The 115,343-nt window shown below is 47.0% G+C and carries 75 protein-coding genes and 1 pseudogene (2 of these 76 running past the window's edge); 20 read left to right on the top strand and 56 right to left on the bottom strand.

Annotated elements, in window-relative coordinates:
* From M1D90_RS11265 to M1D90_RS11235, 7 genes are all read right to left on the bottom strand, one after another.
* Window positions 1–2,463, bottom strand: partial view of a non-ribosomal peptide synthetase gene (locus M1D90_RS11265; RefSeq protein ID WP_205802257.1) — the 5' portion only. The gene continues 1,341 nt to the left of window position 1, outside the view; 2,463 of the gene's 3,804 nt are visible here — the first part of the coding sequence; its start codon is at window positions 2,461–2,463; its stop codon lies off the left edge, out of view.
* Window positions 2,464–2,480: 17 nt separating this feature from the next.
* Window positions 2,481–13,265: an amino acid adenylation domain-containing protein gene (locus M1D90_RS11260; protein WP_456282777.1), complete on the bottom strand. Its 10,785-nt coding sequence runs from the start codon at window positions 13,263–13,265 to the stop codon at window positions 2,481–2,483.
* Window positions 13,266–13,287: 22 nt separating this feature from the next.
* Window positions 13,288–20,931: an amino acid adenylation domain-containing protein gene (locus M1D90_RS11255; RefSeq protein ID WP_456282776.1), complete on the bottom strand. Its 7,644-nt coding sequence runs from the start codon at window positions 20,929–20,931 to the stop codon at window positions 13,288–13,290.
* 16 nt (window positions 20,932–20,947) lie between these two features.
* Complete coding sequence (locus tag M1D90_RS11250; RefSeq protein ID WP_456282775.1) at window positions 20,948–28,642, bottom strand: amino acid adenylation domain-containing protein; 7,695 nt, start codon at window positions 28,640–28,642, stop codon at window positions 20,948–20,950.
* Between the two features lie 26 nt (window positions 28,643–28,668).
* Window positions 28,669–36,324, bottom strand: coding sequence for an amino acid adenylation domain-containing protein (locus M1D90_RS11245; protein ID WP_456282774.1), 7,656 nt, complete (start codon window positions 36,322–36,324; stop codon window positions 28,669–28,671).
* Window positions 36,325–36,832: 508 nt separating this feature from the next.
* Window positions 36,833–38,470, bottom strand: coding sequence for an AMP-binding protein (locus M1D90_RS11240; protein WP_023855750.1), 1,638 nt, complete (start codon window positions 38,468–38,470; stop codon window positions 36,833–36,835).
* Between the two features lie 31 nt (window positions 38,471–38,501).
* Window positions 38,502–39,662: an acyl-CoA dehydrogenase family protein gene (locus M1D90_RS11235; RefSeq protein WP_456282773.1), complete on the bottom strand. Its 1,161-nt coding sequence runs from the start codon at window positions 39,660–39,662 to the stop codon at window positions 38,502–38,504.
* 230 nt (window positions 39,663–39,892) lie between these two features.
* Here M1D90_RS11235 and M1D90_RS11230 point away from each other — a divergent pair, with 230 nt between their 5' ends.
* Entirely contained in the window at window positions 39,893–40,453 is a 561-nt protein-coding gene (locus tag M1D90_RS11230; protein ID WP_020451705.1) for an NAD(P)H-dependent oxidoreductase, read from the top strand.
* 34 nt (window positions 40,454–40,487) lie between these two features.
* Here M1D90_RS11230 and M1D90_RS11225 read toward each other — a convergent pair whose 3' ends face one another.
* The 7 genes from M1D90_RS11225 to M1D90_RS11195 form a co-directional block, all read right to left on the bottom strand.
* The gene (locus M1D90_RS11225) at window positions 40,488–40,838 is read right to left on the bottom strand and encodes a winged helix-turn-helix transcriptional regulator (RefSeq protein ID WP_020451706.1); all 351 of its coding nucleotides are present in this window, start codon (window positions 40,836–40,838) and stop codon (window positions 40,488–40,490) included.
* 208 nt (window positions 40,839–41,046) lie between these two features.
* Window positions 41,047–42,318 (bottom strand): glutamate-5-semialdehyde dehydrogenase, encoded by a 1,272-nt coding sequence (locus M1D90_RS11220; RefSeq protein WP_026579605.1) that lies wholly within the window; start codon window positions 42,316–42,318, stop codon window positions 41,047–41,049.
* Between the two features lie 25 nt (window positions 42,319–42,343).
* Window positions 42,344–43,465 (bottom strand): glutamate 5-kinase, encoded by a 1,122-nt coding sequence (gene proB, locus M1D90_RS11215; protein WP_149169593.1) that lies wholly within the window; start codon window positions 43,463–43,465, stop codon window positions 42,344–42,346.
* A gap of 38 nt (window positions 43,466–43,503) precedes the next feature.
* Entirely contained in the window at window positions 43,504–44,355 is an 852-nt protein-coding gene (gene proC / locus M1D90_RS11210; protein WP_075213795.1) for a pyrroline-5-carboxylate reductase, read from the bottom strand.
* A 351-nt stretch (window positions 44,356–44,706) separates the two neighbouring features.
* Window positions 44,707–45,384 (bottom strand): DUF421 domain-containing protein, encoded by a 678-nt coding sequence (locus M1D90_RS11205; protein ID WP_020451710.1) that lies wholly within the window; start codon window positions 45,382–45,384, stop codon window positions 44,707–44,709.
* A 302-nt stretch (window positions 45,385–45,686) separates the two neighbouring features.
* Window positions 45,687–46,826, bottom strand: coding sequence for an inorganic phosphate transporter (locus M1D90_RS11200; protein ID WP_026579602.1), 1,140 nt, complete (start codon window positions 46,824–46,826; stop codon window positions 45,687–45,689).
* A gap of 14 nt (window positions 46,827–46,840) precedes the next feature.
* Window positions 46,841–47,551, bottom strand: coding sequence for a phosphoadenylyl-sulfate reductase (locus M1D90_RS11195; RefSeq protein WP_026579601.1), 711 nt, complete (start codon window positions 47,549–47,551; stop codon window positions 46,841–46,843).
* Window positions 47,552–48,162: 611 nt separating this feature from the next.
* On the opposite strand from M1D90_RS11195, the gene M1D90_RS11190 reads away from it, so the two are divergent.
* Window positions 48,163–48,927 (top strand): phosphosulfolactate synthase, encoded by a 765-nt coding sequence (locus M1D90_RS11190; protein WP_020451713.1) that lies wholly within the window; start codon window positions 48,163–48,165, stop codon window positions 48,925–48,927.
* A gap of 18 nt (window positions 48,928–48,945) precedes the next feature.
* On the opposite strand, the gene M1D90_RS11185 is transcribed toward M1D90_RS11190, so the two are convergent.
* The 8 genes from M1D90_RS11185 to gltB form a co-directional block, all read right to left on the bottom strand.
* Entirely contained in the window at window positions 48,946–49,569 is a 624-nt protein-coding gene (locus M1D90_RS11185) for a YitT family protein (RefSeq protein WP_020451714.1), read from the bottom strand.
* A gap of 90 nt (window positions 49,570–49,659) precedes the next feature.
* Entirely contained in the window at window positions 49,660–50,766 is a 1,107-nt protein-coding gene (locus M1D90_RS11180; RefSeq protein ID WP_023855743.1) for a mandelate racemase/muconate lactonizing enzyme family protein, read from the bottom strand.
* 17 nt (window positions 50,767–50,783) lie between these two features.
* Entirely contained in the window at window positions 50,784–52,025 is a 1,242-nt protein-coding gene (locus M1D90_RS11175) for an MFS transporter (RefSeq protein ID WP_020451716.1), read from the bottom strand.
* A 65-nt stretch (window positions 52,026–52,090) separates the two neighbouring features.
* The gene (locus M1D90_RS11170) at window positions 52,091–53,098 is read right to left on the bottom strand and encodes a glycosyltransferase family 2 protein (RefSeq protein WP_026579598.1); all 1,008 of its coding nucleotides are present in this window, start codon (window positions 53,096–53,098) and stop codon (window positions 52,091–52,093) included.
* Between the two features lie 22 nt (window positions 53,099–53,120).
* The gene (locus M1D90_RS11165; protein WP_456283498.1) at window positions 53,121–54,821 is read right to left on the bottom strand and encodes a DUF6044 family protein; all 1,701 of its coding nucleotides are present in this window, start codon (window positions 54,819–54,821) and stop codon (window positions 53,121–53,123) included.
* Between the two features lie 139 nt (window positions 54,822–54,960).
* Window positions 54,961–55,161, bottom strand: a complete 201-nt coding sequence (locus M1D90_RS11160) for a hypothetical protein (protein ID WP_020451719.1) — start codon at window positions 55,159–55,161, stop codon at window positions 54,961–54,963.
* 234 nt (window positions 55,162–55,395) lie between these two features.
* Window positions 55,396–56,877: a glutamate synthase small subunit gene (gltD, locus tag M1D90_RS11155; protein WP_456283463.1), complete on the bottom strand. Its 1,482-nt coding sequence runs from the start codon at window positions 56,875–56,877 to the stop codon at window positions 55,396–55,398.
* A 16-nt stretch (window positions 56,878–56,893) separates the two neighbouring features.
* Window positions 56,894–61,459 carry a glutamate synthase large subunit gene (gene gltB / locus M1D90_RS11150; protein ID WP_456283461.1) on the bottom strand — a complete coding sequence of 1,522 codons (4,566 nt, stop codon included), beginning with the start codon at window positions 61,457–61,459 and terminating at the stop codon, window positions 56,894–56,896.
* Between the two features lie 148 nt (window positions 61,460–61,607).
* On the opposite strand from gltB, the gene M1D90_RS11145 reads away from it, so the two are divergent.
* The gene (locus M1D90_RS11145) at window positions 61,608–62,510 is read left to right on the top strand and encodes a LysR family transcriptional regulator (protein ID WP_020451722.1); all 903 of its coding nucleotides are present in this window, start codon (window positions 61,608–61,610) and stop codon (window positions 62,508–62,510) included.
* A gap of 156 nt (window positions 62,511–62,666) precedes the next feature.
* On the opposite strand, the gene M1D90_RS11140 is transcribed toward M1D90_RS11145, so the two are convergent.
* Complete coding sequence (locus M1D90_RS11140; RefSeq protein ID WP_155121654.1) at window positions 62,667–62,831, bottom strand: hypothetical protein; 165 nt, start codon at window positions 62,829–62,831, stop codon at window positions 62,667–62,669.
* A 69-nt stretch (window positions 62,832–62,900) separates the two neighbouring features.
* Complete coding sequence (locus M1D90_RS11135; RefSeq protein ID WP_079289115.1) at window positions 62,901–64,817, bottom strand: di-heme oxidoredictase family protein; 1,917 nt, start codon at window positions 64,815–64,817, stop codon at window positions 62,901–62,903.
* Window positions 64,818–64,947: 130 nt separating this feature from the next.
* Here M1D90_RS11135 and M1D90_RS11130 point away from each other — a divergent pair, with 130 nt between their 5' ends.
* From M1D90_RS11130 to M1D90_RS11110, 5 genes are all read left to right on the top strand, one after another.
* Window positions 64,948–66,522 carry an alkaline phosphatase family protein gene (locus M1D90_RS11130; RefSeq protein ID WP_396278670.1) on the top strand — a complete coding sequence of 525 codons (1,575 nt, stop codon included), beginning with the start codon at window positions 64,948–64,950 and terminating at the stop codon, window positions 66,520–66,522.
* 139 nt (window positions 66,523–66,661) lie between these two features.
* Window positions 66,662–67,135: a MarR family winged helix-turn-helix transcriptional regulator gene (locus M1D90_RS11125; protein WP_396278671.1), complete on the top strand. Its 474-nt coding sequence runs from the start codon at window positions 66,662–66,664 to the stop codon at window positions 67,133–67,135.
* Window positions 67,132–68,859, top strand: coding sequence for an ABC transporter ATP-binding protein (locus M1D90_RS11120; protein ID WP_023855736.1), 1,728 nt, complete (start codon window positions 67,132–67,134; stop codon window positions 68,857–68,859). Before M1D90_RS11125 ends, M1D90_RS11120 begins: the two co-directional genes overlap by 4 nt.
* Window positions 68,856–70,679: an ABC transporter ATP-binding protein gene (locus M1D90_RS11115; RefSeq protein ID WP_020451727.1), complete on the top strand. Its 1,824-nt coding sequence runs from the start codon at window positions 68,856–68,858 to the stop codon at window positions 70,677–70,679. Before M1D90_RS11120 ends, M1D90_RS11115 begins: the two co-directional genes overlap by 4 nt.
* Before the next feature lie 236 nt (window positions 70,680–70,915).
* On the top strand, window positions 70,916–72,130 hold the full coding sequence (locus M1D90_RS11110) for a cytochrome P450 (protein ID WP_020451728.1): 1,215 nt from the start codon (window positions 70,916–70,918) through the stop codon (window positions 72,128–72,130).
* 46 nt (window positions 72,131–72,176) lie between these two features.
* On the opposite strand, the gene M1D90_RS11105 is transcribed toward M1D90_RS11110, so the two are convergent.
* The gene (locus M1D90_RS11105) at window positions 72,177–72,893 is read right to left on the bottom strand and encodes a 3-ketoacyl-ACP reductase (protein ID WP_020451729.1); all 717 of its coding nucleotides are present in this window, start codon (window positions 72,891–72,893) and stop codon (window positions 72,177–72,179) included.
* Window positions 72,894–73,235: 342 nt separating this feature from the next.
* Here M1D90_RS11105 and ppsA point away from each other — a divergent pair, with 342 nt between their 5' ends.
* The 3 genes from ppsA (at window position 73,236) to M1D90_RS11090 (ending at window position 79,879) form a co-directional block, all read left to right on the top strand.
* Window positions 73,236–75,830 (top strand): phosphoenolpyruvate synthase, encoded by a 2,595-nt coding sequence (gene ppsA, locus M1D90_RS11100; protein WP_456283458.1) that lies wholly within the window; start codon window positions 73,236–73,238, stop codon window positions 75,828–75,830.
* 438 nt (window positions 75,831–76,268) lie between these two features.
* On the top strand, window positions 76,269–77,693 hold the full coding sequence (locus tag M1D90_RS11095; protein WP_026579590.1) for an MDR family MFS transporter: 1,425 nt from the start codon (window positions 76,269–76,271) through the stop codon (window positions 77,691–77,693).
* A 146-nt stretch (window positions 77,694–77,839) separates the two neighbouring features.
* Window positions 77,840–79,879 (top strand): molybdopterin-containing oxidoreductase family protein, encoded by a 2,040-nt coding sequence (locus tag M1D90_RS11090; protein WP_050821053.1) that lies wholly within the window; start codon window positions 77,840–77,842, stop codon window positions 79,877–79,879.
* Window positions 79,880–79,919: 40 nt separating this feature from the next.
* Here the strand turns inward: M1D90_RS11090 and M1D90_RS11085 are convergent, their stop codons facing one another.
* The gene (locus M1D90_RS11085) at window positions 79,920–80,396 is read right to left on the bottom strand and encodes a MarR family winged helix-turn-helix transcriptional regulator (RefSeq protein WP_023855731.1); all 477 of its coding nucleotides are present in this window, start codon (window positions 80,394–80,396) and stop codon (window positions 79,920–79,922) included.
* A gap of 201 nt (window positions 80,397–80,597) precedes the next feature.
* Between M1D90_RS11085 and M1D90_RS11080 the strand changes: the two are divergent.
* Window positions 80,598–82,055 (top strand): annotated as a pseudogene (locus tag M1D90_RS11080) (MDR family MFS transporter).
* Between the two features lie 4 nt (window positions 82,056–82,059).
* Here M1D90_RS11080 and M1D90_RS11075 read toward each other — a convergent pair.
* The 7 genes from M1D90_RS11075 to abc-f all read right to left on the bottom strand — a co-directional run bounded on the left by M1D90_RS11075 (window position 82,060) and on the right by abc-f (window position 90,209).
* Window positions 82,060–83,157, bottom strand: a complete 1,098-nt coding sequence (locus M1D90_RS11075; RefSeq protein WP_411202520.1) for a spore germination protein — start codon at window positions 83,155–83,157, stop codon at window positions 82,060–82,062.
* Window positions 83,158–83,196: 39 nt separating this feature from the next.
* Window positions 83,197–84,393, bottom strand: coding sequence for a Ger(x)C family spore germination protein (locus M1D90_RS11070; protein WP_128823660.1), 1,197 nt, complete (start codon window positions 84,391–84,393; stop codon window positions 83,197–83,199).
* A complete protein-coding gene (locus tag M1D90_RS11065) occupies window positions 84,380–85,480 on the bottom strand; it encodes a spore germination protein (RefSeq protein ID WP_411202521.1) in 1,101 nt (366 codons plus the stop codon). Before M1D90_RS11065 ends, M1D90_RS11070 begins: the two co-directional genes overlap by 14 nt.
* A gap of 30 nt (window positions 85,481–85,510) precedes the next feature.
* Window positions 85,511–86,617: a spore germination protein gene (locus M1D90_RS11060; protein WP_396278674.1), complete on the bottom strand. Its 1,107-nt coding sequence runs from the start codon at window positions 86,615–86,617 to the stop codon at window positions 85,511–85,513.
* Window positions 86,618–86,639: 22 nt separating this feature from the next.
* Window positions 86,640–88,208 carry a spore germination protein gene (locus M1D90_RS11055; RefSeq protein WP_026579586.1) on the bottom strand — a complete coding sequence of 523 codons (1,569 nt, stop codon included), beginning with the start codon at window positions 88,206–88,208 and terminating at the stop codon, window positions 86,640–86,642.
* Window position 88,209: 1 nt separating this feature from the next.
* The gene (locus M1D90_RS11050; RefSeq protein ID WP_023855724.1) at window positions 88,210–88,335 is read right to left on the bottom strand and encodes a hypothetical protein; all 126 of its coding nucleotides are present in this window, start codon (window positions 88,333–88,335) and stop codon (window positions 88,210–88,212) included.
* Between the two features lie 146 nt (window positions 88,336–88,481).
* Window positions 88,482–90,209, bottom strand: a complete 1,728-nt coding sequence (gene abc-f, locus M1D90_RS11045; RefSeq protein ID WP_456283496.1) for a ribosomal protection-like ABC-F family protein — start codon at window positions 90,207–90,209, stop codon at window positions 88,482–88,484.
* Window positions 90,210–90,673: 464 nt separating this feature from the next.
* Here abc-f and tlpB point away from each other — a divergent pair, with 464 nt between their 5' ends.
* Window positions 90,674–92,659, top strand: coding sequence for a methyl-accepting chemotaxis protein TlpB (gene tlpB, locus M1D90_RS11040; RefSeq protein ID WP_149169598.1), 1,986 nt, complete (start codon window positions 90,674–90,676; stop codon window positions 92,657–92,659).
* A gap of 44 nt (window positions 92,660–92,703) precedes the next feature.
* Here the strand turns inward: tlpB and csaA are convergent, their stop codons facing one another.
* Window positions 92,704–93,036: a chaperone CsaA gene (gene csaA / locus M1D90_RS11035; protein WP_020451742.1), complete on the bottom strand. Its 333-nt coding sequence runs from the start codon at window positions 93,034–93,036 to the stop codon at window positions 92,704–92,706.
* 222 nt (window positions 93,037–93,258) lie between these two features.
* On the opposite strand from csaA, the gene M1D90_RS11030 reads away from it, so the two are divergent.
* Complete coding sequence (locus tag M1D90_RS11030) at window positions 93,259–94,587, top strand: S8 family peptidase (RefSeq protein ID WP_149169599.1); 1,329 nt, start codon at window positions 93,259–93,261, stop codon at window positions 94,585–94,587.
* Between the two features lie 50 nt (window positions 94,588–94,637).
* Here the strand turns inward: M1D90_RS11030 and M1D90_RS11025 are convergent, their stop codons facing one another.
* The 3 genes from M1D90_RS11025 to M1D90_RS11015 all read right to left on the bottom strand — a co-directional run bounded on the left by M1D90_RS11025 (window position 94,638) and on the right by M1D90_RS11015 (window position 96,240).
* Window positions 94,638–95,048, bottom strand: a complete 411-nt coding sequence (locus M1D90_RS11025) for a DUF5367 family protein (protein ID WP_026579583.1) — start codon at window positions 95,046–95,048, stop codon at window positions 94,638–94,640.
* A 6-nt stretch (window positions 95,049–95,054) separates the two neighbouring features.
* Window positions 95,055–95,654 (bottom strand): TetR/AcrR family transcriptional regulator, encoded by a 600-nt coding sequence (locus M1D90_RS11020; protein WP_023855718.1) that lies wholly within the window; start codon window positions 95,652–95,654, stop codon window positions 95,055–95,057.
* A 100-nt stretch (window positions 95,655–95,754) separates the two neighbouring features.
* Window positions 95,755–96,240, bottom strand: a complete 486-nt coding sequence (locus tag M1D90_RS11015; RefSeq protein WP_023855717.1) for a MarR family transcriptional regulator — start codon at window positions 96,238–96,240, stop codon at window positions 95,755–95,757.
* A 149-nt stretch (window positions 96,241–96,389) separates the two neighbouring features.
* On the opposite strand from M1D90_RS11015, the gene yqeK reads away from it, so the two are divergent.
* Window positions 96,390–97,004 (top strand): bis(5'-nucleosyl)-tetraphosphatase (symmetrical) YqeK, encoded by a 615-nt coding sequence (gene yqeK / locus M1D90_RS11010; RefSeq protein WP_023855716.1) that lies wholly within the window; start codon window positions 96,390–96,392, stop codon window positions 97,002–97,004.
* A gap of 69 nt (window positions 97,005–97,073) precedes the next feature.
* On the opposite strand, the gene M1D90_RS11005 is transcribed toward yqeK, so the two are convergent.
* From M1D90_RS11005 to M1D90_RS10960, 10 genes are all read right to left on the bottom strand, one after another.
* Window positions 97,074–97,559 (bottom strand): DinB family protein, encoded by a 486-nt coding sequence (locus tag M1D90_RS11005; RefSeq protein ID WP_023855715.1) that lies wholly within the window; start codon window positions 97,557–97,559, stop codon window positions 97,074–97,076.
* Between the two features lie 30 nt (window positions 97,560–97,589).
* Window positions 97,590–99,236, bottom strand: a complete 1,647-nt coding sequence (locus M1D90_RS11000) for a YndJ family protein (protein ID WP_035338589.1) — start codon at window positions 99,234–99,236, stop codon at window positions 97,590–97,592.
* Window positions 99,233–99,850: a DUF4166 domain-containing protein gene (locus tag M1D90_RS10995; RefSeq protein ID WP_149169600.1), complete on the bottom strand. Its 618-nt coding sequence runs from the start codon at window positions 99,848–99,850 to the stop codon at window positions 99,233–99,235. The genes M1D90_RS11000 and M1D90_RS10995 overlap by 4 nt, the downstream gene beginning before the upstream one ends.
* Before the next feature lies 1 nt (window position 99,851).
* Complete coding sequence (locus tag M1D90_RS10990) at window positions 99,852–100,751, bottom strand: DoxX-like family protein (RefSeq protein ID WP_149169601.1); 900 nt, start codon at window positions 100,749–100,751, stop codon at window positions 99,852–99,854.
* 243 nt (window positions 100,752–100,994) lie between these two features.
* Window positions 100,995–101,567, bottom strand: coding sequence for a TetR/AcrR family transcriptional regulator (locus M1D90_RS10985; protein WP_023855711.1), 573 nt, complete (start codon window positions 101,565–101,567; stop codon window positions 100,995–100,997).
* A gap of 7 nt (window positions 101,568–101,574) precedes the next feature.
* On the bottom strand, window positions 101,575–102,288 hold the full coding sequence (locus tag M1D90_RS10980; protein ID WP_035338584.1) for an MBL fold metallo-hydrolase: 714 nt from the start codon (window positions 102,286–102,288) through the stop codon (window positions 101,575–101,577).
* An 81-nt stretch (window positions 102,289–102,369) separates the two neighbouring features.
* Window positions 102,370–102,843: a GyrI-like domain-containing protein gene (locus M1D90_RS10975; protein ID WP_023855709.1), complete on the bottom strand. Its 474-nt coding sequence runs from the start codon at window positions 102,841–102,843 to the stop codon at window positions 102,370–102,372.
* Window positions 102,840–102,977: a zinc ribbon domain-containing protein gene (locus tag M1D90_RS10970; protein ID WP_456283494.1), complete on the bottom strand. Its 138-nt coding sequence runs from the start codon at window positions 102,975–102,977 to the stop codon at window positions 102,840–102,842. The genes M1D90_RS10975 and M1D90_RS10970 overlap by 4 nt, the downstream gene beginning before the upstream one ends.
* Before the next feature lie 40 nt (window positions 102,978–103,017).
* Entirely contained in the window at window positions 103,018–103,125 is a 108-nt protein-coding gene (locus tag M1D90_RS10965; RefSeq protein ID WP_456283452.1) for a zinc ribbon domain-containing protein, read from the bottom strand.
* Between the two features lie 53 nt (window positions 103,126–103,178).
* Window positions 103,179–104,114: a helix-turn-helix transcriptional regulator gene (locus M1D90_RS10960; protein ID WP_095323695.1), complete on the bottom strand. Its 936-nt coding sequence runs from the start codon at window positions 104,112–104,114 to the stop codon at window positions 103,179–103,181.
* A gap of 272 nt (window positions 104,115–104,386) precedes the next feature.
* On the opposite strand from M1D90_RS10960, the gene M1D90_RS10955 reads away from it, so the two are divergent.
* Complete coding sequence (locus M1D90_RS10955; protein ID WP_020451757.1) at window positions 104,387–104,803, top strand: hypothetical protein; 417 nt, start codon at window positions 104,387–104,389, stop codon at window positions 104,801–104,803.
* 40 nt (window positions 104,804–104,843) lie between these two features.
* Here M1D90_RS10955 and czrA read toward each other — a convergent pair whose 3' ends face one another.
* The 3 genes from czrA to M1D90_RS10940 form a co-directional block, all read right to left on the bottom strand.
* Complete coding sequence (czrA, locus tag M1D90_RS10950; RefSeq protein ID WP_003182557.1) at window positions 104,844–105,176, bottom strand: Zn(II)-responsive metalloregulatory transcriptional repressor CzrA; 333 nt, start codon at window positions 105,174–105,176, stop codon at window positions 104,844–104,846.
* Window positions 105,177–105,261: 85 nt separating this feature from the next.
* The gene (locus tag M1D90_RS10945) at window positions 105,262–106,086 is read right to left on the bottom strand and encodes a hypothetical protein (RefSeq protein WP_149169602.1); all 825 of its coding nucleotides are present in this window, start codon (window positions 106,084–106,086) and stop codon (window positions 105,262–105,264) included.
* 140 nt (window positions 106,087–106,226) lie between these two features.
* Window positions 106,227–106,478 (bottom strand): YnfE family protein, encoded by a 252-nt coding sequence (locus M1D90_RS10940; protein WP_023855704.1) that lies wholly within the window; start codon window positions 106,476–106,478, stop codon window positions 106,227–106,229.
* A 152-nt stretch (window positions 106,479–106,630) separates the two neighbouring features.
* Here M1D90_RS10940 and M1D90_RS10935 point away from each other — a divergent pair, with 152 nt between their 5' ends.
* Both M1D90_RS10935 and M1D90_RS10930 read left to right on the top strand, forming a co-directional pair.
* A complete protein-coding gene (locus tag M1D90_RS10935) occupies window positions 106,631–107,968 on the top strand; it encodes an APC family permease (RefSeq protein ID WP_456283450.1) in 1,338 nt (445 codons plus the stop codon).
* Window positions 107,969–108,058: 90 nt separating this feature from the next.
* Window positions 108,059–108,709 (top strand): lysozyme family protein, encoded by a 651-nt coding sequence (locus M1D90_RS10930; RefSeq protein ID WP_023855702.1) that lies wholly within the window; start codon window positions 108,059–108,061, stop codon window positions 108,707–108,709.
* 133 nt (window positions 108,710–108,842) lie between these two features.
* On the opposite strand, the gene M1D90_RS10925 is transcribed toward M1D90_RS10930, so the two are convergent.
* The 6 genes from M1D90_RS10925 to M1D90_RS10900 form a co-directional block, all read right to left on the bottom strand.
* The gene (locus tag M1D90_RS10925; RefSeq protein ID WP_025811321.1) at window positions 108,843–109,829 is read right to left on the bottom strand and encodes a polysaccharide biosynthesis protein; all 987 of its coding nucleotides are present in this window, start codon (window positions 109,827–109,829) and stop codon (window positions 108,843–108,845) included.
* 38 nt (window positions 109,830–109,867) lie between these two features.
* Complete coding sequence (locus M1D90_RS10920; protein ID WP_025811320.1) at window positions 109,868–110,515, bottom strand: DUF1796 family putative cysteine peptidase; 648 nt, start codon at window positions 110,513–110,515, stop codon at window positions 109,868–109,870.
* A 375-nt stretch (window positions 110,516–110,890) separates the two neighbouring features.
* Window positions 110,891–111,433: a hypothetical protein gene (locus tag M1D90_RS10915; RefSeq protein WP_020451763.1), complete on the bottom strand. Its 543-nt coding sequence runs from the start codon at window positions 111,431–111,433 to the stop codon at window positions 110,891–110,893.
* Between the two features lie 6 nt (window positions 111,434–111,439).
* Window positions 111,440–112,657, bottom strand: coding sequence for a glycosyltransferase family 4 protein (locus tag M1D90_RS10910; protein WP_020451764.1), 1,218 nt, complete (start codon window positions 112,655–112,657; stop codon window positions 111,440–111,442).
* A gap of 169 nt (window positions 112,658–112,826) precedes the next feature.
* Window positions 112,827–113,360 carry a DUF420 domain-containing protein gene (locus M1D90_RS10905; protein WP_020451765.1) on the bottom strand — a complete coding sequence of 178 codons (534 nt, stop codon included), beginning with the start codon at window positions 113,358–113,360 and terminating at the stop codon, window positions 112,827–112,829.
* Window positions 113,361–113,512: 152 nt separating this feature from the next.
* A complete protein-coding gene (locus M1D90_RS10900; protein ID WP_020451766.1) occupies window positions 113,513–114,493 on the bottom strand; it encodes a hypothetical protein in 981 nt (326 codons plus the stop codon).
* A 230-nt stretch (window positions 114,494–114,723) separates the two neighbouring features.
* On the opposite strand from M1D90_RS10900, the gene M1D90_RS10895 reads away from it, so the two are divergent.
* Both M1D90_RS10895 and M1D90_RS10890 read left to right on the top strand, forming a co-directional pair.
* Entirely contained in the window at window positions 114,724–115,233 is a 510-nt protein-coding gene (locus M1D90_RS10895) for a GNAT family protein (RefSeq protein ID WP_059230589.1), read from the top strand.
* 44 nt (window positions 115,234–115,277) lie between these two features.
* Window positions 115,278–115,343 carry the 5' end (the start) of a S66 family peptidase gene (locus tag M1D90_RS10890; protein ID WP_020451768.1) on the top strand. It continues 900 nt past the right edge of the window, so only the first 66 of its 966 coding nucleotides appear in the window; its start codon is at window positions 115,278–115,280; its stop codon lies beyond the right edge, outside the window.

Here is a 115,343-nt window from a genome sequence, read left to right as displayed (position 1 = left end):
CAAATCAGGTCTGTGCAAATATCCTTTTGCAACCCCATCGCCGCCGACGCAAAGTTCGCCGGGAACGCCGATCGGCGCGAGCTGACCGCTCTCGTCAACAATAAAGGCATTTGAATTGCTGATCGGTTTTCCGATGGGAATCGCTTGTGAAAAATCTTGCTTGACTTCATAAAATGTAGAGAATGTTGTATTTTCCGTCGGACCATATATGTTATAAAGCTTCAGGTTTGGGCACCGATGTCTGACCGTATTCATCAGTGCAGGCGTCAAAGCTTCCCCGCCGACATATAAAGTGGAGAGCCCTGAAAACATGTCCGGCTGGGCTTGTGCCAGCTGGTTAAAGAGAGCCGTTGTTAAAAACAGCACTGTGATATCATGGTGAAGCAAATAGCTGCCAAAACGGGCAGGAGTCAACATCGTCGAGCGGTCAATAACATGAAGAGATGCTCCTTTCAGGAGCGCTCCGAATATTTCAAATGTGATGGCGTCAAAGCCGAGTGAACCGGTTAAGATCAATCGGTCATTTGTATCGGCTGATGTGTAATTGCTGTTTGAGATCAGTGATACGACATTGCGGTGCGAAATCATAACGCCCTTTGGTTTGCCTGTCGAACCTGATGTATACATGATATAAGCCAGATCATCCGGACGCGTATTTATGTTGATAGCGCTGACAGGTGCCAATTGCGCTTCCTTGGATATCAACACTTTTTTCGGAAAATCAATGTTCGTCTTGAGTCCTTTCTGAACGGCCAATACGTCCGCCCCGCTTTCTTTCAGCATGCAGCTGATCCGTTCAGGCGGCAGTTCGGCATCGAGCGGGAGATAGGCGCCGCCCGCTTTCAAAACGGCAAGAACTCCGATGATGAATTCAGGTGAATGCTCTGCTAAAATGCCGGCAATTCCGTTTTTCTTTAAGCCTTGTTCTTGGAAGATGCGGGCCCATGCAGTGGATGTTTGATCCAGCTCCCGGTATGTCATCGTCAAGCCGCCGGCATGTAGTGCGATATGATCCGGCGTTTTCTCTACTTGATTGGAAAACAAGTCAGTGATTGTTTTGTTCGTATCGTAATCTGTTTTTGTATCGTTGAATTCCCCGATGATCCGGGCTTTTTCGTCAGGCGCGATCATCGGCAGCCTGGAGGCGGGGATATCGGTGTCCTCCGCCGCTCTTCGCAAAGCTTCCAGCAGGTGGCCCCTCACACAGTCAATCCATGATTCATCATAAACGTTTGCATTGTAGATGAACTTGATGACAAGTTCATCATCCGGGGCAATCATGAGGTTGAAGTTGTAGCCTGATTGCTCCGACACTTTTACATTTTCGATCTGAAGCGGTGATTCGGCGCGGTTTGCCGAGTCTTGCATTTGCTGCAAAGGGTAGTTTTCAAAAACGAAAATATGGTCAATCGCATGCTGTTTGAAAGTGATTTGCGACTGAATGTCAGCCAATGGATAAAAGTTGAACATGTCTTGAGCGAGCCTTTCTTTTTGGGAGCGGCGAAGCAGCTCTGAAAAGGTTTCATTTTCGCTCTCGGTCTTGATTCGCACCGGCACAGTATTGATAAATAAACCGATGATCTTCTCAACGCCCGGAATCACGGAAGGACGGCCGGAAACGACAGAGCCGAACACGACATCATCTGTCCGGTTATAGCGCTGAAGCATTAAGCCCCACACGGTTTGTATGAGAGTGGCGAGTGTGGCTCCATGCTGTTTGGCGATTGTTTTGAGTCTGGCTGTCAACTTTCGGTCTAATGAAAACATCAGCTCTTTCTGCCGATATCCCTTTTCAGCAGGTTTTGCAGACACTTTCGGAAGACCTGTTGGCGCATTGAAGTCTGTCAAGTAGTTCTTCCAATATTCCTTGGCTTTGTCTTTGTCCTGATCATACAACCAGGAAATATATGCGCTGTATGGCTGAACAGGATCTAAAGGCACAGATTCACCCGTATAGATGGCTTCGTACAACTGCATAAATTCTTGCAGCACGATCCCGAGACACCAGCCGTCCATTAAAATGTGGTGATGGCTCCATACACATACGTGTTGTTCCGGCGCCGTTTTGAACAGAGAAATACGCATCAGCATATCTTTTTGCAGATTGAAGCCTTTCTGCCGATCCCGCTCTTTAAACTGGCTGATATATGCGGTTTGATCGGTCTCCGGCATTTCGGTCAAGTCTTCAGCATGCAACTGAAAGGATCGATCGCGTAAAACGACCTGGCGCGGTTCTTTCAGCCCGGCAACATGAGGCAAAAAAACCGTTCTGAAAATATCGTGGCGGTCAATGATCGATTGGACACTTTGTTGAAACCAGTCTAAATGGAGCTGACCCCTTATTGTGAAGACGGACTGTTCAATATATGCGGTTCCTTCGTCTTGCAGGAAAGAATGAAAAAGCATTCCTTCCTGCATGTGGCTTAAAGGATAAATGTTTTGGATTTTTTGTGTATGATCCATTGTTTCCCTCCGCTCGTTTAATGAAATCCGAGTAAGTCGGTTATATTTTTAAAAGCTTCCTCGGTCAGCTCGCGATCATCAAAGTCGCTGACGGTCTTTTCTGTTTCAGTTTTGCCGAGGCAATGGTTCATCAGCTTTCTAAGATAGTACTGACAATCTTGGGAAAGCCGCTCAATGGTTTCTTTTTGAAAACGCCCTGTTTCATATGTCATGTTAACGGTCAGTTTGCCTTCGGCTACGAGTGCGCTGATATCCAGCGACTGTTCACGCTTCCAAGTGCCGGTGATATCTTCGCCGCCCCCCAAAGGAGAAAATGTAAATGCATCAAGCTGTTCTGTTTCGGTTTGCGCACGGTTTCCGATTTCAAATTGTCCTAAATAGTTAAAGGTGATATCAGGTGCTTTGCCGAATTTGATCTTTACTTTTTCAGGCGGTGTCATATATTTGAGAACACCGTATCCAAATCCTTTATCAGGTATCCGCCTTAACGTATCTTTTGTTATTTTTAATGCGCGGATCATATATTCTTCATGATGGTCATCCCATGTATTGGGTTCAAGTTGAAGCAATACTGGATATATGGAAGTAAACCACCCTACAGTTCGGCTGATATCGTGATGTGCCGCCTCAGATTGACGGCCATGCCCTTCAAGCGCGATTTTTAGTGCCTTTTGCGGCACCCATTGCCATATAGCGAGTACCGCTGACGCCAATAGCAGGTCTTGGGTATCCGTATTGTAAGCATTGTGCACATCTTTTAGTATCGCGTCTGTTTCTTGTTGAGCTAAAGTAAATGATACGGTGTTACGTTTTTTCAAAGCGGTTTTGTCGATATGTGTCTGATCTTTTGGCAGTGCAACTGTTTCATGTTGTTCGATGGCGCGCCAATAATCTGCTTGCTGTAATAACCGCCGGCTTTCTGCATACTTGGCTAATTGCTCGGTATATGTCTGGAATGATGCGGTTTTTGGCGGGAGTGCTATGTCATCTCCGCGAATCGCCTGCTCATAGACGGATGCCAAGTCTTCCAGGATAATCCGCCATGATATGCCGTCGACGGCCAAGTGATGGATAGCAAGAAACAGGTCATCTCCTTCGCTTGAGCGGAAAAGCCCGACTTGCACCAGCGGCCCGTTTTCCAAGTCCATTGCTTTTTGCAGCTCACGAACTTGGTGTTTGATGATGTGTTCATGATCTTTTGGTTCGCCGGCCAGATTGAAGATTCGCAAGTTGTAAAGCTGGTCCTCTCCGATGTTCGCTGGACGATTGTACAGGCGCAAGTTCCCTTGTTCATCTTTGGCGCATATGAGCCTGAGTGCATCGTGATGGACGGTTATCGCTTTTAGCGTTTTCCTCAATGCATCTTCATCTAACGGATTTGACCGATGCAGCATAACTGACTGATTAAAATGGTGGGCTTCTTTTATATCTTGAGACAGGAACCATTTTTGCACCGGTGACCATGTCATCTCGCCTTCTACAGATGCTTGGCTGATCGGTTGTTGTGATAAACGGACATATGGCGCCAATTCTTGGATTGTCGGATGGCTGAAGATATCTTTTACGGCCAATTGCTTTCCTGATTGATGCAATCTCGCGGAGACTTGCAATGCCTTAATGGAATCTCCGCCAAGCTCAAAAAATGATTCATCAATTCCGATCTTGTCCACACCGAGCACCCCGCGCCAGATGGCAGCCAATTCTTTTTCAATATCAGTGGCCGGAGCCGTAAATGTTTGCCTAGTCTCTCCCTTGTGCGGGATCTTTGCCAGTGCGGGCTTATTCAGCTTCCCGTTTGGCATGGTAGGCAATGCATCAAGCGTTTGGAAAAACGCCGGTACCATGTAAGACGGCACTTTTTTGGCCAAAGCTTTGCGCACCATGCCGCAATCTGCGCCGTCTTCAACAACGATATAAGCGCACAGTTCCTTATGACCTGCTGCGGTAACAGAATCCACCACTGCCGCTTCTTTTACTACGGCAAGGCCGGAGAGTGCCGCTTCCACTTCTTTTATCTCGATTCGGTAGCCTCTGATCTTGACTTGTTCATCCATCCTGCCGACATACTGCAATGTGCCGTCCGGCAGCCATTTCGCCAAATCCCCCGTCCGATACATGCGCTGATCTGGATGGAACGGATCTTGAACGAAAGCTTTTGCCGTTTGCTCAGGAAGATTGATATATCCTCTTGCAAGCCCCGGTCCTGTAATGCAAAGTTCTCCGGTGACACCGATAGGCTGCAAGTGATCTCCTTTTAAAATATAAACATTTGTATAGCCGATCGGCCGGCCGATCGTGATGTTTTCTTCTCGTTTCAATCTTCTGGCCGCAGTGGCCGTGATGCTGCTCTCTGTCGGCCCGTATTCATTGGAAATCTCTATGTCAGGGCTGAGCGAGAAACTGCGATCCAGCAAATTCGGTTCAATCGCTTCGCCTCCTAATGTGACAAGTCGCAGTGTTTGTACATCTTCCGGCTGCAATACGTCAAGCAGTGTCCGGTATAGAATCGGAACGAGATTCATATGCGTAATGCCGTAATCGGCTAGATATTGTTTAATAGCGAGAATGTCTTTCGCTTCTTCCTCAGCTGGGATAACGGTTTGCACTCCTGATATAAGCGGCGCAAACATACTTGTGACAAATGCGTCAAAAGAAAATGAGGAAAGCTGAAGCGCGATATCATGATCATGAAATTCATAAAAAGCACTGCGCCACTGAACTGTATAAGCGACTCCTCTGTGTTCCACCATGACGCCTTTTGGCTTGCCCGTCGTACCTGATGTATAAATGATATAAGCCAAATGATCAGGCCCGGATGCAGTTAGAATAGGTGAGGTGTCCTGTTCCTGTACATCTTCAATCAGAAGCACTTCGCCTTTAAAACCATCAGGTACTTGATGAATTGTTTTTTTATCGGTGATCAGCAGTTTAGCTCCGCTGTCGGCTAATACATATTGTTTGCGCTCGTCCGGATATCCAAGATCAATTGGGACATAGGCGCCCCCTGCTTTCCAGGTTCCGAGAACGGCTGCGATCAAGCCTGTTGATTTAGGAATCATAATACCTACAGTGAGATCCGGACCAATCCCTTGATTTTGCAATGTTCTCGCTATTTTGTTGGACCATTCGTCTAATTCGTGATAAGTGAGCACCCCTTCCCGAGTGATAAGTGCAGTTGCACCCGGCGATTTTGCCGCCTGGCGGGCGAATAATTCGTGAACGGTTATGTTAGGGCCGTGTTGTTCCGGCATCCTGTTAAAGTTTGTCCTCAGCAGCTGTTGTTCTTTAGCTGTCAGCATGCTGATGGCAGGCAACGCTGTCTGCGGCGCGTGGACAATGTGCTGAAGCATTGTCGTGAAATGTGATGCCCAGCGTTCGATCGTATCTTGTTTAAATAAAGATGATGCATATTCAAACCGAAAGTGTATGCGTTCATCCCCTTCTGAAACTTGCAGCGTCAGATCAAACTTCGCCCCAGTTTGAGGCATATCGGCAGGCTGAATATGCAGTCCATCCAGGAAAAGCTCTTGGCGATCCATATTTTGTACGACAAGCATAGCGTCAAACAACGGATTGCGGCTCATATCACGGACGACATCAAGCCGGTCGACAAGCTCCTCAAACGGATAATCCTGATGTTCAAATGCCTCAAGCGCCGTTTCGCGGACCTCCTTTAAGAAATCGCTGAAACATTTGTTTTCGGCCGGATGCGTTCTGATCGCCAATGTGTTGACAAACATGCCGATGACGGGTTCTAAGTCTTTGTGCGGCCTTCCGGCGATCGGCGAACCGATGATGATATCCTCCTGTCCGCTGAGCCGGGCAAGAAGCGTGCTGTACGCGGTGAGAAGAACCATATACAGGGTGCAGCCGTTGTCGCGGGCGATCTTGTAAAGGCCGGATGAAGTGTCCGCATCAAGTGAAAAGGACACATGATCTCCGGCAAAGCTTCGCACCGCCGGGCGGGCGTTGTCGGCCGGAAGCTCCAGCACCGGCAGCTCTCCGTCGAGCTGCTTCAGCCAATAGGCTTCCTGTCTGTTGTACGCCTCCCCTTGTTTGAATGCCTGTTGCCAGACGGCGTAGTCTTTATATTGAATCCGCAGCGGGTGAAGCGTCCGGCTGGCGTAAAGCTCGCTGAATTCGCGGATTAAGGTGCCGACAGACACCCCGTCGGAAATGATGTGATGCATGTCTACCAACAACAGGTGGCTCTCCTCTGCTTCCTTCACAAGAGCGGCGCGGAAAAGCGGCGCTTCTTGAAGCCGGAACGGACGGACAAAGTCTTCAGCCGCGGCCAATTCCATCAGCTGAAACGGGACATCATCATGGATGCGCTGGACAGGCTCGCCGTCAGCCCCGGTTTCAAACGACGTCCTGAGCGATTCGTGGCGGCGGATCAGCTGCCTGAATACTTCATCAAGCCGGGCGTGGTCGAGCGGTCCTGTCAGCTTAAGCGCTGCCGGCATATTGTAGCCGACACCGCCGTCTTCCAGCTGCTGAAGGACATACATCCGCTTTTGCGCCGAGGACACCGGGTAGGTGTCCTGTATTTCCGCCGGTTCAATCGCCGCATATGGGTTTTCATCCAATTCCTGAATCACGGCTGCAAGCTCTTCCAGTGTCGGCTTGGCGAAAATCTCTTTCAGCGGCACCTGCACGCCAAACGCTTTGGCGATGCGGGAGACGAGCGCAGTCGCTTTCAGCGAGTGGCCGCCTTGTTCGAAAAAGTGGTCGCGAATGCCGGCAGGGCCGTATTTCAGCACCTCTTCCCAAAGCTTGGCGAGCTTCATTTCCGTGATGGTTTGCGGGGCGGTGTAAGCGCGTCGTTCAGCCGCTCCGTCGGGAGCGGGCAGCGCCTTGCGGTCAAGCTTGCCGCTCGGGGTGACAGGCCACTCTTTCATCTCGATGAAGGCTGAAGGCATCATATAGGCCGGCAGGCGTTTGCCCAGCTCTGTCCTTACAGTTTGTTGATCCTGACCTTCAATATAGGCGTAAAGCTCGGTTTCCTCCCCTTCTGTCCGTGCGATAACCGCCGCTTCCCGCACGCCGTCGATCTGGCGAAGCACCGCTTCGACTTCCCCCGGTTCGATCCGGTAGCCGCGGATTTTCACTTGACCGTCCATGCGGCCCAACCATTCAACGGTGCCGTCCGGAAGCCATCTCGCCAGATCACCCGTTTGATACATGCGTTCCCCTGAATAAAAGGGGTCATCGAGAAACCGTTCTTCTGTCAGCTCCGGACGGTTCAAATAGCCCCTTGCGACGCCCGCGCCTGCGATATACAGTTCCCCTCGACAGCCGAACGGCAGAAGCTGCCGTTTTTTATTTAAAATATAGAGTCTCATATTGTGTCCTGATCGGCCGATCGGGACATGGTCAAGTGTTTTCCTTTTAGGGACATCAAAGTATGCCGCTTCTACCGTCGCTTCCGTCGGTCCGTAGGAATTTGTCAATTCCACCCTCGGCAGAAGCTCATGAAAACGGGAGACGAGGTGCGCCCCCAGCTGCTCGCCGCCTGCAAAGACTCTTTTTAAATGTCTGATGTCGGCCGGTTTTTTTCTATGATTCATATATTCCAAGAATGAGTGAAGCATAGAAGGGACAAAATGAGCGGCTGTAACTTCCTTTTCCTCCAGCGCTTTTAAGATGATTTCAGGATCTTTTTCCCCTCCTTGAGGAAGCAGATAAACAGAAGCCCCGGCGAATGGCCACCAGAACAGCTCCCATATTGAAGCATCAAACGAGTAAGACGTTTTATGCAGAATGATGTCCGAGTCGTTAAGTGAGTAGCGGGTTTGCAGTGAGTATAAAAAATTGACCGCGGACCTGTGTTCCACCATGACGCCTTTTGGGCGTCCCGTTGAGCCGGATGTATAGATGATATAGGCCAAGGCATCGGGCGGTACCGGGAGATTCGGATTGGCTGCCGCTTCTCCGTGATTCCCGCGCCCGCCATCTAGCGGCAAAATGGTTCCCTCAAACATCGATGGATTAGATTCTGCAAGCAAGGTCTTTGCGCCGCTGTCCTTCATTAAAAAACGGATTCGTTCTTCAGGATAGTCAGGGTCGATCGGCACGTAAGCAGCTCCCGCTTTTAAAATGCCATAAATTCCAATCAGCATATCTGGTGAACGTCTCCCCATCACGGCAATCACATCTTCCTGTTGAATACCGAGGCCAATTAGCTTCCATGCAATTTGATTGGCCCGTTCATTCAGTTCTCTGTAGGAGATGGAGACGCCATCCGCCAAAACGGCCGGACGATCAGGCGTCTTTTCTGCCTGCTGCTCGAGCTGATGATGAAGCGGCTGATCCAGTGGGAAATCGATTTTTTGCATCGGGCTGAAGTTTTGCAGAAGTACGCTTTCTTCCTTTTTCGAAAGGATTGACAAATGGTCCAGTTCCAGCTCCGGATGCTGTGCAGCGTTTTTAGCCAACGTTTTAAAAAAATCGGCCCATTTTTGAATCGTTTTCCGTTCAAACAAATCTGTACTGTATTCAAACTGACAATATATTTGTCCGCCGCTTTCGGCCATGTACAGTGACAGGTCGAATTTAGAAATCGGGTGGCTGATATCTTTCTGCCGAAGCTCAAGCCCCTCCATCGACAATTGTTGCCGCTCCATATTTTGCAGTGCAAACGTTGTATCAAAGAGCGGATTTCGGCTCATCTCCCGCTGAACGCCGAGGCGGTCAACCAGCTCCTCTAACGGATAGTCCTGGTGTTCATAGGCTTCTAGCGCTGTTTCTCGAATGTCCTGTAAATATTGTTTGAAAGATATTCCGCTCACCGGACGTGTTCGAAAAGCCAATGTGTTCACAAACATTCCGAGCACGGATTCCAGGTCAGCATGCGGTCTGCCCGCGATCGGCGAACCGACAATGATCTCTTCCTGCCCGCTTAGCCGTGATAATAAAACGGTGTATATCCCAAGAAGCGTCATATACAGTGTGCATCTGTTTTCTCCTGCGAGCTGTTGTAAACGTGATGTAAGATCCTGACTGATCTCGAACGTAACCCGGTCACCTGCAAAGCTTTTTGCCGGGGGCCGCGGTTTGTCCGTCGGCAATTCGAGCACTGGCAGCTCACCGGCCAGTTGTTTGAGCCAATACAATTCTTGCCGTTTGTATATGTCGCTTGTTTTGAATGTTTCTTGCCATGCTGCATAGTCTTTGTATTGAATGCGCAACGGAGCCAGTTCAAGTCCTTTATACAGCTCGCTGAATTCCTGCATGAGCAATTGGATGGAGACACCGTCTGAAATAATATGGTGCATGTCCACTAAAAGCAGATATCGTCCTTTTTCAATGGTCGCTAAGCCCGCCCTGAAAAGCGGAGCCTTTCCAAGATCAAACGGCCGGATAAATGATTCAGATGAAGATTCGTTTGAAAAAGCAAACGGCACCTTTTCATGAATCCGCTGCACCGGCTCGCCGTCTTCTCCTGCTTCGAATGATGTCCTAAGGGGTTCATGCCGGCGGATCAGTTCGCGAAATACAGCTTCCACTCTCTGTTGATCGAGCTCGCCTGTCAGCTCCAAAACGGCCGGAATGTTGTAGCTGACTCCTCCGCCATCGAGCTGGTGCAGAACATACATCCGTTTTTGTGCGGAAGAAACCGGATATGTCTCCTTCTTCTCTATTTGCTGAATCGAAGCAAACGGGTTTTCTTCCGCTTCACTGATGACTGCTGCCAACCCTTCTACGGTCGGATGGGCAAAGACATCACTTAACGGAATCTGAACGTTCCATTCTTTGGCGATGCGAGAGATGAGCGATGTTGCTTTTAAAGAATGGCCGCCCAGTTCAAAAAAGTTGTCACGGATGCCGACCGGCCCCCTTTTCAGTAGACCTTCCCAAAGCTGTGAAAGCCTGAGCTCGTTCAAATTGCGAGGTGCGGCGTATGACTGATGCGATGATGTCGGTTCTGGGAGGGCGCTTTTATCGACTTTTCCATTTGCTGTAAGCGGAATCGCTGGCACAGCAGTCCATTTTACTGGCATCATGTAGTCAGGGATGGCGTCGGCCAAATCATGACGCAATGCAGAAGGGTCGATCGGTTTCCGTGTGCTGTAGTATGCGCACAATTCATGTTCCCCTTCACTGTCTTTTTGAACCAGGACAACCGCTTCCTTAACAGCAGGATGATTTGCCAATGTCACCTCTATTTCCTTAGGTTCGACCCGGTAGCCCCTGATTTTCACTTGATCATCCGTCCGGCCGATATAGTCCATTTGTCCGTCTGCACGAAGCCTTGCTATATCTCCTGTTCGATACATGACGGCTCCCGCTCTGAATGGATCGGGCAAAAATTTCTGTTTTGTCAAGATTGGATTGTTGACATATCCTCTCCCGACGCTCGCACCTGATATATAAAGCTCTCCTGCTACACCGCAGGGCTGAAGTCGTTTGTATTTGTCAAGGATATACATGGCGTTATGGCTGATCGGTTTTCCGATCGGCGGAGAATCCGGGATGTCGCCCTCAGGATGAATGGTGCATGTCGAGACGACATGGGTTTCCGCCGGGCCGTAATGATTATGCAAGTGTATGCCGTGCCGCTTGAGCAATGCCTTAAAAATATGCGAGACCGTCAATTGCTCCCCCGCAGTGATGACATGCTTCACACAGTTTGGAAAGTGGTTCGCATAGTGTTCCTCATTAAAAAGCATCTTCACAAAAGCCGTCGGGAAAAAGACGACTTCTGTTCGCTGTGTATTGATCAACAAAAACAACTGAGCTGGGTCGCGCTTGATTGATTCAGGCGCGATGCAAAGCGTGCCGCCGCTAAGCAAAGTTGTAAACAATTCTTGATAGCAGACGTCAAACGCACAAGATGCATACTGGAGCACATTTGTTTTGAAATCAATACGTGAGTTTTCAAATTGGTCATGAAGCAAATTGGCCATATTTCGATGTTCAAATAAAACACCCTTCGGCTTCCCCGTTGTTCCAGATGTATACATGATGTAAAGCAAATCTTCCGCAGTGTTTACCGTCTCGACATTGCTTCCGTCGCTTTCCGCATCTGCTTCTTCTATGAATGTCACAGATCGTTTTGTTGCGGCTGACTTTGCTAAAGCCGCCACAGGATGCTGTGATACTATGTGCTGACAGCCGCTGTTTTCTATGCAATAGCGAATGCGTTCGGCAGGATGGCTCAGGTCAATCGGAACAAATGCCGCGCCCGCTTTTAAAATGCCGAGTACTCCCGCCGCTAATGCGGGAGAACGTTCGACCATGATCGCGACCGGCTCCTGGCGTTTGACACCCCGTTTTCGGAGAAGGCGTGCAAGTTTGTTGGCCATTTCATTCAGCTCTTTATAAGTGATCGACAGCCCTTCATAGTGAATTGCTTTTTCATCAGGAGATTGTGCCGCCTGACGTTCGAACATCGACTGGATCGTTTCATATTCACGCTGTTTAGTCTCTATTTTCAACGTGCTGAGCAGGTCTTTTTGTTCCTGCTGTGTTGTGATCGTCAATTTCTCCGGGGTCAAATTCGGATTTTCCAGCACTTGTGCGATGATATGCTGCAAATGGCCTTTGACGCTTTCGATGAAAGAACGTTCATGAATGCCGGAATCAAATCTCATTTTGAGATGAATGTTTTCACCTGGTGCTACCATGAGATAAAAGCTGTAGTTGGTCTCGTCTTCCATGTTGAAATCATGAATGCGAAACAGATCCTCTGCATCTTGTCCACTGTTCAGCAGTGCGATTTCTTTTTCAACAGGATAATTTTCAAAAACAAGAATATGGTCGATTAAGCCTTGTTTGACGGCGGATTCCGCCTGTATCTCATAGAGCGGGTGGTAGCTGTACGGCTGCCCATTCAGCGCATCTTTTTGCACTTGTTTAATCAGTTTCACAAAAGGCACTTTTGTACCGGTAACACGCACCGGCACCGTGTTAATGAAAAGGCCGATCATCCGCTCTATCCCTGCAATTTCAGACGGCCTGCCGGAAATAACCGAACCGAAAACCGCATCATCCGTCTGGTTATAGGCTTGAAGCAACATTCCCCAAAGCGTGTGAAAAATAGTGCTCAATGTGACTTCTTCCTTTGCGGCCAGCTCTTTCAGCTTATCCGTAACTGTTTTAGAAAGGGAAAAGGTGACTTCTTCTTGTCTGCTTTTGGCGCCCGCTTTTTTTTGCTTCGGCATCCGGCTCTGTTGGTCATATCCTTCAAGATAACCCTCCCAGTACCGGGCGGCGGCTTCTTTGTCCTGCTCCATCAGCCATTGAATATAAGTTCTGTAAGGCACAGCAGGCTCAAGCTTTAATGGTGTTTGGTGCAAATGGGAAGCGTATATATGGAAAAACTCCTTCAGGACAATCCCGAGGCACCAGCCGTCCATAATGATGTGATGGAAGCTCCATATGCATGTAAATTCGCGTTCCCCTGTTTTAAAAAGGATGACGCGCATCAATCCATCTTTTTGCAAATGAAATCCTTTGGCTCTGTCTGTTTTTTTGACGTCATCGATCAATCTGAGCTGGCCGGATCGGTCCAAATGAGTCAGATCTTTTTCTTCAATTGTGATCGTCCGTTCTTTTAAGACGACCTGCTGCGGAACGGATACATTTTGACTGACAAAAATCGTTCTGAAAATATCGTGCCGGGCGCACAGAGCAGTGATGCTTTTCTGAAAAATGTCTGTGTCAACCTTTCCTGTCATTGAAAATGAGGCTTGTTCGACGTATGCCTGTGTGTCCTTGTTAAGAAGGGTGTGAAATAGCATCCCTTCCTGCATATAAGAAAGCGGATAAATATCCTGAATCTCATGTTTTTTTGTCATATTTTTTCCCTGCCTCCTGTTCCTACAGTTCCTCGACAAAGCTCGCAATATTGTCCAAATCTTCCGCTGTTAACGATTGGCTGCTAAAATCGCTGACCGTTTTCTCTGTTTCTTGTTTATGTGCGCAATGTTTGATGATTTGGTGCAAATTATGTTTCACCATGTGCAGCAGCTGTTTCATTGTTGTTGTATGGAACCGGCTTGGCGGATAGCTCAAATTGAAATGCAGCTGATTTTGCCTTACCATGGCGCTCATTTCCAGCGTTTGCTCACGCTGCCATGTAGGTGTAATGTCTTTCCCGCTTGCAAGCCCCGAAAAGCTGAACTTTTGTTGGCGTTCTGTATCATTGAATTGCCCTAAATAGTTAAAACCGATTTCAGGCGCTTTGCCGAACTGGATTGTTTTGTTTTCAGAGGATGTTAAATATTTCAAAATGCCGTATCCCATTCCTTTGTCCGGTATTCTGCCGAGTGTATCTTTGACTGTTTTCACTGCCAGCCCCAACTCGCCTTCGGCTGCATGATGTAAATCAATCAACACAGGATATATTGTGGTAAACCAGCCGACTGTCCGGCTGATATCCAATTCAGGTAGGGTGTGATCTCTCCCGTGTCCTTCCATCGCGATCCGCAGTTTCCTCTCTCCCATCCAATCACACAGGGCTAATGATGCTGCCGTCAGCAGAATATCCTGGGTGTCTGTGTTGTAGGCGTTGTTAACCTTGTGGATTAAAACGTGTGTGTCTTCTTCGGAAAGGGTAAAGCTTTCCGTTTTCCGAATGTTGTCCGCAGCGCTATGCGGTTTTTCACAAGGAAGTAAAGCGGCTTTTTCTTTTTCAACAGTGCGCCAATACGATTGTTCGCGAATGACCTTGCTGCTCTCTGCGTATTCGGCAAGCCGGTTTGCGAAATATTGGTATGAGTCCGTTTTCCGCGGAAGCTGAACCGGTTGTCCTGCGGCCGCCTGACTGTATGCTGCCGATAAATCCTCAAGCAAAATCCGCCATGAGACCCCGTCGACGACCAAATGATGAATGGTGAGAAATAAATAAGTTCCCGACATTGTGTTGAACAAGCCTGCTTTTAGCAGTGGGCCTGTTTGCAAATGGATACTGCGCTGCAAATCAGCGACTTCGTCTTCAATCAGCTTCTCCCATTGTGCCGTTTTAGAAAGGTCTCTTATGTTCAGGCTGTAAAGTTCTCCATGAATTCCCCTGTTAAATTGCTGCAGCTGGCCGCCGTCATCGATGATTGTCATGCGGAGGGCATCATGATGGATGACAAGATGCTGTAAAGCTGTTCGAAGCGGCTGTTCCTGAAATCCTTCTGAGCTATGAAGCATGACAGATTGGTTGAAATGCTGCCTCTCTTCGATATGCTGTGCGAGGAACCAGCGCTGAACGGGCGTCCAAGGTACTTCTCCTTCAATCGGCCGCTGATCTATATTTCTCTCAGTCTTGCGGATGAGAGGCGCGGCTTCTTTAATAGTTGGATGGCGGAATAAGTCGCCTGCCGTGATTTTCAAGTCAAACCGTCCAAGGCGCGCAGATACTTGGAGGGCTTTAATCGAATCGCCTCCCAGTTCGAAAAACGAATCCTCAATCCCGACTTTTTCAACGCCGAGCACCTCTTGCCAGATCACGGCAAGCCGCTCCTCCAGCTGGTTGCGCGGAGGGGCGTATGCTGTGTTGATTGCTGTGGTCTCCGGCTCAGGCAGCGCTCTTCTGTCGAGCTTTCCGTTTTGTGTCAGAGGCAAGGCGGCAAGCTCAACCAAATGCGCCGGGATCATAAACCCGGGCAATTGCTGAGAAAGAAGAGATCTGACTTTCTCGATATTCATTTCCGCTTGCAGACTCATATAGGCAAGGAGTTCTTTATGTCCTGAGGGACCGGTTCGCACGATGACGGCGGCTTCTTTGACACCGTCAATCTGCCGCAATGCTGCTTCAATTTCTCCCAGCTCAATCCTGTAGCCGCGAATTTTAACTTGATCATCCATCCGGCCGATATAATCAATCGTCCCATCCTTCAGCCAGCGGGCCAAATCACCGGTCCGGTACATTCGTTCACCAGGTGTGAAGGGATTTGGCACAAATTTTTCTTTCGTCAGTTCAGGTCTCCCGAAGTAGCCTCTGGCTAGCCCGTCCCCGCCAACGCATAATTCTCCGATGACACCCATAGGCTGCAATCTCCCGCGGCTGTTGACAATATAAGCGGTTGAATTAGCGATTGGGCGGCCGATCGGAATGGAATGCTTATACTCGTGTTCGATCCGGAAGCACGTTGAGAATGTTGTGTTTTCCGTTGGGCCGTAGCCATTCCATAGCGCGAGATCCGGCGCCGTGTTGCGAACGCGATTGACATGGTTTGGCGACAGGGCTTCTCCGCCGAGAATCAATCTGGACAGGTCGGAAAATGTTCGTTCATTTTGTTCTGATAATTGATTAAATAAGGATGATGTCAGCCATAAAGTCGTGATGCCGTTCTGCTGTATGAATGTCTTGAGCCGATCGGAATCTAAATAAGTTTCCTTGTCACTGATGTATAAACAAGCGCCGTTTAATAGCGGTCCGAATACTTCAAATGTCATCGCGTCAAATCCCAATGACGCTGTCAATAAAATCCTGTCTTCAGGTGAAAATGCCATATCGCTGTTTTTTACGAGACGGACGACGCCGCGCTGTTCAACCATTACGCCTTTTGGCGTGCCGGTTGATCCGGATGTATACATGATATAAGCGAGAGAATCAGGACCGCCCTGCTGTTCGGGATTGTTTGCTGAAATGCCGGCCTCAAGCTGGATGTCTTCTATGAATAACCGTTTTCCTGCCATATGAGATTCTAATCGATCTGATTGGAGGAGCATCACAGCATTGCTGTCAGACAACATCCATTCCAGCCGTTCTGTCGGCATGTCTTCAGTGACGGGAAGATAGGCTCCGCCGGCTTTTAAAATACCTAGAATTCCGACCGCAAGTTCAGGGGTGCGACTTGTTAATAGTGCGACAACACTTTCTGAACCGACGCCATTTGCTCGAAGCGCAGCGGCTATTCTGTTGGCGCGTTGGTTTAGTTCACGGTAAGTCAAGGTTTGCCTGTCATATATAACGGCCGGGGCGTGAGGTGTTTTGGCTGCTTGATATTCAAATAAACGGCTGATCGTTTCGTGTTTCGGGTAGTCTTGTTTTGTCTGATTAAATGTGTGAATGAATGAGCTTGTCTCATGTTCATCTAATACATGGATATCTCCGAGATGAATGTTCTGATGTTCGATCACATGATGGAGAATATGAATATAGTAGGAAAGCCATTTCTTTATCGTTTGTTTTTGATAGATGTCTGTATTGAATTCAACATCAAAACGGATTGTCTCTTGATCTTCTTCAGCTGCATAAAGAGTCATATCAAACTTAGAGACTTTATGGGCGTCATGAGCTATAGTCGTCAAATGCAAGTCATGCAGAGTCAGTGATTCCCGCTCCATATTTTGCAGAGCGAACATAACGTCAAACAACGGATTGCGACTCATATCACGGACGACATCAAGCCGGTCGACAAGCTCCTCAAACGGATAATCCTGATGTTCGTACGCTTCAAGCGCCGTTTCGCGGACCTCCCTTAAAAAATCGCTGAAACATTTGTTTTCTACCGGCCGCGTCCTGATCGCCAATGTGTTGACAAACATGCCGATGACAGATTCTAAGTCTTTGTGCGGCCTTCCGGCGATCGGCGAACCGATGATGATGTCCTCCTGTCCGCTGAGCCGGGCAAGAAGCGTGCTATACGCGGCGAGAAGAACCATATACAGGGTGCAGCCGTTGTCGCGGGCGATCTTGTATAGGCCGGATGAAGTGTCCGCATCAAGTGAAAAGGACACATGATCTCCGGCAAAGCTTCGTACCGCCGGGCGGGCGTTGTCGGCCGGAAGCTCAAGCACCGGCAGCTCTCCGTCGAGCTGCTTCAGCCAATAGGCTTCCTGTCTGTTGTACGCCTCCCCTTGTTTGAATGCCTGTTGCCAGACGGCGTAGTCTTTATATTGAATCCGCAGCGGGTGAAGCGTCCGGCTGGCGTACAGCTCGCTGAATTCGCGGATTAAGGTGCCGACAGACACCCCGTCGGAAATGATGTGATGCATGTCCACCAACAACAGATGACTCTCCTCTGCTTCCTTCACAAGAGCGGCGCGGAAAAGCGGAGCTTCTTGAAGCCGGAACGGACGGACAAAGTCTTCAGCCGCCGCCAACTCCATCAGCTGAAACGGGACATCATCATGGATGCGCTGGACAGGCTCGCCGTCTGCCCCGGTTTCAAACGACGTCCTGAGCGATTCGTGGCGGCGGATCAGCTGCCTGAATACTTCATCAAGCCGCGCGCGGTCGAGCGGTCCTGTCAGCTTAAGCGCCGCCGGCATATTGTAGCCGACACCGCCGTCTTCCAGCTGCTGAAGGACATACATCCGCTTTTGCGCCGAGGACACCGGGTAGGTGTCCTGTATTTCCGCCGGTTCAATCGCCGCATGCGGGCTTTCATCCAATTCCTGAATCACGGCGGCGAGCTCTTCCAGTGTCGGCTTGGCAAAGATCTCCTTCAGCGGCACTTGCACGCCAAAGGCTTTGGCAATGCGGGAGACAAGCGCTGTCGCTTTCAGCGAGTGGCCGCCTTGTTCGAAAAAGTGGTCGCGAGTGCCGGCAGGGCCGTATTTCAGCACCTCTTCCCAAAGCTTGGCGAGCTTCATTTCCGTGATGGTTCGCGGCGCGGTGTAAACGCGTCGTTCAGCCGCTCCGTCGGGAGCGGGCAGCGCCTTGCGGTCAAGCTTGCCGCTCGGGGTGACAGGCCACTCACGCATCTCGATGAATGATGAAGGCATCATATAGGCCGGCAGGCGTTTGCCCAGTTCTGTCCTTGCGGTCTTTTGATCCTGACCTTCAATATAGGCGTAAAGCTCGGTTTCCTCCCCTTCTGTCCGGGCGACAACCGCCGCTTCCCGCACGCCGTCGATCTGGCGAAGCGCCGCTTCGACTTCTCCCGGTTCGATTCGGTAGCCGCGGATTTTCACTTGGCCGTCCATGCGGCCCAGCCATTCAACGGTTCCATCCGGGAGCCATCTCGCCAGATCGCCCGTTTGATACATGCGTTCCCCTCGATAAAACGGGTCATCGAGAAACCGTTCTTCTGTCAGCTCCGGACGGTTCAAATAGCCCCTTGCGACACCCGCGCCTGCGATATACAGTTCTCCGGCCACCCCTATGGGCTGGACAGCTTTCTCACTGTCTAAAATATAAAGACGGGCTCCCGGTACAGGTTTTCCGATCGGAAGCCGCATCCGTTCCCTGTCTTTTTCATGGTCGTACCGAAAAAATGCGGCATCCACTGTAGCTTCTGTCGGCCCGTAGCCGTGAATGACCGCAGTCTCCGGCAAAGACCGGGCAAATCGGGCGGCTGTCTGGGGAGCGAGTGCTTCACCTCCGGCGAATACGCGTTTCAAGGTTTTCGCAAGGCTTGTCCTTTTCTCCTCTGTTTCCATCTCGACCTGGTCTAAAAAGCTGTTGGCCATCGCCGGGATAAAATGCGCCGTTGTCACTCCTTCGTTTGTGAAGGCTTCTGTCATTAAAGCGGGATCCTTCTCCCAGCCCTGCGGAAGCAAATACATGGAGGCGCCGGGAATCATCCACCAAAACAACTGCCAGATCGAAGCATCAAATGAAAACGATGACTTGAGCACGATGACATCATCTTCAGTTAATGGGAACTGGCGTTGCATCCCGGACAAAAAGGCGGCAGCCTGTCGGTGCTCAACCGCGACGCCCTTCGGTGTCCCGGTTGAACCGGATGTATAGATGACATAGGCGAGTGAGCCGCCATCCGTATGAGCGCAAACCGGTTCGTTCTCCGCTGGTTCCGTTCGAAGTGATGACAGATTGACTTCAAGCGTTTCCCCGGAAAATCCGGAGACGGACAAACCCGGCCCTGTGACGAGAAGCCGGGCGCCACTGTCGGCGAGCATGTATCTGAGCCGTTCTTCAGGATAGTCTGGATCAAGCGGCACGTAAGCGCCGCCGGCTTTCAAAACAGCCAGCACCGCGATCACCATCTCTGGTGAACGGTCGGCGAGCACGCCGACCACACTTTCTTTGGCGACGCCTTTTTTCTTCAACCGAATAGCGAGTTGATTGGTATACTGATCAAGCTCTCGGTACGTTAAGATACCGCCGGAAAAACGAAGCGCCGGCAAGTTCGGCGACAGCGCCGCGCGGCGGGTGAAAAAGCTATGCAGCGTCGGTGCTAAAGGTGCAGCGGGCTCTGTTTGATTGAATTCGTACAGCATCTTTTTGGCAGTTTCTTCGCCAAGCAATGCAATTTGTGCGATTTGTTGATTGGGATCAGCGATGACAGAGCCTATGATATGGCGTAAATACAGTTCGATTTTTTTCATCATGGCTGGATCATACAGTCCGATATCAAAATTTATGCGAATATAAAGCGAGCTTCCCGGAATGATTTTAATGCTGCATCCATAGTTGGTAACTTCATCCATATCGAAATCATCGACTGTGAAATCGAATGCATCAGCCTGATTCAGACTTTCAATTTCGCGCTGGGCCGGTATGTTTTCAAATACGACAATATGGTCAAACAGCTCATGTTTCAGCATGCTTTGCGCCTGAATATCATATAAAGGATAATAACTGTACGCTTCCGCTTTCAGTGACTCCTGCTGCAAGTGGCTGACCAATGTCAAAAAGGACTCCGGCCCGCTTTTGACCCGGACGGGAATGGTGTTAATGAAAAGCCCGACCATTTTTTCTACGTCCTCAAGATCAGACGGCCTCCCGGAAATAACGGAGCCGAAGACTGCGTCATCACAGCGGTTGATCTTTTGCAGAATGATTCCCCATAATGCCTGAAAAACCGTATTCAGCGTCGCGCCTGCTTGCAAGGCCAATTTTCGCAGCCCTTCAGTCTGTTCTTTAGATAGGGTAAATGCCATCTGCTCAAGCTTTCCTTTTGAGGATGATGATGTTTTGGGCAGTGATGCGGTTTGTTTGACATCGATAAGCCTTGTTTTCCAAAAGGCTTCAGCTTCTTTTCGATCCTGTCGCATCAGCCATTTAATATACTTGCTGAACGGATGAACCGGTTCAAAATCAGGAAGCTGCCCTTTTCCTAAAGCCTTGTAAATCGCAAGAAATTCTTTCATCACAATACCAAAGCACCAGCCATCCATTAAAATGTGATGATGGCTCCAAATACAATGATATTGTTCGTGCGCCCTTTTTAAGATAGATACTCTCATAAGAGGGTCTGTTTGCAGATCAAATCCTTTTTTCTTGTCGTCATGTTCGAATTGATCGACAAATGTTTCTTTAGCCGTCTCGTCTAGATGAGAAATATCAACAAATTGAAGGCGGCTTTGCCGCTCTTTTAACACGACTTGGCGCGGCTTTGCCACATTTTTGTGTATAAACGCAGTGCGGAAAATATCATAGCGTTCAATCAGCGCGTCTAAACTTTTTTGAAACCGTTCTGTATCAAGCGAGCCGTTTATCGTAAATGATGCCTGTTCAAAGTAGGCTCTAGATTCCTGATCCAACAGCGAGTGAAACAGCATGCCCTCCTGCATAAAAGATAAAGGATAGATATCTTGTATTTCCGGTTGCTGCACCATCAGCGACTCCCCTTTTCTATAATTTATTGACAGCTCCCATAATGTCGCTTAGTTCCTCCAAAGTTAAATCTTCATCAGTGAAGTCTGTTGCACTTTTTTCATGGTTTTCTTTCTCTGTGCAATGCTTGATGATCGTTTTGAGAAAAAATTGAACATGGTCTGCCAGAGCTTGTACTGTTTCTTTCTCATATTGAAGCCGGTTGTAGACAAAGTGCATGACGAGACATTCTGAAGATACGGCGCCGCTGATATCGAGAAGATGAGGCCGCTCCCAATCCGGACTGATCTCATGCCCCGCTTTGACGGGAGAAACGCGAAATCCGCTCGACTTGATATCTTCGTCAAACTGTCCCAAATAGTTAAAGCTGATGTCGGGACGCTGGAAATCTTCAGGTTCCCACATGCCGCCGATGTATTTCAGCACCCCGTAGCCAACGCCCTTATACGGAATACGGCGCAGCATGTCTTTTGTCCGCTTGATGTGGTAGCCGAAACGCTCATGATCATCTGCGGACTCCGGAAGGCTTGCATCGAGTAAAACAGGATAAATCGAGGTAAACCAGCCGACCGTCCGGCTGATATCGATATCCTCCAAATGCGCTTCTCTTCCATGGCCTTCCAAGCTGATTTTGAATCGATCATTGCCGGTCCATTTGTGAAGCGCAAGACCTAACGCGGCGAGTAATATGTCATTTGTATCTGTCGTATACGGCTTGTTTACAGCCGTTAACAGACGCTCTGTTTCTTGTTTTGTCAGCCGAATGTCTATGGTGTCTGTATCTTGCAGCAGATTCGTAATGGTTTCGGCATCTTTCGGAAGCGGTTCAACTCTTGTTTTTTCCCTTTCAGTCCAGTAATCTATTTCCCGTAATAGCTGTCGGCTTGTTGCGTAATCAGTCAGCCGCTTGGCATAGGTTTGATAGGAATCTGTCTTTTCCGGAAGCACGATTTCTTTTCCCGCCAGGGCCTGTTTGTATCCGGCGGTTAAATCTTCGAAGAGGATGCGCCATGATACTCCGTCGATGACAAGGTGATGAATTACAAGCAGCAAATGATCGCCGTCCGATCCGCGAAAAACGCCGGCTGCAACAAGCGGCCCTGTCTGAAGCTGAATCGATTTCTGAATATGTTCCGCGGCCCTTTCAATCATCACATGCTCTTGAGCTAATGATCCTGCTTCTCTTACATCAAGCAGTTCAAACGAAAACAGCTCCTCTTTGGCAAGCTCTTCGGCTCTGTTGTACTGTGTTAAAACTCCGTCTTGATATCCGCATACCATCCGCAATGCGTCATGATGGACCACGATATGGGCGAGCGTTTTTTGCAGAGCTGTTTCATCAAATCGCGCGGAACTGTGCAGCATGACAGATTGATGAAAGTGATCGTGTGACAAAGATTGTGAGAAAAACCAGTGCTGTACAGGCGTCAGCGGCACTTCGCCGTTGACGGGCGCTTGATCAATCTCGCGCCGGACTTTCGTTACCCGCTTTGACAGCTCGCCAAGCGTCTGATGTTTAAACAGCTCACGAACCGTTGTTTCATAGCCTCGCTGCTTTAGCCTTGCGCATACTTGCAGCGCTTTAATAGAATCTCCGCCAAGGTGAAAGAAATGGGCGTTCACACCGAGCCCCTCCATTCCTAAGAGCTCTTCCCAAATCTCAGCCATCATCTGTTCAATATCGTTTCTTGGGCTTATATCTTCACCTGCGCCCTGATTGGCCGCCGGTTCTGGCAGCGCATTTTCGTCGAGCTTGCCGTTAGCTGTCAGCGGCAGTTCGTCAACCTGTATGATCCGCGCGGGTATCATGTATTCCGGGAGGAGCGTTCTGAGAGATGTACGAATCTCTGCTTCATTTAGGCTTTGCGCCGTTACCGCATATCCATAGATCGATTGCTGTCCGTCTTTGTCATTTCTTGTTATGACTGCTGCTTCCTTGATTGGAGGCAGTTCTTGAAGGGCGCTTCTGATTTCTCCCAACTCAATCCGGTATCCTCTGATCTTCACTTGCGCATCTTTTCTGCCGACATATTCCAGCTCGCCGTTTGGCATCCTTTTGACGATGTCTCCCGTACGATACAGGCGCTGACCTCCGACATATGGATTTGTGATGAATCGGGAAGCGGTCAGCTCTTCTCTGTTGATATAGCCTCTTGCGACTCCGGCGCCTGCGATATACAGTTCTCCCGGCACACCGACAGGCTGCAGGTTCATATAGGCGTCCGCGACATAGGCTTGTAGGGTTGCCAGAGGTTTTCCGATATTGCTTTTATTGTGTTTCATATCGGTTCGAGTCAGCTTTTTATACGTGGCGTGCACCGTTATTTCGGTAATGCCGTACATATTGATGAGATCCGTTTCTGGATACTTCTCAATCCAGTTCATCAGCATCCCGGGCTGCAGGGCTTCTCCCCCGAAGATGACATAGCGGAGCTGTAAGCGGTCCGAATGCCTTAATTCTTCATCGATAAGCCCGTGAAAAGCTGTAGGCGTCTGGTTTAGCACAGTCACGCCTTCTTTTTGTAAAAGCCGCCGGTAGACATGGGGATCGCGGGCGGTTTCTTTCGGGACAATGACAATTTTTCCGCCGTGTAAAAGAGCGCCGAATATTTCCCAAACCGAGAAGTCGAAACAATAGGAATGGAACAGTGTCCAGACGTCCCGGGATCCGAATGAAAAAGGCAGCTCGTCATGTTTGATCAGGCTGACCACATTGCGGTGTTCAATCACTACACCTTTTGGCTTTCCTGTTGTTCCTGATGTGTAGATCACATATGCCGGCTGTTCGGCTGATATCGGCTGGCGCCGCCTTTTCGCTGCGGCTTTTTCTGCCTCGTCAATATATAAAACAGGTATGTCTATAGGTTCTTCCCATTGTTGTCCGGATTGAGTAAGCAGCAGTTTGGCCCCGCTGTCATTCAGCATAAAGCGGATCCGTTCAGCTGGATAATCAGGGTCGATCGGCAAATAGGCGCCTCCCGCTTTTAAGATGCCGAGAATCCCAACCAGCATATCGAGTGAACGGTCTGTCATTAAACCGACCACTTGCCCTGAACCGACACCATGTTCATTCAACACAGCAGCTGTCCGTTCAGCCTTTTCATCAAGTTCCCGGTAAGACAGCTGCCGATCATCGATCACGGCGGCTATTTGATCCGGAGCGGCCATTGCCTGTTTTTCAAATAGACTCGCGATGTTCTCTTGTCTCGGGTATTCAGCCGTTTCTCCTGCAGCATTGATCAGCATGTTTTGTTCTTTCGGAGTCAGCATTTGCATGTCGGACAGTTTCATGTCGTGATTGGCCGACATGCTGCCGATTAGCGCTTTAAAATGATCAGACCAGCGCGCGACCGTTGCCTTTTCAAATAAGGCGGTACTGTACTCAAAATGACAGCTGATCGTACCGTCATCTTGTTCTTCGGCATGCAAAGTCAAATCAAACTTTGACGAGTGATGCGGCAGTTTATGTGATAAAAGCGTCAGTTCCGGTAATTCCACCTTGAAATCATCGCTGTTTTCAAGCACCAGCATAGCGTCAAAAAGCGGGTTGCGGTTCACTTCTCGTGGGGCGTCAAGGTGTTGGACGAGCTCCTCAAACGGATAATATTGGTTGTCAACAGCCTCAAGTGTCAGTGTTTTGATCTCTTTCAAATATGTACGGACTGTTTTATTCCCTTCAGGCTTACTTCGCATCGCCATTGTATTCACGAACATCCCGATCACGCCATCAAGTTCTGCGCGTTCTCGGCCATGTGCCGGCGAACCGATGACAATATCCTCTTGGCCGCTCAGTTTAGAAAGAAAGACTGAGAAGCCAGCCAGCAACACCATATATAACGTTGAACCGGTCTCATCCATTAACTGGCGCAGCTTTGCCCCTGTTTCCCTGTCAATATGCGTGGTCAAAGTGTCTCCGCTAAAATCGGGGAGAAGCGGCCGTTTTTGATCAAGCGGCAAGTCCAGCACCGGCAACGTCCCCTTCAGCACTTCCAGCCAGTACTGTTTTTGGCTGCCGAATGCCCCGGCTGAAAACTGTTCATTTTGCCATACAGCGAAATCTTTATATTGCAGTGTCAATGGAGGCAGCTCTTTCCCGCTGTAAATGGCCGTGAATTCACGAATAAACGTGCTCATTGACATTCCGTCAGCAATGAGATGATGCATATCAAGCAGGAAGAAATGCCGGTCTTTGTTCAACGCGGCTAAACAGACTCTGATCAGCGGAGCTCTTTCAAGATCAAACGGCTGAACGAACGATTCCAACACTTCATTGAGCGATTTCTCGGATTGGATGTGCAACTCTGTCCACTTCACTTCGGCAGATGATACGACTTTTTGCATCGGCTCCCCGTCCTGTAAAACAAACGAAGTGCGCAGCGCTTCATGTCTGTCGATTAATGATGCAAAAGTTTCTTTCAATCGCTTTCGGTTCAGTGTTCCGCAGAGTTCCAAGCAAGCGGGCATGTTGTAGCTTGTACTGTCTTTTGCCAGCTGATGCAGGGCATAGAGCCTTTTTTGCGCGAAAGACAAAGGATACAGATTTTTTTCCGGCGCCGGTTTTATCTCCGGACGGGTCTCACTTTTGACCCGTTCTATTGCAGGAGCCATGCTGGCAATCGTCGGATATGAAAAGACTTCGCGAATCGGCAGCTGAACATTAAGCCGCTGATAGATTTTTGAGACAAGCGCCGCCGCTTTAAGAGATTGACCGCCCAATTGAAAGAAATCATCATGTATGCTAATCCGCTCCCGCTTCAACACGTCTTGCCAAATCGACATAAGCTCTGTTTCCAGCAAAGTGCGGGGCGCTTTCGGCATGACGTCTGTCCCGCCTGAATGTGCCGGTTCCGGGAGACCGGAGCGATCCAGCTTTCCGCTCGTTGTAAGCGGCATTTTGGGCAGTATTGTAAAGCTGTCAGGCATCATATAGGCCGGCAATTTCCCGGCAAGGGCTCTATGCAGGTCCAAGCGCTCTGTTTCCTTTTGCAACACAACATAAGCCGCAAGCTCCTGTTCTCCATCTGCTGTGGTGCGTACGAGTGCCGCCGCGTCTTTTACCCCGGAAATACCGCGAAGTGCGGATTCAATTTCTCCTAGTTCTATTCTGAATCCTCTGACTTTTACTTGGTGATCCAGGCGTCCAAGGTATTCGATCGTTCCATCCGGCAAAAAGCGCGCCTTATCCCCTGTCCTGTACAGCCGTTCTCCTTCATGAAAGGGATGGGCGGTAAAGGCTTGATCTGTCAATTCCTTTTGCTGAAAGTACCCTTCAGCAAGGCCTTTTCCTGAAATGCATAATTCACCGACAGCACCGATCGGCTGAAGGAGGTTCCCGTGCATAATATAGACAGATGTATTATCAACCGGCCGTCCGATTGTCAATCGCTCGCTTTTCTGAAGATTCCGCAGCACCGTCGTTGACACGCTGTTTTCTGTCGGTCCGTATTCGTTTATCAGTTCGGCGTTGCTGCAAATCTCGCGGCTTACGGTGATTAAATCAGGTGTCACGGCTTCCCCGGCGAATGTCACAGCCCGGAGTGTTTCCGCGTCTGTTTTTGTCAAGGTCTCCAGCAGTACGCGGTATAAGGAAGGAACGAAGAGCAGATGGCTGACGCCGTGTTGGGCGATAAGCTGTTTCATAGCCACGACATCTTTTGCATCATCTTCATCGGTCAGCAAGACGCAGGAGCCTGACAGAAGCGGTGTGAACAGACCTGTTATTGACCCGTCAAACACATATGAAAAGAGATGGAGCGCGATATCTCGGTCTGTCATCCTGTATTCTTCCCGTCTCCATTGCAATGTATTGGAAATGCTTCTGTGGCTGACGAGCACCCCTTTGGGCTGCCCCGTTGTCCCTGATGTATAAATGATGTAGGCCCAATTTTCGCTGTGTGACTGTGCTGAAAGAGCGGCTTTTGGTTCCGCGTCTGTATCTTCAATTGTGACAATCTTCCCTTTGTAATCCGCAGGGATAAAAGGGAGCAGTTCTTGTTGCGTAACGAGCCATTTGGCTTGACTGTCGCGTAAGAGAAACGAGAGCCGCTCAGGCGGATGATCCGGATCAAGCGGCATATACGCACTGCCCGATTTCCAGATGCCGAGAAGAGCTGCGACAGTTTCTTTTGAGCGGCGCAGCATAACAGCTGCAACTTGATTTGGACCTGCGCCTTCTTTCCTTAGCGCACGAGCGATTTGATTAGCTCGCTCATCTAATTCACGGTAGCTCCAGCTTGTTTCATTGAATCTGAGCGCCTCTTGTTTCGGTGTTTTGGCGGCCTGCTCTTCAAACAGCTCATAAACTGTTTGATCCGGATAAGTTCGCTGTTTGCCGTGAAAGGAATGAATCAGTTTTTTTTCAGCGAGTGGCACGGGATCAATGCTTGTGATCAATTGATCGGGATCTGATAGTATACAATCGATCACTTCTTTTACATGCCCTTGAAGCCGAAGTATGTCGGTTTGATCATAGACCTCGGCGTTATAGCTGAATTTTATGTAAAAGGTCTCACCGGGAACAATGACAATATTCAAGTCGTAATTGGTTTCCTCTGACGTGGAAAAATGATCAAGATGAAGAGCGTTTTCCTCCGATTCTTCCCAGCCGTTAACCTCTTTCTGCATTTGGACGGGATAATTTTCAAATACAAGGATATGATTGACCAGGTCTTTGTTTAAGCCGCTCTCGTTTTGAATCTCATAGAGCGGATAATAGCCGTGATCTTCACAAGTCAGGATGTCTTTTTGCACTTGTTTGGCGAGTGAAGAAAATGACATACCCGCGGAAGAGCGAATCCGGACAGGCACCGTGTTAATGAACAGTCCGGCCATTGATTCGATTCCGTCAATGGCGGAAGGCCTCCCTGAAACAACTGCGCCGAATACAGCGTCATCAGTCGCGTTGTAGCGGTGCAGAAGCAAGCCCCATATACTTGTAAACAACGTGTTTAACGTCACGCCCAATCGCCTTGCTAAATCGGAAAGTTTTTCAACCGTTTCCGGCTTGAGTGAGTATTGAAGGTGTCTCGGTGTATAACCGCCTTCTGTTGTTTTGCTTTTTGAACCGGGGACAGAGACAGACTCCCCGTACCCTTCCAAATAATCGGACCAGAAGGCAGCTGTTTTTTCTCTATTCTGACCGCGAAGCCAAGTCATGTATGTGCTGTAAGGCGCCGGCTTCCCAAGGCGGAAAGGCCGGCTGTTTCTTAGAGCGTAGTACATATGGAAAAAATCTTGCAGCACAATACCTAAGCTCCATCCATCCATCATGATGTGGTGGTGGGTCCATACGCATGTATGCCGTTTTTCTCCTGTTTGATAAAGGGTCAGCCGCATTAATGGACCTTTTTGCAGATCGAACCGTTGAAGCCGATCTGCTTGTTTGCGGCTATTTATCAACGTATTCTGTTGTTCAGCCGTCAAGGCAGAAATATCCTCCGTCTGAACAGCTACTTTTCGGTGTGATAGAACGACTTGCTGCGGCCCGTCCAGATCAGGCACCTCTTTTATATAAATCGTTCTGAAAATGTCGTAACGTTCAATCAATAGATCCAGACTCTTCTGAAATGAATCCAGACACAAATCACCGCTGATGGTGAAGGAAATTTGTTCAATATAGGCGTTTGAATCGGGGTGAAGCAGTGAATGAAACAGCATTCCTTCCTGCATATACGACAATGGATAAATATCTTGAATCTCTGTCTCTTGCGCCATGAATGCCACACACCTTTCCGGCGAAATTAAAGTTCTTTTACGAGATTGGCAATACTTTCGAATGAAGCGGAAGTCAATTGTTTATTGCTGTAATCGCTCAATGTTTTTTCTCGTTGTTTCTTGGCGGAACAATGCTCAATGACCTCACAAAGGCGGTCATAGAAGCCATCCATAAATGTTTCAATCGTACGCCTGGAAAAGACGTCGGTATAGACAGTTTGAATATCAAGCCGCTGATTGACGACCATGGCATTGATGTCCAAATCAAATTCTCTCGGCCGCTCTTCTGCAATGTTGTGGCGCGGCTGATAAGGAGACATCCGCATCATTCCTTCGAGACCGTCGAACTGTCCGAGATAGTTAAAGCAGATTTCAGGTTCACGGTGCTGAATACGTCCAGACGATTGCAAAAGCCCGTATCCGGTTCCTTGGTTCGGCACGCGTCTCATCATGTCTTTCACGTTTTTTATACGGCAAGCGGTTTTTTCGCTTGAATTGTCCGGTACACTCATGTCCAGAAGAACCGGATATATCGAGGTGAACCATCCTACAGTTCTGGAAATATCAATGTCCGGAACATGTCCTTCCCTGCCATGTCCCTCAACACTGACAAGGAAATGCTCACGTTTCGTCCAATTGGCAAGCGCTATTCCCAAGGCCGCCAGCATCAGTTCATTCACCTCTGTGCCGTATGCCTGTTTTGTCTGAAACAGCAGCTGGTTTGTCAGTTTCACGCTTAACAAGCGCGAAGCGGTGAGTGCCGTTTTTTGCAGCCTGTCCGCATTCCTGTGACCGTCTTTTGGTAATGCGGTCGTTTCAAAAGATATCGCATGCTCCCAATATGCCGCTTCCTCAAGCAGTTCGTTGCTTGTTGACAATGGATGCAGCCTGTTTGCATATGTTACGTAAGAATCGCTTTTCTGCGGCAATTTAATTTTTCTGTCTGCTAAAGCTTGCTGATAAGCTGTTTGTAAATCTTCAAGCAAAATTCTCCATGACACACCATCCACAATCAGATGATGAATGGCGATCAGCAGATGGTCTGCATCCCGCAATCTGAACAATCCAATGTGACAAAGGAGTCCTTCGTCCAAACGCATTGCCCGCTGTATTCGTTTTTCCTCCGCTTCTATGCGTTCGGCAATCTGCGTCTCATCGGCGAGGTCTATGGTCTTAAAGCTGAATCCATCCTCATCCGTTTGACTGATTCCGCGATTATATTGAAGGATGCGTCCGTTATCGTCTTTTTTAAACATCATCCGCAAGGCGTCATGATGCTTGATTAAAGCGGATACGGCCCGGCGCAGTGCAGTCTCGTCCAATCTTTTTTCACTTGTGAGCATGACTGCTTGATTGTAATGATGTTCAAAGGCGCCAGGATAGGCAAAAAACCTTTGCTGTACAGGTGTTAGACTGGCATTCCCTTCAACAGGTCCCTGATCGGCAATTGATACGGTCGGAGTCAGGTGACTCGCCAGTTCTTCAATGGTCGGAAATTGAAATAAATCCCGAATCGTCATATCCCATCCTTCAGCGGCAAGACGAGCCGACACTTGCAGCGCTTTTATGGAGTCTCCCCCCAGCTGAAAGAAAGAGTCGGTGATGCCTGCTTGCCGTACATGGAGCACATCCTCCCAAATCCGGCATAGCAATGCTTGTTTTTCATTTTGCGGGGCATGGTAAGTTTCCAAGCTCTGAACATGTGCAGCAGGCAAAGCGTCTTTATTCAATTTGCCGTTAAATGTAAGCGGCATTTTCTCTAAACCGACAAAATGAGCTGGAATCATGTAAGCCGGAAGCCTTTTTGCCAAATCTAAACGCAGATCGATGATGTCTGCTTCTTTAGGAACGACGTATGCCGCCAAATAGGTTTTCCCTTCAATATCTTTTTGAATGGCGACTGCCGCTTCTTTGACATGCTCGTTCTTCAAAAGCGCATTTTCTATTTCTTCGAGCTCAATTCTGTAGCCCTTTATTTTGACTTGTTGATCAAGACGCCCATAAAGACGGAGGGTGCCGTCAGGAAGCCAGCAGGCCTGATCTCCGGTTTGATACAGCGGCCGACCTTGCGCTAAAGGATCGCTGAATTTGGCTTTTGTCAATTCAGCTTTTCGCCAATAGCCTTTGGCCACGCCTTCCCCCCCAATAAAAAGTTCTCCCGGGACGCCGATGGGCTGAACTTGTTTGTTCTTGTTGAGAACATACATTTGTACATTTGGGAGCGGAATGCCGATCGGTACAAAATCGTGATAGCGCTCTTTACTCATCGTGATTTCATAATAGCTTGAATCAATGGTCGCCTCTGTTACACCGTAGCTGTTGATGATCCGCATCTCTTTTCCGAATCGTTCATTTAATGTGTAAAAATCCTGTGCACTGACAATATCTGAGCCCAGAATCAGCACCTTTAGGCTCGGTAATCGATATTTCCGCCGGTAAACATATTCCATAAAGGGAACAACCAGGGCTGGTGTCGATTCCATTAATGTAATCTGCTGTTGATTCATCAGCTTACATAACAGTTCGGGCTCAATTCGGACATCATCCGGGCAAATCACAAGCGTTCCCCCGTTTAAGAATGCCCGGGCTATGTCTCCTGAAAAGACATCAAACGAGAAACTGGCCATTTGCAGCACTCTCGCCGGTGTGCGGTCAAGCTCATAGATGCTTCGCCAAGCAAGCGCTGCATGTGTGAAATTGCGATGTCTGACTTCAACTCCTTTTGGCGCTCCTGTTGTTCCCGAAGTATAGATGACATAGGCAGTATCTTTTGGAGTTGCTGTTGAAACTATATTTTCCTCGTGCAGGCCATTATGTTCATGGTCAAGATGGATGCAAGGCATACTGCCATCTGTCAAAAGTGAAGCGATATCTATATATTCAGCCTGGGCCAGCAGCGCAGATGCTTCGCTGTCTTTTAATAAAAACCGAATTCTTTCTTCTGGATAATGGGAATCTATCGGGATATACGCTCCTCCCGCTTTCAGCACGGCCAAAACACCTATGATGGCTTCAATCGAACGATTGGCCAAAATCGCAACTCGTTTTCCAGGACCGATTCCGGCTGTTTGAAGCGTCCGCGCCAGTCGATTGGCGCGACCATTCAATTGGTGATAGCTGATCTGTTTCGAGCCCTCAATGACTGCGATTTGCTGAGGATTATTCGCTGTTGTTTCTTCAAACAGTTCGTGAAACACTGCTGTTCGTTCTGGAAGTTGAAGGTGTTTGTGATTAAATTCAACAAGAATTTGGTATTGATCTTCATCGTTCAGAAGATTGAAGCGTGCAAGATCTGTCTCGGGCTGATGGACGATATGGCGCAAAAGTACAAGCAAATGTTTCATCCAGCGCTCGATGGTTGTTTTTAAGAAAAGATCGGTGCTGAATTCCATGTCGAGACGGATATTCCCGTTAGATTCGCAAGCGGTCAATGTAAGGTCAAAAATAGATACTTGATGGGCAAATGTTTGAACGCGATTGACTTGAAGGCCGGCTAATTGCATATCGTGCTGTTCCATGTTTTGCAAAATAAACATGGCGTCAAACAACGGATTGCGACTCATATCACGGACGACATCAAGCCGGTCGACAAGCTCCTCAAACGGATAATCCTGATGTTCGAACGCTTCAAGCGCCGTTTCGCGGACCTCCCTTAAGAAATTGCTGAAACATTTGTTTTCTGCCGGATGCGTTCTGATCGCCAATGTGTTGACAAACATGCCGATGACAGGTTCTAAGTCTTTGTGCGGCCTTCCGGCGATCGGCGAACCGATGATGATATCCTCCTGTCCGCTGAGCCGGGCAAGAAGCGTGCTGTACGCGGCGAGAAGAACCATATACAGGGTGCAGCCGTTGTCGCGGGCGATCTTGTAAAGGCCGGCTGTTGTTTTCGCATCAAGCGTGCGGGACACTGTATCACCCGCAAAGCTTCGTACCGCCGGGCGGGCGTTGTCGGCCGGAAGCTCAAGCACCGGCAGCTCTCCGTCGAGCTGCTTCAGCCAATAGGCTTCCTGTCTGTTGTACGCCTCCCCTTGTTTGAATGCCTGTTGCCAGACGGCGTAGTCTTTATATTGAATCCGCAGCGGGTGAAGCGTCCGGCTGGCGTACAGCTCGCTGAATTCGCGGATTAAGGTGCCGACAGACACCCCGTCGGAAATGATGTGATGCATGTCCACCAACAACAGATGGCTCTCCTCTGCTTCCTTCACAAGAGCGGCGCGGAAAAGCGGCGCTTCTTGAAGCCGGAACGGACGGACAAAGTCTTCAGCCGCCGCCAACTCCATCAGCTGAAACGGGACATCATCATGGATGCGCTGGACAGGCTCGCCGTCTGCCCCGGTTTCAAACGACGTCCTGAGCGATTCGTGGCGGCGGATCAGCTGCCTGAATACTTCATCAAGCCGGGCGCGGTCGAGCGGTCCTGTCAGCTTAAGCGCCGCCGGCATATTGTAGCCGACACCGCCGTCTTCCAGCTGCTGAAGGACATACATCCGCTTTTGCGCCGAGGACACCGGGTAGGTGTCCTGTATTTCCGCCGGTTCAATCGCCGCATATGGGCTCTCATCCAATTCATGAATCACGGCGGCGAGCTCTTCCAGTGTCGGCTTGGCAAAGATCTCCTTCAGCGGCACTTGCACGCCAAAGGCTTTGGCAATGCGGGAGACAAGCGCTGTCGCTTTCAGCGAGTGGCCGCCTTGTTCGAAAAAGTGGTCGCGAGTGCCGGCAGGGCCGTATTTCAGCACCTCTTCCCAAAGCTTGGCGAGCTTCATTTCCGTGATGGTTCGCGGCGCGGTGTAAGCGCGTCGTTCAGCCGCTCCGTCGGGAGCGGGCAGCGCCTTGCGGTCAAGCTTTCCGCTCGGTGTGACAGGCCAGTCACGCATCTCGATGAATGATGAAGGCATCATATAGGCCGGCAGGCGTTTGCCTAGTTCTGTCCTTGCGGTCTTTTGATCCTGACCTTCAATATAGGCGTAAAGCTCGGTTTCCTCCCCTTCTGTCCGGGCGACAACCGCCGCTTCCCGCACGCCGTCGATCTGGCGAAGCGCCGCTTCGACTTCTCCCGGTTCGATTCGGTAGCCGCGGATTTTCACTTGGCCGTCCATGCGGCCCAGCCATTCAACGGTTCCATCCGGGAGCCATCTCGCCAGATCGCCCGTTTGATACATGCGTTCCCCTCGATAAAACGGGTCATCGAGAAACCGTTCTTCTGTCAGCTCCGGACGGTTCAAATAGCCCCTTGCGACACCCGCGCCTGCGATATACAGTTCTCCGGCCACCCCTATGGGCTGGACAGCTTTCTCACTGTCTAAAATATAAAGACGGGCTCCCGGTACAGGTTTTCCGATCGGAAGCCGCATCCGTTCCCTGTCTTTTTCATGGTCGTACCGAAAAAATGCGGCATCCACCGTAGCTTCTGTCGGCCCGTAGCCGTGAATGACCGCAGTCTCCGGCAAAGACCGGGCAAATCGGGCGGCTGTCTGGGGAGCGAGCGCTTCACCTCCGGCGAATACGTGTTTCAAGGTTTTCGCAAGGCTTGTCCTTTTCTCCTCTGTTTCCATCTCGACCTGGTCTAAAAAGCTGTTGGCCATCGCCGGGATAAAATGCGCCGTCGTCACTCCTTCGTTTGTGAAGGCTTCTGTCATTAAAGCGGGATCCTTCTCCCAGCCCTGCGGAAGCAAATACATGGAGGCGCCGGGAATCATCCACCAAAACAACTGCCAGATCGAAGCATCAAATGAAAACGATGACTTGAGCACAATGACATCATCTTCAGTTAATGGGAACTGGCGCTGCATCCCGGACAAAAAGGCGGCAGCCTGTCGGTGCTCAACCGCGACGCCCTTCGGTGTCCCGGTTGAACCGGATGTATAGATGACATAGGCGAGTGAGCCGCCATCCGTATGAGCGCAAACCGGTTCGTTCTCCGCTGGTTCCGTTCGAAGTGATGACAGATTGACTTCAAGCGTTTCCCCGGAAAATCCGGAGACGGACAAACCCGGCCCTGTGACGAGAAGCCGGGCGCCACTGTCAGCGAGCATATATCTGAGCCGTTCTTCAGGATAGTCTGGATCAAGCGGCACGTAAGCGCCGCCGGCTTTCAAAACAGCCAGCACCGCGATCACCATCTCCGGTGAACGGTCGGCGAGCACGCCGACGACACTTTCTTTGGCGACGCCTTTTTTCTTCAACCGGACAGCAAGTTGATTGGTATACTGATCAAGCTCTCGGTACGTTAAGATACCGCCGGAAAAACGAACCGCCGGCAAGTTCGGCGACAGCGCCGCGCGGCGGGTGAAAAAACCATGCAGCGTCGGCGCCAAAGGTTTGACGGAATCTGTTTGGTTAAAAGCAGACAAAATCCGTTCCTTTTCGTTGGACTCTACCATATCGATGTTTTTAATCGGCTGGTCCGGCTTCTCAAGTGCCTTCTCCAAAACGGTTAAAAGATGGGATTGAATCCGTTTGATGTCATGATCAGTAAACATAGCGGTTTGATAATCAAAATTTAACTGTATGATACCGGTATCAAGGCGCTCTTTAATTGAAACAGACAGCTGATTTGCAGTGCGCCCGCTGAAATACATGGCCGTTTCATATTCAAAGCCATCTGCTTGTTGCCATTGAAGCGGCTGATACTGTATGGAAGTGACAATTAAATTTTGCAGATCACCATGCTGATGCCTTAATTCGTTCATCAGCAGATTGTAGGGATATTTTTGATGACGCATGACTGAAAGCTGTTCTTTCCCGATGCTTGTGACAAATGAAAGAACATCACAATCCGGATCAACTTCCATTCTGATTGGCAGTGTGCTCACAAACATACCGAGCATGTCTTTTTCCAGCCTGGAGGCGCGGTTACCGTAATAGGTCCCAATCACAATATCCTTGCTGGATGTCATTCTGCTGATGCATATGTAAAACGAAGCCATAAACAGAGAAAGAATGCTGATTTGATGCTTTTCGCAAAAGTGTCGGATTGATTCTGCCAAGGGATGTGAAAGAGTCAGGGTTTCTCTTAAAGCGGCGGTGCTTTGTTGTTGAGGCAAGGCTTTTTCTGTTAGTGGGAAATGTTCTGGAATGGTGTGGTAGGTGTTTGTCCAAAATAAGCGGTCTTTTTCAAACCGGGAAGATTGCAAGTATTGCTTCTCTTTTTCGATATAGGTGAGATAGGAAGGTTCATGATGTTGAGGTAAGGGTTCATTCCGAATCATTTTTTGATACATCTCTATCAGTTGATTGCCTAGCAGATTAAGAGAAATACCGTCCATTATGATATGGTGGAATTTTGCATAGAGCCAAACTTCTTTACTCGAAATCGCCAGCAGGGTGAATTGATAAAGCGGTGAATGAAACAGCTTAAACGGAATCGAAGTCTGATCGTCAATCCACTTATTCCGTTCGGACTTGCCGGCCTTTGTCAAATCAATGGTCTCTATGGAAAGCGGGCGATGTGCAGCGAGATAAAGATCAGGCTCTTCCCCTTTCCCTTCTGTCAGCTGAAAATGAAGTGAATCATGCCGGGAAACTGAAAAGTCCAAAGCCCGCCGCAGCACATCAAGGTCAATAGCGCCCCTGAATTTGACACAGGCTGCAAGATTGCAGATACTTGTACCCGGATCGAGCAGCTCGGTAAACCATACTCTTCTTTGAGCATGGGTCAAAGTGTAGGTTGTGTTCAATGGAACCCCTCCATTTCAAATATAAGAGAATAAAAAAGTAAAATAATTACAGGTTATATGACAATATATGGCTAAATCAATACGTATGAGAATCATTGTAATACAAATTCGATAAAATACAACAATGTTTACAATAAATTCAATAATTTTTTAGAAAATGGTTATTTTATCTCATCTGCAAAATTCTTGTCTTTACTGCTCATAACATAAGAAAAGCTCTAAAGCGGAGAAAATATCACGATGTTTATACCATTTTATTCAAAAAACAGAGCTGGAATTCAACGCACTCTGAGCAGAAATGGAAATAAATTGTTATCATTTATTCGTGAAAAATATCATCTCACGTGTTTTTGAAAAACCTCATAAAAAAACTGTACCTTAACCAATTAAGATACAGTTTTGCTTCACTTTCAAAAGCTTTAGGCTACACGGCATCCGTTTACATGTGCGGATGATCCGTTAAACAAAAGAGTCCCTCATTTTAGTTCGTCGCACTTGCAAGGGAAAATTACAATTGAAAATGTTCAAGCGCTTGCTCCCTTAATTTAAATTTCTGCACTTTTCCTGATGCCGTCATCGGGAACTCTTCGACAAATGCGATATAGCGCGGAATCTTATAACGGGCGATTTTACCTTTGCAGTATTCTTTTAATTCGTCAGCTGTCATGGATGCTCCGCTTTTCAGTTTGATCCAGGCCGATATCTCTTCACCGAATGTTTCGTCAGGCACACCGACAATTTGGACGTCGAGAATGTTGGGATGCTTGTATAAAAACTCTTCTATTTCCCGCGGGTATATGTTTTCTCCGCCTCGGATGATCATGTCTTTTAATCTCCCGGTAATCCGGCAGTAGCCTTCTTCATCCATTACGGCTAAATCACCTGTATGCAAAAATCCGTCCTCATCAATCACCGCTGCCGTGTCCTCAGAATTTTTGTAATAGCCTTTCATGACATGGTAGCCGCGTGTGCACAGCTCGCCTTGAACGCCTCTTGCAACCTCCTGATTTGTGCCCGGTTCAGTTATTTTGACTTCAACATTCGGCAAGGCGCGCCCTACGGTTTCGACCCTTCTTTTGAGCGAATCGTTGACCCTCGTCTGGGTAATGACCGGTGATGCTTCTGTCTGTCCGTATGCAATCGTTATTTCAGACATCCCCATGTTATTGATCACTTTTTTCATAACTTCAATCGGACAGTTTGAACCGGCCATGATACCCGTTCTTAAAGAAGACAAGTCATATGATGCAAAATCTTGATCATTCAGTTCGGCAATGAACATGGTCGGTACACCGTGCAGCGCCGTGCATTTTTCCGTTTCGACAGCAGAAAGCACTCCTTTTGGATTGAATTCTTGCACCGGCACCATCGTCGCACCGGCGGTGACGCAAGCGAGAGTTCCCAGCACGCATCCAAAGCAGTGAAAAAAGGGTACGGGGATGCACATTCTGTCTTTTCTCGATAAATTCATGCATTCCGCAATATTTGCCGCGTTGTTTGCCAAATTGGAATGAGTGAGCATCACGCCTTTTGGAAAGCCTGTCGTACCTGATGTATATTGCATATTGATGACATCATGCTCTTTGAGTCGTTCCATCCTGTGATCAAGCGCTTTTTCGCTTACCGAACCGGAGAGCTTTAATATGTCATCCCAAAGGTACATGCCGGGATGCCTTTTATCTCCCATCAAAATAATATTTTTTAAGAAAGGCAGTCTTTCAGATGCGAGCTTACCCGGTTCCGACTCCTTCAATTCAGGAATCAGTTTGTAAAGGATATCAATGTAAGAAGTGCCCCGGTATGATTCCATTAAAATGAGTGTTGTGGCATCTGACTGTTTCAGCACATATTCAAGCTCTGATAATTGATAGTTCGTGTTGACTGTGACAAGCACCGCGCCCGTTTTTGCCGAGGCAAACTGGGCGGTGAGCCATTCCGGAGTATTGGAAGCCCAAATTGCGACATGTTCACCTTTTTCAATACCGAGCGCCATCAGTCCTTTTGCGACTTTTCTGCACAACTGGTCAAATTGCCGGTACGTATAACGGAGGCGGCGATCCGGATAGACGACAGCCTCGTGATCAGGTGCGTTTGCCGCGGTTTTCTCCAACAATTTTCCGATAGTCAAATGGAGCAGCTCTGCCAACGTTGTCCCTCCCTTCTCCCGGAAAGCGTTTTCAATTCGCCGCTTGTTTGCCTATGCCGAGCTGCCTTGCGATGACGAGCCGTTGAATTTCTGAAGTTCCTTCACCAATTTCCATTAATTTGGCATCCCGCAGCATCCGCTCGACTCCGTACTCTTTCATATACCCGTATCCTCCGTGTATTTGAATGGACTGATTACATGCCCTGAACGCCATCTCTGAGGCATAAAGCTTGGCGAAAGCCGCTTCCTTTGTAAACGGCCGGCCTTGATCTTTCAGCCAGGCGGCCTTCAGCACCATATTGCGGGCAAGCTCAATTTCCATGGCCATGTCGGCAAGCTTGAACTGAATCGCCTGGAAATAGGAGATGGGCCGGCCGAATTGTTTTCGTTCGTGTGCGTATGCAAGCGCGGCCTCAAATGCGCCTTGAGCGATACCGACGGCCAGCGCGGCGATCGAAATTCTGCCCCCGTCAAGTGTATTGAGAAACTGTTTAAACCCTTTTTCCGGGCTTCCCAACAGATTTTGTTTTGGAACGCGGACATTGTCCAAGATGAGCTGCGATGTATTGGAGCCGCGGACACCCATTTTGTCATATTCGCTATTAATGGTGAAGCCTTCCGAATCTGTCGGAACGATGATGGCGGAGATGATGTTTTTTCCGTTGTCATCTTTTCCGGTGACGGCGGTGACGATGACGGTCCGGGCATATCCGGCATTGGTTATCCAGCATTTCTCCCCGCTGATCACATAGCTGTCCCCTTCCGAGCGGGCTTTTGTCCGGGTGCCGCCCGCATCTGATCCTGCATTCGGTTCGGTCAGCCCGAACGCTCCGAGCGCCCGGCCCGTCGCAAGTGGCACGAGATATTCTTGTTTTTGTTCTTCGGTGCCGAAATAATAAACCGGTGCAGCCCCGAGCGATACAGCCGCAGCATAGCTTAGACCGGTGCTCCCGCACGCTTTGCCGATTTCTTCGACGCTAAGCGCATAGGAAATCGTATCCCCGCCTGACCCGCCGTAGCATTCCGGAAACGGAATCCCCAAGAGGCCGAGCTCCCCCATTTTTTTAAATGTCTCAACCGGAAATTCTCCCGTCCTGTCAACATGTTCGGCATGCGGTGCAATTTCCTGTTTCGCAAAATCTCTGGCGAGTTCGCGAACCATTTGCTGTTCTCTGGTTAGTTCAAAATTCATAAAGTGACCCCCTTTTTGGATCGTCAAATTCCTTAGGCAGCAGAGCTTTGTAACATTATATTAAAAAAGTGCATTTTTCATGCCAGAGGATTTTGGACAGGCAAAATCGGACCGTTTGATGACAACTGATACTTACCTTTACGTAAGTACCTGAACCAAAAGTGCATACTTACAAATTCGCAGTGTGAACTTTATAATCAAGATGAAAACATGCCGAAGGAGGAAAATTTTTGAAAACACTGATTATCGTTGCACATCCAAGTTTAGAAACATCAGTTATCAATAAGCGCTGGGTAGAGGAGCTCAAAAAATATCCGGAAAAGTATACGGTTCACGAATTGTCCGACGTATATCCGGATGGAAACATTGACGCGGAAAAAGAACAAAAATTGGTGGAAGCGCACGGCAATCTTGTTTTTCAATTCCCTATCTATTGGTTTAACTGTCCGCCTCTTCTTAAAAAATGGCTTGATGATGTATTGGCTTACGGATGGGCTTATGGTTCAAATGGAGGTGATCGATTAAAAAATCGTAAAGTGGCATTAGGTGTATCCGCCGGAATTAAAGAAGAAGATTATGGTGAAAACGGAAGGTACCGCTATACGCTTGAACAAATATTAGTTCCATTTGAAACGACATTCCGATATTGTCATGCAGACTATCGTTCATTTTTTGCGTTTTACGGCAAGGAAAATGAGCCCGGCGGAAATGAGGAAGAAGCGACCGGGCCGGGAGCGGGAGAATTGGAGAAAAGCGCCCGGGATTATTTGCGTTTTATTGACAATCTTTAAGTTTTGCGGAAATCATTCCGGTTGAAACAGGCTGTCAGCCCAGCCTGTTTTTCTCTCCCCACTCACACATCATATTGAACAAAGGTAAGAGAGAACGTCCGCGTTCAGATAATGAATACTCCACCTTTGGGGGAATTTGGGGAAATTCCTTACGTATAATAAGGCCGTCTGCCTCCAACTCTTTTAACATGATGCTCAGCGTTTTGAAGGAAATGGTGCCGATGCTTCGCTTCAGCTCATTATGCCGCATCACTTCGCGTTCAGACAGCCAATATAGAATGATTATTTTATATTTGCCGCTTATCAATGACAACGTATATCCAAAACCGGTGTTTTTAAGATCCACACCGGTCGGAACGCAGGTTTTTCCGGTTGGGGGTTGCATAACGTACACTCTCCTTCTGAATCCTATATCATAGATCATTATGTAATTTGATTGAAAGGATGTAAAGGAAGGATTTTAAAGGATGCTTAAAGAAAAACCACTGCGCCGTATGTTTTCCGTGATACGGCGGATGCAGCCGTAAGAAAAAACTGCACCTCAATTGTCACCTGACAATCTTGAGGTGCAGTTTCAATGCAGGCTTTTTTATTTATCTTCTGATATGGCCGTCGCCTCTCATGATATATTTGCATGTGGTCAATTCTTTCAGACCCATAGGTCCGCGGGCGTGAAGCTTCTGTGTAGAAATCCCGATTTCCGCGCCGAAGCCGAGTGCGCCGCCGTCGGTGAACCGGGTTGAGGCATTGTGATACAGTGCTGCCGCATCAACGGTATTCAGAAAAGCCTTGGCTGTTTTCGGATTTTCGGTGATAATCGCTTCTGAATGCTTTGTTCCGTATGTTTCGATATGATCGCAGGCTTCTTCAAGACTTGCTGCGACTTTAACCGCGAGAACAAGGCTTAAATATTCGTTCTGCCAATCAGCTTCCCCCGCTGGTATCGCGCCTGGAATCCATTGAACCGCCTTTTCGTCCCCGTGAACTTGAATACCGTGTTCGTTTAAAGCATTGATAAGCGCTGCACTGTTTTCCTCAAGCCATTTTTCGTGAACAATCAGCGTTTCAAGCGCATTGCAGACGGCGGGGCGGTCTGTTTTCGCATTGATCATGACATTGATTGCTTTTTCAGGGTCTGCTTCCCGGTCGATATAGATGTGACAGTTGCCGACTCCCGTCTCAAGAACGGGAACGGTTGCGTTCTCAACGACTTCCTGAATGAGGGCACCGCCTCCCCGGGGGATGAGTACATCGATATGCTCTTTCATCTTGAAGAGCTGCTTCGTGGCGCTTCGGTCCGTGCTTTCGATAAATTGAACAGCATCGCGGGGAATGTCTGTCGTTTCCAGCGCTTGGTGCATGACCGATACGATCGCTGTATTCGAATGAATGGCGGAAGAGCCGCCTTTCAAAACGATCGCATTGCCCGATTTTAGAGCGAGCCCGGTCGCATCGACAGTCACATTCGGACGCGCTTCATAGATCATGCCGATGACGCCGAGAGGAACGCTGACTTTTTCCGCCTTTAGCCCGTTGTCGAGCGTCCAGCTTGATAGCGTTTCTCCGACCGGATCATCCAGTTCCGCGACTTCCAGCAGTCCATTGGCAAAATCCAGTACCCTGTCTTCATTGAGCGACAGGCGGTCGATGTAGGCTGCATCATAGCCTTTTTTTCGTCCCGCTTCAATATCTTTGGCATTTTCAGTGAGAATATAGCTCATGTTTTGTTTCAGGTGTTCGGCCAGTGTAGCAAGCGCCTCGTTCTTGTCTTTTTCAGTTGTCAGCCGCAAAGATTTTGCGGCTGTTTTTGCCTTTATCGCTTTTTCTTCGATTTGTGCCCTGGTGTTCTCGCTTGTCGCCGTCATGTCAATTCCTCCTTTGATTTGTTTTTTAAAGCGGAACGGATAGCTCTAAATGACAGACAAACGCTTCTCTGTCAACGACAGCCTGTGAGGAAGCGGCTGTTTCCTGATTCGTATCCTTCTTCCATTTACGAAGCTGGGATGAGGAAAAGTTGACGACGCCGAGGCCGATTTCCTCTCCTTCCTGATCAAGGATTCGAACGACGGAACCGTTGCTGAAACGGCCGTTAATTTCGTAAATACTAGAAGGATACAGGCTTTTTTTACGGTCGATAATAAACTCTTTGCTTTCGTTGTGGACGATGATGTCTCCTTCAGGTCCAGAGTTAAATGCTATCCATTGCTTTTTATGGTTGAGTGTGTGTGAATCGTCATTCGGAATAAAATACGTTCCCCTCGCAGTCCCGCTGATTGCTTCTTGCAACAGACCGGAGGTGTCTGCACGCCCTAAAAATCCTTTGATGCCTGAAGCCATTGTAATTTTAAAAGCGTCCAGTTTCGACTTCATGCCGCCTGTTCCGACTTCGCTTCCGGCATCCCCTGCTGAAGCTTCTATCTCCGGCGTGATTTCATTTACTTCCCGGACGAGTGCGGCGTCCGGCGTTTTTCGCGGATTCGCGTCATAAAGGCCGTCTATATCAGAGAGGATGGTCAGCAGGTTAGCGTCGATCAGACCCGCCACTTTAGCAGAAAGCGTATCATTGTCTCCGAATTTGAGCCGGTTGACGGTAACTGTGTCATTTTCGTTGATGATCGGAATAATGCCGCGTTTCAACAGAACATTCATCGTATTTCTCACATTGTTGTACCGTTTTTCATCTGAAAAATCGTTTTTTGTGATTAATATTTGTGAAGCGATATAGCCATGGGATAAAAAGAGCTTGGAATACGCTTCGATTAGTAAGCCCTGGCCGACAGATGCGGATGCTTGTTTTTCAGGCAATGTATCCGGCCTGTTAATGAAGCCAAGTTTCCGGTATCCGGCCGCCACAGCGCCAGATGAAACGAGGAGGACTTCGTGCCCTTCATCTTTGAGGCGGACGATCTGCTCAACGAGCTTTTCGAGCTTTTTGCTGCTGATTTCGCCGTGAAGACTTGTTAAAGAACTGCTTCCCACTTTGACAACTACCCTCTGTTGATTAGAGGTCATTTTATCACTCCTGTAGTATTTTTCTTCGTTACGGGTGCTTACTTTGCTGCGACTAATTGTTCAAGTTCGAGACTGATGGTTTTGGATCGTTTTGCGGCTTGTTTGACCGCCTGTTCGATCGCTTCGCCTCCTCCGCTTTCCTCCAAGGCCTTTAAACCGGCGGCAGTCGTACCGTTAGGGGAAGTGATGTTGTCTTTGAGAACAGCTGTATCTTCAGGGCTTTCCAACAGCATTTTGGCGGCGCCTAACAATGTCTGCGCGCCGATTTCCCTCGTTAGTTTTTGGCTTAATCCAGCCTCGGCTCCCGCTTTTTCGATGTGCTCCATTAAATAATAAAAGTAAGCAGGCCCGCTGCCGGCAATGCCGGTGAAAATGTCCATTTTGCTTTCTTCGATGGAATAGACTTCTCCCATGCATTGAAGCAGTTGTTTCGCGGTTTTTGACAGATCGGCTGTTACATGGCTGCCTTCGGCCATGGCGGTTGCAGATGCGCCGATTGCACTTGAGGTGTTAGGCATGATTCGGATGACAGGCTGCATGCCGTGCAGCTCGTTTTCAATAAATGAAATTGATATGCCAGCTAAAACTGACACGATAAGCTGATGGGGTTGAATATGCGGTTTCATGGAAGTAAGAGCACTCTCTGCATCTTTCGGCTTCATCGCCAAGATGAAGCAATCGATGTTCTGATAGTCAAGTTCTTCTTTTCTGACGCCTCGTATTCCATATTTCTGCTGGAGTTCTTCTAAACGCCGGTGGTTCGTGTGGTTTGTAACATAGATTTGCGAAGCAGGCAGTTTTTTGGATTGAACGATGCCTGAGATCATTCCCTCTGCCATTGATCCTGCCCCTATAAAAGCTACGTTTTTTTGATTAAAGATCTTTAACATCTCCCTTTGTTCGCATTTCTGTTCGTATTTTTTCGAACACGGTTAGTATATTAACACTTTAGATATTTATGTCAAGTTTGCGTGTTTTGATTGGACAGCGCAGGTCATGTGAAAAATGGAGATTTTTGAAGAAAAAAGGAAAAGAAAAAGAGGCTGAAAGCAGATTTTCCAGCTTCAATTGCACCTTTTGTCGTTTGTCTTTCCTCCATTTGAAGGCCGTTTGAATGATTTAACGGAATTTTTTAGAGATTGACAGCCTTTCGGACCGGTAAAAAAGTACGATCCTTTAGCCGTGTGAGCGCAAATAGAAAAGCGCGGGCTCGAAGCTTGTCGAACCCGCGCTTGCCAATATCAATAGGTTGTAACGTAAAGCTGCCCCTCATCGCCGCGCCATTCCGCATAAAGCACCTCTTGATACTGTGTAATACCTTGACTTGATAATTGATTTTGCAGCCAAAGCTCGTCAAAGCCGGCTTCATGCAGATTGTTCTTTTCGAGCTCGCCGTCGAGGATTAACGGCACCGGGAGCTGAACCGGTTTGTAAGGGATGTTTAAGTCTTCTTTTGTCGGCATCCCGTATTTGTGTTTTGGCAGGACGCTAAGCGAACCGTCTGTTTCAAGGATGGCATATTGAATCTCGTTTAAGGAAAAACAGCCTTTTTCACGTGCCAATGTCTGCAGCTGGTTCAGGTCCAATTTATTTTTTTTGAGGGCATTATAATCGATTTTTCCTTTATTGATCACAATACTTGGCCTGCCCTCGAGAAAACCTCTGATGTTTTGCACTTTTTGTGATAAAACTTCTATTGAATAGATTAGAATGGCCCAAACGAGGATGGCGAAAAGGACTTTCCAGATGGTGACATCCTGATCGAAAATCGCGTTTCCAACCATTTCCCCCAATATTAAAGCGGAAATAAAATCAAACGGCGTAATTTGGGCAAATTGGGTTTTCCCCAGAATTTTCGTCATCAGAAATAAAGCTGCAAACCCTATCGTCAGTTCGACTACCAAGTGTACATATTCCATCAAGGTTCCCTCCCGAATCTCTCTCTTCATTGTTAACAATCGGGATGTAGTTTAAACCAGAGGAATACTTTTCCTGAGAAAAAGGGCCATCTGCTGCGCCGCGCCTTCTGCCAATCCATTGGTATTCTTCAAAAAATAGCGGCGTCGTGCCAACCTCTTCTTCGATCATACGGCTGAGAAGTGCCGTTCCGCTCATGACTTCTCACGATCAGGCAATGAAACAGATAAAGCTGCACGAGCGCCTTTTTTAAATCCGGCTGATTCCGGGCCTTAGTCCCAATCATCCAAAACAGGCGGGCCGGTTAACTAAAGTCCCTCCATGCGGCAGGTTCTCTTTTACGCCCTCTTCCTCCAACGATCGACTTTACATGATCCCTGTTTCTTCGGACATCTGATTGTTTCTGCCTGGCATGTTTCATAAGGCTTACAGATCCAAGAGTGGCAAGAAAAACACATAAAACAACTGCAACTGAATATAAATCAAAATCGAGAAAGATTTTCACGAGACTATACGAAATGACAAGTGAAAAAACCGGTGAAACAACCCATACTTTCATTAACTTCAAAATAACGCTTTTACGAAAAATTGCCCTTCCCTTTTCAGAAAGGCCAATCCCAATGATGCTGCAAGTCGTAATCTGGGTTTGCGGCACGGGAATGCCAAATAGCGAAGCGCCGATGACTAGGGACGCACCGAGTCCGGAAACACATGACCCTTGCAAAAGCGAAAACTCGGTGATTTTTTTCCCATTCGTCTCAATGACTCTGCTTCCAAGGCAAATGGCTCCGATAGCCACGAACAGTCCCCCAAGAAGCGTTCCGCTGCTGACTGACAAGAGGCCTGCTCCAACGAGAGGTCCGACGGAATTCGCGACATTGTTCATTCCCGCCGAAAAGGCTTCTAAAAACCCGGTTAAAATCACTAGTGCGGTGAGCAGCCGCGCCCATTTTTGCTGTTTAAGCCACCGCAGCCTCTTCTCGGCTTTTTTCAGCAATTGTCCAATGAAAAAAGCGAGAAAAAAAGCGGCAATCGGAATGATCAGCCAATACATGACGATCACCAACAGCTTATCGGTAAATACCGCTTGAAATGCGACGCCGACCCCGACAATCGAGCCGACCGTCACCTCGCTGGTTGAAAGGGGAATCCCCGCGATGTTTGCAATAAACAGCGAAATCGCAGATGCTCCGAGGATAATCACGACAATATGCACATTGAGAATAGACGTGGGGATAATGCCTGAACCGATTGTTTTCACAACCTCTCCTCCGCCTATCATGGCGCCCAAAAATACACCGATTCCGCTGATCCACAAGGCCGCCTGCCTTTTCCGGACGGCACCTGCGCCATACGCTATTCCCATTGAAGCTGCTGCTCCGCTCGCTCCTATGTTCATGGCAAAAAACAAAGCGATAATGAATGCCAAAATGGTAATCGTCATCTTTTACCCAGCTCCTACCGGAATTGATGCAGCCCGCATTCTGTTTTTTCCTGACGGGCCCACCTTCCCGCTCTTAAATTGCCGCCGTCTGCCACGGGAGACGTACACACCTCACAGCCGATGCTCGGATAATCTTGATCATGAAGCTTGTGATACGTCAGCTGATTCAGCTTAATGTAAGTCCAGACATCTTCCCATGTCCAGTGAATAAGGGGGCAGACTTTAATCAGTTTAAAATTGTCGTCCTTGTTGATATAACGGACATGTTTCCGTGTTTCCGACTGCTCCCGCCTCAGCCCGGTCATCCATGCCTCCATCCCTGACAGATGCTCTCTGAGCGGCTCGATCTTGCGAAGGCGGCAGCAATGGTCCGGATGGCGTTTCCAAAGTTCGCTGCCATAGCGTTTTTCCTGTTCTTCAAGCGAGAGGCCGGGTTTTAAAAAGCGAATCGACAGACCGGGATAGCGATCTTTCACTTCATTGATAAGTTCATATGTTTCCGGAAAATGCAGTCCTGTATCTAAAAACACGATGTCCGCTTCTTTCACAACTTTTGAAATCAAGTCGATCAAAACGATTCCTTCCGCGCCGAAACTGCAGGCATAAACAATTTTTTGATACGTGCTGTACGCCCATTTCAAAACGTCCATCTCGCCGCTGAAGGTATCCATCACCTCTTCAGAAGCTTTTTCATTCCATGTGTGATACGTTAAAACATCGTTCATCGATTTTCCCCCAATACGTCCTAAAGGTTAGTTTTCTTACCCCCTGATACGAAACATGAACTGAAAGAACATATAGGCAGATTATTCACTTTTTAAACTAAATGTGATCTGGAAATTGTTATGATTTCAGCAATTTTGTGAATATCTGAAAGACCCGGCGCGCCAAATTGAAATAAACCGATTCATATCAGTCAATCATTACATCTGTCTTGCGGCATTAAAATAAAAACTGGCGGTGAGAGATCCGGATTTGATATACTGATATATTTTCTAAGATTAAGTAAGGGCTTCGCGTATCTGTCGCGGGCCTTCTTTTTACGTCAGTTTTCATTGTGAAGAACTAGTGAGGAACCATATGAAAGGACGGCGAATATACTTACTTTGACTTCACAAAATGGATAGATACCTAGTTGAGAAGCAAGTCAGGAGATGAGAGGCTAACATGCTGCCTAATGGGAGGTGGACGAAGATCACTCCTTGCCGAACGGCAACACATGAATGGGAGAAACGAAAAACGGGAAAAGGTGAATTCTTATTGTGACAGCTGAATAATGGCCGACAGACATTTACCTAAAAGTATGAAAGATACAGCAGATTGTGAGGGGTAATCAATGATTTCATCTGAACTGATACTGCCCGACAGGCAGCTTAAACCAAGATTAAAAGGGATCACCATCCTGATTGATAACGGGGTTCCCTTGAACTTTTTTAAAGATACGATTCACGGAGCGGCAGATTATATAGATTTTGTGAAATTTGGATGGGGAACATCTTTAATTACGAAATATTTGGTTGAGAAAATCGATTGTCTGAAGCAAAATGACGTTCAATTCTTTTTTGGCGGAACGTTGTTTGAGAAGTTTTTAAGCCAGGATAAAATTGAAGATTACTATCGCTACTGCAAATTATATGGATGTCGTTATGTGGAAATATCAAACGGAACGGTCCGTCTCTCTAATAAAGATAAAGCAAGCTTTATTTCCGATTTTTCGAAAGAGTTTCACGTGTTCAGCGAAGTCGGCAGCAAAGACAGCGCCCTCAGCAGTGAGCTGGAGTCAGCCGAATGGATCGATTACATCCTCGAAGATCTTGAAGCCGGAGCCGAGAAAGTGATCACGGAAACGAGGGAAAGCGGCACGAGCGGGCTGTGCAAAAGCGATGGAGAAATGCGGTCCCAGCTTATTGAGGAGATCCTTCATTCCGGCATCGCTTCAAGGGATTTAATTTTTGAAGCGCCGACGAAACAGCTGCAGACGTGTTTCATTGAAAAAATCGGTCCTGACGCCAATTTGGCGAATATACCGTTTCAGGATGCCATTCCGCTTGAAACGCTGAGACTGGGACTTCGATCAGATACATTTTATTTATATGATTAGGGTCGTTTGAAAAGCGGCCTATTTTTTATTGCGGAAACTGGCGATAGGCATCAATAACGGACGGAAGCGAATCTGATAAATCGCATCGATGATCCTCGTAGAAATCCACTGGCAGATTAGTGCTTGGATAACGATTCCCCAGGCGATGACAGACGCCGTCAAAAGGAAGATGAATGCGTTCATCATAAACAGTGCAGTTCCCGGTTTTCCGCCGCGGTAAATCGATATCATTAAAGCCAAGGCGCCAAAACCGCCGTTAGAAATATTGTATTTATATAGCAGTCCAACCCCCGTCCCCAAAAGGACGGATCCGTAAAATAAATCCAGCCAGATATTGTTCGTCGTCATGAGGGGCATGCAGGATTCGAAGATCTGCACCGAAACGGACGTCATGGTAATCGCCCCCATCGTTCCGAAGACCGTTACGGGTTCAAGCCATTTAACGGCCGTTAAAAGCAGCGAAAAGTTGACAGCCCAGACGGTTAATCCGTGCGGAACCTGAAACCAAAAATTGAGCAAAACAGCGATGCCGGCTGCGCCCCCTGAAGGAATATGGTTCGGAAACAAAAACAGCGCCATGCCGAGACCCTGTAACACGCTGCCCAGCACGATAGCATGTACGATTTTGAGCTTTCTTCCCATACGGATATAATCCCCTTTAAAGAAACTTGTCCTCTTCCTACTATATGTAAGGGGAAATGAAAAATATCACATTTTTTCGAGTTGGCGCTTTCACATGTAAGACGAGCCGTCCCATCCATACGCTTCTACGAGCTCTGTATCGATTTCGATTTTGTCCGGGACTTGAATGTATCCGTCTTTTATGCTGACGGGCACGAGTTTTGTGAACGGATTCTCCATCGCATCCCATTCGAGCGGTTCGATATCTTCTCCGTCCATTTTGCTCCAAGGCGGCAGACAGGCTTGTCCGAAAACGGCGTACATTCTTGAAAGTCCGCCGTCATAGCTGTGGGGAGAAACCCTTTTTCCGAAATGCCTGGCGAGCTTCAGAACGGTTTGAAAATCGTCTGTGCCGTCACAGTGCATAACATCGGGTTGAGCAATATCGACTGCGTTCTCCAGAAAAATCGGCAAAAACGGTTTTGCGCCTTTTACATTTTCTCCTCCGGCAACCGGAACAGAAAGCGCTGAACGCAGCATCCGGTATTCAGCGGGAACGTCAAACGGCATGGGCTCTTCAAACCAAAGCACGTTGCCCCAGGCGGAAAACCACGTTTCCCACTTCCGTGCGGCGGCCTGGTCATAACTCTGGTTGGCATCGAGTATCAGTCCGGTGTTTTGGCCTGTCATCTCCTGGAACGCCTGAATATGCGCCAAGTCTTCGGAAAACAACTTGCCTCCCGCTTTCAGCTTGACGGTTTTAAATCCGGACCGCACGGCCTTTTCGACAAGCCGGAGGGAATGGCGGCTCCAATCGGGCCTGTCTGAATATGATTGAAATGAGGCATAGACCGGGATCTGCTCCCTCAGTTTTCCTCCCCATAATTCACATACCGAAAGGCCTGCTTTTTTCGCCGTAATGTCCGTTAAAGCCATGCTAACGGCAGCTGCGGCCCGCTGATGCCACTTTTTGATGACGGTGACAAGCTCTGTGCGATTGCCCGCTTCTTTTCCAATTAAGTAAGGAATGATCCGTTTTTTAAAGCCCGCATCCAAAGCAGGCAGCCAATCCGCACATTCTCCCCATCCCGACAGGCCTGAAGCTGTCGTGATCCGAATCAGGTAGCACGTTCTGTAGCTTTTCAATCCGTTCGCATCGCCGTAAGGGGAGGAAAGCCTGTGGAACAGCGGAAATGTGTCAACCTTTTCAATGCGCATATTTTTTCTCTTCCCTCCTATCTTGCGTCAGCAGGCTGCAGCCCCTTCTCCCCTTTTTTGGTGTCTTCCTTTTTGACATGAATCATCGTCAGCACCAACACACCGACGACTAATGTCAGGCCCGCAATCGACATAAACATGCCGAGTTTCGACCATTCCATCAGCCTCCCGAAAATCGGCGGACCGATCGCGACTCCTAAAAATCTGACCGATCCGTACAGCGATGTCACAAAGCCGCGCCTCTCTTTTCCGACAGCCCCGGTTATGAAGCTGTTGACACACGGCAGAACAAAGCCTGTACCGATGCTGCTGATGACAAGGATCGAAATAAAAGGAATGAGCGCGGAGAAAAAAGACAGTGTGCCGTAGGAAACCGTAATCAGAGCGAGCCCGATAACCATCATTTTTTTCATCAGCTGCTGATTTTGTCCGATTTTGCTGCCCGTAATATATGATGTTGTACACATGACAAGCAGAGGGATCGCCAAGATCAGACCTTTCTTTACGCCGTCTGTATGAAATTCTTTTTCCAAAACATCAGATAAGTAAAAGAGGATGCCAAACAGAGTAAACAAACAGACGGCCCCTGCGAGATATGCGGTGAAAAGCCATCTGCCCTCATGTTTAAAAACGCTTGTCAGCCCTTTCACATATTTTCCGAGAGGCGGCGGATCTTTTTTCTTGTCTTTTTCTTTGATAAAAATCCAAGTCAAAATGATCGGTGCAATACAGAAAGCAGGAAATGCAAAAAACACCCAAAACCAAGCGATCAATGCTATCAATGATCCTAAAATCGGAGACAGCACTTTTCCGAAGCCGTTCGAGGCTTCAACGAGACCGAGCACCCGGCTTTCTTCAGATCCTTTAAAAAGGTCTCCTGTCAGCGCCATTGCGATCGGCGCTGTACCGGCTGCTCCAAGCCCCTGCAGTCCTCTCCCGAAAAGCACCCACGGGAAAGCGTTCGCAAAGGTCGTCGATGCAAATCCTGCAAGAATCCCGCCGGCCCCGTAAAGGAACAGGCACGGAATAATCACCACTTTCCTTGAGAAGCGGTCCGCCAAGTAACCCAGCAGCGGAATAAAGAGCGCTGCAGTAATCGAAAACACGGTAATGACAAGGCTGACTTGAAATTGCGATAAATTGAGTTCAGATTTCATCTTCGGCAAAATCGGAATCAGCATCGAATTTCCCAACGTCATAATCAATGGGATCGACCCGATCGCGACAACCGTCATGCCAGAGGTTTGTTTTTCTGTCATAAATTTGTACATCCTTCCTTATTCAAAATGAACTGTAAAAGTTAAGTAATCCGTTTGATCCGTCATCAACTGAACTTCGTTTCCGGCCGTTTTTCAGGTTCGCGCCGGCCGAGCCGTTCCGTATATAAATCGATATCCACCGCATACCTCGGCCTTCTTTTCACTTCGGTGAAAATCGTTCCGATATATTCGCCGATAATGCCGATCCCCATCAATTGCAAACCGCCCAAAAACCATATCGAAATGATCAACGAAGCCCAGCCAGCATTCGTGTAGCCGAGCAGCTTTTGAATCATTGCATATATACCTGCGATACAGCTTAGGAAAAATAAGAAGAAGCCAATCAGGGTAAAAAAACGGATCGGAGCGACACTGAATGACGTAATCCCGTGAAAAGCGAAAGACAGCATTTTTTTCAGCGGATATTTCGTTTCTCCAGCCAGCCGCTCTTTTCGGTCATAGAACACTTTGGCCGACCGGAGGCCGATCAGGGGCACCAGACCGCGCAGAAAAACATTTGCTTCTGCATAACGGCTGAGCTCTTCAAGCGCCCGTTTATTCAAAAGCCGAAAATCGGCATGGTTATCGACCAGCTGGATGCCGAGCTTATTCATGATCCGGTAGAACCATGCGGCTGTTGTTCGTTTAAACCATGTATCCGTTTTCCGGCTGCGGCGTACGCCGTAGACGATTTCATAGCCTTCATGATATTTTTCGATAAACCGGCGAATTGCCGAAATGTCATCCTGAAGGTCGGCATCGATTGAAATAACGCAATCCGATTTTTGCTTCGCTTTATCTAGTCCGGCTAAGAGAGCTTTTTGATGTCCCGAATTACGGGCCAGCTTCAAGCCTGTCACATAGCGGTTTTTTGTGCTTTCCATAGCAATCAGCGGCCATGTGCGGTCCGTCGATCCGTCATCGACAAATAAAAGCTTGCTCTCTGCAGAGATCAGCTTGTCTGCTGTGAGATCATCCAATACCGCAGTCAGCTGTTTTGCGGTTTCGGCAAACACGTCCTCTTCGTTATAGCAGGGTATGACGATTGTCAGCAAAGGCTGTTGAAGATTCAATTTGCTTCCTCCTTATCGATGCTTATTTCGCTTCATATACATAGATGTTCCAAGCGGACTGCGGGTGGCTGAACCGCTTTAAAAACGCCAGCTTGTTTTGTTTTGCATTCATAATCGGAACCGAAGAAAAAATATATCGCCCCCCCATTTTTTTGAACGCTTCAGTGTTCAATTCGAGGTTCGTGATTTTTTTCTTTGTGCTCTTTTTGAACGCGTAATGTTTTCCGAGCTCGTCAACAAACAAGTAGCAGCGGCTCCCCCACTCATCGAAATAGCGTTTCAAGACCGGATTTTTATCAAGCTCTTTGGCGATGATTTTCCGGAATTGATACTTGTACTTCAGCGGATAAATATTGGCATACGTATCAAGTGTGTAAAAACCGTTATACTGCGCAATCGCGGGATGCAGGCCGATGCTCGCCACCCGGTAGGAATCGGGAGACCGGCCGATGAACCGTTTGATCTGTTTGAACTGATCTGATGCATAAAATTCCCGAAAGGTCGGGGCATGGTGGTATGCGCCGTAAGTCAGCTCTTCATGAAACGGTATAAGCACGAGCAGCTGGGCCACCAGCGCGGCATGGACGAAGCGCCGCCATCTCTTCCCCATTTTCCACAATATGTAGCATGCAACTGCAAAGCTTGCGTATATCACAAGAGGGCGCAAAAAGTGAAAACGCGCGAAATTGAATGCCGAAAGCAGACTGATCTTTTCCTTGGGAAGCGCCCACAGCTTGTTGAACCAGAGGGCATACCATAAAGAAAGCGCATAATTTAAAATGAATAAAAAGATGAACAGCTTTTCTTCTCTTGGCCGCTTTTTTCGTTGTCTCGCAACGACGAGCCCAAAAGTGAGCACAATCAAAGGCAGGATCACCGCCGTATGGACGGTCATGACATGATTGTGGCCGAGCACGAAATTTTTAAATGACAGCCGAAACGAATGAAGGATGTCGTGCCTGGATGAAATAAATTCAACCCGATGCATCGTTTCGCCTGAAGCGAAAACCGAATAAACAAGCCGGTATTCTATCGCCAGAAAAATGCCCGTCATGAGAGCGATGCTTCCGAGAAAGCGAAGGTTAAAGCTGCGCTTTAAAACCAAATCATAAAGCCAAATCAGTGAAACGGCTGCTAGGAAAAAGAAGAAACCGAGCACAAAGCTTGAGTAAAGCGGCAAAAGCGCAAGGGTCGCCCATTCTTTCCATGAGTCTCTTCCTGCCCTGATGTTTAAAAAAGCCCATAAAGCTAAAGGATGGCCAAGCGTGCTGAGCATTCCCGAAGGCCAAAAGGGTGTCAGGGCAAAAGCAAGCGATACCGCGATTCTGATGAAATACGCTTTTTCATCGCGAATCAAATGGCTTTTCAGCAGCAGGTACATCCCGACAAAGGCAAACACCCTCGTGATCGTTTGGCTTATAGCGTATGCGGTCATTGAGGGAAACAAGGCATGAAGCCAGACAATGCCGCTCCATTCCGTTCCGTAAGCATCCCGCGGCAGTCCGTTGATGATTTGCGGAATAACGGCTTTAACACCGCCGAGCAGTTGACCGCTTTCCGCCAACACCTTATACCATGCAATGTTGGAATCCAGGTTGTCATGCACGCGGATATGAGCGTCTTCATTTAATATGTAAAGCGGAAGGACATAGAGAAGAATGACACTGAATGCGAAAATTAAATATCGCTTTTCCTTGCTGGTCTTTTTGACGAATAACGACACGAATACCACATCCAATTTTGTTCTCTTTTGGAAATATAGAGCTTTTATCATATCGCTGTTATTATTCGTGGAAGCGTTTTGAAAAATTCATCAAAATGAAAAAAGCTGTCTGTTTCACCAGACAGCTTCGCTTTACCCATTACCAAGGGTACGGGTAGTAAGGGTAGTATGGATAAAAAGGAAAGAACGGATAGAAGAATGGATACGGATAAAACGGCGGTCTCGGTCTAGGGCGCGGTCTTGGCCGCGGATAGGGGTAGCCGCCGTAGCCGCCATAAGTAAAAGGCTGCTGTCTATCCGCATCCGTCCAGTCATCTTGATATTGATAAGTTTCTTCCACTGTTATAGCCTCCTTTATTGCGTTGCATACTTTAGGTTATGTTATATACCATTAAATGGAGTACGTACACAATTTTTTTATCATTGCCTTTGTATAAATTCGAACAAATAACGATATGGCAAGTCGAATCAGCAGGTGAATATTGTGAAGCAAACAAAAAAATCAGCCTGCCCTGTCAACCTAAAGAAGGTCGCAGGACAGGCTTTATTTATATGATGTGAAAACCCCTTTGTTTTATGGCAGTACAGAACTTCCCATTAAATATTTGTCAACCTCACGGGCGACTTCGCGTCCCTCGTGAATCGCCCAAACGATCAGGCTCTGTCCTCTTCTCGCATCCCCTGCTGCGAAGACTCCATCGACATTCGTTTTAAATTCCCCGTATGCTGCGTCAACTTTATTTCTCACCGTATTTACCCCGAATTGTTCAAGCAGCGGCTGTTCCGTTCCTTCAAAGCCGATAGCGATAAAGACATATTGAGCAGGCCATGCTTTTTCCGTGCCCGGAATTTCGTGAAACTCAAATTTTCCTTGATCATTCTTTACTTTTTTCATTTGAATCGTATGCAGTTCTTTCAAATGGCCGTTTTTGTCTGCGACAAGCTTTTTCGTTTGGATCGAATATTGTCTCGGATCGCTGCCGAATGCTGCCTGCGCCTCTTCATAAGCATAGTCCAGTGAATGGACATGCGGCTGTTCAGGCCACATATTTTCGGCGGTTCTTGTATCGGGCAGCTTCGGATGTTTGCCGAACTGGACGACGCTTCGCGCTTTTTGGCGCAAGGCCGTTGCAACGCAGTCTGCTCCGGTATCTCCCCCGCCGATGACGATGACATCTTTATTTTTCGTATTGATAAACTGTTTATCTTTAAAATTCGAATCGAGCATGCTTTTTATAGTGCCTGTTAAATAGTCCATGGCAAAGTGGACACCTTTTGCTTCCCGGCCTTCAATCAAGAGATCGCGCTGTTTTTGGGCTCCTGTGCAAAGGATAACCGCATCGTACTGTTCTTTTAGCTCGTCGGCTGTAATATCTTTGCCGATTTCCGTATTGGTGACAAAGTCGATGCCTTCCTGCGTCAATAGTTTGATGCGGCGTTCGACAACGCTTTTTTCAAGCTTCATGCTTGGAATGCCGTACATTAACAGGCCGCCCGGGCGGTCGCTGCGCTCGTAAACAGTGACCGAATGCCCCGCTTGATTCAATTGATCGGCGCTTGCCAGACCGGCAGGCCCTGAGCCCACGATCGCGATTTTTTTGCCGCTCCGTTTTTTCGGAATCCGCGGCTGAATCCATCCGTTTTCAAATCCTTTGTCAATAATCGTCCGTTCGATCCCTTTGATGGATACGGCCGGGTCGGAAATCGCCACCGTACAAGAGCCCTCGCAAGGCGCCGGACAGACCCGCCCCGTGAATTCAGGGAAGTTGTTTGTCTTCAGAAGACGGTCAAGCGCTTCTTTCCACCTTCCCTTGTAAACGAGGTCGTTCCATTCAGGGATTAAATTGTGTATCGGACATCCTGACGTATAACCGCCTATATCCATGCCGATTTGACAAAAGGGGGTGCCGCAGTCCATGCAGCGCGCTCCCTGTCTTTTTGATGCTTCCTCAGAAAATGGAGACGAATATTCGTTCCAGTCATTTATCCGTGTGAGAGGATCGCGTTCAGCAGGCTTTTCCCGCTTGAATTCCATAAATCCTGTTGCTTTGCCCATTTTCCCCTCCCCTTTCTTACTGTGCCACCGCTTCTTTTGATGAAGCAGCCGCAGACGGTTCAATCTTTTGCTTCGTACCGGCTTCAAACGCGTACATCAGCGCTTCTTCATCGGACAAGCCGGCTTCTTTTTGCTCTTTAATCCGCTCTATCATTTGCTTGAAGTCTTTCGGAATCACTTTCACAAACCGGCCGACGGCCTCTTCCCAATGATCAAGTATCGAAGCTGCTTTTGAGCTTTCAGTATATCTGTAATGGTTTTCGATCATCGTTTTCAGTTCGGCGATTTCCTCAGGTGCTTCAAGTGTTTCAAATTCGATCATTTCAGGATTGCATTTCCGTTTAAAGGCTTTTTTGTCTTCGGCGTACACGTAGGCGATTCCGCCTGACATGCCCGCGGCAAAGTTTTTGCCGACGTCGCCGAGAATAGCGACGCGTCCGCCGGTCATGTATTCGCAGCCATGGTCGCCGATGCCTTCAACGACAACGCTGACTCCGCTGTTTCTGACGGCAAACCGTTCGCCGGCGAGTCCGTTAATATAAGCTTCTCCGCTTGTAGCACCGTAGAACGCAACATTTCCGACAATAACATTTTCACGGAATGCAGGGTTGAATTCGTCAGGCGCTTTGACGGCGATTTTTCCGCCTGAAAGACCTTTGCCGATATAATCATTGGCATCTCCTGTCAAATACATTGTCATTCCTTTTGGTACGAACGCGCCAAAGCTTTGCCCCGCTGAACCTGTGAATCTGAGCGTAATCGTATCTTCAGGGAGGCCTTCTTCGCCGTAGCGCTTAGAAATTTCACTTCCGGTTATGGCTCCTGTTACACGGTTGATGTTGCGGATTTCAAAGGATGCTTCCGCAGACGTGCCGTTTTCAACAGCTGACTGGACGGCGGGTAGAATTTGCGTAATATCAAGTGATTCATCGATTTTGTGGTTTTGCGGCGTACGGAATGTGCGTGCGCCTTCCGGCTGATATAGCAGGTTTGATAAATCGAGCTGACCCGCTTTCCAATGTGCTTTCGCCCGTTCGCTGACACGAAGGACATCCGTGCGGCCCACCATTTCATCAACTGTTCTGAAACCGAGCCGGGCCATCAATTCGCGAACTTCCTCTGCGACAAAGAGCATGTAATTCACGATGTTATCCGGATCGCCCATGAACTTTTTGCGCAGCTCAGGGTTTTGCGTCGCTACCCCGACAGGGCAAGTATCCAAATGACAGGCTCTCATCATAACGCAGCCGAGAACAACGAGCGGCGCTGTGGCAAAACCGAATTCTTCGGCTCCTAAAAGCGCAGCCATGACAACGTCTCTGCCGGTCATTAATTTGCCGTCTGTTTCCAATACGACGCGTTCGCGCAAACCGTTCATCATCAGTGTTTGATGAGCTTCTGCGAGTCCAAGCTCCCACGGAAGGCCGGTATGCTTAATGCTTGTTTTCGGTGAGGCTCCAGTGCCCCCGTCATAGCCGCTGATGACAATGACATCGGCAGTCGCTTTGGCGACTCCGGCTGCAATCGTGCCGACCCCGGCTTTAGCGACAAGCTTTACACTGATCCGTGCATCGCGGTTGGCGTTTTTCAAATCGTGGATCAACTGCGCCAAATCTTCAATCGAGTAGATGTCGTGGTGCGGCGGCGGTGAAATCAAGCCGACCCCAGGCGTAGATCCGCGTACATTGGCAACCCATGGATACACTTTGTTGCCAGGAAGCTGTCCGCCTTCTCCAGGTTTTGCACCCTGCGCCATCTTAATTTGCAGCTCGTCGGCATTGACGAGATAATGGCTCTTCACACCGAAACGGCCTGAAGCGATTTGCTTGATCGCGCTGCGGCGGTTATCGCCATTTGCGTCTGGGGTAAAGCGCGCCGGATCTTCTCCGCCTTCCCCGCTGTTGCTTTTTCCGCCGAGACGGTTCATTGCAATCGCCAGCGCTTCATGGGCTTCCTTGCTTAAAGAGCCGAATGACATCGCCCCTGTTTTAAAGCGGCGCACAATCGATTCAGCAGATTCGACCTCTTCAAGCGGCAGCGGCTTCCGGTTTTCATCAAATGAGAAGAGATTGCGGAGAAAACCGATTCTTTCTTCATCAGCTGCTTTCGAATATTGTTTAAACAGGCTGTAATCACCTTTGCGGCATGCCCATTGCAGCGTGTGAATCGTTTTCGGGTTAAAAGCGTGGTGCTCCCCGCCTTTTCTCCATTGAAAATCGCTTCCCGAATCAAGCGTTTCGCTGAATGTATCTTTATACGCTTCCCTGTGGCGGCGCTTCGCTTCTTCGGCAATCGTATCCAGACCGATTCCGCCGAGCTGTGATGCCGTTCCTGTGAAATAGCTGTCTATGACGTCTTTGCTGATCCCAACCGCTTCAAAAATCTGTGCGCCCCTGTAGCTTTGAACAGTGGAAATACCCATTTTGGACATCACTTTTACGACGCCCTCTGTCACGCTTTTGCTGTATTTTGTAACGGCTTCTTCATAGCTGATGGAAAGTGCTCCGTCTTCAATCGCCTGCTTGTATGTCGCATACGTGAGGTACGGATGAATGGCATCCGCTCCGTAGCCGATCAAGGCGGCAAAATGGTGAACTTCGCGCGCTTCACCGGATTGGGCGATAATGCTGACTTTCGTACGTTTTCCCGCGCGGACTAAATACTGATGCAAGGCACTGACGGCTAGCAGCGCAGGAATCGGCGCTTTCTGACCGTCCATTTTGCGGTCGGATAAAATAAGGAGAGTCACGCCTTCGGCGATCGCTCTGTCCACTTCTTTAAACATATCTTCGAGGCCGCTCTTCAAGTCGTCTGTAAAGAGCGTATGAATCGTCTTGCTTTTGAAATCCTTATGCACAAGTCCTTTTAAAGAATTGAACTGTGCGTTTGTCAAGACCGGTGTATACAATTTAATCCGGCGGCAGCTGCTTTCATTCGGATGGAGAATATCGCCTTCCGCTCCGAGCCATGTCAATGTCGAAGTGACGATCTGCTCGCGGATTGCATCAATCGGCGGATTTGTAACTTGTGCAAACAGCTGTTTAAAATAGTTGAACAGCGATTGCGGACGGTCTGACAACACCGCCAGCGGGACATCGTGGCCCATTGAACCGAGCGGGTCTTTGCCTTCTGTAATGACAGGAATTAAATATTTGTGAATATCTTCGTACGTAAAACCGAATGCTTTTTGGCGGGTCAATAGGTCAGGCACAGATTTTTCTTCGGTTTCCTCAATATCGTTTGAGACATGAACCAGTTCTTTACTAAGCCATTCCTGGTACGGAAACTCCCCGGCGATTTCGGATTTGACTTCTTCATCGGAGATAATCCGCCCTTCTTCAAGATCAACAAGAAGCATTTTCCCGGGATCCAGCCGGTCTTTATATAAGATGTTTTCCTGTTCGACATCAATCACGCCGACTTCGGAGGAAAAAATAAGGTAGTCGTCTTTAGTGACATAATAGCGAGCGGGTCTGAGCCCGTTCCGGTCTAAAATGGCTCCGATCTGTTTTCCGTTTGTAAATGAAATCGCAGTCGGGCCGTCCCATGGCTCCATTAAAGAGCTGTGATATTCGTAAAATGCCTTCTTTTCTTTTGACATGTACGGGTTCTCGTTCCACGGCTCCGGAATCAGCATCATTGCAGCATGGGCAGGATTCCTTCCAGCCAGAACAAAGAATTCAAAAGCGTTATCCAGGATCGAGGAGTCGCTTCCGTTTTCATCGAGGATTGGCAAAACCTTTGGCAAGTCTTCGCCGAACGCTTCGGAAACAAACTGCTGCTCCCTCGCTTTCATCCAGTTCATATTGCCGCGCAGCGTATTGATTTCCCCGTTGTGGATCAGATAGCGGTTTGGATGTGCCCTTTCCCAGCTCGGAAACGTGTTTGTGCTGAAACGGGAGTGAACCAATGCAAAAGCTGAGACGAAGTCCTCGTCCTGTAAATCTTCATAGAAAGCATCAACCTGCTCGGGCGTTAAAAGTCCTTTATATACGATGGTATTGCTAGAGAGGCTGACAAAATAGAACGTTTTGTCGTGTTCTTTCGCCCAATTTTCGGCCTGTTTGCGAATGATGTACAACTTCCGTTCGAATGCCAGATTGTCTTTCAGCGCTTCATTTGCTCCGATGAATACCTGGCGGACGACTGGCGCGCTTTTCTGTGCGACTGTTCCGATTTTTCCGACATTTACAGGTACAGTTCGCCAGCCGAGCACCGTCTGTCCTTCCTGTTCGATCAGCTCGTTAATGCGCGCTTCGGTTTTTTCGCGCCCGCTGTCATCCTTAGAAAAGAAGATCATCCCGACGCCGTAGCGTCCTTTTTCAGGCAAGTTGAAACCGGCGCAGACTTTTTTGAAAAAAGCATCCGGAATCTGCATCATGATGCCTGCTCCGTCTCCGGTATGCGGGTCACTGCCCTGACCGCCCCGGTGGTCTAATTGGCAAAGCATTTGTAATCCTTTTTTGACAATATCATGAGTAGGAAGGCCCTTTAAATGAGCGTAAAGGCCGATTCCGCATGCATCATGTTCAAATTCAGGACGGTAGAGACCTTGTGCCTTTGGTAGTTGATTATAAGTCATTGTTCCTCTCCCCCGTTCATTTTTCCCGTTTGTCCCCGGTCATAAAATCTTACAAACTCTAATCCTATTGTAGGTTTTCAAATCTATACAAACAATATATAATTTAGATTAAAACTATCTCATTTTGAGATGAGCAGGTGAAACAACGATGGAATTACGCCAATTGCATTATTTTATGGAAGTTGCAGAAAGAGAGCACGTATCGGAAGCGGCCATGCACCTTCATGTCGCTCAGTCGGCGATCAGCAGGCAGATCGCCAATCTCGAAGAAGAGCTCGGTGTTGATTTGTTTGAGCGCGAAGGCCGCAATGTGAAGCTGACTCCGATCGGGAGACAGTTTTTAGACCATATTAAAACAGCGATGAAAGCGATCGATTTCGCGAAGGAACAAATCGATGAGTATTTGGACCCGAATCGCGGGACCGTTAAAATCGGTTTCCCGACAAGCCTTGCGGGCCAGTTCCTCCCGACGGTTATTTCCGCTTTTAAAGAGGAGCATCCTCATGTCGCTTTTCTTTTAAGGCAGGGATCTTATAAATTTTTAATCGAAGCGGTGAAAAACAGGGATATCGATTTGGCTTTTCTCGGTCCTGTTCCGTCAAATATCGCTGAGATTAAAGGGGACATTTTGTTTTCGGAAAGCCTTTTGGCACTCGTGCCGATCAATCATCCCCTATCAGGCCAGCAAAGCCTTCATCTCGGCGATCTCAGAAATGATCAGTATGTGCTGTTTCCAGACGGATACATCCTTCGAAAAATGGCTGTTGATGCATGCAAGCAAGTAGGATATACGCCTAAAATTTCCTCAGAGGGCGAAGATTTGGATGCGATCAAAGGGCTGGTTTCTGCTGATATGGGTGTGACGCTTTTGCCGGAAAGCGCCTTTAATGAAACGGCTCCCCGTTTTACAAAGAAGATTCCGATTGATTATCCTCAAGTAAAGCGCACAGTCGGAATCATCACCCCTAAAAACAGGGAGCTTTCCCCTTCTGCAAAAGTCTTTTATCAGTTCGTAAAGAAGTTTTTTTCTCGCCTTCAGCAATACCAATAGCTAGTATGACAACGAATTCAGCCGGGCGCAAAAGCTTGGCTGTTTTCATTTTATCATAAACAACAATTAATGTCTGAATTTTCTGTCCATTTATTCTCAGCGCATCTCTTCTATTGTAAAAAGCGCATCTTATATATGTATGTTTATCCCCTTTTTTTATGCTGATTTTTCATACTGACGCCAGTTTTTTCTGTCTGGAAACGGACTCGCCAGCACTGGCTGCAGACTGGAACCGGCCTTTGACTCGTCAAAACCGCTGAAGTGAATGACATATTCCGTCAGCCGGATCGCGCCGTCACAAAGGACCGAAAAGGCGATCACATCGCCGCTCCCGTGATGAAGTTTTAAAAAAAGCCGCCATTCAGGCGGCTTATCGTTTCATTTTATTCCTTACTTTTTCGGCATATCGGCATGGATTAAATAATGAATCAACGCTTTTTGCTCTTGTTCGGAAAAGCCGCTTTTGGCGTCGATCCAGAATTCATGCCCTTTGCCGGTTACCCTGACCGCTTTTAAGTCGGGCGATTCCGAATTGCTTTTGACGACCTGCTGTCTTAAATCTCTGTCGATCATCGCCAGCAAACTGTTATAAGGATCCGCCTGCTTACCTTTTATGACCGTCTTTGGTAAGCCTGTCTCTTTTAATGAGCTTCCCACTGCAACCCCTCCGTCGTGCAAATAAGGAGCGCGCCAGTAAACGCCGATCAGACTCGGCACTTTGTACCCGCCTTTGGAATCTCCCTGCGCCCAGGAAAGCTTGATCTGTTCGGGGTCAAACCCGGCTGTCGGGACTTTCAGGATCTTCGGTTTGCGCGGCAGAGGCACCGGTGTGTCAGGCGAATGAATAAGGCTTTTCCCGAATATGTTTTCCGTTTTCTTAAAAGACCGGGCCCTTGTCGGCTCGGTTCCGATTTTTTCTACCGAAATGACCTTGTTGTTCGTCAAATACCGGCCGGCATGACAGGATATGCAGCCCGCTTGTTCAAAAACACGTCTGCCGCGCCTGACGGTTTGGCTGTCGGTTTTTTGCCGCGGATCAGGAGGTCTAAGTGTATTTTGCCAGGCGGATACAGCGTTGTTTTCTTCATTCACTTTTCGTCCGGGTGAGCTCACAAGTACGCCGTCGGGCGCCGCCAATGTGATGTTAGGATAGTTTGGCGGCTTGACCATTTGGTTGACGCCCGGTACTCCGGGAGTGGGATCGGCTTTTTTGAAAAACGCAGTCGGACTTTCCTTTTTTTTCGGCTGATACCTGTATGTTGAGACGGGAGCCCTTTGCAGGATCGTCCCGATATAAACATCTTCGCTCATGCCGAAAAGCGCCCGGCTTGCCGGGGCTTGCGAGAGGCTGTCCGAATTTTGCGCATGAACATTATTGCTGAACACAGTCAAGCCTTTAAAAGGACCGGCCATTGCCGAACCGCTCCAGCTGTACGGATGGTCGCCCAATGTATAGGCATCCGGAATCTGCGTGGGATTGCTTTTCATATCGATCGTCGAGTCGAAAAAACCTCTCGGCCACTTCAGGAAAATGCGATCGACCGCATCTTCGAGGCGGTCCGGATCGGGAAGGCGTTCTTTTTTGCCGTTTCTGGCAGTGATCACAGGGCTTTTATCATTCATAAATTGTTGAATGTTATCAATTTCGGCATGTGTAAAATAAGCCGCTGAATTTGTCGCCAGCGCCAGCATCAGCCCTGTATTTAAATCAGAGTTTGTCACGCCTTCCATCACCTTCATCGTTTTCGGATCGACTGCGGCGTGGCAGGCCGCACAGCTGATGCCGGCTTTGATTTTTCCGTCAGCGTATTTGAAAGGCATGCCGAGCGGTGCGTATGCCCCTTTTGGAACATCAATGCCGGTGTCGATCTTCTCGCCTTTTTTAAAGATTTTCCCGCCGACCTTAACCGTTTCAGCTAATTCGATGCGCAAGTTCGTCGTCCCTTTCCCTTTCAATCCGGCAATGGCTTTCGTCATGTTGGCTGCTGTAATGGGACCGTCAAGGAGTCCGATGATATCCGTCAAAAACACTTCGTTGCCGAAAGTTTCCTTATAAAATGTCTCCCGTCCCAAGTCGAGAAGGCGGTCATCAACCTTTACAGCTCCCTCCTCTGCGGAGGCGGGCTTGTCCGGTGTAAATGCTCCCCATAGATCGTATCCGTGCACTCGTTTTTCTTTTGAGATGACTTTTTCTTTAGGAGGCATATATACATATTCCGGTTCAAGATGTCTGACCGTGATATAGCCAATTACGGCTAAAATCGCGATGATAGCAAATGCGGCTAACCATTTATGCTTTTTCATCATTGACCCACCTTTCTAATTGAATAGGATTCCCCAGAGCTGCCGTGAATCATTTAGAACGTATTACCAGCTATAACTTCCGGCGTCCCATGCCAGAATATGCATATGATGGGATTAAAGGAATGAGGCCATTTTGAAAAAGCTAAGCATTGTTCTTGCCATTTTTATATGTGCGCTAATTTCATTTATTATATGGCTGAATGCCGGGAATGAAAAATTGGGACTCCCGGATGAAGAAGCAGAGGCCGTCAAATCCTCCAAAAAACCGGTCATTGTCCTGATCATCGACTCTTTGATGGATCAGCCTTTGAAAAAAGCGATTCAAGCAGGCCGCGCCCCGGCATTAAAATTCTTTCTTGAAAACGGTCATTATGAACCTGAAATGGTAAACGCGTATCCGACCATGTCGGTTTCGATTGATAGCACCCTGCTCACCGGAACTTATCCGAATATCCACCGCGTTCCCGGGCTCGTCTGGTATAATCAGGATGAACAGAGGATCGTGAATTACGGGAGCGATAAAAAAGAAATCGCCACACTCGGCATCAAACAAACGATCGAAGACGGGATATTTTCTCTTAATCACCGCCATTTAAGCCGAAAGGTGACAACGGTTCATGATGATTTGCAAGTGCGAGGAAAACAGTCGGCATCCATCAACGGGCTCATATACAGAGGGCCTGACCGCCACGAATTAAATATCCCGCCCCCGCTCAAAAAGCTTAAATTGATGCCTGAACATATGACGGTAAACGGGCCGGCTCTTTTTTCGTTCGGCCGCTTTGCCCAGCTCGATCCCAATAACTCCTACCACCATATTTGGCAAGGTTATGGCGTTAACGACAAGTTCACAGCACAGGAAGTGGCCTATTTAATTAAAAAGAGGAAGCTTCCTGCGCTGACTGTCGCCTACTTGCCCGATTTTGACCATGATGCACACAAAAAAGGCCCGATGGACATGAAAGGCCTCGAAAAAATGGACCAGCAGCTGCAGCGTATATTGAATGCATATGATTCTTGGCGCGATGCGGCCGAAAAAGCGGTATGGGTCGTCATGGGTGATGGCGGGCAGACAGCGATCGGACGCGATAAAGACAAGGCCGCCATCCGGCTTCATTCGCTTTTTAAAGGATACCGGATCGCTAAAATAAACGAAGCCCCCGATCGAAACGCCCAGCTTCTTTTTGCAGTAAACGACAGAATGGCATACATTTATGTCACGGATCGAAACATGCCGCTGCAAGGTGCCGTCAATGAATTGAAAAAAGACGAACGGATCGCTTTCACAGCGTGGAAAAAAAGCGGCTGGATATATGTTGATTCGAAGCGTTCTTTAAAACCGCTTCGGTTTCGTCCAAAAGGCGGCTATCAAGATCCTTACGGGCAGTCATGGACGATCAGCGGAGATTTTTCTTTATTGGACATTAAAGCAGACGGCGTCTCGATCCAATACGGCGATTACCCGGATGCTCTTGCCCGCCTATACAGCGCCATGCATTCGCATCGCGGACAGTTTGTGATCACCGACGCGAAACCCGGGTTCCAATTTGCCGGCGAAAAGTCTCCCCTCCATTTTGGCGGAGGCGGCCATGGCTCACTTTATAAAACGGATAGCTTGGCTCCGATGATCATCGTCGGTTCGGAAAAAGTTCCGGAACATCTTCGCCACCTTGAAATGAAAGATTTTTTTATGAAGCTCGTACAATGACCCGGTCATGTCATCAATGATCGGGTTTTTTCTTTTTTATAAGTTTCTTCTTTGACAATCTTTTGTTGTTCTATGTATGATAATACCGTGTTTTAGTTTATTTACTTAATTAATTAAAATGGAGAAGCAGGTGCTTTTTATGAAACAAGATAAAGTCAGCCGCAAGACCGTTGTGCAGTTGATCGAAGCTTTCAACCGGCTGCGGTATGCGGAAATGAAGCAGTCTTTTCCTGCAGTTGAATGGAAAAAGACTGAGGCAAAAGCGCTGATGCTTTTAAATGAAGCAAGCGGTGAAGGCAAAATGGCATCCGAAATCAGCCGCGCTCTGCATGTCACCTCCCCTTTCGTCACGCAGATGTTGAACAGAATGGAAAAAAAAGGGCTCGTTTTTCGGCGCATGGATGAGGATGACAGGAGGATCGTCCGGATTTTTTTAACCGATGAAGGAAAAAAAGCGGCGGACAATGCGCTTAAAGGGCTGAATCGGTGGTTCCTGCAGCTCACTCGGTTTCTGGGCGAGGATGAAAGCAGGCAGTTCGCCGATTTGATTCATAAGTTATCCGAGTTTATCGAACACGGAGAAAAAACAAGTGAAAAGAAGGTTGAAAAATGATCTCACTCTTAAAATATTTAAAGCCTTATAAGCTGCAAGTGATTCTTGTCGCTGTTTTTACTTTGCTGAGCAGTGTGCTTGAGCTTTATTTGCCGACGTTAATGGCAGATGTCGTTGATGTCGGAATCGTGAACGGCGACATGCCATTCATATTGAGAACCGGCGGCTGGATGATCGCCTGCTCCCTTCTGGCCATCATCATGACTGTCGGAAAAGCGTTTTTCGCTTCGAAAACAGCCCTCGGCTTTGGAAGGGATATCAGGCGCAAGCTGTTTGTCAAAGTTGAACACTATTCAATGGATGAATTCGGAAAAATCGGTTCTGCTTCTCTCATTACCCGTACCACAAATGATGTCAAGCAAGTCCAGGATGTACTCAACATGATGCTTTCATTGATGACAAGAGCGCCGTTAATGCTGGTCGGCGGTATTGTGCTTGCCGTGTCCAGAGATGCCAAGTTGTCGATTATATTCCTGGCCGCTCTCCCGATCCTTGCGGGGCTGATTTTTCTCATTACAAGAAAAGCTGTTCCCTTATTCGGCGTTCTTCAAAAAAAGACGGATCGTCTCAACCTTGTTCTCAGGGAAGGTTTGACTGGGGTTCGCGTCGTTCGCGCCTTTAACCGAGTTGATCAAGAAAAAGCCCGTTTTCAAAAGGCAAACGAAGAGTTTCGCGATACAGGCATCGCCGTCAACAGAATCATGGCTTTTCTATTCCCTGTCATGATGATTATGATGAATTTCACGAACATCGCGATTATCTGGTTCGGAGGCATCCGCATCGATCAAGGCAGCATGCAGGTCGGGAACTTAATGGCTTTCCTTCAATATGCATCCATGATTCTAATCGCGCTGATCATGCTTGCGATGACATTCGTAATGATCCCAAGGGCTCAGGCATCTGCCGACCGCATTAACGAAGTGCTGTTAACAGTGCCTTCGATTACCGATCCGAAAGAGCCGCAGAAAGACAGCGGCTTGCGCGGTTATGTGGAATTTCAAGATGTGACTTTTCGTTATGCCGGAGCTGAAAAGCCCGTTCTCGAAAATATTACGTTCAAGGCAAAACCGGGTGAAACGACTGCGATCATCGGCAGCACGGGGGCCGGAAAAACGACGATTCTTCAATTGATCCCGAGATTTTTCGATATTGAAAAAGGGTCTGTGCTTGTCAACGGAACAGATGTCAGAAAGATGGCGCAAAAGGAGCTTCGCGCGAAAATCGGCTATGTCCCGCAAAAAGCTTCAATATTCAGCGGGACGATCAAGGACAATATCCGATTTGGCAAAGAAGATGCAACAGATGAAGAAATTTTGGAAGCACTTGAAACGGCACAGGCTGCCGAGTTTGTGGAAGGCAAAGAAAATGGAATTGAATCTGATATCGAGCAGGCCGGAGCCAACCTTTCAGGCGGCCAGAAACAGCGGCTTTCCATCGCCCGGGCATTGGTCAGAAAACCGGAAATTTATTTATTTGACGACAGTTTTTCGGCGCTTGATTACAAAACGGATCAAAAGCTGAGAAAAGCGCTTCAGAAAACCACCGCTGATGCCGCCGTCATTATTGTTGCCCAAAGGGTAAGCACGATTACAGATGCGGACCAAATCATCGTATTAAATGAAGGAAAAATAGCCGGTATCGGCACCCATCAACAATTGCTTGCTGAAAATGGAATTTACCAGGAAATTGTGGCATCACAGCAGGCCGAGGAGGAAAGCGCATGAGCCAACAACAAAAGCATCACGGCTCGATACCAAAAGGAATGCACGAGACAAAACCGAAAGAATTTAAAAAGACCCTCTTGAGATTGGCCCGCTATTTAAAACCGCGGACCTTCCAGCTGGTGCTCGTTGTCTGTGCTGCAATATTGGCGACGTTGTTTAATGTCATCAGTCCAAAACTTCTCGGAGATGCGACCTCTTCCCTTTTCGCAAGCTTTACAGAAGGCACCGGTGTTCAATTCGGCTTTCTCGGCCGGATCACAATGATCCTGGCAGGACTGTATCTGCTTTCTGCTTTCTTTACGTTCTTGCAGCAATACCTGATGGCCGGCGTAGCCCAGAAAACGATATACGAAATGCGCCAGGAAGTGAATGAAAAGCTGACGCGGCTCCCTTTAAAGTACTATGACAAGCATTCGCATGGCGATACGCTCAGCCGCGCCGTCAATGATATTGACAATATTAATACGTCACTGCAGCAGGCGCTGACGCAAATGATTACGTCTGTCATTACGATAGTCGGAATCATCGTCATGATGCTCCTGATCAGCCCTGTGCTGACACTCGTCGTCTTCATCACGGTTCCGCTCAGCATGCTCGCTGTCCGATTTATCGCCTCATTTTCGCAGAAACACTTCGGCACGCAGCAGAAAGAACTCGGCGACATCAACGGACACGTTGAAGAGATGTTTACAGGGCACCAGGAAGTAAAGGCATTCGGTCATGAAGAAAAAGCGATTCAGCAATTCGATGAAGTGAATGAGCGTCTTTACCAGTCAGGCTGGAAAGCGCAGTTTATTTCAGGTCTGATGATGCCGATCATGACATTCATCGGCAACCTCGGCTATGTGTTTGTCAGCATAACCGGCGGTATTTTCGTTCTTAACGGCACCCTCTTAATCGGAGGCGTGCAGGCTTTTATCCAATACACGCAGCAATTTTCCCAGCCGCTCGTTCAAGCTGCCGGAATCGCGAATACAATCCAATCGGCAATCGCATCCGCCGAAAGGGTGTTCAGTCTTTTAGACGAAGACGAGGAAACCGAGGAAACGCCGGCTTCCATCGATACCGGCGCATTAAAAGGCGATGTATCGTTTGAACGTGTCGCCTTCGGCTATGATAAAAACGTTCCGGTCATCCGCGATTTAAGCCTCCATGCCAAAGAAGGCCAGACAATTGCGATCGTCGGACCGACTGGTGCAGGAAAAACGACGATCATCAATTTGCTGATGCGGTTTTATGAATTAAACAAAGGCAGCATCAAGGTCGGCGGCACTGACATCAGCGAACTGTCGCGCGAACAGGCCAGAAGCATGTTTGCGATGGTTTTGCAGGACACATGGCTGTTCAACGGCACCATCCGCGAAAACATCGCCTACGGACGTGATGGCGCAACAGATGAAGACATCATCAGGGCTGCAAAAGCCGCCTATGCCGACGATTTTATCCGTACCTTGCCGGACGGCTATGATACGGTACTGGGCGAAGATGCCCAAAACATCTCGCAAGGGCAGCGGCAGCTCCTCACGATCGCGAGAGCCATTTTAGCCGATCCGAAGATTTTAATATTGGATGAAGCGACTAGCAGTGTCGACACCCGGACGGAAATGAATATTCAAAAAGCGATGAACAAACTGATGGCTAACCGCACGAGTTTTGTCATCGCCCACCGTCTTTCTACCATTAAAGATGCCGACCTGATTCTTGTGATGAAAAACGGAGATATTATTGAAAAAGGCAGCCATGAAGAGCTTCTCCGCGAGAACGGTTTTTACGCCGATTTGTATAACAGCCAGTTCTCCCGGGAAGAAGCCGTAAGCTGAAAGATCGAGGCCGTACCTGATCAGGTGCGGCCTCGTTTTTTTCATCCATCTCTGAGCTGATGTTCCCGGTGTTGTGAGCATACCTCGCCTTTTTTCCTTTTTTAGATCCGATACTTTCGGCCAATTGACAATTTTTTCATGATATGTCCGTTGAAACCGTTGTAAAAATAGTGATAACGTAAAGATTGAACCGGTTCATCATGTATAAACGATTCATGTTAAAGGAGAGAGTTGACGTGGCAAATTCAAATTCACTTCAATCAAGCAAGCACTATGCCAATTGGATTCCGATGAAAGAAATCAGCTCCAGTAATGACCGGCTGTTTCCGTTCCCGATTTATAACCGGATCAGAAAGACGTCTCCTGTGCGTTACGATGATGAGCGAAAATGCTGGGATATCTTTTCGTATGAAGACGTTCAATTCGTGTTAAAAAACCCGAAGCTTTTCTCTTCAAAACGCGGCGGTAATATGGAAGGAAAAAGCATATTAACAATGGACCCGCCGAAACACACAAAAATGAGGGCCATCGTTAATAAAGCTTTTACGCCGAAAGCGGTGAAAGAGCTTGAGCCGCATATCGAAGAAGTGACGGCTTTTTTATTTAACGAAGCGAAACAGAAGGATTTGTTTGATGTGGTGGATGACTTGGCTGCTCCCCTTCCCGTCATTATCATTGCTGAACTTTTGGGCGTTCCGGCTGAAGACCGCCTCATGTTTAAACATTATTCAGACATCCTTGTCGCAGGTGCGGAAGACCGCTCGGCTGAAGCCGCTGAACAGATGTACAAACGCCGTGAAGAAGGCAATCGGTTTTTGGCGGATTATTTTAAAAACATTATCAAGCAGCGCAAAAAAGAGCCAAAAGACGACCTGATTTCGCTTTTGCTACGGGCAGAAGTTGACGGCAAGTCGCTGACAGAAGAAGAACTGCTGAATTTTTGCATCATTCTTTTGGTCGCAGGCAACGAAACGACAACTAACCTGATCGCAAACAGCGTCCGCTATCTCACCGAAGACAAAGCCACACAGGAAGCCGTAAGGCAAGATTTGTCCCTCGTTCCTGTTTTTGTTGAAGAAACACTGCGGTATTATCCGCCCGTGCAAGCAATCGGCCGCACGGCGGCTGAAGACCTTGACATCAAAGGCGTGCGGATTGCAAAAGGTTCCACGGTGATCAACTGGGTCGCTTCAGCGAACCGTGACGAACTGAAATTTGACGACCCTGACAGCTTTAAGCTTGATCGTAAATCAAACCCTCATATGAGCTTCGGCTTCGGCATCCACTTTTGTCTCGGTGCTCCCCTTGCCCGGCTTGAAGCGAAAGTCGCACTCGATTACTTGCTGCGGCATGCATCCGTGGAAAAGGACAGCTCAGAGGAGCTTGAAGCGATTCAAAGTCCGTTTGTCTTCGGCGTCCGTCATCTCCCCGTACGCCTTTCGCAAAAATAGCACGAAAAAAGGACAGGCTGTTTCAAGCCTGTCCTTTCCTGATTGTTTAAGGGTTTGTAGACCACATGCCCGCTGATTTAATAAAAATGCGCGGATGCAGTTTAAGTTGGGCAACCATGTATTCCGCCAGATCTTCAGGCTGCATGACGCGTTCCGGATTGCCGTCTGTTAATTTGGAGTCGATTGCCAAGTCCGTCGCAACCGTGCTCGGTGTAAGAGCACTCACGCGGATATTGTGCTTTCTGACTTCCTGCATCAGCGATTCGGTCAGTCCGAGTACCGCGAACTTAGACGCGCTGTAGGCGCTTGTCCCGGCTGCTCCCCTTTGGCCTGCTGTAGAAGAAATATTAATAATATCGCCGGCTTTTCTTTCGATCATTTCAGGCAGAACGGCGCGTGTTACATTATAAACTCCCATCAGATTCACCTGGACAATATTTTCCCACTCCTCGGGGGATTGCTCAAGAAATCCTGCAAACCCGCCGATCCCGGCATTGTTAATGAGAATGTCGATTTGTCCAAGCTCTCCTTTTACGGATTGGACTGCACGTTCTACAGCTGTTAAATCCTTTACGTCAGCTGCGGCTACAGATACTTTTACGCCGAACGCCTTTAATTCCTCTGCTGCTTTTTCAAGATTCGCAGCTGTACGGCCGATAAGGCCGATATGTACGCCTTCTTTTGCAAGGGCAATCGCTGTTGCGCGGCCGATCCCTCTTCCCCCTCCTGTAATCAGAGCGGTTTTGTTTTGTAAAGATTGCATATGAAAAACTTCCTTTCTATATGTATCACACGTTTAAATTATAGGAAAATAAACTACGTTTTTGCAAATATGACGACTTGCGAAGAATAAACCGCCTGCGCAGCTGGCATCTTCCGCGAACCGACCGGATTAAATCGGCCATCGTTATATTCGATTGCATGAAGAAACAAAAAAAGAACCATGGTTTTACCAGGTTCTTTTAATATTGCATAAAAACAGACGCGATGATATAATCAGATCACGCACGTTTAAAATTAAATGTCATAGATATCCCATTTTACATTTTAAGTCTACCATATCAGAAAGCTCTTGTCAAATTTTTTTTCGAAGGAGAGATGCAGAATGAGTCATTTCGTTCTCGGTTTTCATGAAATGGAAAAAACACAGCTTTTGCTTGTCGGGGGAAAAGGGTTAAATTTAGGGGAATTATCAAAAATTCAAGGAATACAAGTACCAGAAGGCTTTTGCGTCACGACAGCAGGATTTCAAAAAGCCGTCAAGGGAAACGAAACGTTCCAAGCGTTGCTGGCTCAACTGGCCATGCTAAAAGTTGAGGATCGGGATCAAATTAGTGACATCAGCAGGAAGATTCGGCAAATCATTATGGAAGCAGAAATTCCTGCTGATGTTGTGAAAGCAGTTGCTCACTATCTCTCTCAATTTGGCGAGAAACATGCTTATGCAGTGCGTTCTAGCGCGACTGCCGAGGATTTGCCGCATGCTTCTTTTGCGGGTCAACAAGATACCTATTTAAATGTTATCGGCAAGGATGCGATCTTGCAGCATATCAGCAAATGCTGGGCTTCCCTGTTTACGGAGCGCGCGGTCATCTACCGTATGCAGAATGGATTCGATCACAGGCAAGTTTATTTATCCGTTATCATTCAAAAGATGGTTTTCCCGCATGCTTCAGGGATTTTATTTACCGCTGATCCGATGACTTCCAACCGGAAACTGCTTTCAATCGATGCCGGTTTTGGACTTGGAGAAGCTCTGGTCTCCGGCTTGGTCTCTGCCGATTGTTATAAAGTGCAAAACGGACAAATCGCCGATAAGAGAATAGCGGCCAAGAAATTGGCGATTTATGGACGAGCACAAGGCGGAACAGAGACAAAGCAGATCGATCCTGATCAGCAGATGTCTCAAGCACTCACTGATGGGCAAATTTTACAGCTGGCACGTATCGGAAGACAGATCGAAGCTCATTTCGGCCAGCCGCAAGATATCGAATGGTGTTTGGCTGATGATACATTTTATATTGTTCAGAGCCGGCCGATCACGACTTTATTCCCGATCCCTGAAGCGAATGATCAAGAAAATCACGTCTATCTATCTGTTGGTCATCAGCAAATGATGACTGATCCCATTAAACCGTTGGGCTTGTCTTTTTATCTGTTAATTACTCCTGCACCTATGCGTAAAGCCGGCGGGAGATTGTTTGTTGATGTTGCGCCTAGGCTGACGACACGTGCCGGCCGGGAAGCTTTATTAAACACCGTGGGAGCAGATCCGCTTACAAAAGACGCACTCATGACCGTAATCGAGCGAGATTTTATAAAATTGATGCCAAATGATCAAACAGCACCGATTCCGGGCAACGGTCAAACAGATATGCCGGTGCAATTCGAGAACGATCCGACAATCGTTTCTGATTTGATGAAGCGCAATCAAACATCGATCGAAGAGTTAAAGCAAAACATCCAAGCGAAATCGGGATCGGATTTGTTTGATTTTATACTGGAAGATATCCAACAATTAAAGAAGATCGTATTTGACCCGCAAAGTACGGCTGTGTTTATGGCTGCTATAAATGCGACAACATGGATCAATGAAAACATGAACAAGTGGCTAGGCGAAAAAAACGCCGCTGATACCCTTTCTCAATCTGTACCGGGCAATATTACTTCGGAAATGGGTCTGGAGCTGATGGATGTCGCGGATGTGATTCGCCCTTATCCAGAAGTGATTGATTATTTGCAGCATGCAAAAGAAGATAACTTTCTCGATGAACTGGTTAAGTTTGATGGTGGAAAGGAAATTCAAGACGCTATTTATGATTATCTCAGCAAATACGGAATGCGGTGTCCCGGAGAAATTGATATTACAAGACCTCGCTGGAGTGAAAAACCAATTACACTTGTCCCCATGATTCTTAGTCATATCAAAAACTTCGAGCCTAACGCCGGCAATCGAAAGTTTGAGCAAGGGCGGCGGGCTGCTTTGGAAAAAGAACAAGAGTTAATTGATCGATTGAAGCAATTACCGGATGGTGAACAAAAAGCTAAAGAAACAAAACGAATGATCGATCTCATCCGGAATTTCATCGGCTACCGGGAATATCCAAAATACGGCATAGTCAGTCGCTACTTCGTATATAAGCAGGCATTGCTGAAAGAAGCCGAACAACTCGTACAAGCGGGCGTTATTCATGAAAAAGAAGATATATACTACCTCACTTTTGAAGAGCTTCACGAAGTCGCACGCACAAAAAAAATAGATAACCAGATCATCAGCAAACGGAAAGACGAGTACAAATTATATGAAAAACTAACTCCACCGCGTGTGATCACGTCTGATGGCGAAATCATTACAAGTGCGTACAAACGAGAAAATTTGCCGCCTAATGCGATTGCAGGCCTGCCTGTTTCTTCCGGAGTGATAGAAGGAAGAGCACGTGTCATTTTAAACATGGAAAATGCCGATCTGGAAGATGGAGATATATTAGTCACCTCCTTTACAGACCCAGGCTGGACACCATTATTTGTATCCATAAAAGGCCTGGTCACCGAAGTCGGCGGATTGATGACCCACGGAGCAGTGATCGCACGCGAATATGGCCTGCCGGCAGTCGTCGGAGTGGAGAATGCGACTGGGCTGATAAAAGATGGGCAACAAATTCGCGTGCATGGCACAGAGGGATATATCGAAATATTGTAATGGTGTCTGTTGCCCAAATAAATACGGGAGTCGACAGTGCATTTAAAAGAACTCTTCAGATTTAGTATCTATCAGGGAAAGGATCCGGAGATAAATTTCTTCAGTCAGAACAGCTGCCAGCAATACAGGTAAATTATACCTGTAATAATCGGCTGATTTGACTGAAAAGATGATCTATGTCCTTCCCTCCCTGTCTTTTCATAATCATCCATACGTTAACTTCAAAAGATGAACCTGACAATTTTATTGTAAATATGGGTGAAACCGAGTATACTCATATAGTTGCCAATCATGAAGAAAAACAATGAACGGCGGTGGAGACACGTTATTATATAAGATGAAAAACGAAAGAAACAAATTGGGACTCCGGATATCTGGGAATCCTACATATCATTTGTCGTCATGTTTTTGGGTAAATTGTATTACAGGAGGTTTGATATGGAGAAAAAGTTTAATTCTAAAGCAATATTAGTCACCTTCATGATTGGTGCATTTTTTGCAATATTAAATGAAACGCTGTTGAACATCGCATTAACAGAGCTGATGGAAGTCTTTCACGTTGATGCCCCGACTGTTCAATGGCTGGCAACCGGATTTATGCTTGTCATGGGTGTTTTAATGCCTATTTCCGCTTTACTGATTCAATGGTTCACGACAAGACAGATGTTTATCGGCGTCATGTCGATTTTTTTAGTCGGAACCATCATCGCCGCTTGTGCAGTGAATTTTCCGATGCTCTTGACGGGGCGCATGATTCAGGCGGTCGGTACAGGTCTCTTGATCCCTATTATTATGAACGCGCTCTTGCTCATTTATCGGCCTGAAGTCCGCGGGAAAATCATGGGGACGTTCGGTTTGGTCATCATGTTTGCTCCGGCAATCGGCCCCACTCTTTCGGGCGTCATTGTTGACATCCTCGGCTGGCGCTGGCTGTTTATTATCGTCATCCCTTTTGCAGTATTTTCAATCTTGTTTGCGGTGAAGTATTTGCAAAATGTCGGAGAAGCGACGCGCCCGCGGGCTGATTTTTTATCGATCGTTCTCTCAACCATCGGGATCGGCGGAATCGTATACGGATTCAGCAGTGCCGGAGAGGCTCCGGAAGGGTTTCAGTCCCCTCTGATCATCGGTGTAATCATCGTCAGCCTGATCAGTATCGTGTTGTTCGTGCTTCGTCAGCTGAAGCTTGAACAACCGTTGCTCGATGTGCGTGTGTTCGCCTATAAAAATTACACGCGCGGGGTCTGCCTATTTGTGATTGTCATTATGGCGATGTTCGCTTCCGAAATCGTGATGCCGATGTATTTGCAAGGACCGCTTGGTTTCACAGCCAAAGCAGCAGGGCTTTTACTTTTGCCCGGGGCCTTGCTAAACGGTCTCATGTCACCGGCCATGGGCGCTTTATTCGATAAGTTCGGGCCGAGAAAACTCATCATTCCGGGTACGATCGTTCTCGTCGGCGTGATGTTTTTCTTCAGTAGGATCAATCCTTCGGTGCCGGTCTGGGCGTTTATTATTGTGTACATCATCTTGATGCTGTCGATCTCAGCCATCATGATGCCTGCGCAGACGAATGCATTAAACGAATTGCCGAAACATTTATATCCTCATGGAACGGCAATCGCCAACACGCTTCAGCCTGTTGCAGGCGCACTCGGTGTTTCGGTGTTCGTCAGCATCATGAGCCAAGGCCAGAAAAGCTATCTTGCCGGACAAGAAGCCGCAAGCCCACAAATCGTGCATGAAGCGATGACTCACGGTGTTCACCATGCCTACTGGTTTGCGCTTGCTTTATGCTGTATCGCTTTCTTTACCGCTTTATTTATTAAAAAAGCGGTCGCACCTGATTTTGATAAAGAATAAACAAAAACTTAAAGGATGTCCTTTCAGGGGCATCCTTTTTTATCGTTGTTCTGCCGCGATTCTTTCGGCTCTTATTTTCAGAATTGACGAGATTTTGTGATATAATGCTAGAATCATATTCATTTTATCGGAAAGGAACGGATTCCATGGAGTCATTTGTTGATCAAAAAGACGGGATTTTCAAATCCGTATGTTCGCTCGACTGCCCGGATCAATGCGGCCTGCTCGTTCATAAAAAAGACGGAAAAATCGTTAAAATACAAGGCGACCCGGACCATCCGGTCACACAGGGCAATATTTGCAATAAAGTCCGCAATATGACGGAGCGTATTTATGATCCCAAACGGCTGAAAACTCCGCTGAAACGGACGGGTCCAAAAGGTGACGGGATTTTTGAACCGATCAGCTGGGATGAAGCAATTGAAACGATTCGCTCCCGCTGGCAGTCGCTCATTGAACAGGAAGGCCCCGAAAGCATTCTGCCCTACAGCTTTTACGGCAATATGGGGAATTTGACGGCTGAAGGAATGGACAGGCGCTTTTTTCACCGCCTCGGGTCGAGCCAGCTTGACCGGGCGATTTGCACTCCTGCCGGTTCTGTCGGCTATAAATACACGATGGGCGGAAGCATCGGCACAGACCCTGAAGATACAACGGAAACAAAACTGTTTATCTTTTGGGGAATCAATGCAGTCTCAACCAACATGCATCAAATCACTATTGCTCAAAAAGCCCGGAAAAACGGTGCAAAAATCGTTGTGATCGACGTTCATAAAAATCAGACCGGGCGGATGGCGGATTGGTTTATTCCGATTCGTCCCGGCACGGACAGCGCGCTTGCGCTTGGCATTATGCATGTCTTATTCGAGGAAAATTTGGCTGATGAACCATTTCTGAAAGAATTTACAGTCGGCCATGAAGAGCTCCGTCGCCATGTACTGCAATACGATCCCGCCACTGTAGAGGCAATCACCGGCGTATCCCGGAATGATATTGTCGAGCTCGCCCGCTTGTACGGCCGCACCTCCCCTTCCCTGATCCGGATCGGCAACGGTCTTCAGCATCATGACAATGGAGGAATGATTGTTCGCACCATCGCGTGCCTGCCCGCGATCACGGGCCAATGGACGAAAAAAGGAGGCGGAGCGATCAAAGGCAACACGGCATTTTTGGCCTATAATACAAAAGCTTTGCAGCGTCCCGATTTACTAAAAGGCAGAACGCCGAGAGTCATCAACATGAATCAGCTCGGCAAAGCTCTCCTAGAAACCGAGCCTCCGATCCGTTCGCTGTTTGTGTACAGCAGCAATCCGGCCGTCGTCGCGCCGGAGGCGAACAAAGTCAGGAAAGGGCTTGAGCGCGAAGATTTATTCACGGTTGTTCACGATTTATTCCTGACGGAAACGGCACGGTATGCCGATATCGTCCTGCCGGCTTCTTCCGCTTTCGAAAATACGGATTTCTATACATCATATTGGCACCATTATGCGCAAATTCAGCAGCCTGTTATTGAAAAATACGGTGAGAGCAAGTCAAATACAGAAGTATTCAGACTTTTGGCTGAGGCGCTGGGCTTTGATGATGAACCGCTGAAAGATTCCGACGAAGAGATGATCAGACAGGCGCTTGACTACCCTGATAATCCGTGGCTCGACGGCATTGACTACGACAGCCTGACTGAAAAGCATTTTGTCAAAGCCAATCGGAAAACGATTTTTCCTGATAAACTGCCAACGCCCAGCGGAAAAATTGAATTGTACTCAAAACTGATGGAACAGCACGGCTATCCGGGCCTGCCGACTCATACCCCGCTTGTTGAAACTGACAAGTATCCGTTTTTATTTGTACCCGGACCGAATCATAATTTTTTAAATTCGACCTTTTCAAACAATGAAAAGCATATCAAACTAGAAAAGGAGCCGAAACTTCACTTAAATAGAAAGGATGCCGAAGAAAAAGGCATCGAAAACGGAGATTTGGTGAAGGTTTGGAATGACCGCGGATCATGTATCCTGCCCGCTGCGGTCGGAGAACACGTCCTTCCGGGTGTGGCCGTCAGCCAAGGATTATGGGCGGATGCAGATGGGAAGCATTATCTCGTCAATGCGCTGACGCCTGATCGATTAGCTGATATGGGCGGTGGAGCAACTTTCTTTTCCGGAAGAGTTCAAATTGAAAAAATATGAACGTGTACAAAAGACCGGTTGAAACAAAACCGGTCTTTTGTCACTTTGTCTTCTTTAAAGTTTTGGCATAATCGGCGGCGAACGCCGTGCTGTTTTTCAAAAATTTGATAATGGTTTGCAGTTCCCCCTCTGAATATCGGCTTAAAAATCCGGCAGATTCTTGCGCCAAGTCTTGAAAGATATGAGAGATCTTCTCCATGTTTTCCGGGATCAGCTCGACTAAAAGACGCCTTCTGTCGGACGAATCCCTGATGCGTCTGACATAGCCCGTTTTCTCAAGGCGGTCGATCACGCCTGTGATCGCTCCCGTTGTCAGCCCGCTTTTTGCGGCAAGCTCCCCCGCTGTTACTTTCCCTTCCCGCGCGATAATCTCAAGGCATTTATGATCCGTGGCGTTCAGTCCGATTTTCTCGCCGATCGCCTCGTGCAGAAAAATGGTTGCGGTGCTGTGAAATCTCAACTGCTGTATCAGCTCGTTGAGCAGCCCTTCTCCTTCAATATGATTTGTTCTTGACATCGGTAACACCCTTCTATAAAATCATTATGTCTTAGCAGCTAAGATATTTATTTCCTGATATAAATGATCATAACAGGATGAAGCGTCCATGCCAAACGCTGCTTTAGAACGAATTTATTTAAAGGAGAATAGATTGATTTGTCACAAACTCAAAATCAAAAATTAGGATTTGTTGTAGCAGGGCTTTTGCTTGCTATTTTGATGGCTTCGATGGACAATACCATCGTTGTCACGGCAATGGGAACAATTGTCGGCGATCTTGGCGGACTCGACAGCTTTGTCTGGGTTGTATCTGCCTTTATGGTCGCTGAAATGGCCGGCATGCCGATATTCGGCAAGCTGTCGGATATGTATGGAAGAAAACGTTTTTTTCTTTTTGGCAGCATCGTGTTCATGGCGGGATCAGCATTGTGCGGAACGGCTACAACCATTGAGCAGCTCAGCATTTACCGCGCGATCCAAGGAATTGGCGGAGGCGCGCTCATTCCGATTGCTTTTACCATCATTTTTGATATTTTCCCGCTGGAAAAACGCGGTAAGATCACTGGACTTTTCGGCGCTGTTTTTGGCCTTTCGAGCATTTTCGGACCGCTCATCGGCGCCTATGTCACTGACTACATCAGCTGGCACTGGATTTTTTATATGAATCTGCCGCTCGGTATGGTTTCTTTTGTTTTCATTCTTCTATTTTACAAAGAAACGAAACAGCATGAAAAGCATCGCATTGATTGGCTAGGGGCGATCACGCTCGTAGGAGCGGTCGTCTGCCTCATGTTTGCGTTGGAGCTCGGCGGCGAGAAATACGCCTAGGATTCGAATGTCATCCTTACACTTTTCGGAAGTGCAGCCGTCTTATTGGTTTGCTTCCTCATGATCGAACGTAAGGCCAGTGAACCGATCATTTCGTTTCATATGTTTAAAAACCGGCTGTTTGCCGGCAGCACGCTTGTCGCTTTATTTTACGGCGGGACATTTATTTCAGCTACCATCCAGATTCCGATCTTTGTTCAGGGTGTTTACGGAGATTCTGCGACAAACTCCGGGCTTGTTCTTTTGCCGATGATGCTCGGCTCTGTCGTATCAGCCCAGCTTGGCGGATTCTTAACGACAAAAATGAGCTACCGGAACATTATGCTCATCTCCGGACTGGTTCTCGTCAGCGGGTTTTCTTTATTAAGCACGCTTAACATTGACACTCCGCGTTTATTATTAACCATTTATATGATTGTTGTCGGCTTGGGAGTCGGTTTTTCTTTCTCTGTATTAAGCATGGCGGCTATCCATCATTTCGGCCCGGAACAGCGCGGCTCAGCGACTTCTACGAGCAACTTTATGCGCTCTCTCGGCATGACGATCGGCGCCAGTATGTTCGGCATGATTCAAAAAAACCAATTTTCAGAACAGATGGAAGATATGTTTAAAAGCACAGGCGCTTCAAATCTCGCCTCACCGAATGATGCCAACCAGATTTTGTCTAGTGCCCGGGCATCAATGCCACCGGATATTTTAAATCACATCACCGAGGCGCTGTCACATTCGATTGTTCATACGTTTACTTGGGCAATTTTCCCCGCAGCGGCCGCCTTTTTGCTCGTGTTTTTCATGCCGAATGACAGGGTGAAACCGAGAGCTAAGAAGCAAGTGAACAAAGCGGGCTGAACATCTAGCTTTGCAAAGGTTTCTTTTTCCTCATTTTCGAAATCAATAAAAGCGGAACCGGCACAATGCCGAATAAAACCACCGCAATGTAGCTGATCATGTTGCCGAGAGAAAAAACGCCATCGAGGTTTTTGGGCGTCATCGCGATAACATACATCACCGGAAGCAGACCGAACATAATCGGTCTGCTCTTTTTTTTGAAAATTTGCGACAGCCCCAGCGATGCGGCGTAAAATGAGACGGAAAAAGTCGCAAACAACTGCATAATCCAGATGACAAGGAGCAGCGATTCAAAACGTTCAAATATTAAGCCGGGCATTTCAAAACTGCGGATGAGATCAAGCGTCGGCCATGTCAACGCGGTTACCCCGTCGACTGACAGCCCTCCGATCACGAATACGACCGTCGTTAAGTAAAAGAGTATCGCAATGCCGATTCCCATGACAACGACTTTGACACCATCTTTCGGCTTTTTCATAAACGCCAAAAGAAACATCATTACTTCTGCGCTGATAAATGAAAGCATTGTCGCTTTTGTCCCCTTTAATGCCGGCATGATGCCTTCCCCGAGGACTGGCCGCAGGTTATCCAGTTCGAATATGCCAAAACTCATAAATACGACGGTTAAAAAGAAAAGGATTGTAATCGGAAAAATGATTTCAAATAAACGGGCAAGCGATCCCATACCGTCTTTTATCGAATAAAATCCGACCCACATCATCGACATGACGATCGCCCAAATCGGTGTTTGCTGCAGCAAAAAAAAGGTGATGACTTCTGCCATAATTCTTGCTTCAAAAGCCGCAATCATCACAAAATGCTCAATAAACAGTAGGCTGATCACAATACTGAGCCACTTTCCGACAATGTTTTCCCCATATTGAAAAAATGTTTGCCCGGGATAATCCTGGCTTAATTTTGTCATCACCACTCCGGCTGCCATTGTGATAATTCCGCCTAATAGGACGGAAATCCATACATCCGGCGTACCGGCTTCTTCTGCAGCGGTTCTTGGCAAGGTGAGAATCCCGGCAGCCATAATATAACTGACTAAGACAATAATGGCCTGAGAAGTCGTAATTTTATCTTCGGAACGGATCATTGCGTATTTCTCCGCCTTTCGTGATTAGAAGTGCTTCTGTTACTGATCCCCAACGGTACCGTATTCTTTAATCGTGATTTGCACATGAAATGTAATCGGTATATCGGTAAAGGTCTCATCCCAATTTTTCTTTAGTTTTTCCCAAAGCCTCGGATGCTTGATCCTCAGCTCGTTCCCGAATCCGGCAAGATCTGCTTTGTATTCGGTTTTCATTTTTTTTGTAATGTCCTCCATCGTTTTTTTCACCGTTTTCTCGGTTGTTTTTTCGACCTTTTCTAAAAATTTGTTATCAAAAGCTTTTTCATTCGTGCTCCAGTTTTCCGCAAGATAACCATCTGACTTTACGTTCACTTCAAAAGAAAGACGGTTTCCTTTGACGATAGGCTTGATGTCGCTTTTAATCGTTTCGACACCAAATGCGGTCACTTTTTTTTCTTCCGGGTCATAACTTTTAACCGTGCCTCCAATTCCCATTCCGGTGATCCACATTACCCCTTCTAAGTCATGTTCATCCAAATAACCGATCAGCTTATTGGTTTTTCCGTTGATCGCGGCTGCTCCTGCATATTTGACTTCCCCATCGGTACCAATAACATTTTGAAGCAGATAGCTCGTTCCTGACCTCATTTTGCCTGTCAGTTTGGCAAGTGTCACAGGAGGAAGAATTTTTTTCGCTTTATATTCATTTTCGACGATTTTGCGCAGTCGAAACGCCGGCATTTCACCGGTTTCCTTCAGCTCAAGCGTGTCTCTCGCCCGCCCTCTTGTGACGATCACCATACTGCTCGGCCTGATTTCATTATCGCGGAGAGGCTGATCAAGCAGTTCTGCCAGCGAATAGGTGCGGAGAAGCTCAGCGGCGATGACAATCACCTTTAAATGAGGACTGAATACAGGCCTGTCCTGTCTCAATGCTACTTCAGAGTTAATTTGCTGAAGCGAGTCCCCCGTTCCATAAACGTTAATATACGATTTTTGATCAGTGCTTCCTCCGGTCGATTTTGAACCGGCCGCCTGTTCGTTCACGTATTGATAGATCATCGTGATCCGATCTTTTTTCGGGTAATTACCTCCCATTTCGTCAAATTTTTTTTCGAGTTCGGTTTCTTTGCCTTTGTCAATCCCCATCGCAAATGTAAGACCCAGCTCTTCAATTTCATGGCTGCTCCAGCATCCGGTTAATAAAAACAAAAGTAAAGCAATCGTTAAGTAGCGAATGGTGTTAATTTTTTTCAAACTTTCTCCTCCTTACTTTCGATATCACCAAAAGCATGAGCGGGATGAGCCCGACTAAAAAGATGGCGCTGTTGCCGATCAGATCTCCCATTTGAAAGAGCTGGTCGATATTTTTAGGCGTCATCGCAATGAGATAAATGACCGGAAGCAAGCCGAATAATATCGGTTCCATCCTCCTCTTCAAGAGTTGTGACAGACCTATAGCAGCAGCAAAATAGCTGATCGTAAAATTGGAGAATATTTGCATGATCCAGATGACCAGCAGCATGGACTCAAACCGTTCAAAAATCAGCCCCGGCATTTCAAAGCTTCTCATTAAATCAATCGTCGGCCAGGTCCGTGATGTCACTCCATCGACCGACAGTGCACCGATGACCATAATAACGGTGATCATATAAAAGATAATCGGGAAAGAAATGCCCATTAAAGTAGCTTTTAACGCTTGCTCGGGCTTTCTCATAAAAGGAACGATGATCAGCAGAACTTCTATGCCTGTATAAGCAAAAGACGTTGTCTTGACTCCTTGCATCACCGGCACGATCCCTTTCCCGAGAACCGGACGCAAATTGTCGGTCTCGAATATGCTTGCACTCATAAATATGACGACAAGAAAAATGAGAACTGTAATCGGAAAAATGATTTCATAAAGTCGGGCAATCGGATTGATACCGCCGATTATTAAATAGATCCCGCTCCATAAAAAAACCATCGCCATTGCCCAAAGCGGCGTGTCTTCCAGTAAGTAAAATCCCATAACCTCTGTAACAGAGCGGACTTGGAAACTTGACGTTGCGAGAAAATAGCAAATCAAAAGCAGGCTGAAAAGCCCTCCCGGCCACTTGCCAATAATATCGCGGCTGTATTGATATAACGTTTTTTCGGGGTACTCCATGCTTAATTTCACCATGATGAAACCTGCCAATAGAGCAATCAATCCTCCAAATGCAACAGACAGCCAGACATCCGGCGTATTAACCGCTTCCACAGATGTCCGCGGCAGTGTCAAGATACCAGTTCCCAGCAGAAAATTCGTGATGACGATGACGGTTTGCGAAACGGTAATTTTGTCTTGCTGACTCACCATCATGGAGAAATCCCCCCTTTCCTTTTTCAATCATCAGCCTCTGTCAGTTCCTTGTTTCCTCCTTTTTATTTTTGAAATCACCAGCAGGACGAGCGGTGTCATGCCGCCTAAATAAACGCCGCTGTTTCCAATAAAGTCTCCGAATGCAAACATGTTGTTGATATTTTTCGGGATCATGGCCATGAGATAAATCACCGGAAGTAAAGCAAACAGCATCGGCCGAATATTTGTTTTAAAGAGCTGGGCCAGGCCTAATGCTGCACCATAAAAAGAAATGACAAAGGTGGAGAACAGCTGCATGATCCAGATGACCAGCAGCAAAGACTCAAACCGTTCAAATATCAGACCGGGTATTTCAAAGCTTCTCATCAAATCAATCGTCGGCCAGGTTCGTGATACCACCCCGTCTATAGACAGGGCGCCGATTACCATAACGACGGTGATCATATAGAAAAGCAAAGGGATGGCGATCCCGATCACAACCGTATGAATGGCCTTGCGAGGCTGATACATGAAGGGCATCAGGATCAAAATGATTTCAATACCTGAAAAAGACAATGCGGTCACCTTTATTCCTTTTAAGACAGGCCCTATTCCCTTGCCAAGTACAGGACGCAAGTTGTCCGCATCAAAAATTCCGATACCCATAAACACGACCAGCAGAAAAAGAATAAATGTAATGGGGAGCACGATTTGGAACAATCGGGCGATCGAACTTAAACCGCCAACGATCAAGTATAATCCCACCCATAAAAAAATCATGACAATGGCCCAGCGGGGGGTTCCTTCCAGTAAAAAAAAGCGGATGATTTCAAGCATCGAGCGGACCTGAAAACCGGAATGGGCCAATAGATAAGATACGAAAAACAAGCTGATCAGGCTGCCGATCCATTTGCCGATGATGTCCTGACTGTATTCATAAAAGGTTTTATCAGGATATTGATGGTTGAGCTTTACCATGATGACCGCGGCCAAGAGAGCGACTAGGCCGCCTAATATAAGCGTGATCCAAACATCAGGGGTTCCGACCTCGTCAACAGACGTTCGCGGGAGCGTCAGGATCCCTGTCCCAAGCAGGAAATTGGTGATGATAACAGCTGTTTGCGAAGTGGTAATGCGCTCTTCGTGCCTGACCATCATAAGTGTCTCCCTCCTTTCTCTGCTACTGACGTGTCGAATCGTCTGTTTTTAGCAACTTCGGCCGCTTTTTCATCAACTGTATCGGCATGCGAACGATGAAATCTTTCCAATCTTGCAAACGATAAGGGACAGCCGGGCTTGCGTATGGAACACCAAAGCTTTTCAGCTTCACCGCGTGGCTGGCAAGCATGAGGAAAAACATAATCACCCCGTACAAACCGAACGTGGCTGCACAAAACATCGCCACAAATCTCAACATGCGCAGCGAAATACCGGCGCTGTATTGCGGAATGGCGAATGAAGAAATCGCGGTAACGGCGACAACAATGACCATAATCGGGCTGACAATGCCTGCCTGCACGGCAGCCTCCCCGATGATGATACCGCCGACGATTCCCATCGCCGGACCGATTGGTTTTGGCAGCCGGAGGCCGGCTTCGCGCAAAATTTCGATCGCCACTTCCATAATGAGCGCTTCGATCAGCGATGGAAAAGGTACACCCACTCTCGTTCCGGTAATGGAAATCGCAAGTTCACTCGGAATCAGCCCGGGATGAAACGAAATAAAGGAAATATATAAAGCGGGTCCAAGAAGCGAGATCATCGCTGCGCCAATTCGCATGATGCGGATCAGTGAACTCGGGAGCCAGCGTTCATAATAATCCTCGGGCGATTGCAGGAGCATACTGAATGTAACCGGAACGATTAAAACAAAAGGCGTCCCGTCCAATAAGATGGCCACTCTGCCCTCCATTAACGCACTCATCACCCTGTCAAGACGTTCAGTGCTTTGCACCTGCGGAAATGGACTGAGATAATTGTCTTCGATCAGCTGTTCGACAAAACCTGATTCGAGCACATCATCGATATCAATCTTTTCGATTCTTTTTTTGACTTCTTCCACCAGTCCTGGTTCAGCCACGTCTTTAATATAGGCGACGACAAGATTTTTGACAGCTCGCTTCCCAACTTGAAATTGAACCATAGACAGATTTTGATTTTTGCCGTGCTGCCTCAAAAGGGCTGTATTTGTGCCAATCGTTTCCGTAAAGCCGATGCGCGCCCCTCTGACCAAGGATTCAGATACGGGCTCTTCAATGTTCCTTGTATTTTTTTTAACGGTTCCCAGCAATAAAACTTCCGCTGAACCGTCGATCAGCAGTATGGCCGTACCCATCAACACTTCCGGCACCACTTCGCTGACATGCTTTGCCACTGATACTCCGCTGATTGATAAAATCTGCTTTTGGATTAAGTCCGGTATATTGCTGCTTAATGAAGAAAGCTCAATGTTATATTCTTTGGAGAAATCATCCATAAGGGATTTCATAATATGTTTGTCAATCAGGTCTTGATCTGCAAGCATTTCAACAAAAACAATCGCCGCCCGGATGCCGGTGCGCCCTAAGTTGAATTCTCGGAAATGAACGTCTGAGTTATTCTCCAAGGCTGTTTTGACCGCTTGCAGGTCGTGATCAAAATCGCCGGTCAAATACCCCGTTGATTCCAAAGCCGGCACTTCATTTTTAGGTTTTTCCGGCTTGTTGGACGACTGTATCAATCTGCGCGTTTTTGCTTTCCACCATCTCATATCAATCATCCCCTGCCGTACGAAGCCACAGAAATACTTTTGATATGGCAAACGGGACGAAAAAAACAAAAAAAGCCTGCATCAGGACCATCCAGTCCGGAAAATAGGAAACAATCGTTTTCCACATGTTGATCACCCTTTTTTATTGCTGTAGTAAGTCCATCATTTTTATCCTATTATTACCTTGGATGCCATCTCTAATGGGTGGTAATTTAAACCACGTCAAACAAAAAAGAACCATCTGTGTTAAAAAACACAAATGGTTCTTTCCATTTATTCTTTTTCTAAAAACGTCCGTTTGCGTTTGGCCAGCTCTGAAAATTCCTGATCCAATTCATGATATCGCGGGTCTTGGGGTGTGAGTCCGGCTAATTCTCCGAGAACGGCGGTCATCCGATTTTCGATACGAAGCCGTTCCTCTTCATCGCGTTTTGCATGTCGCTGTTTCTTTCTGCTCCGATAATCTTTCAATCCGGTTTCGACGCGGATGATGCGCCCATTTTCAAATACGAGAAGTTTGTTACACAATTGATCTGTAAAATACAGGTCATGCGACACAATGATGATCGTGCCTTGAAACTCAAGCAATGTCTGTTCAAGCTGCTCTCTGCTTGGCAAATCAAGGTGGTTGGTCGGTTCATCCAGAATCAGCAGATCATAATCCTTTAAAATCATACCTGCCAGTTTAATCCGGGTCCGCTCCCCGAGGCTGAATGTCCCGATTTCATTATGAAAGCGATTTTCTTTGATTCCCATATTGGCCAAAATGGTCCGCGCATTTGCGATTTCGGCTCTGTCAGACAAATTCAGTACTTCAGCAACTGTTTGATCAACGCTTAAATCACTGACATCCTGGCTTAAATATGCGGCCTTTACAGATCGGCTCTTCCATAGCGTTCCGGCTGTTGCAGGTTCAGCATCCAACATCATCTTCACAAGGGTCGTTTTGCCGCAGCCATTGTCTCCGATAAGCCCTATTCTCTCGCCATGTTTGACATAAAAATGGCTGTCTTTGAATAAGGTGCGTCCGTCAAACGCTTTTGTCAGGCCTTTCGCTTCGATAATCCGCTTGCCCCTTTTTTCTCCCGATGAAAATTGAAAATTGACAGATTCTGCTTCTTGTGGCTTTTCCGCTTTGTTTTTTTCAAGTTCCTGTTCAAGGCGTCTAAGCTTTGATTTGACTTGGTTATCGAGCTTTTTGGCTTTTACCCGGTGGTATTCTTTAAAGCCCAGCTGCCTTCGTTCTGACCGTGATCCCTGTTTTGTTGAGTCACGGTGGGCTTTCTGTGACCAATTTTGGAGCGTTGCAATCTGTGACTCGATTCTTTCTTTTTGCTTTTGCTGGACTTCATATTGGTGCAGACGTTCTTCATATAACCGTTTTTTCTCCTGCCTGTATGCACTATAGTTTCCTTGATAAGTGTGCAACTTCCCATCTTCCAGCTCAAGTATTTTGGAAACGGATTGATCCAAGAAATAACGGTCATGAGAAATAATCAATACAGCCCCTCGATATTGTTGCAGTTCTTCAAGGAGCCAGCTGATTCCTTTTAAATCCAAGTGATTGGTGGGCTCATCTAAGATGAGGAGGTCAGGCATCGTTTTCCAGACGTGCGCCAGCGCAAGCTTTAGTTTTTCTCCCCCGCTCAAATGACTGAGCCGCTCGGAATTCCAGCTTTGGACCTTTGATAAGCCAAGACGGCTGGTCAACTGATATAATTTCCCGCCCTCATCGTCTGTTAATATGCTGTTGAAGTCATGAACGGAGTACTCAATCGACTGGAGCAGATAGCCGATTTTAAGCGTCCGGTCTGTTTGAACAGTGCCTTTGTCAGCTTTTATATGACCGCTCAATATATTTGCGAGCGTTGTTTTCCCCGCTCCATTGTATCCGACCAACCCAATCCGCTCTTGATTGGAAATGTCAAAATCGATGTTTTTTAAAATCGTTTGCTCTCCAAAGCTTTTTTGCAAACCTCTTATTTTCATTAAGATCGTCATACCGTTCACCTCTGTTTTTATTTTGGCTGACAACAAAAAACCTCTCGCGGAAACCCGGAGAGGATATCATGCCAAAATATGCACCGTGAAAGCGGTATGAACCGATCCCATTTCTTTGCACGACAAAAAACATGCAAATTTCAGAAATTGATGCAAGGTATAAAAGGGCATACTCATCCTATTCTCCAAGTTTCCGTTTTTTCATATTAAAAAAAACGATGGAAAATAAGATTACTGCTTCATGTCCCCTATACCTATTCCTTTCACTGTATTTACCGATTAGTATATAAACGAAGGTAAACTTTGTCAACAGTTATGCAGCCCTTTTTTCAGCCAATCCCGAAAACTGTTGCCTTCGCCTTAGTTGAGCATTTTATTTTGAAGTCTAAATTTTAAAATTTGATGCAAAAGTGTGAAAATTGTCCGATATTAATCTCGTAACCTATAAAAAGGAGTTTTGGCGAATGAAAAAAATAGTAAATTGGATCAAGCATCCATCTCTTTCCAAAAGATTAGCGGTCTCATTTTTATTGATTTTAACACTCCCTGTTTTAATCCTTTCAGGTGTTTCCTATTATACGGCGGGAAGTTCGATTGAAGATGAAATCATGAGAAGCGCAAGAAACAGCGTGGATCAATTAAACGAAACGATCGATCAAAATATCGAAAAAAAAGCGGATGCTATTACATATTTCAGTGAAGTGATCAAAGAAAAAACATACAAGGATAAAGGCCAGACTTCGTTAAGACAACAGTTTGAACAATACGCCAGACAAAATAAAGATGTAGAAGCCGTGTTCACAGGCTCTGCAGACGGTGTCTACGTGCAGCATCCTTATACGAAAATGCCTGACGGCTATAATCCCGCGGAAAGGCCATGGTTCCAAGAAGCGGTTGAGAAAAAAGGCGAAATCATCGTCACTGATCCATACACCTCTGCCGCTACCGGCAACACGGTCATTACCATCGCCAAGCAGAATGAAGACGGGTCAGGCGTCGCGGCGCTCAGCTTGAATATCGATGAGCTGATTAAAGCGACAAATGATGTCAAAGTCGGAAAAGACGGCTTTGCTTTTATCTCAAGTGCATCTAAAAAATATATCGCCCATCCGAAGATTAAAGCCGGAACTGAAGGTGAAGGCAGTTGGGTTGACCAAGTTTACGGCAAAGAAAAAGGTGAATTCAAATATACTTTTGAAGGAAAAGAAAAGCAAATGGCGTTTGCAACAAACAAACTGACAGGCTGGAAAATTGCCGGGACAATGTTTTCCGATGAGATAACAAACGCCACAAAGCCCGTCTTTTATATGGCTCTTATCGTCTTTTCAGGGGCTTTGGTGCTAGGCGGAATTCTCATTTTCTTTATCATCCGCGCGATCAGCAAACCATTGAATCAGCTCGTTCAATCTGCAAAAAACATCAGCAGCGGCGACTTGACACAGCAAATTAAAGTGCGTTCAAATGACGAATTCGGGCAGCTCGGCACAAGCTTCAATGATATGGCGGAATCGCTCCGCACACTGATCGGCACCATTCAGGAATCGGTTGAGAATGTCGCCTCATCTTCAGAGCAGTTGACAGCAAGCGCGGAACAGACGAGCCAAGCGACAGAACATATTACTTCTGCGATCGAACAGTTCTCTAACGGGGCCGAAAGCCAGAATGAAAAAGTCGAAACCAGCTCGCAGCAGCTCAGCCAAATGAATGAACATCTGAGCGAAATGACCGAAGTGTCGGAATCGATTACTGAATCATCGATCAAATCGACAGAAATCGCCGAAACCGGCGGAGAACTCGTTCAGAAAACGGTCGGCCAGATGAACTCCATCGATCGATCTGTCAAACAAGCTGAGAGCGTCGTCAAAGGTCTCGAAGGCAAATCGAAAGATATCACATCAATTCTCAGGGTCATTAATGGAATTGCCGATCAAACGAATCTATTGGCATTGAACGCTGCGATTGAAGCGGCCCGCGCCGGCGAGTCAGGCAGAGGCTTTTCCGTCGTCGCCGAAGAAGTTCGAAAGCTTGCTGCCCAATCAGCGGAATCGGCAAAAGAAATCGAAGCGCTGATTCAGGAAATCGTCAAAGAAATCGAACATTCTCTCAAGATGTTTCAATCAGTCAACCATGAAGTCCAATCCGGACTCAAAATTACCGAGAAAACAGAAACGAGCTTTCACGAAATCAGCGGCATGACGAATGAGATCGCCGGCAAGCTGCAAACGCTCAATGCAGCGGTCGAACAATTGTCGAAAGGCTCAGAGGAAGTCTCCGGTGCCGTTCAGGAAATCGCCGATGTTTCAAGGGAAAGCACAGCTGGAATACAAGATATTGCGGCATCAGCGGAAGAACAGCTGGCTTCAATGGAAGAAATCAGTACGTCTTCTGCCACACTTGAACAAATGGCGGAAGATCTGCGAGATTTAACGAAAAAATTCAAGGTGAAATAAAAAAAGAGGCTTCCTTCTGGTAGAGGGAGCCTCTCTTTTATGTATCAGCTGATCTTCGTTCCATTGGGCGCTTCTTGATCAGGCGCCAGCAAAATAACGTCGCCTTTTTCCGGCACGCCGCCAAGAACGAGAACTTCCGATTTAAACCCGGCAATCCGCCGCGGCGGAAAATTGACGACTGCCGTCACCTGCCGGCCTATAAGCTTTTCAGGTGTATAACGCTTTGTGATTTGAGCGCTCGAACGTTTGACGCCAATCTCTTCTCCAAAATCGATCTCAAGCTTAATAGCCGGCACTTTCGCTTCAGGAAACTCTTCCGCTTTTAAAATTGTCCCAATCCGAATATCCAGCTCTAAAAAATCTTCGATTGTTGCCATGAATTCAGCTCCTTTGGCCGCTTTCTAGAGGGTGATATTGACATGACTAGAATATCATGTATTTTGGCTCGTTTAAACCCTGGACTTCCGTTGCCACTTTCAGAAGCGAATGGGAAACAGGCCTCTTTTGCCGCCGTTTTAGGACAGCCAACTTTACGGGCCCCCCCTTTCATTCATAGATTAAGAGGAAGAATAAACTATAAGAGATGAGGTGGAACTAGGATGTTCGGTTCCTATATGGTTCAAATGGTAAGGTCCAACGCCCATAAACTGGACCGGCCGCTGAGAGAAAGCGTGCTGAAACTCTATAAACCTTTTAAATGGACCCCTTGCTTTTTACACGGATTTTTCGAAAAAATATTAATGAAGAACAAAAAAATACCGGTCATTATTGAATTTGAAAAAGACAGCCACCATAAAGGCTATCAATTAGTCAATGAAATGATCGGCAGCAAGAGAAGAAACAAAATCAAGCATCGCTTTTCCAACATTAGCTGCTGCAGCGCGGAAGTCACCCCTTCTTCTTTGCAATCGCTTCTATCTCAATGCGATGACATTCGCAAAATTTATTTAAATCGCAAAGTGAAAGCGCTCCTCGACGTAGCGGTTGAATCAAGCCGTGCCAAAGAGGTGATCAGAAACAACCAGACGCTGACAGGCAAAGGTGTCACAATCGCTGTCATTGATACGGGCATATACCCTCACAAAGATCTTGAAGGCAGGATCAGGGCTTTTCAAGACTTTGTCAACCAAAGGACAGAACCGTATGATGACAATGGCCATGGCACACACTGCGCCGGCGATGCTTGCGGAAACGGTGCTGCCTCATCGGGTCAGTACCGGGGGCCTGCTCCTGAAGCGGAACTTGTCGGTGTAAAAGTATTGGACAAAATGGGATCCGGCACGCTGGAAACTGTCATTCAAGGGATCGATTGGTGCATTCAATTCAATGAGGAAAACCCTGATGATCCGATCGACATTCTTTCAATGTCATTGGGGGCAGATGCGTTACGCTACGAGAATGAGGAAGAAGATCCGGTCGTTAAAGCTGTTCATGCAGCATGGGACGCAGGCATTGTTGTATGTGCGGCAGCCGGAAATTCCGGTCCTGATGCGCAAACGATTGCCAGCCCGGGCGTCAGCAGCAAGATTATTACAGTCGGAGCTTTGGATGACCGGGATACAGTCAGCCGGGAGGATGATGATGTTGCCTCTTATTCAAGCAGAGGGCCGACGATCTACGGTCAAGTTAAACCGGACTTGCTGGGACCGGGCACAAATATTACATCGCTTCGTTCACCTGGATCTTTCCTCGATAAGATGCAAAAAGCAAACAGAGTCGGCACAGATTATATGATATTATCCGGAACCTCGATGGCCACGCCGATCTGCGCAGGCATTGCAGCCCTTATTCTTCAGCAAGCCCCAGGGACAGGACCTGATGAAATCAAACAACTGTTAATAGACGGAACCGATTTATGGAAAGATCGCGATCCAAATGTTTACGGTGCGGGATACATTAATGCAGAACAATCGGTTCCGCAAGATTAAAGACCGTTCGCCCGCTTTGGCATAAAGCGGGCGAATCTTACATAAAAGATTTAAACCGCAGACCTTCTTTTTTCAAGTATGAGCGGTATCGTCAAATACATAGCATACGCGAAGACCATCCAAACCGCAAATCCAATCACCTGGCCCTTTGAAAGCGCCGGGAAGATCAATGAATGATGCCATAAAGAAAATGTGTCGAGAAACAAACCGACTGCCGACCCTACAATGCCAAACTTAACCGCAGCAAACCTCGATTTGTCAACTCGCCGGTAAGCGAGGATCACGGCATATAGTAGGGCAAAAGTTCCGGCTTCAAGAAGCAAAAAGCGGAGCATAAAAGAATCTTGGCCGGGTTCGGCAAGAACCGCACTGCCGAACAGCATAAAAAACACGGTGGCGCCAAGCCAGACAACGAACGAAAAAACAAGAGCCAAACCGAGTTTTTCAGTTAACATCTCCATCTCCCTTTACTCCCCTCCATGCTGTTTTACGGCGGTTTCCGTCAGCATCTGCAGCACCGCCTCTAATTCCCCGTAGACTTTTTCAGAGGAAAATCCCGAAGACATCAGCGACTGAAGAGCAAGACCGTCGATTAGTGCGTTTAAAAGAATGCCCCACGTGCTGAAAGAAACCCCGTCAACAGGAGAACGCTTCCACATCTCGGAAAGCTGTTCTGCCAACACCGTATTTTCCTCTTCGAGAAGTTCTCCAAGCTGCTCGTTTATCTTTTCATTTCGAAAACCTAAAACGGCCAATTCTAAAAAAAGCTGATGGTAATACGCATCTTTCCGTGTTCTTGATTTCGCCGATGACAATCCGTCTTTTATCCTTTCGGCAGCGGGTCTATCATTTGCTTTCAACCGTTCCCACGACGCGCGGCAAAGGTCGCGGACCACTTCAAACACAAGCTGCTCTTTTGTCCGGAAATGATAGTAAACCGTTCCCTGTGTCACCTTTGCTTCTTCAGCAACCGCCTTTAACGTCAGTTTGTCCAGACCCTGTCCGGCAATGCGGCGCTTAGCTGCCTCAATCAACGTTTCTTTTGAAGTCACATTCGGCCTCGCCATTCACTTCACCTCTTAGTTATCTGAATAACTAACTCATTAATTCAACTATAATCTGGAAGGGGTTTCTTGTCAATCGCTCATTCAAGTTAACATAATATTGTTATTGTTTCCTATCCGTTTCTGTCATAAGTGTCAGACCTTGAAGAAATTTCAAAATAGCTCCCTGTTCTGCTGTTGAAAACGAATCGAGAAACCTCTGAAACTGTTCCGCTTTTTGCTGATGGAGCTTTTCATGAAGTTCATACACTTGTTTTCCGCTGGGCGTCAGCCTGAAGTATATCTCTTTTTTATTATCCGTCAATTGAAACCGTTTAATGAGGCCTTCTTTCAGCAGCTTTGAACTGATTTTTGTAATATTTGCTTTTGACAAATTCATTTTTTTGGCGATGCCTGTATTATTAATCGGTTCATCATGACCGATACAGCTGATGACATGGATGGTCGTCATATTCCCCGGGAGCCGTTTAACATCAGATTCTGCCGCCTGCTTTAAAAATGCCTTGAGATCAGTATCCGCTTTTTGTTCGTTCAGGTGCAGGAGTTTAACATACATATCATAGATCAGCTGTTTTGTCAGTTCAGACATAGTCAATGGACAGTCCCTTCTTTTTATTTTCCGGTTAACAAAATATTTTAATGGTATGTTTTAGGATTTGTCAATGTTATGATAAGGTAAAATCAGATAACGAATGTGTTTTGTTTATCATGAAACAACCTCAAAAAGGAGAATCTCTGATGAATATTGAAGGAATAGAGATGGAAGTTCGTTGCACAGGTGATGTATGTTCAGATGCCCTTGAATTTTTGAGACGCCATAACCACGAAAAAACAGCCGAACATTCGATAAGAGTGAAAAAAGCGGCGGAAGAATTGGCAAAGCGTTTTCATGTTCCTGCACAAAAAGCGGGAATAGCCGGTATTATGCATGACATCAGCGGTGTCATCCCTAATGAAAAAAGAATTGCGGCTGCTGAGGCGCTCGGTATTGATATTCTGCCCGAAGAACGGATATTTCCGATGATTATCCATCAAAAACTGTCGAAAGTGATGGCGCGGGACCTGTTTCAGGTGGCGGATCAAGATATTTTAGATGCAATAGAATGCCATACAACGCTTAAAAAAAATCCCTCCCAGCTCGACCTTGTCCTGTTTTCAGCGGACAAAATAGAATGGGATCAGACAGGGACTCCGCCTTATATCAAGGAGCTTTGTGAAGCACTTGAAATTTCTCTGGAGCACGGGGCGTTTGTTTATATTCAGTATTTGTGGAAACAAAAAGATAAACTGAAAGTTGTCCATCCCTGGCTAAAAGACGCCTATTATCACCTGAAAGCAATAATCGAAGCTTGACCCAGGCAAAATGAACTGCGGCTTAGGGTGGGTGACCGCCTTAAGCCGCCATCTTGCCTGACAACACCGTTAGTTGACGCCTTTTGAAGGGTCCCACGATTTCTGCTGTTTTCGGATCGTGACGATTTGTCCCAGATGGTAAGCGTTATGAAGAATGAGAAGGGACAAAATCTCCGCCCAGGTGGAATGCGCATCATGCTGGGCCGGCTCCTTCAGCATCTTCTCTTCGCATGCCGAAAGCGCATCGATCCATTCGTTATAGATCGTATTCAGTTCCTGCCGGCTTTCTTCCCAGCCCAGTCCGCTTTTGTTTACAAACGTATCATCGATCGTATAATCAAAAGCCGGAACGGGAATTCCTTTAAACCACTTTAAATAGCGCTCGTTGTAAAAAATCAAATGGTTGGCAATTTCTAAAATCGAATTTTCCGAACCTTCCCCTTTTTGCCTTGCCTGGCTTTCCGTAAGATCAGCGGAAGCCGTTTGAAAACAAACAAACCAAGTCGTTTCGTTAAAGCATGCTTTAAACTGTTCAAGCAAAATGTTTTTTAGCATAAATACCCTCCAGTTCGATTCGATTTTTGCCTAGCTTTCTTTTGCTATTTTCGCCCTATTGACGGCAGAATCCTTTTTTTCAATATGATATTGAATGTCGAGAAACCGTATGCCGAACAGCCACATGCAGTGATGAGCGCAGAGCCTCTTTCGTCCCTGCTCTTTGATGATAAAGCGTTCGGCAAGCGGCAGTTTAAACGTACCTGTTCCGGTCGAAAGGAAAATGCCTTCATCACCCCGGTCAGATCGTTTGTCACTGCTCGTCAAAATCAGGCAGCCGTCCTCTGCTTTCGGCTTTAAAATGCCTGTCATATTGGAAAACGGCAATGGCAGTGCAATATTCATATATGTGATGTCATCATGGGTATGAGCAGAATAAAGCGCCACGAACACAGTCTCGCCTTCCTCGTTCGTTCTGACCCAGGCGCGCACATTCTTCCTGCCGTCTTTGGCTGAATCAACACCGATAATCTCGCCCTCCATCGTTTGCCGCCCGGTCTTTGTCCCCAAATGAATTTGCCCTGTCATTTTTGAAATCAGCTGATACATGTGCGCAAGCGGCTTAAACCATGGACGCCAGGCGATCTCCGCTGTTAACGAATAATCGGCAGTATGCTCATAGAAATCGAGAATGAGAGGAGAAACCGTCTCAAGCTGAAATCCGTTTCTCTGAAATGCGCTCATATCATCGGCAAGACCTTGGTAAGACGAATCGCTTTGTAATCGGTGCCGTTGTAAAAAATCGGCTCCGATTCTCCATGACCCGTAAATGTTGCTCATCATTTCGCCTTGCCTCCTTTCACAGTCCGGCTCAGGAGATTCAAGACGCCAGCCGGTCAGCGCTGGAATAATGACGCCAAAAGCGTTGACAAGCCCGTGAATCCAAATCATTTCCTGAATTGTAAAAGTCGGCCGGCCGCGATAAACACCGTAAGAGTAAATAAGTGAAAAAGCAATGGTAATCATCAATGTAAAAGACGAAAAGATCACAAAGCGGCGAGCCGCGCTGTTTTTGAAGGCCGCGATCGAGACGAGAAAGCCGCTGCCGTATATGGCCGCCAAATACAGCGCAACGGCGAAGACATCAATGGTTTTCGAAAACGATATGCCGACCGCAATGAAAAGCGGAGACAGCATGATGAGCCATGTCACCGCTGTATAAAAAAGGCCTTTCTTTTTCAGCTTCCTTCCGAGCATTCCATTAAAAATCGGAATGAGAAATGCAGAATAATGAAAATGCACCGCTGTCAGCAGCACGATCAGCGGGCTGAAATCCATGACCTGGAGATTCAGCGTATAAGCAAAAAGCCAACCCCCTCCGAAAGGAAGGTAAAGCAGACCGCTGTCAATCGATGCCTCTTCAAGGCCCTTTCCTCCTCTTTCCCAGAGACGAAGGACGCCGTATAAGGCGATCATCCCCGTATAGCATAGCCAAATCGCTGAAAAAAGCGGGGAATGGAACAACAGGGATAACGAAGCCGCACAAGCCGCATAAGGAAAGCACGCGCTGATCAGCCGAAACATTCCGTTTTCATGCTGAGTAAGATCGAGTGCGGCCGGAACAAAAAATAGCATCGCTAATAAAAGCAGCGCCTCTGCTGGCGGGATGTCCGGCGCTTTGCCGGCGAAAAAAACCGCATAGCAAAGAACGCTTACAAAAAAGCGGCGGAATTTCATGCTATCTCCTCCTCCCTGTTAAACGTTCCTCTGTAGGCAAACAGCGTTCCGAACAGCGGATTTTTCACATGAACATCAATCGTAAAACAGCCTTTTTCTTCGTCATACGATTCATTCACCCTGGAAATACCGTATAAACACTTTACAAGGGGCAGCTTTTTACTGAATAAAGGCAGCCATTGTCTGACAGAAGTAATCGACAGTGATCCGTCAGCTTCCGCCTTAAACCGCAGGCTTGAAATTAAGATTGGCGGATGTCCGAAATAGTCGATAATTTCTCCCCGGCTTTCATCATAGATCATGACAGCATCAAAATACCTTTGTTTATCACGAAAAAAGAAAGTCCTGTTCCAAACGGCTGCCGGTGTATCATTTTTCGTCAGCCGAATGTGATTTTCAATCGTGAACGGAATGTTCCTCCCTCTTTCGGGAAAAAAACAGCGGAAGACCGTTCCCGCTTTAAACAACAGCCTGATCCAGTACGAACCGCCGGATATTTCCGTCATCACTCCTTTTCCTCTGAACGCGCTTTCTTGGGTGAGGTGATACCGTTCCTTGAGTTTTGGGTGAAGAAGGTGAAAATCCTCGATCACCCGTTCATACATCGAAACCAAATCAACGCCTCTTTCTGATCGTATTACCCGCGTGTGGAATGCCGCAAGCGCTCACATAGCCGACAACGGACAAGATGATAAGCGCGGCATTAAGCACGACCGGGTTAAAAGGTTGGGCAAAAGATGCGAGATCCGCCATTCCTGCAGATACCGAAAGCAGCACAAGCAGGGCGATATGCAAAAGAAACCACTTCCTTTTCCGACCTGGATAAAGCCATAACACGCCGACCATCACCTCGGCCATGCCGATCAGTTTCAGGAGCATTTCGGGATGAAAACGGCCGCCCGTGAAAGTCGAAAGCATGCTGATTTCCTCAGGATGAACCATCATGAGCTTTGGCACAAGCCCCTGGTAAATCCAGACGAAAGAAAACAGCAGACAAACGAGCCAATAGATCAATGTTTTTTGAAAAAGCAGCCTTGGATGGTGTCCTTTTTCAAGCCAGATCTTCAGCGCAGCAAAGCTCCAGGCCGTCGCCCAGCCGATGAGCGGCCTGAATGCCTTATCTGCAAGCCGGCCCAGCCTCCCGTAACGGGTGTCATAATCGTATTGTGTCATAAACGTGATCCCGGTTTCGCTTTCGCTGTATTTCCAATATCCTCGGCCTTCGCGAATGACAGAAAGCGGGTGGTTTGTAGCGAACTTGAGTGACGAGACTCTGTCTCCCGTGTCTTGATATACGTTTCCGACAGACACTCCTGTACCGGAAATTTTTAAACCGAAGCCGATTCTCGTTTCGTATAAAAACCTTTGCGGTTCACCCGGTCTGCGCTTTAAATAGGTAATGTCCGTAAATCGCAAGTCCCATTGCCGATGGAGGGCAGGATCTTGAGTATAGCGCCATAGCTGCTCCATATCTGTCTGGATAGATATTTCTACGTAAATCGGAGTTTTTTTCATTGCGCACGCCCTTTTGTGAATATATTCACAATAACAGCATAACATGGAACACATCATGTGTGAACCAATTTTTGCATATCCAGTCTCTCTTTGCCGACATAAAAAAATCCTCGGCTGTTAGGCCAAGGCAATTAATGGCTGGTTAAGCCTTCTCATACCTATGACTCAAAAAATGGAAGAGCCATACGACAATCATACTAAATTTTCGAAAAAATGTAAACAATTAAGGAAAAATTCCCTTGTTTATTCGGTCTGATAGATAGCGATGCCTTTTAGGAAGGCACGGATTGTCAGATCAAAACTTTCTTCCACATCATAAGGAAGACCGAACGCATCGTGTTGCCTGAGTGTTGCAAATCCATGCATGATGCTTCTCAAGCCTCTGACCGCATGGATCGCGGAGTCATTGTCTAAATGATAGTCTTTCAGAACGGAAAGCACCAAGGCGAGGATTCTGTCTCCTGCTTCGTCAAGCCGTTCATCTTCATCAGGCATTGCAATAAAAGTTGCTTCATAAAGCCCCGGCCTGTTTTTGGCAAAAGTGACATAGGCGTGAGCCATTCTGCTGACAGCCTGATCCTCTTCGGCTCCCTGGACAGCAGAAGCCATGTTTTCATAAAGTATCGTCAAGCCGTAAAGTGCGAGTTCTTTCCGTAAGTCGTTCAATCCTTTTATATGATTGTACAGAGACGGAGATTTGACATTCAGCCTTTTGGAAAGAGAAGCAAGCGTCACTTCATGAATGCCTTCCTCATCAGCCAGAAATGCCGCAGCTTCCAATACTGCTTCTTTATTCAAACCGATTCGTGGAGACACGATTTCTTCATCCTTTCCTGTTCAATTTGATATGTGCTTCGTTCACCGCTTTTGTCATCGCTTGAACCGGATCATGGACAAGATTGCCGTGGCCGGCGGCAAGCGCCTTCGGTTTTAAATCTAACAGCTTTTGCGCGCTTTCTAAAGCGATTTCTTTGTCCCACGTGGCCAAAGCCGGAAAAGGAAATGAAAGCTTTAAATGTCCTGATACCGTCATGCCGCTTCGCGTATGGTACGCGTCACCGACTATGAGAAGTCCGCTTCTTTCATCCAAAAACGAAATGCTGCCAGGCGTATGCCCGGGTGATGAAACAGTCAGCAATGAACCGATCCTGTCTCCTTCCTTTAAAAGGATATCAGGATTTGTCTTGATGTTTTTCGGAACGCCTCCTTTGATTGTTCCGCGCTCCCCTTCCAGCATCTTTGTATCACCTTTTAACAGACGTGCATCCCGTTCAGATATGGACACTTTCACACCGGGAAGGCTGTAGTACAGCGCGTCAAGCGAACCGACATGGTCGCTGTGGGCATGGGTCAGCAAAATCCGTTTAATCGGCTTACGGAGATGATCCGCAGCCTTTAAAATCCCTGTTTTGCTGATCGGAATCCCTGTATCAATTAATGTAAGGCCGTCTTCTTCATCTGCTAAATAACAGTTGACAGGAAATAGGCGCGGAAAAAAAGTCAGCTGGTAGACCGATTCAAATCGGGTAATCCTCATCGCTTTCACCTCTTCGATCAAAATAAAAAACTAATACCGTTAGTTTTCATTTTAAAACTAATGGCATTAGTTTTGCAAGCATTATTTTTTTCGATCGACAGCAACATAGATGACAACTTGGGCATTTTCGGGATTTTCTGCTTGTTCATCATAAACTTCAAAATCTCCGGTATAAGTACGAAGATTTTTTTCATCCCATGTCCAAATCTCTTGCCAAGTTTCAAACACGACCTCCGCGATCCTCCCCCGCTTTGAAACAAAAACGGCATATTCGGATGCAGGGAGCGAAATGAGATTGGCCGTTTTTTCTTGCTGATCAACGAACGTTCCGATTGAAAATGTATATGTCCCGTGTTCGTCCGTCTCATAATCTGAATAAAGTGCGATCGTGTCTCTCCTAATGTCCTGGCGTTCAGTATGCGGAAATTTTTCGCGATATAAACTCCACATGGAAGGAATTTTACCTTTTTCAGATACTTCATCCCGGTTGCTTGTCACGGTCGATATCCCGCTGAATAACTTTGCCTTCTGTTTTTCGAAATGAGAAAAGCTCATCTTCTCTGCCCGCCTTTCGTTTGCGTATCCGACGCCCACCGTTTTAAATGAGGGAGCGTCCGCTCCAAGAGCGATCTCGCTTCGGCCTCGGTTTTTCCCTCTTCTTTTATATAAGGAACACAGATGTCAATCATCTCTTTCAATGTCGCATCCGGATGTGTATATGCTCCGTTTTCATAGCAGTAAAATACAGTAGTCGCGATTCTTCCCCCCGTCTTTTTCTGTGCCGAAAAGTTCGCTTGTCATCGGCATGCCGCAGCTTTGGCAAACATGATGTTCCATGTTTCATTCCTCCTTTTTCTTCATCATACAAAAAGAAACCTGACAGCATCGTGTCAGGTTTCGTATAAATGTACAATTTGATTAGCCAAATTTTTTATTTTTTGACGGATGCGGGGAGGTGTGAGAACTTCAATATGTGTTCCAAATTGGAGGAGAAATCCGTACAGCCATTGATCTTCCGGATAAGAAACGGTTGCCACGCATTGTCCGTTTTCATAAGTGAGAGCTTCTGAGCCAAACCATTCTCTCGCCAAAGACTCTCCCGACGGTTTAATGAGAAGGGTCAACTCGGTCATATTGTCCGGTTTGTACCATGATGTTTCCCAAGGAAGTGAAGACAGATCAACTTCCTTTCTTTCAAACTTTTCTTCAAGCATCTTCACGTCTTTCATACGCAACAGTTTAAAGAAGCGAAACGCCTGTCTCTTTAGGCAAAACGCATATAAATACCAGTGCCTTCCCTTTAGGACGAGGGTATGTGGCTCAGCTTTCCTTGTTCCGGTTTGCCCCTCTCTGTTCACGTATGTAAAGGAGACCGCCCGCGTGCTGTCTGCCGCTTCATCCAACAAACGGATCTTTTCTTTGATGACAGGACTTTCTCCCCAGGAAGAGATGTCAACAAACCATTTTTCCGTTTTCTTGCGGAATTCCGGCATTTCTTCTTCGGAAACGAGAAACCGGATTTTTTCAAGGGCAGAACCGTGATGAAGGACTTCATACGTCGAAGAAACGCTTTCCAAAGCCGTAGTAATGGCAGCCAGTTCGTCTGCAGAAAGCAGTTTATTTTCGAGCCGAAACCGCTCCATGATGCTGATCCCGCCTCCCGCTCCCTGTAAGGTAACAATCGGAATGCCCGCCTGGTTGATCGCCTCGATATCCCGGTAAATCGTTCTGACAGAGACTTCGAACATGCCGGCAAGCTCCTTTGCCTGCACTTGGCGTTTATTAATCAATAAAATCACGATGGCCAATAGCCGGTCAATTTTCACCGCAGATCCCTCACATTCATCTTACGCTGTCAATTTTCATTTCTAAAGCACACACCATTTTGGAATATCATGACAAAAAAGGGGATCTCATCACCCAATTATTTAGAAAATCACTTTTCCTGTTACGATTTATACAGTTTGGACATATACTCCTTAAAAAAGGAGGTTTTAAAAACATCATATATTATTTTTTACAGTTTTTCGCCATTGTGTCCTTCGTCTATATCAAGTTCAAACGCTCAGTCGGCTATCAGCCTCTAAAGCCGGCACGCATGCTGTTCCGGATCATCCTCTTTTCGGGAATTTTCGTTTTTCTGCTGACGATGAGCGCACTTCACCCTTTATCATACTTCTATGATCTGATTGGGATCGCGCTCGGACTCATCTTGACCGCCTATGCGCTGAAGCATGTGTCAATTGAAAATCGGGACGGCATCCTTTATTTCAGAACGCATTTATGGATTGAATTGATCGTACTTTTGTTATTTTTATACCGGTTTCTTTACCGGATCGCCGAGATCGGCCAGCTCCAGACTGCGGTTTCAAACGGGGGTTCAGCAGCGTACGGCGCCCTTTTTGCGCAGGACCCGGCCACGATGATCGGTTTTTTTGTACTGGCCGTTTATTATGTCGGTTTCTCTTTTTTTGTTTTAAAAAAAGGAAGAAACGAAGAAAAACGCTCAGCGTAAAAGGCAAACTCGGGATGTGGAGTTTGCCTTTTCATAAGCTTTAGTCATGCTGTGTATGATCGATCATCTGCTGAAGTACATCGAGGACATGCTGGTCTTCCGGAGAATAAAAAATGGAAGTCCCTGCCCTTCTTGATTTAACGAGACGAAGATTTTTTAAAAACCTGAGCTGGTGCGAAACGGTTGACTGCAGCAGACTCAGCTTCTCTGCTATTTCATTGACCGAATGTTCGCCTTGTGAGAGCAGGTGAAGAATTTTGATTCTCGTAGGGTCTGAGAGCGCTTTAAACGTCTGTGAAACGAGAAATAAAGTTTCTTCATCTAACTCGGCCCGCACCTGTTTTTCTGTTGTTTCCTGATTGTGCTCACTCATGCTTTTCACCTTTTCCGCGCAACTTTTACCTTCATATCATATACCAAAACATACCGGTTGAAAAGTTTTATAGCCAGGGAACAGATCAAGTCGAAAACAGCGTTCCCAGAAGCGCTTCTGCATACCTTGCGGCTGACAGCTGTACACGTTCTCCGGCATGGTTTTCCACAGAGCGGCGAAAAGCGCCGTACAGCCGGTTGAATGGAACATTTTTTAATTGATCAGCTATTTGCTCCACTTTGCCGGCAGGAAGAGGAATCAAATTTGGATAGCTGTACATAAAACTCACCCATCTGCGATCTTGAACGACTTGGATAATGTCTCCTGAAAGGAGGATTCCCTTGCCTCCGTTTCCGTTTGCCCAATGGCAGACCGCTCCCCCTTTAAAATGGCCGCCAAGCCTGTGCAAGGTCAACCCGCTTGACAGCTTGAGGGAATCGCCGGACCAAAACACAATCCGGCTGCTCGGCCGCTGCACCCATTGTTTGTCATCTTCATGAATGTAGATCGGAGCATCAAACATTTCAGCCCATTCCGTTTGTGCAGCATAATAATGCGGATGTGATAAAGCGATCGCCTGGACTCCGCCCATCCGCTCGATATTCTCAATCGTCCGCTGATCCAGGTATGTGATACAATCCCACAGTAAGTTAAAACCGGGCTCCTGTATCAGGTATGCCGATTGACCGATGCCGAATTCGGGGGTTGTCGTCAAACTGTATAATCGCTCTTCTTCCAATGCGATTTCGTTTTGAAACCTTCCGCTTTGCTTCATTTCTTCCAGCGTTGTCCAAGCTTGCCCTGAATGATTGACATACTGTCTTTCTTCATTGCAAATAATGCATTCCGCCGGCTCTTTCGGAGCAGCGTCATATTGAACACCGCACGTCGTGCAAATATAATTAGTCAAAATTGCTCCTCCCCTTTCAAACTATATTTTACCATCTCCTTCACATGTACATGATTTTTTCGCTTCTATATATTTCGCTATCCAGGCTGATCTGTCCGCATCATCCTGAAACGCGAAAAAAGCGTCCGCTGATCCGGACGCTAGCTGCCTTCTTGCTGATACATATGTTCAAGCTGTGAAAATGAAATATCGCCGGCCGCACAATCTACAGCGGCATCGACTACCTGATCAAAGCGATCGGCCGAAGCGCTTTTCTCTTTTAACCGTTGTTCATAGCGTTCGAGCTCTTCCTGCTGTCTTCTTAGATCCTCTTCTTTTCCATCATAATCAGATGCATTCATCGTCTCCATATTTCTTTTGACGGCTTCAACATAGCCTCTCAATATATCCATACCTTCATACTCCTTGCCTTTTTTCAAAGGGTTTGCAACTGTTGCTATTTTTATACAGGAAAAAGAGGTTTTATACAGTTGCTCAAGCGCAAAAAAACAGATAAAATATGTCTTAATTTCTGTATTTTTTACATAAGGGGATTTAGAAGTCATTGAAAAACGAAACTGCGCTTAAACGAAGCCTTACACTCGGCCCGCTCGTTGTGATCGGCCTTGCTTATATGGACCCGCTCGTCGTATTTGATTCATACGGAGTGGTCGCACAACTGACAAAGGGGCACGTTCCGGCGGCATACATATTCACTGTTGCCGCACTCCTTTTGACCGCTTTGAGCTACGGCAGCATGGTCAAAGCCTATCCAAAAGCGGGATCGGTTTATACATATGCATATGAAAGCATTCATCCGCACGCAGGATTTTTAGCCGGCTGGACAATCATGCTAGACTATTTATTTTTGCCAATGGTCAATTTTGCGATCGGCAGCGCTTATTTGACGGCGGCTTTTCCTGAAGTGCCGCATGGTTTTTGGGTCGTTCTGCTCGCTTTATCGATTACCGTTGTCAATATTTTAGGCATTAGACTAACCGCAAATATTACAGGGCTGTTCGTCGCTTTTCAAGTGATCGTCGCCCTGACTTTTGGCGGATTTATGATCGCCGGGCTCGCAGACGGCCTCGGGACGGGCGAGCTGGTTTCAGCCGATCCGTTTTTCCGTTCTGATATCGAGCCTTCCCTGATTGTATCAGGAGCGACGATTTTGTGTTTTTCGTTTCTTGGCTTTGATGCGATTTCCACCATGTCTGAAGAAACGGTCAACCCGAAGAAGAACATTCCGTTAGCCATCTTTTTAACAGTAGCGATCGGCGGAACGCTGTTTACGGCGATTTCTTACTTGATGCAGCAAATCTATCCGTCCTATGATAGCTTCCAGCATGCCGATTCGGCATCGCTGGAAATAGCCCTATATACAGGAGGCGCTTTTTTAAAGTCCTTCTTTTTGGCGGGCACGATGGTCGCTGTCGTTTCATCCTCGCTTTCTTCGCATGCGAGCGCTTCGAGGCTTTTGTATGCGATGGGGCGGGACAGCTCTCTTCCGAAACGCTTTTTCGGCTATGTGCATCCGACTTTAAAGACGCCGGTGTTTAACATTATGTTCATCGGGCTGATTTCATTGACGGCCATGATCGAGGAACTCGAGGTCATCTATTCCTTCATCAGTTTCGGCGCGCTGATCGGATTCATTTTTGTCCACCTGTCTGTCATCGGCCATTACTACATTCGAAAACAGGAAAGAGGCTTTTTAAAAACGCTTCGCTATTTGGTTCTGCCCTTTTTGGGAGCCTCTTTCTGCGGCTGGCTGCTGCTTAGCATCAGCAAAAATGCGCTCATGATTGGAGCCGGCTGGCTGATTGCCGGTTTTATATACTTTTTGTTCAGAATCCGTACTCTTCCGAACGTCACATTCGGCTTTGACCGCGATCCAAGATAGAAGGATATCGCTTGGTCTTCTTGAAGATATATGTCATAATAAATGAGGCTGTATACTGTTTTGCATCAGGGCGCTACAGAGGTGAAACCATTGAAGAAAAAGAAATCGGGATGTTTAGCCGGAGCTGGCTGTTTGTCTTTTTTTGTGTTTGTTCCCTTGATCATTTTCTTTGCCATCTCCGGTCTGGAACAATTAAAATGGCTTCCTCTTGACACTGAATCTAACATTCTTGAGAGATTAAAAGATTACAAACCTCTTGTTGAAGAAGAACTCGATGAACAGGATCTTTCACAATACACCGCTCTTTTATTGGGCATGATGTATCAGGAGTCGAAAGGCAGAGGCGGTGATCCGATGCAGTCGTCGGAATCTCTCGGTATGAAGCGAAATGAGATTGACGATCCAAAAGCAAGCATTAAGCAGGGTGTGCGCCACTTTACAGCAATGTATAAAAAGGGACAGAAAAAAGGCGTCGATATTGAAACGATCATCCAAAGCTATAATATGGGATCGGGTTATATCGATTACGTCTCAAAACACGGCGGAAAGCACTCAGAGAAGCTGGCAAAGGCATTTTCCGAGGAACAAGTCAAAAAGAACCCCGATCTGTATAATTGCGGCGGAGATACAAACAATTTCCGCTACCCTTATTGCTACGGGGATTACTCTTACACGGAAAAAGTAATGGAACGCACAAAAAAAGTCGAAGAACATATCGAAGGGTTAACACTTGAACATTGACAAAACGGCAAGCCGGGTGAATTTTCGTCCGGCTTGTCCTGTTTTCGAGGAGCGAACAGAAGCATCGCCTGCAGCCGCATGCCATGCCTGTCATCAGTTCGCGTATTCTCCGTGAACGCTTCGGTCCATCCTTCTACTCCAAAAAACCGCCTTCTTTAAGCATTTCTCTTACTTCCTTTTTTGAGATTAAAAAGTCTTTTGAGCTCAAATGATCAGTTTCTAAAGGCTGACAATCCGCATACTTTTTATGAAGTTCAGGCATTTTGATTGCAGGAAGCACCACCGCGAGGTCATTTGTAAATGAAACAGCATGCTGCCGTTCATGAGGTGAAATCAGCAGTTCATGAAGCTTCTCCCCCGGCCTTGCCCCCGTTTCTGCAATGGACGTTTTTTCGTTTCCGTAAGCTTCGATCAGCACTTCAGCCATGTCTAAAATTCTGCAGGCCGGCGAATTCATAATGAAAATTTCCCCGCCTTGACCGCTTTCAGCCGCTTTTAATAAAAGCCGGATCGTTTTTTCCTTCGTGAGGAAGAAACGGGTCATTCTTTTGTCTGTGATGGAGACCTGGTTCTTTTCCCTGATCTGGTCTTTAAAAAGCTGAAGAACACTTCCGCTGCTTCCGAGCACATTTCCTCCCCTTACACAAATAAAATCCGTGTCTGAATAGAGATGGTTCGCATATACGATCAACTTCTCGCCGATCGCTTTCGTCATTCCGTAAAAGTTGGCAGGGTCAGCCGCTTTGTCAGTCGAGACGTTGATGACTTTTTTAACCCCGTTTTCGATCGCTGCTTCAATAACGTTTTCCGTCCCTGTGACATTCGTTTTTAATGCTTCAAGCGGCTGTTCTTCACAAACCGGCACATGCTTCAGCGCAGCTAAATGAAAGACATAGTCGACACCTTTTAATCCTGTATTCAGCGCTTTCCGATCTCTAATATCCCCGATGAAAAACGTCAGCCTCGGATCTTCAATCTGCCTTCTCATTTGAACTTGTCTTTCTTCATTTCTGGAAAATACAATGAGCTTTTTAGGATTTAAGGATAGCAGCTGAAGAATGAGTTCCTGGCCCCATGAGCCTGTTCCTCCAGTAATGAATATCGTTTTATTTTCAAACATTTCTTTTCCTCCTCTGGTAAACTCCAAAAAAATCCGGTTTAAACGAGAGTGATTCCTTTAAACAACGATGCCCATAGATCATTGTTTGACTCCCATATCTCTTTGTCCGGCAGTTCAACAGTGCAAGTCTTTTCTAATGGCCAATTTTTCTCTACAATCCCATTCACCTTCGAGTGCTTCACCAGAAGAACGCTAAAGTCGTGCTGAACCAAATCTGATAATACAAGTTCAAGTTCCTGTGCTTCTTTAAAGCTGCCTTCTCCTTCTGTCCTGACAAATAGGATGCGTTTACTAGTTGACATTTTTTCTATAAAGCGATCGATTCTTCTATTGTATTTTTCTATTACCTCAGGATAGGTAGCCAAATGGTCGAGCGTATTTTGATTTGCATCAAAATCATGAACAGAGCCAATGTTATAAAAATCATCTGAAACATAGATAGTAGATCCTTCTTCTTTTTTTTTACCGGTATTATATCCGATTACCCTGAGGTTTTTTGGTTCCATAAAGCCGGTAAACCGATTTCGAAGAAGGAGGTTGAGGTCTGTCAAGGAATGAATAGTCACCCAGTCAAGAGGGCCTGAAAACGGTCTTAGGTCATTGTTTTTCAGCTGTATAGCTGTCAAACAAAGATGCCCTAAACTAAACACGGCATTATATTGTCCTTTAATCTCCTTTAAATTCACCTATCTAACACCCCATTGTTCCCGGTTTTGTTCATTAATAGTTATAGTTAAGAATCCGCTGTTTTTTAGTATTGTATGCCGCATTACAAAGAAAGGTAAAAGACAACCACCTACTCCTTTTTAATTTGAATCAGAGAAAAAAGATGGCGGCGTTTTGTTTCCCGTTTTGCTATTAACCTAGCTGTGCGTGAGCCGTCTTGCAAACTCTTTCTGCTTTGTCTTGCTTATATTTTCCCTTGCAGCAGCTGGATCAATGTGTAATAGGGGTCTCCGCGTCCGCCGAAAAGCCAGCAAGAAACAAACGCTTGGCACGACGCAGGATTCTTTTCCAAAATAAAAAGCCTTCGAGTTGCGAAGGCTGACAAGATTTCAGTATTAATTGTTTTCGTTTTCCTCATGTTTCTCTTGAACCGCTCTAAGGACCTCTACCGTTTCAGTTCTCGGGATCGTGTGGTCTTCAGGCAGCGATTCTTTTAGCGTTTCTACAACTGACCGCTCGACACTTTTCGTAGAGCCGGCGGCCGTCCCACTATCAGACAGCGATTCTTTTAGCGTTCCCAAAGACTCTGCCGTTTCGGTGTTGGATAATTGAGCTTCTGAACGCACCGACTCGATAATTTCTTCTAAAACTTGGCGATCCATTCCTTGAGCAGCAGCTCCTAAAATATCTTTTAAAACCTTATTATTGTTTTCTAAAATATTATTGTTTATACTCTCAAAAATAGATTTCAGCTCCGATATTAAAGGCTTCAGACTTTCATCGATGGATTCTTCCGCTGAATCTGAAGAGCTATCCTGCTCCTGCAGAGCCCGCTCCTCGGCAAACTCGACGAGCAGATCCAAATATTTTGCCCACCAGTCGGCATCCATTTCTTTATTCAAGCTGTCAAACAAATGATTAACAATTAAAGATTTCATATGATCTCACTCCTCTTTCCCATTCGTATTTTGATAGATATCAAGAATTCTCGTAACCGCTTGATCCATATCCCAATGTTTCTTAGCAAACTCCTTGGCGTTAATTCCTAATTTGTTTCTGAAATCATCGTCTTTCAACAATCGTTCCAAACTGCTTGACAGTGCAGCTGCATCCCCTTTTGGAACGATAAGGCCGGTCTCTTCATGCTCCACCATTTCCGGCAATCCCCCGGCATCACTGACAACTGCAGGAACTCCGGCTATTTGGGCTTCAATTAAAGATAACGGCTGATTATCCAAAAGGCTTGGAAGAACGTATATATCAGCAAGCGACAGCAAATAAGGAACATCCTCCCGGTTTTTCAGAAAGACTACGTCATCAACAAGGCCTAGCTGCTCGCTTTGAATTTTGAGTCCAGCCAGCTTCTCCCCTTCTCCTGCCATCCAGCAAACCCAGTCATTGCGGGTGTCCTTTAATTGGGAGAGTGCTTCGATTAGGTAATGGATGCCTTTATTCCCGATCATTCTGCTGGTAAAAAGGATCACTTTCTTGTCTGTCTCAGGCGTATCGGCAGTCTTTGTGTTCATCCGCGCAAGGAATCCGTCAATATCATAGCCGTACTGGGAAACGTGAATCTTTCCGTCTGGTACCGCAAATTCTTCTGTCAAAATGTCTTTCAACCAATTGTTTGCAACAATCACTGTTTCTGCAGACATCGCCCCCGTATGTTCAAGGTGGTCAAAATATTCCTTGGCAATATAGGAGGTCGGTGATCTGTGAATATTGTTGAGCTGATCTCTGATTTCATATGTGACACTGCCGTGAATTGACGTGACAAGCACCTTATCTTTCGGCATAATACGCTTGATGCACGCACTTGATATGACATCCTGCGCGTGAATAATATCATATTTGTCAAGCCCCAAATAGGCAGCGCCCAGCTCATAGGCATTCCGCTGAAGCTCAGTATAGCTGACCAATTGATTTGCGTATATTTCCGGAAAATCCTCTTCGCTCATCATTGCTTTCACTAATGGAAGCAGCTGATCTTTCGCGATACTCCGGTTTTCATTTACAATATGAATGATGCTGTTCTCTTCTCCGTATCCGAGCAAATCTACTTCATGTCCTAATGACTCCAGCTTTTCTTTTAATTGGACCATATATGTCCATACACCACCTACATGGGGTATGCTCCAATAAGTGGCAAGCAAAATTTTCATATCCATCTCCCTTTTTCATTTCTATAAAAAGCTCTAATTATTTATATTCCTATTTCCATATCTTGTGTAGACGATCATCTATTTCAGCATATATTTTTGTACCAGAGGAAAATCGCTTTTAAAAGAGAAGAATGTTGCGGGAACAAAAAAAAGCCGGATTCTCCGGCTTTTAATAGTATGGGGAAATCATCATATAGACGAGAACACCTGTCAGGCTGACATACAGCCAAAGCGGCATCGTCCAGCGGGCGATTTTGCGGTGGCGTTCCACCTGCATGCTCAGGCCTCTGAACAACGTAAACAAGGCCAAGGGAACGATTAAAGCGGACAAGACAATGTGTGTGATCAAAATAAAATAGTAGATCGGTCTTATAATCCCTTCCCCGCCAAAATGAGTGTCAGGCATTAATGAATGGTAAGTTAAGTATGAAACAAGAAAGATGAACGTTGTCGTAAAAGCGGCAAAAATAAACCGCTTGTGCGCCTTAATGTTTTTCTGTTTAATCATGATCAGTGCAGCCACTAAGAAAATGAATGTGAAGCTGTTGCAGACTGCGTTCAAAAGCGGCAGAAAAGTCAAATCCAAATGAGCGAATTTGTCGCTTTTCGGCATGAAAAACAAGAGGGCAATGACACCGTTTATGATAATCGTCAGAGCAACAACAATGCCTGTATAGTTTTTATTTTTTTGTGTATGTGTCATATCGGGCAATCTCTCCTATTTGTGCAAGCTATCAAAATCGTATTCAAATTCAGGAGGAATGTCAACGTTTTCGGCTTTTCGTCAGAATTTAGTCACAGAATATACAAAAATTCCCCTCCTCTAGAACGAGGAAGGGAACCAAGGCGGATGCCTTAGAAATTCATAGCATCTTTAGCCATTAATTTTTCGAATTCTTCTTCAGTTACGATATCTTCTTTATTCGGTTTATGCTCAAACTTTACGTCACCATCGATATTTTTGTAAGTTGTAGATGCCGTGATGCCTAAAGATTGAGGTGCTTTTTTGCTGTCAACAGACAAAGAGATATCCGCATTTTCAGTCAGAAGATTTTCTTTGTCATCGATTGTTGATGTCACATCGAACTTTTTGAATGTGACGTCTTTCAGTCCGTCTTTAATCTTGTTCAGCTCGCTCTTCGGAACAGCTTCTCCGCTCGCTTTTCCGGCGATTTCGATGAACTTGACGACCGCAGCTTTAATTTCTTTGTCACTAAAGCTGAAAGCGACTTTTTGAGCAGCACCCTGCTCTTTTTCTTTATCTGTCAGATCCGCTTTTTCAAACTTATCTGCAGGCAGATTGTCTGCAGCTTCTTTGATGGATTCCATCAATTGTTTTTGAAGTTCATCCGTGTCTTGAGATGAAGTTTTGTCATCTTCAAGCGGGAATTCAAGGTACTTGCCTTTGACGCTGTCAAAATTCATGCCGGCTGTTCCAAGGAAGAAGCCGAAGCTGTCAAGAACGCTGTCAATTTTGATGTAGCCGACTTGTTTCTTTTCGTCCATATAAACCGGAATATCGAAATCAAGCGACATGTTTTGGACTTTCAGCTTCGCTTTAATCACAGCCTCAGACTGTTTCGTTTCAGCATTCGTTTTTCCGCTGATCGTTAATGTTGCATCGTTCAGCATATCAGCAACTTGCTTATCTTCCGCTCCAAGGTTGGATGCGTCAACTTTCAAGCCGATATCACTTGAAAATTCGTATGATTTCGCAGAAATCAGCTTTTTATAAGCCGTTGCGTAAGATCCTTTTGGATCAGCCTGCTGACATGCAGCTAATACAAGAACAAAAGCTGACATCAGCATCAATAGAGAAAAAATTCTTTTCTTCAAAATCGTACGCTCCTTTTGTCATGGTTTTTCTGGGATTAGGAGGATCCATTGTCTCGTATCCTAGGTAAATATACCAGAAGTCATATGAATTCTATCACAAAAAAATCGTAGAATGTGAAATTTTTGTTTAAAATTACATTAAAATTTAATTCTAGCAACCCATTTGCAAATTGCCGTTCTTTTTACTATAATCGAAAACTGTATGTTTTAATGGAAAGGAGTAAGTTTTTATGATAACGGATGAAGAAATGGAAAAAGACAGCTCCGGCTTGCAGAAGGAATTGAACGAATTACAATTTCAACTGTTTCGGATGCGTGAAAATATGAAGGATATCTCCAAAGATTCGCGAGTGCTCGGTATTGATCAATCGAAAGACGATGAATGGATGATTGTCCATTCGATTGATGATGGCCGGACATGCAAGATCATGTTAAGCGATTGCCAGTCGCCGTACCGCGGAAGATGTGATTTTTCTCTTGTCGCTTCCTACAAAGAAGAAAAATGCGCGATCCATATCGGGGATATTAAAGGGCCGGCAGGCTACGGTTATGGTTCCATCTGCATGAAGTATTTAAAAGAAAAAGCCCGCGAGCACAACATACCGGTCATCACGGGGGACATTGCTGAAAGGGATTGGGACCATGTGGACCGGCTGATCCATTTTTATGAAAAGCATCATTTTGAAGTAACGATCGACCCCGGTTTAAAATCCGGTGAAATTCAGTGGCAGGATCTTTAAAAGTATGGTGAAATAGATAGAAACAATGAAAGGTGTGCCCGTTCATGTTTCCAGAAAAACTACAGCCCGGTGACGAAATCAGGGTGATTGCCCCATCGAGAAGCCTGTCA

The sequence above is a fragment of the Bacillus sp. JZ34 genome (assembly GCF_053903205.1).
This window is presented reverse-complemented; position numbering and strand designations above follow the sequence as displayed.

Excerpts from the sequence above, each read along its gene's own strand:
- M1D90_RS11260 (WP_456282777.1), bottom strand. The coding sequence starts at position 13,265 with ATGACAAAAAAACATGAGATTCAGGATATTTATCCGCTTTCTTATATG.
- M1D90_RS11255 (WP_456282776.1), bottom strand. The coding sequence starts at position 20,931 with ATGGTGCAGCAACCGGAAATACAAGATATCTATCCTTTATCTTTTATG.
- M1D90_RS11250 (WP_456282775.1), bottom strand. The coding sequence starts at position 28,642 with ATGGCGCAAGAGACAGAGATTCAAGATATTTATCCATTGTCGTATATG.
- M1D90_RS11235 (WP_456282773.1), bottom strand. The coding sequence starts at position 39,662 with ATGAATTTTGAACTAACCAGAGAACAGCAAATGGTTCGCGAACTCGCC.
- M1D90_RS11225 (WP_020451706.1), bottom strand. The coding sequence starts at position 40,838 with ATGCAACCCCCAACCGGAAAAACCTGCGTTCCGACCGGTGTGGATCTT.
- M1D90_RS11220 (WP_026579605.1), bottom strand. The coding sequence starts at position 42,318 with ATGACGGCGACAAGCGAGAACACCAGGGCACAAATCGAAGAAAAAGCG.
- proB (WP_149169593.1), bottom strand. The coding sequence starts at position 43,465 with ATGACCTCTAATCAACAGAGGGTAGTTGTCAAAGTGGGAAGCAGTTCT.
- proC (WP_075213795.1), bottom strand. The coding sequence starts at position 44,355 with ATGTTAAAGATCTTTAATCAAAAAAACGTAGCTTTTATAGGGGCAGGA.
- M1D90_RS11205 (WP_020451710.1), bottom strand. The coding sequence starts at position 45,384 with ATGGAATATGTACACTTGGTAGTCGAACTGACGATAGGGTTTGCAGCT.
- M1D90_RS11200 (WP_026579602.1), bottom strand. The coding sequence starts at position 46,826 with ATGACGATTACCATTTTGGCATTCATTATCGCTTTGTTTTTTGCCATG.
- M1D90_RS11195 (WP_026579601.1), bottom strand. The coding sequence starts at position 47,551 with ATGAACGATGTTTTAACGTATCACACATGGAATGAAAAAGCTTCTGAA.
- M1D90_RS11190 (WP_020451713.1), top strand. The coding sequence starts at position 48,163 with ATGATTTCATCTGAACTGATACTGCCCGACAGGCAGCTTAAACCAAGA.
- M1D90_RS11185 (WP_020451714.1), bottom strand. The coding sequence starts at position 49,569 with ATGGGAAGAAAGCTCAAAATCGTACATGCTATCGTGCTGGGCAGCGTG.
- M1D90_RS11180 (WP_023855743.1), bottom strand. The coding sequence starts at position 50,766 with ATGCGCATTGAAAAGGTTGACACATTTCCGCTGTTCCACAGGCTTTCC.
- M1D90_RS11175 (WP_020451716.1), bottom strand. The coding sequence starts at position 52,025 with ATGACAGAAAAACAAACCTCTGGCATGACGGTTGTCGCGATCGGGTCG.
- gltD (WP_456283463.1), bottom strand. The coding sequence starts at position 56,877 with ATGGGCAAAGCAACAGGATTTATGGAATTCAAGCGGGAAAAGCCTGCT.
- gltB (WP_456283461.1), bottom strand. The coding sequence starts at position 61,459 with ATGACTTATAATCAACTACCAAAGGCACAAGGTCTCTACCGTCCTGAA.
- M1D90_RS11145 (WP_020451722.1), top strand. The coding sequence starts at position 61,608 with ATGGAATTACGCCAATTGCATTATTTTATGGAAGTTGCAGAAAGAGAG.
- M1D90_RS11135 (WP_079289115.1), bottom strand. The coding sequence starts at position 64,817 with ATGATGAAAAAGCATAAATGGTTAGCCGCATTTGCTATCATCGCGATT.
- M1D90_RS11125 (WP_396278671.1), top strand. The coding sequence starts at position 66,662 with ATGAAACAAGATAAAGTCAGCCGCAAGACCGTTGTGCAGTTGATCGAA.
- M1D90_RS11120 (WP_023855736.1), top strand. The coding sequence starts at position 67,132 with ATGATCTCACTCTTAAAATATTTAAAGCCTTATAAGCTGCAAGTGATT.
- M1D90_RS11115 (WP_020451727.1), top strand. The coding sequence starts at position 68,856 with ATGAGCCAACAACAAAAGCATCACGGCTCGATACCAAAAGGAATGCAC.
- M1D90_RS11105 (WP_020451729.1), bottom strand. The coding sequence starts at position 72,893 with ATGCAATCTTTACAAAACAAAACCGCTCTGATTACAGGAGGGGGAAGA.
- ppsA (WP_456283458.1), top strand. The coding sequence starts at position 73,236 with ATGAGTCATTTCGTTCTCGGTTTTCATGAAATGGAAAAAACACAGCTT.
- M1D90_RS11095 (WP_026579590.1), top strand. The coding sequence starts at position 76,269 with ATGGAGAAAAAGTTTAATTCTAAAGCAATATTAGTCACCTTCATGATT.
- M1D90_RS11090 (WP_050821053.1), top strand. The coding sequence starts at position 77,840 with ATGGAGTCATTTGTTGATCAAAAAGACGGGATTTTCAAATCCGTATGT.
- M1D90_RS11085 (WP_023855731.1), bottom strand. The coding sequence starts at position 80,396 with ATGTCAAGAACAAATCATATTGAAGGAGAAGGGCTGCTCAACGAGCTG.
- M1D90_RS11075 (WP_411202520.1), bottom strand. The coding sequence starts at position 83,157 with ATGATCCGTTCCGAAGATAAAATTACGACTTCTCAGGCCATTATTGTC.
- M1D90_RS11065 (WP_411202521.1), bottom strand. The coding sequence starts at position 85,480 with ATGATGGTGAGTCAGCAAGACAAAATTACCGTTTCGCAAACCGTCATC.
- M1D90_RS11060 (WP_396278674.1), bottom strand. The coding sequence starts at position 86,617 with ATGATGGTCAGGCACGAAGAGCGCATTACCACTTCGCAAACAGCTGTT.
- M1D90_RS11055 (WP_026579586.1), bottom strand. The coding sequence starts at position 88,208 with ATGAGATGGTGGAAAGCAAAAACGCGCAGATTGATACAGTCGTCCAAC.
- M1D90_RS11050 (WP_023855724.1), bottom strand. The coding sequence starts at position 88,335 with ATGTGGAAAACGATTGTTTCCTATTTTCCGGACTGGATGGTCCTGATG.
- abc-f (WP_456283496.1), bottom strand. The coding sequence starts at position 90,209 with ATGACGATCTTAATGAAAATAAGAGGTTTGCAAAAAAGCTTTGGAGAG.
- tlpB (WP_149169598.1), top strand. The coding sequence starts at position 90,674 with ATGAAAAAAATAGTAAATTGGATCAAGCATCCATCTCTTTCCAAAAGA.
- csaA (WP_020451742.1), bottom strand. The coding sequence starts at position 93,036 with ATGGCAACAATCGAAGATTTTTTAGAGCTGGATATTCGGATTGGGACA.
- M1D90_RS11030 (WP_149169599.1), top strand. The coding sequence starts at position 93,259 with ATGTTCGGTTCCTATATGGTTCAAATGGTAAGGTCCAACGCCCATAAA.
- M1D90_RS11025 (WP_026579583.1), bottom strand. The coding sequence starts at position 95,048 with ATGGAGATGTTAACTGAAAAACTCGGTTTGGCTCTTGTTTTTTCGTTC.
- M1D90_RS11020 (WP_023855718.1), bottom strand. The coding sequence starts at position 95,654 with ATGGCGAGGCCGAATGTGACTTCAAAAGAAACGTTGATTGAGGCAGCT.
- M1D90_RS11015 (WP_023855717.1), bottom strand. The coding sequence starts at position 96,240 with ATGTCTGAACTGACAAAACAGCTGATCTATGATATGTATGTTAAACTC.
- yqeK (WP_023855716.1), top strand. The coding sequence starts at position 96,390 with ATGAATATTGAAGGAATAGAGATGGAAGTTCGTTGCACAGGTGATGTA.
- M1D90_RS11005 (WP_023855715.1), bottom strand. The coding sequence starts at position 97,559 with ATGCTAAAAAACATTTTGCTTGAACAGTTTAAAGCATGCTTTAACGAA.
- M1D90_RS11000 (WP_035338589.1), bottom strand. The coding sequence starts at position 99,236 with ATGAAATTCCGCCGCTTTTTTGTAAGCGTTCTTTGCTATGCGGTTTTT.
- M1D90_RS10990 (WP_149169601.1), bottom strand. The coding sequence starts at position 100,751 with ATGAAAAAAACTCCGATTTACGTAGAAATATCTATCCAGACAGATATG.
- M1D90_RS10980 (WP_035338584.1), bottom strand. The coding sequence starts at position 102,288 with ATGAGGATTACCCGATTTGAATCGGTCTACCAGCTGACTTTTTTTCCG.
- M1D90_RS10975 (WP_023855709.1), bottom strand. The coding sequence starts at position 102,843 with ATGAGCTTTTCTCATTTCGAAAAACAGAAGGCAAAGTTATTCAGCGGG.
- M1D90_RS10970 (WP_456283494.1), bottom strand. The coding sequence starts at position 102,977 with ATGATTGACATCTGTGTTCCTTATATAAAAGAAGAGGGAAAAACCGAG.
- M1D90_RS10965 (WP_456283452.1), bottom strand. The coding sequence starts at position 103,125 with ATGGAACATCATGTTTGCCAAAGCTGCGGCATGCCGATGACAAGCGAA.
- M1D90_RS10955 (WP_020451757.1), top strand. The coding sequence starts at position 104,387 with ATGCTGTTCCGGATCATCCTCTTTTCGGGAATTTTCGTTTTTCTGCTG.
- czrA (WP_003182557.1), bottom strand. The coding sequence starts at position 105,176 with ATGAGTGAGCACAATCAGGAAACAACAGAAAAACAGGTGCGGGCCGAG.
- M1D90_RS10940 (WP_023855704.1), bottom strand. The coding sequence starts at position 106,478 with ATGGATATATTGAGAGGCTATGTTGAAGCCGTCAAAAGAAATATGGAG.
- M1D90_RS10925 (WP_025811321.1), bottom strand. The coding sequence starts at position 109,829 with ATGTTTGAAAATAAAACGATATTCATTACTGGAGGAACAGGCTCATGG.
- M1D90_RS10915 (WP_020451763.1), bottom strand. The coding sequence starts at position 111,433 with ATGAAATCTTTAATTGTTAATCATTTGTTTGACAGCTTGAATAAAGAA.
- M1D90_RS10910 (WP_020451764.1), bottom strand. The coding sequence starts at position 112,657 with ATGAAAATTTTGCTTGCCACTTATTGGAGCATACCCCATGTAGGTGGT.
- M1D90_RS10905 (WP_020451765.1), bottom strand. The coding sequence starts at position 113,360 with ATGACACATACACAAAAAAATAAAAACTATACAGGCATTGTTGTTGCT.
- M1D90_RS10895 (WP_059230589.1), top strand. The coding sequence starts at position 114,724 with ATGATAACGGATGAAGAAATGGAAAAAGACAGCTCCGGCTTGCAGAAG.